The sequence below is a fragment of the Paenibacillus sp. FSL R7-0189 genome (genome assembly GCF_037969925.1).
Lineage (GTDB): Bacteria > Bacillota > Bacilli > Paenibacillales > Paenibacillaceae > Paenibacillus_AQ > Paenibacillus_AQ odorifer.
In genome coordinates this window covers 2,941,245-3,056,587 of sequence record NZ_CP150223.1, presented here as the reverse complement: position 1 = coordinate 3,056,587, position 115,343 = coordinate 2,941,245, and the positions used below count along the sequence as shown (strand labels likewise).

84 protein-coding genes, 1 tRNA gene, 3 rRNA genes, 1 pseudogene and 1 riboswitch (2 of these 90 cut by a window edge) are annotated in these 115,343 nt (G+C 43.3%); of the genes and pseudogenes, 20 read left to right on the top strand and 69 right to left on the bottom strand.

Going from position 1 to position 115,343, the window contains the following annotated elements; genetic code table 11:
* The 6 genes from MKY63_RS13115 to MKY63_RS13090 all read right to left on the bottom strand — a co-directional run.
* A protein-coding gene (locus MKY63_RS13115) for a CtsR family transcriptional regulator (protein ID WP_036680465.1) crosses the window boundary here: on the bottom strand, positions 1 to 229 show its start. It extends 233 nt beyond the left edge of the window; the window shows 229 of its 462 coding nt (coding positions 1-229); its start codon is at positions 227 to 229; its stop codon lies off the left edge, out of view.
* A 294-nt stretch (positions 230 to 523) separates the two neighbouring features.
* Positions 524 to 1,696, bottom strand: coding sequence for a GNAT family N-acetyltransferase (locus MKY63_RS13110; RefSeq protein WP_076215388.1), 1,173 nt, complete (start codon positions 1,694 to 1,696; stop codon positions 524 to 526).
* Between the two features lie 421 nt (positions 1,697 to 2,117).
* Positions 2,118 to 2,234 (bottom strand): 5S ribosomal RNA (rrf, locus tag MKY63_RS13105).
* Positions 2,235 to 2,363: 129 nt separating this feature from the next.
* Positions 2,364 to 5,289: ribosomal RNA gene (locus MKY63_RS13100) — 23S ribosomal RNA — on the bottom strand.
* 142 nt (positions 5,290 to 5,431) lie between these two features.
* Positions 5,432 to 5,507: transfer RNA gene (locus MKY63_RS13095), tRNA-Ala, on the bottom strand.
* A gap of 101 nt (positions 5,508 to 5,608) precedes the next feature.
* Positions 5,609 to 7,166 (bottom strand): 16S ribosomal RNA (locus MKY63_RS13090).
* Together the 16S, 23S and 5S rRNA genes with 1 tRNA gene alongside form the textbook arrangement of a ribosomal RNA operon.
* 404 nt (positions 7,167 to 7,570) lie before the next feature.
* Here MKY63_RS13090 and MKY63_RS13085 point away from each other — a divergent pair.
* Positions 7,571 to 8,827 carry an MFS transporter gene (locus MKY63_RS13085; RefSeq protein ID WP_076215995.1) on the top strand — a complete coding sequence of 419 codons (1,257 nt, stop codon included), beginning with the start codon at positions 7,571 to 7,573 and terminating at the stop codon, positions 8,825 to 8,827.
* A gap of 4 nt (positions 8,828 to 8,831) precedes the next feature.
* Here MKY63_RS13085 and MKY63_RS13080 read toward each other — a convergent pair whose 3' ends face one another.
* From MKY63_RS13080 to MKY63_RS12960, 25 genes and pseudogenes are all read right to left on the bottom strand, one after another.
* Positions 8,832 to 10,634, bottom strand: a complete 1,803-nt coding sequence (locus MKY63_RS13080; RefSeq protein WP_235219412.1) for a PBP1A family penicillin-binding protein — start codon at positions 10,632 to 10,634, stop codon at positions 8,832 to 8,834.
* Between the two features lie 53 nt (positions 10,635 to 10,687).
* Positions 10,688 to 11,272 carry a HAMP domain-containing protein gene (locus MKY63_RS13075; RefSeq protein WP_036678672.1) on the bottom strand — a complete coding sequence of 195 codons (585 nt, stop codon included), beginning with the start codon at positions 11,270 to 11,272 and terminating at the stop codon, positions 10,688 to 10,690.
* Between the two features lie 62 nt (positions 11,273 to 11,334).
* Positions 11,335 to 12,447, bottom strand: coding sequence for a HAMP domain-containing sensor histidine kinase (locus MKY63_RS13070; RefSeq protein WP_036678670.1), 1,113 nt, complete (start codon positions 12,445 to 12,447; stop codon positions 11,335 to 11,337).
* A 19-nt stretch (positions 12,448 to 12,466) separates the two neighbouring features.
* Complete coding sequence (locus MKY63_RS13065; protein ID WP_036678667.1) at positions 12,467 to 13,174, bottom strand: response regulator transcription factor; 708 nt, start codon at positions 13,172 to 13,174, stop codon at positions 12,467 to 12,469.
* 180 nt (positions 13,175 to 13,354) lie between these two features.
* Positions 13,355 to 15,367 carry an NAD-dependent DNA ligase LigA gene (gene ligA / locus MKY63_RS13060; protein ID WP_036678665.1) on the bottom strand — a complete coding sequence of 671 codons (2,013 nt, stop codon included), beginning with the start codon at positions 15,365 to 15,367 and terminating at the stop codon, positions 13,355 to 13,357.
* Positions 15,368 to 15,444: 77 nt separating this feature from the next.
* A complete protein-coding gene (pcrA, locus tag MKY63_RS13055) occupies positions 15,445 to 17,784 on the bottom strand; it encodes a DNA helicase PcrA (protein ID WP_036678664.1) in 2,340 nt (779 codons plus the stop codon).
* 61 nt (positions 17,785 to 17,845) lie between these two features.
* Positions 17,846 to 18,565 (bottom strand): heptaprenylglyceryl phosphate synthase, encoded by a 720-nt coding sequence (locus MKY63_RS13050; RefSeq protein WP_094902717.1) that lies wholly within the window; start codon positions 18,563 to 18,565, stop codon positions 17,846 to 17,848.
* 226 nt (positions 18,566 to 18,791) lie between these two features.
* Positions 18,792 to 19,658: a phosphatidylinositol-specific phospholipase C/glycerophosphodiester phosphodiesterase family protein gene (locus MKY63_RS13045; RefSeq protein WP_036678660.1), complete on the bottom strand. Its 867-nt coding sequence runs from the start codon at positions 19,656 to 19,658 to the stop codon at positions 18,792 to 18,794.
* 108 nt (positions 19,659 to 19,766) lie between these two features.
* A complete protein-coding gene (locus MKY63_RS13040; protein WP_036678658.1) occupies positions 19,767 to 21,173 on the bottom strand; it encodes an undecaprenyl-phosphate glucose phosphotransferase in 1,407 nt (468 codons plus the stop codon).
* The gene (locus MKY63_RS13035; protein WP_051491035.1) at positions 21,170 to 22,069 is read right to left on the bottom strand and encodes a glycosyltransferase family 2 protein; all 900 of its coding nucleotides are present in this window, start codon (positions 22,067 to 22,069) and stop codon (positions 21,170 to 21,172) included. The genes MKY63_RS13040 and MKY63_RS13035 overlap by 4 nt, the downstream gene beginning before the upstream one ends.
* A 162-nt stretch (positions 22,070 to 22,231) precedes the next feature.
* On the bottom strand, positions 22,232 to 23,260 hold the full coding sequence (locus tag MKY63_RS13030; RefSeq protein ID WP_036678654.1) for a glycosyltransferase family 2 protein: 1,029 nt from the start codon (positions 23,258 to 23,260) through the stop codon (positions 22,232 to 22,234).
* 62 nt (positions 23,261 to 23,322) lie between these two features.
* A complete protein-coding gene (locus MKY63_RS13025) occupies positions 23,323 to 24,678 on the bottom strand; it encodes a DUF6056 family protein (protein ID WP_235219414.1) in 1,356 nt (451 codons plus the stop codon).
* Positions 24,679 to 24,768: 90 nt separating this feature from the next.
* Entirely contained in the window at positions 24,769 to 25,218 is a 450-nt protein-coding gene (locus MKY63_RS13020; RefSeq protein ID WP_081383742.1) for a GtrA family protein, read from the bottom strand.
* A gap of 1 nt (position 25,219) precedes the next feature.
* Positions 25,220 to 26,146, bottom strand: a complete 927-nt coding sequence (locus tag MKY63_RS13015) for a glycosyltransferase family 2 protein (RefSeq protein ID WP_036678648.1) — start codon at positions 26,144 to 26,146, stop codon at positions 25,220 to 25,222.
* Positions 26,147 to 26,286: 140 nt separating this feature from the next.
* Entirely contained in the window at positions 26,287 to 27,150 is an 864-nt protein-coding gene (gene rfbD / locus MKY63_RS13010; RefSeq protein ID WP_036678647.1) for a dTDP-4-dehydrorhamnose reductase, read from the bottom strand.
* 24 nt (positions 27,151 to 27,174) lie between these two features.
* On the bottom strand, positions 27,175 to 28,197 hold the full coding sequence (rfbB, locus tag MKY63_RS13005; RefSeq protein ID WP_036678645.1) for a dTDP-glucose 4,6-dehydratase: 1,023 nt from the start codon (positions 28,195 to 28,197) through the stop codon (positions 27,175 to 27,177).
* Positions 28,198 to 28,227: 30 nt separating this feature from the next.
* Positions 28,228 to 28,779 (bottom strand): dTDP-4-dehydrorhamnose 3,5-epimerase, encoded by a 552-nt coding sequence (gene rfbC, locus MKY63_RS13000; protein ID WP_036678644.1) that lies wholly within the window; start codon positions 28,777 to 28,779, stop codon positions 28,228 to 28,230.
* Positions 28,780 to 28,798: 19 nt separating this feature from the next.
* Positions 28,799 to 29,428 (bottom strand): annotated as a pseudogene (locus MKY63_RS12995) (sugar phosphate nucleotidyltransferase).
* Complete coding sequence (locus tag MKY63_RS12990; RefSeq protein ID WP_076179701.1) at positions 29,425 to 30,564, bottom strand: DegT/DnrJ/EryC1/StrS family aminotransferase; 1,140 nt, start codon at positions 30,562 to 30,564, stop codon at positions 29,425 to 29,427. Before MKY63_RS12990 ends, MKY63_RS12995 begins: the two are co-directional and overlap by 4 nt.
* A 24-nt stretch (positions 30,565 to 30,588) precedes the next feature.
* Positions 30,589 to 31,275 (bottom strand): hypothetical protein, encoded by a 687-nt coding sequence (locus MKY63_RS12985; RefSeq protein ID WP_076179700.1) that lies wholly within the window; start codon positions 31,273 to 31,275, stop codon positions 30,589 to 30,591.
* Positions 31,276 to 31,287: 12 nt separating this feature from the next.
* Positions 31,288 to 32,394, bottom strand: a complete 1,107-nt coding sequence (locus MKY63_RS12980; RefSeq protein WP_339813154.1) for a glycosyltransferase — start codon at positions 32,392 to 32,394, stop codon at positions 31,288 to 31,290.
* A 14-nt stretch (positions 32,395 to 32,408) separates the two neighbouring features.
* A complete protein-coding gene (locus tag MKY63_RS12975) occupies positions 32,409 to 33,320 on the bottom strand; it encodes a glycosyltransferase (protein ID WP_339813153.1) in 912 nt (303 codons plus the stop codon).
* Positions 33,313 to 34,935 (bottom strand): methyltransferase domain-containing protein, encoded by a 1,623-nt coding sequence (locus tag MKY63_RS12970; RefSeq protein ID WP_339813151.1) that lies wholly within the window; start codon positions 34,933 to 34,935, stop codon positions 33,313 to 33,315. Before MKY63_RS12970 ends, MKY63_RS12975 begins: the two co-directional genes overlap by 8 nt.
* Positions 34,936 to 34,952: 17 nt before the next feature.
* Positions 34,953 to 36,263, bottom strand: coding sequence for an ABC transporter ATP-binding protein (locus MKY63_RS12965; protein WP_036678636.1), 1,311 nt, complete (start codon positions 36,261 to 36,263; stop codon positions 34,953 to 34,955).
* Between the two features lie 15 nt (positions 36,264 to 36,278).
* Complete coding sequence (locus tag MKY63_RS12960) at positions 36,279 to 37,082, bottom strand: ABC transporter permease (protein ID WP_051491033.1); 804 nt, start codon at positions 37,080 to 37,082, stop codon at positions 36,279 to 36,281.
* A gap of 156 nt (positions 37,083 to 37,238) precedes the next feature.
* On the opposite strand from MKY63_RS12960, the gene MKY63_RS12955 reads away from it, so the two are divergent.
* Entirely contained in the window at positions 37,239 to 39,992 is a 2,754-nt protein-coding gene (locus tag MKY63_RS12955) for an O-antigen ligase family protein (RefSeq protein ID WP_036678634.1), read from the top strand.
* A gap of 71 nt (positions 39,993 to 40,063) precedes the next feature.
* Here MKY63_RS12955 and galU read toward each other — a convergent pair whose 3' ends face one another.
* The 7 genes from galU to uvrB form a co-directional block, all read right to left on the bottom strand.
* A complete protein-coding gene (galU, locus tag MKY63_RS12950) occupies positions 40,064 to 40,951 on the bottom strand; it encodes a UTP--glucose-1-phosphate uridylyltransferase GalU (protein ID WP_036678633.1) in 888 nt (295 codons plus the stop codon).
* 319 nt (positions 40,952 to 41,270) lie between these two features.
* Positions 41,271 to 43,793 carry a U32 family peptidase gene (locus MKY63_RS12945; RefSeq protein ID WP_036678631.1) on the bottom strand — a complete coding sequence of 841 codons (2,523 nt, stop codon included), beginning with the start codon at positions 43,791 to 43,793 and terminating at the stop codon, positions 41,271 to 41,273.
* A 607-nt stretch (positions 43,794 to 44,400) separates the two neighbouring features.
* Positions 44,401 to 46,314 (bottom strand): stalk domain-containing protein, encoded by a 1,914-nt coding sequence (locus tag MKY63_RS12940; protein ID WP_036678629.1) that lies wholly within the window; start codon positions 46,312 to 46,314, stop codon positions 44,401 to 44,403.
* A gap of 27 nt (positions 46,315 to 46,341) precedes the next feature.
* Positions 46,342 to 47,391: a trypsin-like peptidase domain-containing protein gene (locus MKY63_RS12935; protein WP_235219413.1), complete on the bottom strand. Its 1,050-nt coding sequence runs from the start codon at positions 47,389 to 47,391 to the stop codon at positions 46,342 to 46,344.
* Positions 47,392 to 47,567: 176 nt separating this feature from the next.
* Positions 47,568 to 47,777, bottom strand: coding sequence for a DUF2759 family protein (locus tag MKY63_RS12930; RefSeq protein WP_036678627.1), 210 nt, complete (start codon positions 47,775 to 47,777; stop codon positions 47,568 to 47,570).
* A gap of 956 nt (positions 47,778 to 48,733) precedes the next feature.
* The gene (gene uvrA / locus MKY63_RS12925) at positions 48,734 to 51,607 is read right to left on the bottom strand and encodes an excinuclease ABC subunit UvrA (RefSeq protein WP_036678625.1); all 2,874 of its coding nucleotides are present in this window, start codon (positions 51,605 to 51,607) and stop codon (positions 48,734 to 48,736) included.
* A 447-nt stretch (positions 51,608 to 52,054) separates the two neighbouring features.
* Positions 52,055 to 54,046, bottom strand: a complete 1,992-nt coding sequence (gene uvrB, locus MKY63_RS12920) for an excinuclease ABC subunit UvrB (RefSeq protein WP_036678623.1) — start codon at positions 54,044 to 54,046, stop codon at positions 52,055 to 52,057.
* A 179-nt stretch (positions 54,047 to 54,225) separates the two neighbouring features.
* Between uvrB and MKY63_RS12915 the strand changes: the two genes are divergently transcribed.
* Together MKY63_RS12915 and MKY63_RS12910 are read left to right on the top strand one after the other, a co-directional pair.
* Positions 54,226 to 55,008 carry a flagellar motor protein gene (locus MKY63_RS12915; protein ID WP_036678620.1) on the top strand — a complete coding sequence of 261 codons (783 nt, stop codon included), beginning with the start codon at positions 54,226 to 54,228 and terminating at the stop codon, positions 55,006 to 55,008.
* Positions 55,005 to 55,835 (top strand): flagellar motor protein MotB, encoded by an 831-nt coding sequence (locus tag MKY63_RS12910; RefSeq protein WP_036678617.1) that lies wholly within the window; start codon positions 55,005 to 55,007, stop codon positions 55,833 to 55,835. Before MKY63_RS12915 ends, MKY63_RS12910 begins: the two co-directional genes overlap by 4 nt.
* Before the next feature lie 428 nt (positions 55,836 to 56,263).
* Here the strand turns inward: MKY63_RS12910 and gcvH are convergent, their stop codons facing one another.
* The gene (gene gcvH, locus MKY63_RS12905) at positions 56,264 to 56,656 is read right to left on the bottom strand and encodes a glycine cleavage system protein GcvH (protein ID WP_036678614.1); all 393 of its coding nucleotides are present in this window, start codon (positions 56,654 to 56,656) and stop codon (positions 56,264 to 56,266) included.
* Positions 56,657 to 56,934: 278 nt separating this feature from the next.
* Positions 56,935 to 57,033: riboswitch (glycine riboswitch) on the top strand.
* A gap of 186 nt (positions 57,034 to 57,219) precedes the next feature.
* Between gcvH and gcvT the strand changes: the two genes are divergently transcribed.
* The 3 genes from gcvT to gcvPB all read left to right on the top strand — a co-directional run bounded on the left by gcvT (position 57,220) and on the right by gcvPB (position 61,248).
* Positions 57,220 to 58,332 (top strand): glycine cleavage system aminomethyltransferase GcvT, encoded by a 1,113-nt coding sequence (gene gcvT / locus MKY63_RS12900; protein WP_036678612.1) that lies wholly within the window; start codon positions 57,220 to 57,222, stop codon positions 58,330 to 58,332.
* A 106-nt stretch (positions 58,333 to 58,438) separates the two neighbouring features.
* Positions 58,439 to 59,791, top strand: a complete 1,353-nt coding sequence (gene gcvPA / locus MKY63_RS12895) for an aminomethyl-transferring glycine dehydrogenase subunit GcvPA (protein WP_036678609.1) — start codon at positions 58,439 to 58,441, stop codon at positions 59,789 to 59,791.
* Positions 59,788 to 61,248, top strand: coding sequence for an aminomethyl-transferring glycine dehydrogenase subunit GcvPB (gene gcvPB / locus MKY63_RS12890; protein ID WP_036678605.1), 1,461 nt, complete (start codon positions 59,788 to 59,790; stop codon positions 61,246 to 61,248). Before gcvPA ends, gcvPB begins: the two co-directional genes overlap by 4 nt.
* 118 nt (positions 61,249 to 61,366) lie before the next feature.
* Here gcvPB and MKY63_RS12885 read toward each other — a convergent pair whose 3' ends face one another.
* Entirely contained in the window at positions 61,367 to 62,158 is a 792-nt protein-coding gene (locus MKY63_RS12885; RefSeq protein WP_036678603.1) for a helix-turn-helix transcriptional regulator, read from the bottom strand.
* A 313-nt stretch (positions 62,159 to 62,471) separates the two neighbouring features.
* Here MKY63_RS12885 and MKY63_RS12880 point away from each other — a divergent pair, with 313 nt between their 5' ends.
* The 7 genes from MKY63_RS12880 (at position 62,472) to MKY63_RS12850 (ending at position 70,519) form a co-directional block, all read left to right on the top strand.
* Entirely contained in the window at positions 62,472 to 62,945 is a 474-nt protein-coding gene (locus MKY63_RS12880) for a hypothetical protein (RefSeq protein WP_051491031.1), read from the top strand.
* 437 nt (positions 62,946 to 63,382) lie between these two features.
* A complete protein-coding gene (locus MKY63_RS12875; protein ID WP_036678596.1) occupies positions 63,383 to 63,637 on the top strand; it encodes a hypothetical protein in 255 nt (84 codons plus the stop codon).
* A gap of 12 nt (positions 63,638 to 63,649) precedes the next feature.
* Positions 63,650 to 63,898, top strand: a complete 249-nt coding sequence (locus MKY63_RS12870) for a hypothetical protein (RefSeq protein ID WP_036678593.1) — start codon at positions 63,650 to 63,652, stop codon at positions 63,896 to 63,898.
* Positions 63,899 to 64,097: 199 nt separating this feature from the next.
* The gene (locus MKY63_RS12865; protein WP_244886399.1) at positions 64,098 to 66,335 is read left to right on the top strand and encodes a peptidase domain-containing ABC transporter; all 2,238 of its coding nucleotides are present in this window, start codon (positions 64,098 to 64,100) and stop codon (positions 66,333 to 66,335) included.
* Positions 66,332 to 67,990 carry an HlyD family efflux transporter periplasmic adaptor subunit gene (locus MKY63_RS12860; protein ID WP_036678589.1) on the top strand — a complete coding sequence of 553 codons (1,659 nt, stop codon included), beginning with the start codon at positions 66,332 to 66,334 and terminating at the stop codon, positions 67,988 to 67,990. Before MKY63_RS12865 ends, MKY63_RS12860 begins: the two co-directional genes overlap by 4 nt.
* 16 nt (positions 67,991 to 68,006) lie before the next feature.
* Positions 68,007 to 69,287: a hypothetical protein gene (locus MKY63_RS12855; RefSeq protein WP_036678586.1), complete on the top strand. Its 1,281-nt coding sequence runs from the start codon at positions 68,007 to 68,009 to the stop codon at positions 69,285 to 69,287.
* A gap of 44 nt (positions 69,288 to 69,331) precedes the next feature.
* A complete protein-coding gene (locus MKY63_RS12850) occupies positions 69,332 to 70,519 on the top strand; it encodes a copper amine oxidase N-terminal domain-containing protein (protein ID WP_036678583.1) in 1,188 nt (395 codons plus the stop codon).
* A 69-nt stretch (positions 70,520 to 70,588) separates the two neighbouring features.
* Here the strand turns inward: MKY63_RS12850 and MKY63_RS12845 are convergent, their stop codons facing one another.
* The 6 genes from MKY63_RS12845 to MKY63_RS12820 form a co-directional block, all read right to left on the bottom strand.
* Positions 70,589 to 73,597 (bottom strand): efflux RND transporter permease subunit, encoded by a 3,009-nt coding sequence (locus tag MKY63_RS12845; RefSeq protein ID WP_339813143.1) that lies wholly within the window; start codon positions 73,595 to 73,597, stop codon positions 70,589 to 70,591.
* A 277-nt stretch (positions 73,598 to 73,874) separates the two neighbouring features.
* Entirely contained in the window at positions 73,875 to 75,029 is a 1,155-nt protein-coding gene (locus MKY63_RS12840) for a cation:proton antiporter (protein ID WP_036678577.1), read from the bottom strand.
* A 222-nt stretch (positions 75,030 to 75,251) separates the two neighbouring features.
* Positions 75,252 to 75,575 carry an L-rhamnose mutarotase gene (locus MKY63_RS12835; protein WP_036678574.1) on the bottom strand — a complete coding sequence of 108 codons (324 nt, stop codon included), beginning with the start codon at positions 75,573 to 75,575 and terminating at the stop codon, positions 75,252 to 75,254.
* A gap of 122 nt (positions 75,576 to 75,697) precedes the next feature.
* Complete coding sequence (locus MKY63_RS12830) at positions 75,698 to 76,858, bottom strand: ABC transporter permease (RefSeq protein WP_036678572.1); 1,161 nt, start codon at positions 76,856 to 76,858, stop codon at positions 75,698 to 75,700.
* Entirely contained in the window at positions 76,851 to 78,023 is a 1,173-nt protein-coding gene (locus tag MKY63_RS12825; RefSeq protein ID WP_051491030.1) for an ABC transporter permease, read from the bottom strand. The genes MKY63_RS12830 and MKY63_RS12825 overlap by 8 nt, the downstream gene beginning before the upstream one ends.
* 17 nt (positions 78,024 to 78,040) lie before the next feature.
* Positions 78,041 to 78,976: an ABC transporter ATP-binding protein gene (locus tag MKY63_RS12820; RefSeq protein WP_036678569.1), complete on the bottom strand. Its 936-nt coding sequence runs from the start codon at positions 78,974 to 78,976 to the stop codon at positions 78,041 to 78,043.
* A gap of 164 nt (positions 78,977 to 79,140) precedes the next feature.
* Between MKY63_RS12820 and MKY63_RS12815 the strand changes: the two genes are divergently transcribed.
* Both MKY63_RS12815 and MKY63_RS12810 read left to right on the top strand, forming a co-directional pair.
* The gene (locus MKY63_RS12815; protein ID WP_036678568.1) at positions 79,141 to 80,298 is read left to right on the top strand and encodes a sensor histidine kinase; all 1,158 of its coding nucleotides are present in this window, start codon (positions 79,141 to 79,143) and stop codon (positions 80,296 to 80,298) included.
* Positions 80,299 to 80,315: 17 nt separating this feature from the next.
* Positions 80,316 to 80,969 (top strand): response regulator transcription factor, encoded by a 654-nt coding sequence (locus tag MKY63_RS12810; RefSeq protein WP_036678566.1) that lies wholly within the window; start codon positions 80,316 to 80,318, stop codon positions 80,967 to 80,969.
* 419 nt (positions 80,970 to 81,388) lie between these two features.
* Here MKY63_RS12810 and MKY63_RS12805 read toward each other — a convergent pair whose 3' ends face one another.
* The 5 genes from MKY63_RS12805 to ftsE form a co-directional block, all read right to left on the bottom strand.
* A complete protein-coding gene (locus tag MKY63_RS12805; RefSeq protein WP_235219410.1) occupies positions 81,389 to 82,273 on the bottom strand; it encodes a PDZ domain-containing protein in 885 nt (294 codons plus the stop codon).
* Between the two features lie 540 nt (positions 82,274 to 82,813).
* Positions 82,814 to 84,280, bottom strand: coding sequence for a S41 family peptidase (locus tag MKY63_RS12800; RefSeq protein WP_036678562.1), 1,467 nt, complete (start codon positions 84,278 to 84,280; stop codon positions 82,814 to 82,816).
* A gap of 124 nt (positions 84,281 to 84,404) precedes the next feature.
* Positions 84,405 to 85,703: a peptidoglycan DD-metalloendopeptidase family protein gene (locus tag MKY63_RS12795; RefSeq protein ID WP_076107069.1), complete on the bottom strand. Its 1,299-nt coding sequence runs from the start codon at positions 85,701 to 85,703 to the stop codon at positions 84,405 to 84,407.
* A gap of 28 nt (positions 85,704 to 85,731) precedes the next feature.
* The gene (gene ftsX, locus MKY63_RS12790; RefSeq protein WP_036678558.1) at positions 85,732 to 86,646 is read right to left on the bottom strand and encodes a permease-like cell division protein FtsX; all 915 of its coding nucleotides are present in this window, start codon (positions 86,644 to 86,646) and stop codon (positions 85,732 to 85,734) included.
* Positions 86,636 to 87,322 (bottom strand): cell division ATP-binding protein FtsE, encoded by a 687-nt coding sequence (gene ftsE, locus MKY63_RS12785; RefSeq protein ID WP_036678556.1) that lies wholly within the window; start codon positions 87,320 to 87,322, stop codon positions 86,636 to 86,638. Before ftsE ends, ftsX begins: the two co-directional genes overlap by 11 nt.
* Before the next feature lie 342 nt (positions 87,323 to 87,664).
* Between ftsE and MKY63_RS12780 the strand changes: the two genes are divergently transcribed.
* Together MKY63_RS12780 and MKY63_RS12775 are read left to right on the top strand one after the other, a co-directional pair.
* Entirely contained in the window at positions 87,665 to 89,092 is a 1,428-nt protein-coding gene (locus MKY63_RS12780; RefSeq protein WP_339813138.1) for a VanW family protein, read from the top strand.
* A 153-nt stretch (positions 89,093 to 89,245) separates the two neighbouring features.
* Complete coding sequence (locus tag MKY63_RS12775) at positions 89,246 to 89,653, top strand: CBS domain-containing protein (protein WP_036678552.1); 408 nt, start codon at positions 89,246 to 89,248, stop codon at positions 89,651 to 89,653.
* 37 nt (positions 89,654 to 89,690) lie between these two features.
* Here the strand turns inward: MKY63_RS12775 and MKY63_RS12770 are convergent, their stop codons facing one another.
* The 8 genes from MKY63_RS12770 to MKY63_RS12735 all read right to left on the bottom strand — a co-directional run bounded on the left by MKY63_RS12770 (position 89,691) and on the right by MKY63_RS12735 (position 98,188).
* On the bottom strand, positions 89,691 to 90,293 hold the full coding sequence (locus tag MKY63_RS12770; protein WP_051491029.1) for a DL-endopeptidase inhibitor IseA family protein: 603 nt from the start codon (positions 90,291 to 90,293) through the stop codon (positions 89,691 to 89,693).
* Positions 90,294 to 90,489: 196 nt separating this feature from the next.
* Positions 90,490 to 91,095 carry a type 4a pilus biogenesis protein PilO gene (gene pilO / locus MKY63_RS12765; protein ID WP_036678550.1) on the bottom strand — a complete coding sequence of 202 codons (606 nt, stop codon included), beginning with the start codon at positions 91,093 to 91,095 and terminating at the stop codon, positions 90,490 to 90,492.
* A complete protein-coding gene (pilM, locus tag MKY63_RS12760; protein ID WP_036678547.1) occupies positions 91,079 to 92,680 on the bottom strand; it encodes a pilus assembly protein PilM in 1,602 nt (533 codons plus the stop codon). The genes pilO and pilM overlap by 17 nt, the downstream gene beginning before the upstream one ends.
* A 15-nt stretch (positions 92,681 to 92,695) precedes the next feature.
* A complete protein-coding gene (locus MKY63_RS12755; RefSeq protein ID WP_036678545.1) occupies positions 92,696 to 93,445 on the bottom strand; it encodes an A24 family peptidase in 750 nt (249 codons plus the stop codon).
* Between the two features lie 117 nt (positions 93,446 to 93,562).
* Positions 93,563 to 94,036, bottom strand: coding sequence for a type II secretion system protein (locus MKY63_RS12750; RefSeq protein WP_051491028.1), 474 nt, complete (start codon positions 94,034 to 94,036; stop codon positions 93,563 to 93,565).
* 189 nt (positions 94,037 to 94,225) lie between these two features.
* Positions 94,226 to 95,431, bottom strand: a complete 1,206-nt coding sequence (locus MKY63_RS12745) for a type II secretion system F family protein (protein WP_036678542.1) — start codon at positions 95,429 to 95,431, stop codon at positions 94,226 to 94,228.
* The gene (locus tag MKY63_RS12740; RefSeq protein WP_036678541.1) at positions 95,431 to 96,480 is read right to left on the bottom strand and encodes a type IV pilus twitching motility protein PilT; all 1,050 of its coding nucleotides are present in this window, start codon (positions 96,478 to 96,480) and stop codon (positions 95,431 to 95,433) included. Before MKY63_RS12740 ends, MKY63_RS12745 begins: the two co-directional genes overlap by 1 nt.
* A gap of 43 nt (positions 96,481 to 96,523) precedes the next feature.
* Complete coding sequence (locus tag MKY63_RS12735) at positions 96,524 to 98,188, bottom strand: ATPase, T2SS/T4P/T4SS family (protein ID WP_036678538.1); 1,665 nt, start codon at positions 98,186 to 98,188, stop codon at positions 96,524 to 96,526.
* Positions 98,189 to 98,552: 364 nt separating this feature from the next.
* Here MKY63_RS12735 and MKY63_RS12730 point away from each other — a divergent pair, with 364 nt between their 5' ends.
* A complete protein-coding gene (locus MKY63_RS12730) occupies positions 98,553 to 102,992 on the top strand; it encodes a DUF5057 domain-containing protein (protein ID WP_051491027.1) in 4,440 nt (1,479 codons plus the stop codon).
* A gap of 70 nt (positions 102,993 to 103,062) precedes the next feature.
* Here the strand turns inward: MKY63_RS12730 and MKY63_RS12725 are convergent, their stop codons facing one another.
* The 3 genes from MKY63_RS12725 to MKY63_RS12715 are packed head-to-tail and all read right to left on the bottom strand — an operon-like array spanning position 103,063 to position 105,992.
* Positions 103,063 to 104,859, bottom strand: a complete 1,797-nt coding sequence (locus MKY63_RS12725) for a hypothetical protein (RefSeq protein WP_339813134.1) — start codon at positions 104,857 to 104,859, stop codon at positions 103,063 to 103,065.
* A gap of 13 nt (positions 104,860 to 104,872) precedes the next feature.
* Positions 104,873 to 105,418 (bottom strand): prepilin-type N-terminal cleavage/methylation domain-containing protein, encoded by a 546-nt coding sequence (locus tag MKY63_RS12720; RefSeq protein ID WP_051491026.1) that lies wholly within the window; start codon positions 105,416 to 105,418, stop codon positions 104,873 to 104,875.
* A complete protein-coding gene (locus MKY63_RS12715; RefSeq protein WP_036678533.1) occupies positions 105,402 to 105,992 on the bottom strand; it encodes a type II secretion system protein in 591 nt (196 codons plus the stop codon). Before MKY63_RS12715 ends, MKY63_RS12720 begins: the two co-directional genes overlap by 17 nt.
* 188 nt (positions 105,993 to 106,180) lie before the next feature.
* Here MKY63_RS12715 and MKY63_RS12710 point away from each other — a divergent pair, with 188 nt between their 5' ends.
* Entirely contained in the window at positions 106,181 to 106,969 is a 789-nt protein-coding gene (locus tag MKY63_RS12710; protein WP_036678530.1) for an alpha/beta hydrolase family protein, read from the top strand.
* A 130-nt stretch (positions 106,970 to 107,099) separates the two neighbouring features.
* Here the strand turns inward: MKY63_RS12710 and MKY63_RS12705 are convergent, their stop codons facing one another.
* From MKY63_RS12705 to MKY63_RS12675, 7 genes are all read right to left on the bottom strand, one after another.
* On the bottom strand, positions 107,100 to 107,936 hold the full coding sequence (locus MKY63_RS12705) for a phosphoenolpyruvate hydrolase family protein (RefSeq protein WP_036678527.1): 837 nt from the start codon (positions 107,934 to 107,936) through the stop codon (positions 107,100 to 107,102).
* Between the two features lie 43 nt (positions 107,937 to 107,979).
* A complete protein-coding gene (locus MKY63_RS12700; RefSeq protein ID WP_036678525.1) occupies positions 107,980 to 109,188 on the bottom strand; it encodes a Tm-1-like ATP-binding domain-containing protein in 1,209 nt (402 codons plus the stop codon).
* Positions 109,189 to 109,340: 152 nt separating this feature from the next.
* Complete coding sequence (locus tag MKY63_RS12695) at positions 109,341 to 110,540, bottom strand: phosphoenolpyruvate hydrolase family protein (RefSeq protein ID WP_339813128.1); 1,200 nt, start codon at positions 110,538 to 110,540, stop codon at positions 109,341 to 109,343.
* 137 nt (positions 110,541 to 110,677) lie between these two features.
* Positions 110,678 to 112,093, bottom strand: coding sequence for an argininosuccinate lyase (gene argH / locus MKY63_RS12690; protein ID WP_036678523.1), 1,416 nt, complete (start codon positions 112,091 to 112,093; stop codon positions 110,678 to 110,680).
* Between the two features lie 94 nt (positions 112,094 to 112,187).
* Positions 112,188 to 113,423: an argininosuccinate synthase gene (locus MKY63_RS12685; protein ID WP_036678522.1), complete on the bottom strand. Its 1,236-nt coding sequence runs from the start codon at positions 113,421 to 113,423 to the stop codon at positions 112,188 to 112,190.
* A gap of 292 nt (positions 113,424 to 113,715) precedes the next feature.
* A complete protein-coding gene (gene argF / locus MKY63_RS12680) occupies positions 113,716 to 114,684 on the bottom strand; it encodes an ornithine carbamoyltransferase (protein WP_076144657.1) in 969 nt (322 codons plus the stop codon).
* Positions 114,681 to 115,343, bottom strand: the 3' portion of a protein-coding gene (locus MKY63_RS12675) for an acetylornithine transaminase (protein WP_339813122.1). The gene runs 624 nt beyond the window's last position; only the last 663 of its 1,287 coding nucleotides appear in the window; its start codon lies beyond the right edge, outside the window — the gene reads right to left on this strand; it ends in the stop codon at positions 114,681 to 114,683. Before MKY63_RS12675 ends, argF begins: the two co-directional genes overlap by 4 nt.

Genomic DNA, 115,343 nt, shown 5'->3' with positions numbered 1-115,343 from the left:
GCGGCAATTCAAAACGTTGAATACGAATATATCCCCCGCCACCACGCTTACTTTCCACCACATAGCCTTTTTCCAGTGTAAAGCGTGTACTAATAACATAATTGATCTGTGACGGTACGCATGAGAACTGGTCCGCCAGGTCATTTCGCTGGATTTCCACCGTACCTTCGGGACTTTCATGCAAAATATTCTTCAGATATTGTTCAATAATATCAGAGATATTGCGCATCACTCATCCTCCAGTGCTCTTTAAAGCTTCATAATATCGCTTGCGGCCCGCATCCTTAATGACATTCATTAGTGAACTTCATTCATATAAGTCTGAAGAAAACTTCACGAATTCAGAGGATCGCACTGTATGCCATCAGGTGCGTTGACTTTGACTTTCTTTGACTTTTTAATATTATAACATATTCTGTGCTAATTCCAAGAGGATTCTCTTATTTTTCACTTTTTTCAGCGAATGTATTCGGAAATAAAGAACTCTCCCAGCATCTTTCGAAGGGGAGAGCCTAATTATTTTCTAAAAATGATCAAAAAGTGCGGTTTCAGCTTGCGGAATGATTTCTTCGAGCCATTCCAGAGCCGTCGGACTACCAGTCACAAGTCCATAACGAGCCAGCTCTGCAGGGCGTTTATATCCAAACATTAGAATCGTCAGCGTGCCAATATCACAGCTTAAGTCAGCTGCATCCCGTTCACCCTCTATACGCAAGAAAGCTGCTGCTCCCTCTTCGGAGACCGTCCATTCCCACAACCCGTCATTCCATGGTGCATATTTATCTTCAATATAAATAACCTGTTTCTTCTGACTGCTGTGACGCTTAAAAGAATAACTCTCCACAAATACTTTAGCATTCACAATACGCGCCATAAAATAAGGATAGTTCTCCTGCTCTATACGCGGATCAGGCAGCAAAAAGGGTAACATATCATCGGATGGCACCAGTTTTAGCGATGCACCGGTCACCATTGAATCGTGATTCGCAAGAAATGTCCACAGCCCCTGCCGGGCCTGTTCGTTCAAAAACACAAATTCATCAATGACCAGTTCTCTATTTTCTATCTTATATAATACGTATCCTTCAGGTTCCCCAAGCTGTGAATAAAATACCGCAGTCTGACCTTCATCATCCAGAACAGAGTTCTCCCACCAGTCCAAATCACGCTTAAGTGTTCCGTTATATCTAACTGCAAAACGATTGTATAAGTTGTCCAATACTACGATATCTTTAACACCGCGTCTTACCTTGCCCTCAACTTCAACCTTCTTGGGAAACTTGGCAACAGGAATGGAGTATTTCTTATATTCACAATAAACTTCCCAACCAAATTTGCGATAAAAAGGGATCAAGAACGGATGCAGAAAAGATAATGTCTGCCCCGCCTCATTCATCGTTTGCAGCGTATGCGCTAGGAGCTTTGCCACATGTCCCTGTCTGCGATTCTCTGGCCATGTCGCTACCCCAGCGAGCCCTCCCATAGGTACTAATCTACCTTGTATGTACACTTGGAATGGAAGAAGAGTAAGTTTGGCTTCCAAAGTACCTTCTTCAAAAGCACCCCATACGCGTTCTGCTTTAAATCTTTCCTTAGCATTAGCCCTTTTCTCACTAGGCAGCTTGTATTGAAAAGCATATTCAGATAAATCCATGCTTAGATCAAACTCTTCTGAGTGCAACTGTCTGATATCCACAAAACTCACCTCACCATTTATGAATTTACTTTTATGGTTAGTATAACAAGAGAGTGTATTGTGTGCGAATTATAAGGATATTTTTCGAACTTTTTTTAGTTATCCACAGCTTTAAGCAGTTTCAAAAATAGTCTTGTAATCTTGTCCTATTCAAGTTAAAATAATTATCCACTTATCAATCCCTCTATCCACATAAATCTGACTATATCCACAGCAACCCGTGTATTACTTAGGTTTTCTGTTGACAGATCTACATAAATATGTACTTAATCCACACCATTCGGTGATTTTTTGCCTTTTAATCATCTATCCACATGTGCGTAAGTTTTCTGCAAATTCCAATGAATTATCCACAAGTTTTCCACAATCTATAATAGACGCAAAAAAGCCACTGTCGAGTTATCAACAGTGGTCTATTTGTGCTTGGCAACGTCCTACTCTCCCAGGACCCTTCGGTCCAAGTACCATCGGCGCTGGAGGGCTTAACGGTCGTGTTCGGGATGGGTACGCGTGGAACCCCTCCGCTATCGCCACCAAACATGCGTCTGTGAAACAGACGCTGCCGCGTGAAATTCGGTTCATCACCAGAAGTGACAATGAATTTCTAAGCGTATTACAGGCTTAATCGCCTGAAAACTGAATCCGAAACGAATCTGCATTCTAAGTATAGGATAAGCCCTCGACCGATTAGTATTGGTCAGCTCCATGCATTGCTGCACTTCCACCTCCAACCTATCTACCTCGTCGTCTTCAAGGGGTCTTACTAATTGGGAAATCTCATCTTGAGGGGGGCTTCACGCTTAGATGCTTTCAGCGCTTATCCCGTCCGTACGTAGCTACCCAGCCATGCTCCTGGCGGAACAACTGGTGCACCAGCGGTACGTCCATCCCGGTCCTCTCGTACTAAGGACAGCTCCTCTCAAATTTCCTGCGCCCACGACAGATAGGGACCGAACTGTCTCACGACGTTCTGAACCCAGCTCGCGTACCGCTTTAATGGGCGAACAGCCCAACCCTTGGGACCTACTTCAGCCCCAGGATGCGATGAGCCGACATCGAGGTGCCAAACCTCCCCGTCGATGTGGACTCTTGGGGGAGATAAGCCTGTTATCCCCAGGGTAGCTTTTATCCGTTGAGCGATGGCCCTTCCATGCGGTACCACCGGATCACTAAGTCCGACTTTCGTCCCTGCTCGACTTGTAGGTCTCGCAGTCAAGCTCCCTTATGCCTTTGCACTCTGCGAATGATTTCCAACCATTCTGAGGGAACCTTGGAACGCCTCCGTTACTCTTTAGGAGGCGACCGCCCCAGTCAAACTGCCCGCCTGACACGGTCCCCGTACCCGATTAGGGTACTAGGTTAGAACCTAGATACGATCAGGGTGGTATCCCAACGGCGCCTCCACCGAAGCTTGCGCTCCGATTTCTACGGCTCCCACCTATCCTGTACAGATCGTACCCAAATTCAATATCAAGCTGCAGTAAAGCTCCATGGGGTCTTTCCGTCTTGTCGCGGGTAACCTGCATCTTCACAGGTATTAAAATTTCACCGGATCTCTCGTTGAGACAGCGCCCAAGTCGTTACGCCATTCGTGCGGGTCAGAATTTACCTGACAAGGAATTTCGCTACCTTAGGACCGTTATAGTTACGGCCGCCGTTTACTGGGGCTTCGGTTCATAGCTTCGGGTTACCCCTAACCACTCCCCTTAACCTTCCAGCACCGGGCAGGCGTCAGCCCGTATACTTCGCCTTGCGGCTTCGCACAGACCTGTGTTTTTGCTAAACAGTCGCTTGGGCCTTTTCACTGCGGCCCCCTCGTGCTATTCACACTACCGGGGCACCCCTTCTCCCGAAGTTACGGGGTCATTTTGCCGAGTTCCTTAACGAGAGTTCTTCCGCGCGCCTTAGAATTCTCTTCTCGCCTACCTGTGTCGGTTTGCGGTACGGGCACCTTCTCCTGGCTAGAGGCTTTTCTTGGCAGTGTGAGATCATGACCTTCGCTACTATAATTTTCGCTCCCCATCACAGCCCAGCCTTAATGATGTGCGGATTTGCCTACACATCAGCCTCACTGCTTAGACGGACATCCATCAGTCCGCGTCACTACCCTCCTGCGTCACCCCATCGCTCATAGCGGATTACGGTGGTACAGTAATTTCAAACTGTTGTCCTTCGACTACGCCTTTCGGCCTCGCCTTAGGTCCCGACTTACCCTGAGCGGACGAGCCTTCCTCAGGAAACCTTGGGCTTTCGGCGGATCAGATTCTCACTGATCTTTTCGTTACTCATACCGGCATTCTCACTTGTGTAGTGTCCAGCGCTCTTTTCAGTACACCTTCAACCCCTACACAACGCTCCCCTACCCCAGATACATAGTATCTAGCCATAGCTTCGGTGGTGTGTTTAGCCCCGTTACATTTTCGGCGCAGAGTCACTCGACCAGTGAGCTATTACGCACTCTTTCAATGGTGGCTGCTTCTAAGCCAACATCCTGGTTGTCTGTGCAACTCCACATCCTTTCCCACTTAACACACACTTGGGGACCTTAGCTGATGGTCTGGGCTGTTTCCCTTTTGACAATGGATCTTAGCACTCACTGTCTGACTCCCGGCAATAAGTATATGGCATTCGGAGTTTGACTGAGCTTGGTAATCCTTGCGGACCCCGCACCCAATCAGTGCTCTACCTCCACTACTCTTATACCGAGGCTAGCCCTAAAGCTATTTCGGGGAGAACCAGCTATCTCCGAGTTCGATTGGAATTTCTCCGCTACCCCCACCTCATCCCCGCACTTTTCAACGTACGTGGGTTCGGGCCTCCAGTGCGTGTTACCGCACCTTCACCCTGGACAGGGGTAGATCACACGGTTTCGGGTCTACGTCCACATACTCAATCGCCCTATTCAGACTCGCTTTCGCTGCGGCTCCACCTTCTCGGCTTAACCTTGCATGTTAAACGTAACTCGCCGGTTCATTCTACAAAAGGCACGCCATCACCCATAGATCGGGCTCTGACTTTTTGTAAGCACACGGTTTCAGGTTCTATTTCACTCCCCTTCCGGGGTGCTTTTCACCTTTCCCTCACGGTACTGTTTCACTATCGGTCGCCAGGTAGTATTTAGCCTTAGCAGATGGTCCTGCTGGATTCATACGGGGTTTCACGTGCCCCGCACTACTCGGGATCCGTCTCGGAGAGAACACAGTTTAGGTTACAGGGCTTTTACCTCTATCGCGGGCCTTTCCAGACCTCTTCACCTACCATATTCCTTTGTAACTCCATGTGAGACGTCCCACAACCCCTAAGAGCAAGCTCTTAGGTTTAGGCTGTTCCGCGTTCGCTCGCCGCTACTGACGGAATCACTATTGTTTTCTCTTCCTCAGGGTACTTAGATGTTTCAGTTCCCCTGGTCTGCCTCTACACACCCTATGTATTCAGGTATGAGTAACTGCGAATTACCACAGCTGGGTTTCCCCATTCGGACACCCCCGGATCAAAGCTTGCTTACAGCTCCCCGAGGCAGTTTCGTTGTTCGCCACGTCCTTCGTCGGCTCCTGGCGCCTAGGCATCCTCCGTGTGCTCTTATTAGCTTAACCTTGATTTTTCCGAAGAAAAATCTCACTAATAACATTTACTTGTTTGCACAAGTTGCTAAAAGATGTTCTAAAACGCAAATTCGTTTCGGTATCCAGTTTTCAAGGATCAAGTGTATAGACATAACAAATAGATGAAGTTTGTTGGTGGAGCCAAGCGGGATCGAACCGCTGACCTCCTGCTTGCAAGGCAGGCGCTCTCCCAGCTGAGCTATGGCCCCGCAAATTCCATCAAAACCGAACAAATGGATACACGTTAATTAGTTGTGGAAGCTGAGCTTCCGATTTGAATGTTCTCATTGCAGAGAACGATTCTCCATAGAAAGGAGGTGATCCAGCCGCACCTTCCGATACGGCTACCTTGTTACGACTTCACCCCAATCATCTACCCCACCTTCGGCGGCTGGCTCCCTTGCGGGTTACCCCACCGACTTCGGGTGTTGTAAACTCTCGTGGTGTGACGGGCGGTGTGTACAAGACCCGGGAACGTATTCACCGCGGCATGCTGATCCGCGATTACTAGCAATTCCGACTTCATGCAGGCGAGTTGCAGCCTGCAATCCGAACTGAGACCGGCTTTGATGGGATTGGCTCCACCTCGCGGCTTCGCTTCCCGTTGTACCGGCCATTGTAGTACGTGTGTAGCCCAGGTCATAAGGGGCATGATGATTTGACGTCATCCCCACCTTCCTCCGGTTTGTCACCGGCAGTCACTCTAGAGTGCCCAGCATTACCTGCTGGCAACTAAAGTTAAGGGTTGCGCTCGTTGCGGGACTTAACCCAACATCTCACGACACGAGCTGACGACAACCATGCACCACCTGTCTCCTCTGTCCCGAAGGCCGCTGCTATCTCTAGCAGATTCAGAGGGATGTCAAGACCTGGTAAGGTTCTTCGCGTTGCTTCGAATTAAACCACATACTCCACTGCTTGTGCGGGTCCCCGTCAATTCCTTTGAGTTTCAGTCTTGCGACCGTACTCCCCAGGCGGAGTGCTTACTGTGTTAACTTCGGCACCAAGGGTATCGAAACCCCTAACACCTAGCACTCATCGTTTACGGCGTGGACTACCAGGGTATCTAATCCTGTTTGCTCCCCACGCTTTCGCGCCTCAGCGTCAGTTACAGCCCAGAAAGTCGCCTTCGCCACTGGTGTTCCTCCACATATCTACGCATTTCACCGCTACACGTGGAATTCCACTTTCCTCTTCTGTACTCAAGCCACCCAGTTTCCAGTGCGACCTCAGGTTGAGCCCAAGGTTTAAACACCAGACTTAAATAGCCGCCTGCGCGCGCTTTACGCCCAATAATTCCGGACAACGCTTGCCCCCTACGTATTACCGCGGCTGCTGGCACGTAGTTAGCCGGGGCTTTCTTCTCAGGTACCGTCACTCCGATAGCAGTTACTCTACCGGACGTTCTTCCCTGGCAACAGAGCTTTACGATCCGAAAACCTTCATCACTCACGCGGCGTTGCTCCGTCAGGCTTTCGCCCATTGCGGAAGATTCCCTACTGCTGCCTCCCGTAGGAGTCTGGGCCGTGTCTCAGTCCCAGTGTGGCCGTTCACCCTCTCAGGTCGGCTACGCATCGTCGCCTTGGTGGGCCGTTACCCCACCAACTAGCTAATGCGCCGCAGGCCCATCCCTCAGTGACAGATTGCTCCGTCTTTCATTCTTCTCTCAGGAGAAAAAAGAAATTATCCGGTATTAGCTACCGTTTCCGGTAGTTATCCCAGTCTGAAGGGCAGGTTGCCTACGTGTTACTCACCCGTCCGCCGCTAAGTTATTTTGAAAGCAAGCTTTCAAAATAACTCCGCTCGACTTGCATGTATTAGGCACGCCGCCAGCGTTCGTCCTGAGCCAGGATCAAACTCTCCAATTAGTATTGAAAAGAGCGATGTGCTCATTTTGAAACTGACGATTCATTAAATGAATCTTTTTAAAAATTAACGCGTTCCATTTGTTCAGTTTTCAAAGAACTTGCTCCTGGCATTTCGACATCCAATGTCTCTTGCACAGGAATTAGAGTATATCATGTTTGTTTCTATCTTGTCAACTTATTTTTTCATCGCTTGTGTTTCGTATGTGCGATGCGTCGTAAGCACAAGAGATAATATACCATGCTGTCATTGAGTTTGCAAGCTTTTTTTGAAATAAAAAAATCATTCGTATAAATAACTTCGATACAACACAAATTGATACCATTCATCCATTATTTGTGGCTAAATAGAATTTATCGTATTCGCCAATCTTACCTTCTAACTATCAGTACAGAGAGGAGTCAAAATGAAGACCAAACCTACAGACGCTGCGTCCACGGTAGACAGCAAGGACAAAGAGCAGCGTAATCTGCAGCAGGCAACGATTTATAAAATTTTGTTAGCTGTCAGTTTTGTTCATTTATTTAATGATTCTATACAGGCAGTCATTCCAGCAATCTTCCCTATTCTCAAAGATAATCTACTGCTCTCTTTCGCCCAGATTGGATGGATCTCATTCGCTTTAAATATGACGTCATCAGTAATCCAACCCGTCATTGGATATGCTGCAGACCGTAAACCCCGTCCTATATTATTACCACTAGGTATGTGCAGCACATTTTTAGGTGTACTTCTATTGGCTTATGCCAATAGCTATTTTCTGGTCTTATTCTCGGTTATCCTGATCGGATTCGGTTCAGCCACCTTCCACCCAGAGGGTATGCGTGTTGCTCATATGGCCGCAGGTCAGCGAAAGGGATTGTCGCAATCTATTTTTCAAGTGGGCGGCAATGCTGGACAGTCCCTTGGTCCAATGCTTACGAAATGGGTATTCATCCCCTTTGGCCAGATTGGTGCCCTAGGCTTCACGATCGTCGCGGCTGCCGGAATCGCTGTTCAGACCTATGTAGCTCGCTGGTATAGAGAAATGCTAGATGCCGGTTATACCTTTCATAAAAAATCAACAGCACGAGCAATCGACCCCACCCGCCGAAAAAGCATACGAACAGCAACGATTATTCTTGTATTCCTAGTCTTTGTTAGGTCTTGGTATGGCGCTTCTATCGGTAGCTACTACGCCTTCTATCTAATGGACAAATATCAAATGTCACTGGATAAAGCCCAAATCTATATTTTTATGTATTTGGCTGCTGGCGCAGTGGGTACATTTTTTGGGGGTCCGCTGGCTGACCGTTTTGGACGGCGTAATCTCATCTTACTGTCAATGGTCGGAACCGTCCCCTTTGCGCTTGCTCTACCCTTTGTAGGTCCATTATGGGCGGCTGTATTGCTGCTGATTGGCGGTTTCATACTTCTGTCCAGCTTCTCGGTTACCGTCATTTATGCTCAAATGCTATATCCAGGCAACATTGGCACAGTTTCAGGTCTGATCACGGGACTTGCTTTTGGACTCGGCGGGATCGGCTCATTAGTCCTCGGCAACCTCATTGATAATATCGGGATTGCTAAAGTGTTCATCGCTTGCGGCTTCCTCCCGCTGCTTGGGTTTCTTGCCTTGCTGCTTCCTAGAGATGAGAAATTAGAAGAATGGGCGGCGCAATAACTTCTCAATGATCACTTAAGGCTTTACTCATTACTGTAGAAAATAGAGCGGCAGCCTTCCCGCTGCCTTCAGTCATATAATTATCCTGATTCGTACGATCAAAACCCATCCATACCGCAGCTGTCCACTCCGAAGTATAGCCTACAAACCAAAGATCCCGATTGGCTTTCTTGCTCACGCCAGCCAAGTCCAATTGGGTCGTACCGGTCTTTCCCGCTACTGGTCTGTTCATCTGCGCTTTTTTCCCTGTTCCTTCATTAACAACATTGCGTAACATAGCCGTCATCGCTTCTGCGGTACGCGGCGAGATTACCTGACGTGATTCAGAGGGATGAGTATACAAGACCTTCCCTTTTGAATCCGTTATGGAGCGCACCATATGAGCCGCATTAAATTTGCCTCCACTAGCAAAGACACTGTAGGCCTGGGCCATTTTTAGTGGAGAAACCCCATTATGAAGCCCCCCCAAAGCTATAGATAAATGATTGTCCTCCTCCGTCAGTACAATTCCTAATTTGGCGGCAAATTGCCGCGCAGAAGAGATTCCAACCTGCTTCAATAGCCATACAGCTGGTGCATTGATGGACTTTTGCAAAGCTGTGTTCATTGTAACCTGACCTTGGTATATACCGTTCAAGTTCTCAGGCTTATAGCTGCCATAAGCAACTTTACGGTCGGACAGCACACTACTCGAGTTGAATTTCCCGCTCTCGAGTGCAGGTCCATAATCAATGATCGGCTTAAAGCTGGAACCAGGCTGACGTGCATCAATAATAGCTCTGTTCAAATTGCCCTCGTTTTGATCTCGCCCACCAATCAACGCCACTACTTCTCCTGTACGATGATCCATTATGGTCATAGCTGCTTCTACCTGCTGATCTTTTCCGTCAGGTGGAAATGAAGCCTCTTTGAGAACGGCCTGCTCAAGTGCCTGCTGTGCTTTGATGTTCAAACCTGTAACTATAGTGTAGCCGCCTGTACGAAGCTCCTCTACGGATTTCCCTGTGATCTGAGCCGCTTCCTTAAGGGCGGCATCCACATAATACACTCCGACAACCCCATTTTCGACCGCAGCTGGAGGCTGATATTGTTTATTCAGAGCTTCCTGCATTTGCTCATACGTGATTAGTCGCTGATTGAACATCATCTTTAGCACTAGATTTCTTCTCGTTTTGGATAATGCACTATTGTCTACTGGGTTATAAATAGAGGGGCCTTTAGGGATTCCCGCCAGAGTGGCTATTTGCCAGATCTCCAATTTTTTCAGATCAGACACGCCGAAGTAACGCTTCGCTGCTGCTTTTACTCCATATTGTCCCCGCCCCATATAAATCTGATTGAGGTACAGCTGCAAAATCTTACGTTTCGTCAGTCGCTGCTCCAAGGCAAAAGCAATAGAGGTTTCATTTAACTTGCGCAGCATATTCTTATCTCTGTTCAAATAAAGATTGCGAGCAAGCTGTTGAGTAATACTACTGCCACCTTCTGATAAACTCATGTCCAAGATATTTTTTAAGAAAGCGCGTGATATCCCTTTATAATCGACCCCTTGATGGCTATAAAAACGGCGGTCTTCTACTGTTAAAAAGGTATTTATCAATAAAGCCGGCATCTCCTCAAGCTCTGCTGTAAGCCTATAACCCGAGCTCGGTAGCGGAGTCATTCGTATAACTGTTCCATCTGAAGCTGTGATGATGCTTGATTCTGGCAATTGCAGCCTATCCTCATGCCGGTTAAGTACGATCCCCCCATACTGGTATACATAAAAAAAAATCAAAAGCGCCAATACCGTACTAATAACACTCACATCAAATAATAGGTACCCTACTCGCAATATCCGGGTGCGTGCATTCCATCTGCTCATGATTCGATAATCAGGTTCTCCAGGAACCGCTCCATACTGCGCACTTCATCATTCGCTGCTGCAAGAAGTGTATGTACTTCCGCCTCATCCTCTTCAACCTCACGGAGGGTGCGAAGTATCGCCCTAGTCCTTATTAATAAAGCTACTGCTGGTGTGTCCTCTATCCGCTTTGAGCTTGCATCCCTATCTGGAACTTCTATTCTTTGCATTCGATTGAGGTTAGCAGCAATTTCACCTATTTCTCCTCCAGAAAGAACCTTGATGTTCTGAGCGACTCCTTTGTCTGCCAGCTCCGAGGTTCCCACCACTAGCGAGCGCAAATCATCAGCTATTTTCTGTGAACGAAGAACATACAGCCCACCGAAGACTAGAATAAATAGAAGGATGGCACTAGGGGTTTGACCCAAATGATTAATAACCCAATGAATAAGCCGGACAAAAAAGGCTTCTGATTGGCCCGAATAATGAGAATACAGCAAAGCGACAGCCCGCTGGACAACAAAAAGAAAGGCAGCACTCAAAAGAGCGCAACCCATAAAAATATATAAATAGCTGATACGAACCGTCCGAAGTTTTGGCATGGTAGTTCCCTCCTTGTGCCACAAGGATAACTTCCAAATCTTAAGAACCCGCCAGAGTTTTCTTAAGATTCTATGAAGAATGGGAAACGGGTAATAAAATCCGTGCGAAGAGATGTACTTTCTACATAAATAACGCCATTGTGGCGTTCGATGATACTTTTGGCAATCGCAAGTCCAAGCCCTGAGCCACCTGTATGCTGTGAACGCGACTTTTCTGCCCGATAGAATCGTTCAAAAATAAAAGGGATATCACTTTCCGCAATCCTGTCTCCAAAGTTGCTAATACGGACCACAGCATCCTTTTCCTTTTTACTGAAACCTATCTCCAATTTTCCGCCGCTTCTGCCGTAACGGATCGCGTTAGTAATCAGATTTTCATAAGCACGTACTAATTCTTTAGGCGAAGCCTCTATCCATAACTCATCAGCAACGTCCTCGATCTCATAGACCATATCCGCCTTTGTTAGTTCAGGAACCGACTCCTCCGCCAGCTGCCGTATGAAAGCCTTCAAATCCAATCTCTGCATAACCAAAGGGTACTCTCCACTATTTACACGTGTGTATTCAAAAAGATCATCGATCAGTTTACGCAGCACCAGGGATTTGTTGTAGGCTATATCCACGTAATACCGTATTTCCGCTTCTTCCTGACATCGATCTTGTTCGATGTATTCCAGAAAACCCAAGACAGAGGTAAGCGGGGTGCGTAAATCATGGGAAACACCTGTGATCAAGTCATTTTTTGCATTTACAGCTTTACGTTCCTCCTCTATGGAGTGCTGCAAACGCTCAGCCATTTCATTAATATTCTCAGCCAGCACACCCAGCTCATCCGTGGTTCTGACTTCAATTCTATGGGACATCCCGGAGCTTGTAATTTCTCGAATCCCTTTCGTGATCTCTTCCAGATACAGCACAACTTTACGAGTGTAGATAAAAAAGAATAATAAAAAGCTGATAATACCCGCTGCTGTCATTAGTGGCATAGAACCAATATGATTAATAATCCAGCGCAGTATGCGTGAATAGGGCGCCGACTCTGAAGCCGGATTTAGATAGATCATAAAGTTGACGAGTTGGTACCCTGCCATAAGCAGCAAAGCGCCTGAAAGCACACTCAGCAAAAAAGCGAACATAAACTTCCAGCGAATCGTCGTTATATATTTAGAATTCAAGAAGCCTCACCTAATCCTTTCAGGAAGGTCCGTCCAATTTATAGCCAACTCCCCAGACGGTTTGTATGTAACGTGGGCGTTTCGAATCGATTTCGATTTTGTCTCGGAGATTACGAATATGTACCATCACTGTGTTACCGCCATCTAGAAAAGGTTCATTCCATACCTTATTGTAAATTTGCTCCAAGCTAAGCACTTGACCTTGGTGTCTCGCCAAAAGCTCTAGAATAGAGAATTCCCGCGGAGTCAGTTTAATCTTCTGCTGGTCTACATACACCTCATGCTTAGACGTATCTATAGTCAGATCCTCAAAGCTTAGTTTGCTGTCGTTTCCCAACGTATTACTATCCTTATTAAATCCGTGATAACGGCGCAGCTGTGATTTTACTCGTGCCACAATCTCCAAGGGATTAAACGGCTTGCCCACGTAGTCATCTGCCCCGAGGCTCAGGCCGGAGATTTTGTCCATATCTGTATTTTTGGCTGATAGTATGATAATTGGCATTTTCCGCTCTTCACGGATTTTCATACATGCAGCTAACCCGTCCATTTTAGGCATCATGACATCAAGAATAATTAGATCAACTTCCTCTTTCTGCAGACATTCCAGCGCTTCCATTCCATCATAAGCCTTTAGCAGTCTATAGCCTTCATTACAGAGATAAATCGTTAACAGTTCTACAATTTCCTTCTCATCATCTACTAACAATATCGTTTCTCTCTTCACAGGAAGGGTTTCCTTTCAAATATAGTAATAAATATCTATAGCCTATATATTAGCAGATCATCCGAATTTTTTTCTAAAAAAGAAACGTTTAGTTGTATCCACGCAAAAAAGGCCCCTGCTCCTCTCGCACTTAAACGAAATGGAACCCGGAACCTTTTGGAATCGAATATAGTTTGTTACTTACATATCCAACAAGCGAATTAGCTCATCTTCATCCTCAATGACCTGAATGCCTAACTGCTGCGCTTTAGCCAGCTTACTGCCAGCTTTTTCACCAGCGATAACTAAATCTGTCTTCTTGGACACACTTCCGGACACCTTTGCTCCGAGTGCTTCCAGACGTTCAGCTGCTTCATCTCGGGTAAGCTTTTGCAAGGAACCGGTCAATACGACCGTTTTGCCACTAAAGAAGGAATCGGTACTAACAGGACGTGGCGCCTCAGGAGCCTTCGCTTCCACACCCAACGCCCGCAAGCGGGAAACATTAGCTACTACAACTGGATCTGCGAAGAAGCTGACAATGCTCTCGGCGACAATCCCACCAATGTCTGGTAACTCAGCGAGCTCCTCGGCTTTGGCCTGCATCACGGCATCCAGATCGCGGAAATGATCAGCCAACATCTTCGTCGTTGCTTTACCTGTGTTAGGGATCCCTAACGCAAAGAGAAATGAAGCAAGATCTCTACCTTTGCTATCTTCTAAAGCTTGCAGCAAATTCTGTGCTTTTTTCTCACCAAAACGGTTCAGCTGTACGAGCTGCTCAAAGTTCAGTTCATACAGATCCGCAGAGTCATGTACATTAAGCTCATCATAGAGCTGACCCGCCGTCTTCTCACTGAATGTCTCAATATCCATCGCATCACGCGAAGCAAAGTGGGTGATCCGACTGATAATCTGCGGCCTACAATTCAGTTTATTGTTACAGAAAAGATGTGCTCCGCGCATTTCTAACGGATATCCACAAGCTGGACAATCCTCAGGGAAAATAATCTCTCCACCGTCATTCTCCTCTGTTACCTTGCCGAGAATTTCTGGGATAACATCATTGGAACGGCGAATAAAGACCCGCGAACCTAAGGCGAATTTCAAGTTTTTGCGCTCAATATCACCCACATTATTCAGGGTGCAGTTCTGAACGGTAACTCCAGCAAGCTCTACAGCCTCAACCCGAGCCAGCGGAGTCACTTTACCTGTACGACCTACATTCCAGCTAACAGACTCCAGCACGGTCGTCGTTTCTTCGGCTTCAAATTTATAAGCTACTGCCCAACGTGGGAACTTGTCAGTGTATCCAAGCACCTCACGGATTCTGAAATCCGTGACCTTAATTACAGCCCCATCAATGAGGTAATCGAGACTCGAACGACTCTCCTCGATTCCAGCAAGCTGCTCAGTTACATCATCAAAATCATTACAGTAGGTCAGGTATGGGTTCACTTTAAATTTGTTATTCCGCAGAAAATCCATCATTTCCTGATGATCAGCGAACTCCGCACCTTCTGCAAAGCCTACATTATAGAAAAAAGCGTTCAAACGGCGGTCCGCAGTAGTCTTCGGATTAAGATTACGCAGTGCACCTGCTGCTGCATTACGCGCATTCTTCAGCGGCTCTGCAGCCCTTGTATTATAATCAGCCAGCACAGACAGATTCATAATCCCTTCACCCTGAACCTCAATGACCCCATCCTTGAAGGGAATCGTCAATGGAACGGATTTGATGGTCTTCACCTGTGCAAGTATTCCTTCGCCAACTACACCATTGCCACGCGTCGATGCCTGTTCGAGAACACCATTACGATAGGTTAAATTCAGCGTTAAGCCATCGAACTTCAGTTCTACTGCATAACAAGGATCAGGAAGAGGGTTGTCTGGATTCTTAAGATTGTATTCATTCACTAACCGGAGCACCCGGGTATTCCAGCTGCGCAGCTGTTCAATATTCTGTGCTTTATCCAGACTCCAAAGCGGTGCCAGATGCCGATGCGGCGTGAAGCCCTTAAGCAGCTCTCCACCTACACGTTGTGTAGGCGAATCTGGTAGCACGAAGCCACTCTCAGCCTCCAGTGCTACAAGCTTGTCGTATAAAACATCGTATTCCTTATCGCTGACTAGCGGTGCATCCAGCGTGTAGTAGTGGTAATTATAATTATTTAATTCCGCAACAAGCTCTTCCATCACATGCATAGCATCCATGCAGGTACATCCCTCCGTCAATAAGTTTCCTAAAGTTAGCGTGGTCTAAATATCCGTTCGTTAATCGTTGTCTGCTATTATTCCACTTTGGTAATCGGCGCAAACCCCGCAAGCAGACGTTTGACACCCACTGGTGCCGGAAAAGCAATCTGCAGCTCCGTGTCATTCCCGCTGCCTTTAACAGATACAACGGTGCCGGTGCCCCATTTGCCGTGGGAGACCTTGTCACCCGCTTTGTAATCGCCAGCTGCTGCAGCTCCTGCTCCGGTAGCACGCTGTGCGCCTCCGGAGGTCACGGTCACGCTGCTCTTGCTTGCCGCCGCTGACGCCGTGCTTCCGCCGCCTGCCGGTGTAGCTCCGGCGGCTCCGCCTCGGCCGCCAAAGTTCCCACGGCCACCGCTGCCGAAGCCGCGTCCGCCGTAAGCACCGCCTACCTCCGCGCCTCCGCGCTGGAAGCGGTCTTGAGTCTTAACGGTATCTTCCTTCAGTTCCTCCGGAATCTCCTCTAAGAAGCGGGACGGTTGGTTCGCCGTCGTCCGCCCAAAGAGCGTGCGCATCCGCGCACAAGAGAGAAACAGTTGTTTCTCCGCGCGGGTGATCCCTACATACGCAAGCCGGCGTTCCTCTTCCAGCTCGTCGTTGTCCTGAAAGGCACGGCTGTGTGGGAACACGCCTTCTTCCATTCCGACGATAAATACCGTCGGGAACTCCAGACCTTTGGCGCTGTGCATCGTCATTAACACAACCGCATCACTACGATCCTCTTCATCATCGTTCACACTATCGATATCTGCGATAAGTGCAAGATCCGTGAGGAAGGAGACCAGCGACTTGTCTTCATTGTTTTTTTCAAACTCCATCGTCACCGATAAGAACTCATCGATATTCTCTAGCCGCGAACGTGATTCGAGTGTATTTTCATTTTGCAGCTCCAAACGGTACTGGGACATCTCCAATATTTTTTCCGTCAATTCGGTTACAGACAAGAACTCTACCATACGGTGCAGAGCTTCAATCATATCGTAGAACTCTACTAGCATATTCCGCGTCCGTCCAGCAAAGCCCAAATCATCGACCGTTTGCAGTACTCGGAAAATAGAAACACCACGTTCACCAGCCGCAGCTGCCAGCTTACCAACCGTTGTATCTCCTAATCCACGCTTAGGAACATTAATAATACGCGTCAGGCTGATATCATCATCAGGGTTAGACAATAAACGTAGATACGCCAGCAGATCCTTGATTTCTTTACGATCATAGAACTTGATCCCGCCAACGATTTGATATGGAATATCTGATTTGATCAGAATTTCCTCTATTACCCGTGACTGAGCATTCGTCCGATACAAAATCGCGTGATTCTGGTAGGCTTGACCTTGTTTCACATTTTTGCTGATTTCTCCGGTTACAAAATATCCTTCGTCATGCTCGGAATCCGCCCGGTACACCTTAATCTTGGCGCCTTCCTCGGAATCGGTCCACAGCTTTTTCGGTTTACGGCCACTATTAAGCGCGATTACCCCATTGGCTGCATTCAGGATATTAGCGGTTGAACGGTAATTTTGTTCTAGCAGAATCGTCTTCGCTTCCGGATAATCCTCTTCAAAATTAAGAATATTCGTAATATCCGCACCACGCCAGCGATAGATCGACTGGTCACTATCCCCTACCACACAAATGCGGTGGTGGCTGTCTGCCAGCATGCGGCACAACATGTATTGTGCTCTGTTCGTATCCTGATACTCATCCACATGGATGTATTTGAATTTCTTTTGGTAAAAATCCAGAACCTCGGGAACTTCCTTAAATAATTCGATAGTCTTCATAATCAAATCATCAAAATCAAGCGAGTTATTGCTTCTCAAACGTCTTTGATACATTTTATAAACCTTAGCAACTAAACCTTCGAAATAATCACCGACTTTTTGCTCATACTGCGCCGGAGTTATCAACTCATTCTTAGATGCGCTAATTATGGCTTGTACAGCTTTCGGTTCGAATTTTTTCGTATCAATATTCAGTTCCTTCATGCAATTACGAATAACTGATAACTGATCTGTAGAGTCCAGAATCGAGAAGTTGGAGGTAAATCCAATCCGCTCAATATCCTTCCGCAAGATCCGAACACACATGGAGTGAAAGGTAGATACCCAAATATCTCTTCCCTCAGGTCCAACGAGCTTAGATACACGTTCCTGCATTTCCCTCGCAGCTTTATTCGTAAATGTAATCGCCAAAATCGCCCAAGGCGGCGCCTTTCGATTAGCAATCAGCCAGGCAATTCTGTGAGTCAGCACTCTCGTCTTCCCACTGCCCGCACCAGCCATAATCAAAAGGGGTCCTTCAGTAGTTTCGACAGCCTGCCTTTGTGGAGGATTCAATCGGCTGACCGCGTCTTGTATGTTAATAAGTTGCATGTGTAACATGCTCCTTTCCAAAAATGAAATTACAAATCATAAGTAGTCCATAAGCTAGCCGCTACTCGAACTGCTCTTGCACCGTCTTTTTAACAGCTAATACCGTACGAATTGCCTGCTCTACATCCCGATAAATAATATTGCCGACAACTACTGTATCACATAGAGCTGCTGCCTGCTCGGCCTCCGCCTCACAAGTAATGCCGCCTCCATAAAATAGTTGGGCTTGCTCCACCATCTCACGCACGATACGTACTGTCTCCATCTCCCCAAATCTACCGCTATATTCAAGATATACTATTGGCAGAGACATCAGCTTGTCCGCAACCTGGGCATACGCAGCCGCCTCTTCAGCATTAATGGTTGTCTCGGCCCCTGTAATCCGCGCAACTGAAGAATCACTGTTCAAAACGACGTAACCTTCCGTTAGCAGCTGATCCCATGGGATCATAAATCCATAACGCTCTATAGCTCGACGATGATGACCTACAATCCAAGCTGGATCGGGTGTATTTAGCACCATAGGAATCATATAAAGATCAAATCCGGGTACAGCAGCTTCAAGTTCGGATACCTCGAGTGCACAGGGCAGCTCAAAACGTCTTACTCTTGATAAGAGATCTACTGTATTCTCATAGGTTACTCCTGTAGAGCCCCCTATCAATATGGCATCCGTGCCGGACAAGCAAACAGCCTCCAAATCCTCATCAGAAATCATACGATCCGGGTCCAACTTAAACACATGCCGCCAAGGTTTGATCATTTGCTGTACTGATTTCATGAGAATCATCCTTAATTGTCATTTGGGCAAGACAAAACACTCCTGCCGCCGCAAAAGATATAGATCTAGTCTATGCCAGCACAGGAGGTGTGTCAATTTAAAGCGAACAAAAATACGAACATTTTTTCGCATATAAATTTTGGGTCCCCGCAAAGTACCTGAATACGCATCTGAGGAAAGCAGCACTTTGCAGGGATATATTAGTTGTAATGAGTGGAGAAAGATTTCAGCGTATACCTCTGAGGTTATTCAAATCATTTTCAGGCACAAAATCACTATAAAATCCGTCTACACCCATACGAGATAGCTCTCTAATCTCATCCTCTTCATCCACTGTATGAACGTATACACGAGCTCCAATATTTTTTAACTGTTTGACAAAACTCTTGGTGGCCCGGCTAACTGGCATCGTAATATCCACACCTGTTTTTTTAACAAACTCAATAACTTGTTCATCCGTATCCTTAGATTGGTACAGGGTGTAAAGCACTTCTGGAAAAGAATACACCTTATTGATCTCATCAAGCATCGGCTGATTGTAGATCTGTGGAACTATCCGCTCCAACAACGCTGGATCCCGACGCTGCGCCGCTTCGGTCAGCAATGTAAATTGCTTCTCTATAAGTTCCGGTTGGATTTCTTTGGTATCCGTAACGATATAAGCATCTGGATAATTCTGCATTAGATCAAGCACCTTCTCAATATCAAGGGGAGAGTATATATTCAGGATGGGGCTGTCCATAAATTCCTCGTAATCTAGTGCCACACCCTGTTTATTAGCAGGGAGAACCTCCAACTGACCTAAAAGCTTGCTCATATTGCCTGTCCATTCATGCCGAGCAACCAACTGATCATCCTTCGATAGCAAAAAATCAACTTCAAATACGCGAGTGCCCCGTTCATAGTTAGCGACAAATGCCTCCCAAGCATTGGTATACGCATAGCCGTTGATTCCCCCCATGGCATGTGCAACGATTTTGTGCGCTTCAAAGCCGCTCACGGGTTGCTCTTCCTCTTTGTTCAACGTTATTACAAATATCATTATTAGTGCGACAATCATTACTACGGTTGCAATAATCTTTTTCTTATTCATAGTTGTGAGTTTCCTTTACAAAGTTTAGATTAGAAATTTAATACCCCGCTCTGCCAGTGGCAAAACGGGGTATTATTAAAATTTCACAAATCTAAATAAGTGCAGGTCTCAATATGCGTTTTTGTTAACGAAGCCGTTGCGAATCGTTTTGAAAATAATTCGAATGTCGAACAGTAAGGACCAGTTCTCGATATAGAAAATATCGTGCTTAATCCGTTCCTCAATTGAAGTGTCCCCGCGCAGCCCATTGCTCTGTGCCCAGCCCGTAATTCCTGGACGCACATGGTGCTTCACCATATACTTCGGAATTTCATCACGGAATTGTTCTACATAAAATGGTCGTTCTGGCCGTGGGCCAACTACACTCATATGACCCAGTAACACATTAAAAAATTGCGGAAGCTCATCCAGACTTGTCTTACGGATAAAGGTTCCAAATCGAGTTCTACGAGGATCTTCCCGCGTACTCCAACCTGTATCCTCTTCCCCGTCCTGCTGCATCTTCATTGAACGAAACTTATACATCATAAAATTACGCCGATTAAGTCCCACCCGTTCCTGCCGGAATATAATCGGTCCCGGTGAGGTAAGACGTACGCCGAGAGCTACGATCAGCATCACGGGAGATATCATAATAATCGCGAATAGAGAGAACACGATATCAAACAAACGTTTTGCCATCTTATTCCCCGTCATATCCAGTGGAATATCACGAACATTAATCATTGGCATACCTGCAAAGTTATCAAAGTAAGGACGAGCTGGTAAATAATCGAAGAAATCCGGAATAATCAATGTGCGTACCCCTGCTTTTTCACAGGCCGCAATAATCGAAGAATATTTAGAATGTGCATCGAGTGGCAAAGCAAGAATAACCTCGTCCACAGGCAGCATCTCCAGCATTCCGGATAACTGATCGACCGTTCCCAGAATCGGTTTATACCGTTGCTCCTCAATCCCGTCCCAAGTATGGTAATCGTCTAAAAAGCCAATGGCTTCATATCCAAGCTCAGGATATTGTTCCAAATTGTTGTAGAATCTTTTACCAAGAGTACCTGCGCCGATGATAAGTACGAACTGGCGGTTCAATCCTTTTTCCCGCAATGATTTAAGCATCTTCTTCAGCACATAACGGTAAAGCATAATGGAAAGAACATTAAACCCCATATAAATAGCCAGATATGTACGGGAGATGTCAATTTCTTTCACGAAGAACATTAGACCGAGCAGGATGAAAATACTCATGATATGCACTTGGAAAATCTTAATAAATTCATCGACAAAACGTTTCTTACGCTTAGGCAAATAAAGCGATAAAAGGATACCAATTAAGACAGCTACTACGCCATAAATCATACTCCAATAAGCGTAAGACTCTACAGGCAGCGTGTTATAGGATTCCATCCATCCGCTCTTGAACTTGATCCACCAAGCCGCTAAAAAGGACAGTTGGATGACAAGAAAGTCAGCAACCATATAGAGCTGTGTCAAAAATTTCTGATTCCGCCGAATCATAATCTCACCTCAGTATTCTTATCTTTACGAGCGCCTGTTTCCATAGCAGAGCTAAGACTCTGTGCAGGTGATAGAACTGCTTTAGGAAAGATTAGGGCATTCCGCAAAAGGGACAGAGCAAACTTCACACCAACACCAGCATACACTGTTCCATTTATAATACTGTTGTACTTCCTACTATAATGCTTACGATGAAATAAAATCATTGCCCTGTGAAATTCATAGACGATCTTGAACGGTCTATGTCTGGCACTGCCGCCTTTGAGATGGACGATGGAGGTCTTCGGATAATAATAAATCTCCCAACCAGCCTCTTTAATACGATAGCACCAGTCTAAATCCTCACCGTACATAAAAAACTCTTCATCTAATCCGCCGACCTGATCAATCGTCTCCCGCCGCAACAGCATAAACGCACCCACCAGACAATCTATCGGGTAATCAAGATCAGGGTCCAGATAACCTAACTGGTAACCGTTAAACTTCGGTCGATCCGGAAACAACTTACTGAAACCAAAAGCATAATAGAAGGAAGCTGAAGGTGTAGGAAATCCTCGCTTACACGCTTTATCCAGCGACCCATCTGGCAAAATAATCTTACACCCTGACGCCCCAACATCGGGCCGACCATCCATAAAGGAGATCATCGTCTCCAGCGTGTCCCTGCGTACCACCGTATCTGAGTTGAGCAAAAGCATATACCGTCCGGATGAGGCTTCCATCCCCTGATTATTTGCACGGGCAAAACCGACATTGTCGTTATTTGCGATCAACATGACACTTGGAAACTCTCTACCAATCATCTCTACCGAATCATCATGGGAATTGTTGTCTATCAAAATAATCTCATAGGAATAGTTCGTTTCTGAGTCATATACCGACCTGATACAGTCCATCGTCAGGCGACACGTGTTGTAATTGACAATAAGTATGCTTACATCTACATTCACTGCGTAACGCTCCTGACAAATATAGTAATCTACCGACAATTATTATAACATAAAACCTCCCTGAGAGGAGGTGACCTTTCAGGGAGGTTTTTCCAGATACTGTTTGATTTACGTGTTCTTTCGCTCTTTTACGATGGTCTGTATATATTTTCGTTTCTTTTTTAACGCTGGGAGCTGAGTGAAAAAGGATTTCCACGCTACGATTAACTTCGGCTCTCTCAGAAGCATATAACCATGAGCGGCAATTTCATAGGGAAGGGAAATCAAGATTGTCTTCAGCATAGTTCGAGCCGATTCATTCTTGTAGATCATTTTGTAGCGATTAATGTAAGATATTCGCCGGATGAACATTGGTTTGGTACTACGGCCAGACGTTTTCCACCCACGTTCATGATACCCAATTGCCTCAGCATCATAATACCCCTGCCAGCCAAATAGCTGGGCTCTCCAAGCCACATCCACATCTTCCTTATATGCAAAAAAATCTGCATCAAAAAACTCCCCATCAACACTAACGTCTTCAATCATCCGCCGAGAATACATCGCCGCTGCCCCAGATACACCAAATACTGTCCCCGACTGTGTCCATTGTTCTGCTGACTCACCCGCACCACGGTCAAACGCACGACGTGCTTTGTTCATCCGAAGACCAGTGCTATCCACTAATCCGTGATCAGCCTTTAGCAAAAGCTTACCTGTGGCGCTGCCAATTAAAGGATTTTCCTCCAGCCGTGTAACTAATCTAGATACGTAATCCTTCGCTAGTATCAGATCTGGATTTAGGACAAGTACGTAGTCCGTATCTGTGACACCGATAGCCTTATTGTGAGCATGGGCGAAACCAGTGTTACATAAGTTCTGATATACAAACAATTGTAGGTCAGTGATTTCAGATGATTTTTTATCAATATTTAAGATTTCCTCATCCGGGAAGATAGCCATAAGGGGTTTACCCATAGGATCGACAAAGCTTGATGCTCCTCTTAATTTCTCTATAGTATCATCTGTAGAGTTATTATCCACAATCACAATACATTTTAGTGGATAATCCTGTGCAAGGACTGCCTTTAAACAATCTACAATATCATCAGTACTATTATATGTTACTAGTTGTACACTAACGGTTTTGGTAAGCATGATAATCCTCAGATCTTTATGATGTTGACATTATTCAAGATTTTTTTTCAAATTTGTTCTTATCAATAAAGAATGATATAAAAAGTGAGATGCCTCAGTGCCAGAAAAACTAAAATAGCTTCATAATAAATCCAAATTCTAAATAGAGCTTTTGACTCTGTTATAGTATTTAATAAAACAGAAAGTAAAGTCGCTAGTAGTATTAATAAGAGAATGTCAGTCGCATAAAAAACTCTATGCCCTGAGGCATAAATAGTTGGTGAAAAACTAATGACAATACTTGAGGCTAAAGCAGCCATATAAAAGAGAACACTCACAATTGTTATCCTAGAATTTCCAAATAACTTCACAATAGACAAGGCAATACAAAGAAAAACTAGTAAGCCCAATAATATCGAAACATTCATACTTACTGATTTTGAATTATAATCACTGAATATTTTGGGGAGATCATATAAATTATCAAACATAGAAATTTTATTGCTTTTAATGAACATTTCAAGAGTTTGATCAAATGCCGTAGTAACATTCCCTGGTCTGCTTTTTGCAGAAATTATGCGTATACCGAAATATGCCACCGGTACTAAGGACATTATTCTATACATTATTCTTTTATTTTTTGTGAACATCAATATTGTAATGAGTAATGAGATTATAAACATTATAGAACTAGCCTCATTAACAAGATGCCAAAGACTATAAAACAACCCATAAAATAATTTCTTAAACACGGAAAACGTTTCATATTCCGGGAATAATGAAGCTTCCGAGGTAAATCTTTTGACATTCCCAGGTGCTGTATAACCTATAATAGCATTAATTATGACAACTGCTAAAACAAGCATAGAAGGTATATGTATTTTCTTTTTCTTAAGAGCAGAAAGTAAAATTAGAATTGTGCTAAAAGTAATCACAATCGCAGCTATTTGCTCTGAGTATGCAGCATATATCCCAGCCAATAAATTAAAAATTATTAACTTATTATTATACTCCTTCTCGAAATAATTATAAATTATAGGGATTAAACTAAATAAACCAAGAGCAGTAGGCCAAAGATAATTAAAAGATCCAGTAACCCAAATGCTACCACTCCAAAAAACTGCATCAGGTAATAAAAAAATGGACAGGCAAATAGATATTATCAAGTATGTCTTTTTCTCTCTTCTATCTCCAGTTATGGCTAATACAATCTTATACATAGTTAAAAATAGCAAGATAAAAATCATGGTATTTAGTATTTTCCAAACAATTGGATCTAGAACTATTATACTTGTAAGGAAATAATTAATCATAATTCTGCCATTCCAATTTAAATAGTAATTTTTGACAAATTCAAAAGAACTCACCTCAGTTAGAGCCTTTTTAAATTCAATATCATCTGAAATATTACTATCCACATGTAGATTCACTATAAACATAATAATTGAAAAAAATATAAACAGTAATGTAACATTATATTTATTGGAAAACTTTTTTATATGATCTATCATATGTCAAATCCTTTACGATTATTTTCTAAATACTAATAAACGCTGTCCTAAATAGTTCAAAATTGTATATAACCCCATACCGAATAACATTGCTAGTTGTTCATTAGTTTCTATTGAAAACTTTAAAGAAAGTAAATTTATAATTTCTAGTATAAGGCGCTTAGATATAAGAAAACCAACTAAATAAGATACTGAGCTTACTAAAAAGAATTGAAAAAATGATTTGTAGTCGAAGTTACCATATTTAAAAGTAAAGGTCTTGTTTAAGAAATAACTAATAACCCCACCAAATAAATAGCTCAATGCACTTGAACTCCAGTATCCAAATCCAAAATAATTATACAACAGGAACATAGTAATTGCGCCCAAAATTGTATTAAATACACCAACGAGTAGGAACCTTATGAGCTTATTATTAGTTAGTTTCATACATACCTCTTGTGTCTTTTCCACAACTATATTTTTCATGCTATCCTTCTTGTTTTACTATATATATTGGACGCCCTTTTGTTTCCAGATAAATATTCGCCAAATAATTCCCTATAATTCCAGTGCAAAAAAGTTGAATCCCTCCAACAAAAAAAACTATAGATGCTAGTGAAGGCCAGCCAGTTACAGGATCACCCCACAATAAAGTTTTAGAGATAATAACCAAAATAAGAACAAAAGAAGCAAAACAAAAAAACAAGCCTATTAATGAAGAAAGAGCAAGCGGAACAGTAGAAAATGCGACAATTCCTTCAATCGAGTAAATAAAGAGCTTCCAGAAAGACCACTTAGTCTCACCAGCTACCCTTTCAATATTTTCGAATTCAAACCATTTGGTTTTAAAACCTACCCAACCAAAAATACCTTTTGAAAAGCGATTGTATTCTCCCATTGATAATACCGCATTAACCATTTGACGAGTCATTAGTCGGAAATCGCGCGCTCCATCAATAATTTCAGCCTTTGATATTTTTTTTACGATTCTATAAAACATTCTTGCGAAGAAAGAACGTATTACGGGTTCACCATTTCTAGAATTTCTTCTTGTAGCAGCACAATCGTATCCTTCCTCTTTAATAGACTTAAGCATGTTAGGAAGGAGTGCTGGTGGATCCTGCATATCCGCATCCATTACTGCAACATAATCGCCTTTGGAATATTTAATACCTGCATATAAAGCTGCTTCTTTTCCAAAATTCCGTGAGAAAGATATAAATCTAACGCGATTATCTGAATTAGCAAGATCTTTAATAATATCTAAAGTGTTATCAGATGACCCATCATCCACAAAAACAAATTCAAATTCAACCTCGTTCATTAATTTAGCAATCCGTATTATTTCATTATAAAAAATAGGAAGACTTTTCTCTTCATTATAACAAGGGATACAAATGCTTATAATCTCCATAATTCATAACTCATCCTTTATATTTAATACTAATATGGCAGTTAACATTAATTAATTAACCCTTATTTAGTACCTAATACTAAATAAGGGCTATTCAAAGACCTAGTTCTCTTCCCGTTACGGGGATAATGTTACCACTATTACTTTTTAAGTTCTAGCAGAAAGCTTCTCAAACCTTCACGCCAGTGACGTATATCCTGAAAACCGTTTGTACGTATTGACAAATGCTCCATCACAGAATTACGAGGGCGTGGTGCAGGACGTATAAATTGTTCCGTAGAACACGGGTTAAGTTTGGCCGTAAAACTCAAATCCAAAATAGCCTCAGCCTCTACAAAAATCGCTTGTGTAAATTCAAACCAAGTACAAGAATCACTATTTGACGCATGGTATACACCATACTTCTCAGTTTGGATAAGCTCAAGCAAGAATTGAGCTAAATCGACTGTATATGTTGGCGAACCTTTTTGGTCATCCACTACCTGTAGTAATGGCTTTTCCTGACCAAGCTTTAGCATCGTTTTGACAAAGTTATTCCCATGCTTACCATACACCCAAGAAGTCCGCACGATAAAATATTTAGATGACAAGCTTTGAACTAATATTTCACCAGCTCGCTTAGACTTACCATAGATGCTTTTAGGATCTGTATTATCGTACTCATGGTAAGGCTGTGATCCTAAACCATCAAATACATAATCCGTGCTGATATACACCAGTTTAGCTCCAATTTTCTCAGTAGCAAGAGCTACATTCCGGCTTCCAGTTGCATTTATTAAATATGCAACATCGATGTCACTTTCTGCCGCATCTACCGCGGTATGAGCAGCGCAATGAATAACCACATCTGGTCCAAACCCACCAATAACTTGGATACATTGATCCAGATCAGTAATATCCATCTCCTGACGATCGCAAGCCAACACTTCGTGACCTTGATGCTGGAGCAGTAAAACTACGTCCTGACCCAGTTGTCCGGCCGCACCTGTAACAAGTACCTTCATAGCTAGTTTACCCCCGTATCAAAATTACAATGAGTCACCTAAACGATCACCATATTGCTGTTCAGCGTATTTTTGGTATTCCCCAGATTGAATACGGGTCCACCACTCGCGGTTATTGAGATACCATTGGATAGTTTCTTTAATACCTGTTTCAAACGTATGTTTCGGCTTCCATCCCAGTTCATTCATAATCTTAGTTGGATCAATCCCATAACGGCGATCATGACCTGGACGGTCTTGAACATAAGTGATCAAAGAATCAGGTTTGCCTAGTTCCTGCAATACCGTGTTTACAATATGCACATTCGTACGTTCATTATTACCGCCAATGTTGTAGACTTCGCCGTTCACACCCTTGTGAATAACCAGATCAATCGCGCTGCAATGATCCTCAACATACAACCAGTCACGGATATTCATTCCATCGCCATAAACAGGCAACGCTTGATCAGCAAGAGCGCGGGAGATCATGAGCGGAATAAGCTTTTCCGGGAATTGGTACGGGCCATAATTGTTTGAGCAGCGGGTAATATTCACTGGCAGTCCAAACGTTTCGTGATATGCACGTACTAGCAAGTCTCCGCCTGCTTTGCTTGCTGAATATGGACTATTAGGAGCCAAAGGAGTTTTTTCGGTGAATAATCCAGTCGCACCCAGTGATCCATATACCTCATCCGTAGATACTTGAACAAACTTAGTGATACTGTATTTTTTCGCCGCATCCAAAAGTACTTGTGTTCCAAGTACATTCGTCTTCACAAACACTTCCGGCTCTAAAATACTCCGATCCACATGCGATTCAGCCGCAAAATTAACAACGACATCCACACCCTGGCTAATCAGTTCATCCATCGCAGTAACATCTGTAATATCAGCCTTCACGAACGTATAGTTCGGATGATTCTCGATCGATTTTAGGTTCTCCAGATTACCTGCGTAAGTCAATGCATCCACGTTGACGATTTCGTAATCAGGATGTTGTTGCATCATGTACAGCACAAAGTTGCTGCCGATAAACCCAGCTCCGCCAGTAACTAACAGTTTCATTTATAACCCACCTTTTGTTCAATGAGATGTTTACATTTCGAAGTTTAACTCCGCATCCTTCAGTAAAGGATGACGTTGATCTTTATCCGATAATATCGCACTAGAAGTTGGCCAACCAATACCCAGCGCTGGATCATTCCATAATATGCCACGATCATTCTCAGGGGAATAATATTCGTCCACCTTATATAACACTTGGGTATTAGGTACTAATGTACAGAAGCCATGAGCGAATCCTTTCGGAACAAGCAACTGTCGCTTATTATATTCGCTAAGTATTACACCTACCCATTGCCCAAAGGTAGGCGAATTAAGACGAATATCAACAATCACATCGTAAATAGCACCCGATAAGACACGAATTAACTTAGTCTGAGATTTGGGATTAAGCTGGTAATGGAGACCACGCAAAACACCCACCTCAGCAGATAGGGAGTGGTTGTCTTGAATAAAATTATGAGTTATACCTAACTTGTTCATTATTTCTTCATTATAACTTTCCATAAAAAAACCACGATTATCACCATGAACCACAGGCTCTATTAAATTTGCACCAAACAGTTGAAGAGGAATTACCTTCATAACCTCTCCTCCTTCACCATTATAATTTCAGCTTACCGAACTCATTTCCAAACACAACAGATTGTGCTAGTTCATCCGCCTTAGCTAAGGACACATGCGTACCAACATCTGTCCACCAACCTTGCAGAATATCGTAGGTTAACTCATCTCTTACAATATATGCATTATTTACATCTGTGATCTCTAATTCACCACGTGCGGATGGCTTTAAGCTTTTAACTATTTCATACACATGACTATCAAACATATAGATACCGGTTACTGCGTAATTCGATTTTGGTTCAGCCGGTTTCTCTTCAGTTGAAAGAATTCGCCCATTACGAAGCTCTGGAACACCATTTTTTTGGGGATCAGATACTTCTTGAATCAATATTTTAGCCCCTTGTTTTTGATCAACAAAGTTTTGTACATATTGCGTAATATCATCTTCAAAGACGTTATCTCCAAGTATTACAACCATTTGATCATTACCAACAAATTGTTCAGCTAAATCTAAAGCTTGTGCAATCCCACCTGCTTCATCTTGTACTTTATATGTAAAGCATAAATGTCATAGGATATTTACCTACAGGAAGCAAGTGTTATTAGTAACTTTAGTCAAAGGAAATAGACGAGAACCAGTACCTCCAGCAAGAATTATGCCTTTCATAATGACCTTCTATGGATTATATCTATATTTTTACATATTAAATCAACTATGTCATAACTTAAATCAGGATATATAGGTAGAGTTAGGATGTTATCACTTATTTTCTTAGCATTAGGCAATTCAATATTTGAATACTCCTCTTTAAAACAACTATAATCAGTTGCCAATGGATAAAAGTATTTTCTAGTGAAAATATTATTGTCCCGAAGGATTTCATATAGAGTATTTCTGGATACTCCGTACTTTTCTTTATCAATTACAATAGGAAAGTAAGAGTAGTTATAAACTATATTTGACTTTTTGTAATCCAGAAGACTTATTCCTGGAATCTCCCCAAGTAAGTCTACATATCTTTCTGTTACCAATTTTCTTTTTTCAATATTTTCCTGAACATGATTTAAGTTCACGAGTCCCATTGCTGCTTGGAACTCATTCATTTTTGCATTATAACCAACAATTTCAACAGTTTCAGGACCGCTAATACCAAAGTTTTTATAAAGATCAATTATTCTTTTATATTCGTCATTTTTATAAACTAATACTCCACCTTCAATTGAATGAAAGAGTTTCGTAGCATGAAGACTAAACATCGAAATATCTCCGAACTGACTTATAGGTTTACCATTAATCTCAACCCCAAATGCATGTGCAGCATCATATAATACTTTTAAATTGTATTTCTGAGCAATCCTCTCAATAGCGTCTACATTACATGGAGTTCCAAATACATGTACGGGCATTATGGCACTCGTATTTTCATTAATAAGTGCTTCTATTTTGGTACAATCAATATTATAGTCACTTAAATCAATATCACAGAAAACTGGTTTTAAATTATTATTGACAATAGCATGAGTAGTTGAAGCAAATGTAAACGGAGTAGTTATAACCTCACCAGTGATCCCTAAAGTCTTAATGGCTGTTTCTAAAGCCAAGTGTCCATTTACGAGAAGACTAACATTATTAATGGATAAAAAATCAATTAGCTTTTTCTCGAATTCTTGGTGCAACTCTCCATTATTCGTAATCCAAGAATTATTCCAGAGACGTTCAATTTCTGCAGTAAACTCCGAAAAAGGAGGCATATAAGTCTTTGTTACATTGACAGGTGTTTCTAATTTAATTAATTCATTCATTATGAGTTGCCCTCCACTTATAAATCATGTAGACATTTTTGTTGCAGCCTTAGAAATAACTATTGTAGAATCCTCAACATTCTTAATTATTATTGCCCCTAACCCAACAATACTTTTAACACCTATATTAGTTTTTTCTCTAACACAAGCTCCTGCACCAATTAATGTTAACTCACCAATAGACACATTCCCTGAGATGACTGCTGCAGGATTAATAGTGCAGAAATCACCAACCGTAGAATCGTGACCAATATTACAGGATCGATTTAATAATATAAAATTCCCTAGTTTCACATTAACAGTAAGATTTACTCCTGAACAGATTACATTTCCATACCCCATATTATTATTAGAACTTTTAGACAATTTAGAGAGAGGGTGTATTAAATTAGGAAAAACAATATTCGATTTATTTAAATCCATAATTTCTTGATATATCTTTTCTTTAATCTTTGGATCCGCTAAACCAATTATCACACCGATTACCGAGAATTTGTCGCTATACCCTGAAAATTCCATATTAGAAGTAATAATCTCTACATCTTCAATAGATTTACCAATTTCATTTGGATCATTAGTCACAAAACCAACCAAATGATATATATTAGTATACGAATAATCATTTATTTCATCTATTAAAGCTTTGATTTCTTTAGCACACCCTCCAGTACCATAAATAACAATCGGTAATCCATTCCACTCATTTGACATGCTTACCGGCTCCTATTTTTTAAAAAATTTCCTGATCGTTGAATATAGGTTTGTATCTTTTTGTATTTTCCGTTTAGCACTTTCCACTACTACCTGATGAAATGACGTTTCAAACACATCAATAATATCAAGTTTACCAGTATATGCGAAGAAATCATTGGCACTAAAATTATACTTTTCTTTTAAAACTCTTCTTGTGTTTTCATTTTTCAAAAGAATGCTAAGTTTTCGTAAACCAATAAGAACGTAAATAGGTTTGATATCAGGAGATATTTCTTTTAAATAAGCGAATGCTTTTTCACATTCAATTTCTTCTTTCGTATATAAGGCGTTCGATTCATCTAGAAAACCTTCAACAAAATCTTCGTCTTTTATTTCATCAAAAAAGTTACTCATAATAATAAAAAGCTCATTTTTATTCCTAATTCTATTTTCATAAGTAACAGAACTAGTATTCATTTCATTAGATAATATTCTAAAGTTAACTAATTTTTCTTCCATTACATGAATATTGAATTTTTTAATAACATTTATCCACATTGAAAAATCCGGTAATTGTCTCAAACTCGGATCATACAATCCAACTTCGTTATACACTTCCTTTTTAATTAACATCGATGGATGACAAAAGCAATTTAATTTATAAAATAATTGTTTTAACCATTGCCCCGAAGACTTATTATTTTGAGTGAATGCATCTGCCCAAAAATAATCTGTTTTTGATAATACTTTTCCTGCTTCATCAATAAAATTGGCGTCTGAGAAAACACAATCCACACTATCACTTTCTTCTAAAAAGTGTACTTGTTTCTCTAATTTATCCTTTTCCCAATAATCATCTGAGTTTAACAAAGCAATATACTCTGATGATGAGTTTATTATTCCATGATTAAGTGTATCAACTGCTCCCTGATTTGTTTCAAATCCATAAAATTTAATCCTGGGATCTTCATATTTCTTTATCACATCTACAGAGTTGTCAGGTGATGCATCATCAATAATTAGTAATTCAAAATTTTCATACGTTTGGTTTAAAACACTCTCTATAGCTTTTCCAATGAATTTTGAATGGTTATAGGATGGAATAATTATAGAAACTTTCGGATTAGTACTTTTCAATTTCTGCACCTGCTCTATTTATAAAATTTTGGGGGTATTATACCTTTTAAGAGTGATGTTGCAAATGGAGGAAGGTATTTCTTTACTTTTTGTTTAATACTCTCTTTACTAGTAATAATCAAAGGACCATCTATATTATCTATTCTATCCTGAAGTCTTCTTTTATGAGCATTGAACTCTTCATGATACAGACCATCTAGATATTTATCATACTGCTCTATCAAGGAAATAGTATCTTTCAACTTTTCCAATTCCTTCTTTTGACTCCAAGTTCCGTTCGGATGCAAGCGATACACAGACATCACTTCTGGGAGATAGGCAATCAGTCCATTCTGGGCTACCATTATATTCGTCATCCAGTCATAAACTGTCAACTCATATAAAGAGCTATCTAATTGCTTCAAATACTTAGCCTTATATACGCAAGTAGAGAAATTACCTATAAAATTGTCCAGTACAAGTTCAGAGACTGTGATCAACTGGAAACTACGATCCCAATTCCAAGGTTGAACATTATATCTCTTTTTCTTCATGTCATGTACCACAAATTGATTAAAGGTCATAACACAAGCCTTATTAGACTCTAGAAAATCCACATGTTTTTGGATTTTCAAAGGATCAGTCCAAAAATCATCACCTTCTAGAATAGCTATGTATTCTCCCTTACATGCAGCAAAGCCTCTCTTATAGTTTAGCGTTATCCCCAAATTACTCTCATTAGCTAAAATTCTAAATTTCCCAGGATGATTCTCAGCATATTGCTGAATTATACTCATAGTACTATCTTTTGAGCAGTCATCTGCTACTACAATTTCATAATCAAACGTCGTTTTTTGTTCTAGAATACTGTCTATTGCTTGATTGATATAACTCTCGTGATTATATGTCACCAATAGAATACTACATTTTGTAATTGAATCAGTCATTTTTTGTTCTCCTTAATTTATCAATGATTGGTTCTAATCTTGTTATTAACTTATAGGCCTTTCTATTCTTAATAGCTTCGATTTCTTTTTCTAATTCACTTTTCTCTTTTGAAATCCCCAAATTATTCAACTCAATCATTTTAAGTACTTCATCTTTCTTCTTAAACTCATCATCAAACCAATTTTCTCGTGACTCATTCATTTCTTGCATTTCTTGATTTCTCTGTATCAGATCTTCATTTGTTAACTTTAAAGTCTTAATCCTTCTTTTGAGAGTTTGATTCTTCATCCGTAATTTATTCACAAAATTCATATATTTATATTTAGTATGTTCCCAATCACTATTCGCTTGTAATTTTGAAATTAAATCCTCTGATATATCTAGTACAGGAGTACTATATTTAAGCAGACACGAAACTGATCTAATATAAGTGCCTTGCATAACCTCAATAACAATTTGAGGGTCATTATTAAGAAACATATATTGGTTATTTTCTGTAGAGAAAGCATTTGAACTCAGTGTATATTCTTTGTTTTTTAAATTATCTTGATTTGTTAATTCTAAATCTAAAATTTCAATAATGCACTTAGTAGCAGAAGGATCTATTCTAATCTTATTGGCTAAAGCAGGAAGATCGAAATTAACTTGAAATATTTTTTGGGATTTTTCTACTTTAAAAGATTCACTTTTTGATTCACTGTACCCCTGACCATCATCCCAGTATATTTGAAGGTATAAATTATCTTTTTCAAGATCACCTCCGTTTTTTTTGTTGTTATCTGCATTCATTTTATGAGTTGACATAAAGTCAATCATATTTTCATGATGCGATATCATTGCATAATCTTCCGAGGTCATTTCTGCACTTATTTTTTTGAAAAGCGAAGGCAAGTTATCAATTCTTTTTTCGAATCCATTTTTGCCATATATAATAAACGTACGTACTGATTCTTCATTATTAAAATCTTTATAAAATAATTTTTCATTGTAAAAACTATTTACCGTATTCCAGTACTCATATATATCAGGATGTAATCCTGTCTTAAACTCCATTTGCATAAATTTCTCGAACAGAAAAATTGAAGCATGGTTAAATTGATTCCACTCTCCATTAAATTCATCCATCTTATCTTTAATTAATTGAAGATCAGGCAAACCATTTTCCTGATGTTCTTTACTCCATAGTATTTCACCGTTATATAAATAATGAAAAAAAGCACCTAATCTCTCTTCCACTTCCTCTATCCCGTTATTTGAAAACGGCGCTGAAATTATAAATCCATATTTAGATACTCTTTCAATTTCAGATAGAAAATCATTTCTCTTATTCAGAGGAATATGTTCAAGGACATCCAGCCCAATAACAAAATCAAAGTAATTATTATCAAAGCTAAGGTTAGTAGCATCACCCTGTATGAATGATGGATCATTTAATAACTCTTCAGGAAGGAGTAAATCCAAATATTTTATATTCTTATTTTCAACAAAGTTCTCTAAATTTTTATGTTCATTCGCCCCTACTTCCAGAATAGAAAGTTCAAGTTCTTTAATCCCCAATAATTCAAAAATAATCTCTACCATCTTATAACGTTGAAATTGATGAAATGGAATCACAACTCAAAATTCACCTCCTAATTAACTCTACTTATCTGTATTTCATTTGGAATGTATAACTTGTTCCAGATCTTATAAGGATCCCTTTCGCGCATTTCAAATATATATGAGTTCTCTGTATAGTCTACGAATAACGATGTTCTATTTTTTATAGTTGAGGTAGAAAGAACAGTAGAAAAATTATACATTCCTTCTACTAAGGGTAAGCGCGTTTTGAATTCAACAATTATCTTCTGACCTGCTTCGCCAGATATTTCGCCGATTTCCTCAATCAAAGTATTACTGCCTAAATATTCGATGTTTTGTTTATCTCTAATATGATACCCAACAGAAATTTGACATTTTTTATCAAATTTTATATGCATTCTAATTTTAATTTTGTCATTAAAATCAGCTGTTATAACCGGATTATTGTTGCTATCTAACACTTCTAGCTCTGTTAAAATCGCATCACGGGTCCCCTGCCTGAAATATTCCACTTTCTCCATAAACTCAGAATTCTCTTTGAAAACAAGATTGTCATCCAGGGAAACCTCATCGAGATGGTACAGTTTATCTTCCGAGTTCACTCTCCCCTTAGTATTATTGTTCATTTGATCTCTAACATATTTAGCATACATATCTACTACCTTTTCAGCATCTCCGTAAGCTTCAAGATTTCCGTTTTTCAAATATATAGCCTTTTTGCACAAGGACTTAACAGAATTCAAATCGTGACTTACATATAAAACTGTAACTCCCTGTAGAAATAATTCTTTCATTTTCGTTATACATTTCGCTTGGAAATACATATCTCCAACACTCAGAGCCTCATCGACTATTAAAATATCAGGTTGTACATTGATAGCAACAGAAAAGGCTAACCTTGCAAACATACCACTACTATATGTTTTAACTGGTTGATAAATATACTCCCCTAGTTCTGCGAACGAGAGGATTTGCTCAAGTCTTTCTTTTATTTCTTCTCTTTTAAAACCCATCATCAAACCGTTTAAATAGATATTTTCAATACCTGTATACTCAAAATTAAATCCGGCACCAAGCTCCAAAAGTGCAGCTACTTTTCCATTCACTTCTGAGATACCACTTGATGGCGTTAATACTCCGGTTATAATTTTTAACAAAGTTGATTTACCAGATCCATTCTCTCCAATAATACCTACAATATCTCCCTTATCTATAGTGAAATTGAGATTCTGAAGAGCATGGTGCTCAGAATACAATGTCTTCTTTCGATAAAATAAAGACTCCTTGAGCCTATCCATAGGAGTTTTATATAGTTTATAAGTTTTGCTGACATTTTGAGCGCTGATCGCTATAGTTTCCATTTCCAAACCACCTTATCAAAGCACATCAGAAAGATGTGGTTTAAGTTTTCTAAATACTTTTATTGATATAGCAAAATTAACTATCACTACAAATGCAAAGTAAAGTGTCAATTTGTATTTCTCATAAAACCAAATTTTATTAATCATAGAATCTCGAAAACCTTCTACGATATAATAGAATGGATTTAATTTAAACAAAAAAATCATATGCGGAGACAAAACATCTACAGACCAAAGAATTGGCGTTAACCACATACCAAACTGCAAAATAATAGACAATACGTACGAGAAGTCTTTAAAAAATGGAGTAATTGCTGCAGTTAACCAAGATATACTAGAAATAAGAATTATATTACATAGGGTATAATATATAATTTGAACTGCAAAAAAACTGATAGGATAACCATAACTAATAAAAAAGGAGAATAAGATTATAATGAAAAACAGATGCACTAAGAATGCCGAGAATATCTTTACTAATGGTAATAATTCAATTCTAAAAACAACCTTCTTAACTAAATAATTATACTCTAAGAAACTATGTGTCGCTGTTGTTAATGCTTCAGAAAAATAGAACCAAGGTATAATCCCAGATACAAACCATAAAACGAAAGGTGCGTTTAAATCAGCCGGGGCGCTGACTTTCAAACCCTTTTCAAAAACAAACCAATAAACCAGTATAGTAACTAATGGCATTAGTAACGCCCATAACAATCCAAAATATGAACCTGCATATTTTGATTTGAAATCATTAATAGCTAAACTTTTAGTTAAGGAACATATATTTTTGATCCTCTTCATGTACGGTTCTTTCCTCATTTGTGCGTCTCCTTAGTAAAATCATATATATATTATTATTGCATTTATTACCTATACGTTTATTATTAATGTATTTATTATTAATGATAAAAAGTAGTTAGGTCGCCTTACATATGTTAAAATATCCACGTACCTACAGGAAAAGGAGATTATAACGTGTCGAAACCAGTATACGGTAAAAACGCCGCTCAGTCGAGAAATGTTGAAAAGATAGCAAGTCCGATATGGGCATTAGTTGTTGGTTTTATTCTATTTTTGTGTTGGACCCCATTTCAAGTGGGATTGTTTAATGGATCGCTAGTAGATTACGAGAAGCCAATATATGTATCCGCACTATTAAGCGCACTGATGCTGCTAGTCTGTGTTGGCTTGAACTACAAAAAATTCAAGCTTGAAGAGCAGAGTGATTTAGTAGCTTGGGCAGCGTTATTGCTCCCTGTGACCTATGCTCTGTCACTGTTTGTCGCAGTTTCGCATTATACGGCGATGAATATGCTGTTCATTCAGTGTACATATGCCGCAGTTTTCATTATAGCCTTTTATCTCATGAAGCAAAAGCAAGTAAATGTTGTCATTCAAAATGCTATATTAGCGATTGCGTATTTTATAGTGGGTTTTGGACTTTTAAATTGGCTAGGCAGTAGTAAATTAGCAGGAAATCTTATAGGTTGGTTCTCAAACACTGTCCGAAATGATGTCTATTTAGATGCTGTTATGACTGACTCTAACGGACTTCGTCTGACTTCGATCTTTCAGTACGCAAACACGTACGCTGCCTTCTTGATGGCCTTTCTATTTGTAGCAATATTCGCGCTTATTCGCTCTAAAAATTGGTATGGAACGTTAACACACAGCTTTATGTTGGTACCTATCATTGTTTCTATCCTACTGACGTTATCTCGTGGCGGCTTAGTCCTGCTACCTGTAGTATTCATACTCCTACTTCTATTCCTAAAACCTGCACAGCAAATCCTTTGGATTCTGCATCTAGGAGTTGCTGGTATTGCTTCGCTACTAATTACAACTCCAGTGACCAATCTGGGCTTAGAGTTAAATACAAATTTCACTTCATCCGCTGCCTTAAAGGGTTGGGGATACCTGCTGGGTGCTTCAATAGTTGTTGCCATTATCGGCTGGGTGATCCAACGTTTCGTATCTCCATGGTTACATATGAAATTGGAGAAAGTGTCGTCCCGTAAACTGACGGGTCTATGGATCCCACTCGGATCAGTTGTGCTGGTAGCCATTGTAGCATTCTTGCTCATTGGTACAAGTGCAAAAAGCATCTTACCCGACAATATGGAGACTCGCCTAGAGAACATCAACTTCCAACAACATAGCGTACTCGAGCGGATTACTTTTTATAAGGATGCCTTGAAGGTGGTTAAGGATTATCCGATCCTCGGTGCTGGTGGAGGAGGCTGGGCATCACTCTATGAGCATTATCAGAATAACCCTTATACAAGCCGGCAGGTGCATAACTTCTTCTTACAATTTCTCATTGAAGTAGGTATTGTTGGATTTATCATCTTTATGAGCTTCATTCTGTATATCTTCTATAAATATATTCGTGGATATGTAAAACGGGATAAGAATGAATTCGAGAATGGTTTCTTCTATTTAATTATTGCTCTATCTATTCTTGTGCACAGTCTACTTGATTTCAATATGAGTTATGCCTTTATGGGCATACTAGTTTTTATTGGTCTTGCTGGAATGGCAGCTGTTATGGATAGCAAGCCACTGCGGAAAAATTGGAATAAAGCGGGCATCCGTTTTGGATACCTCGCTGTGCTTTCTTTAGGAACCTTGTTCCTAGTGTTCTTATCAATTAGCTATATTGGCTCCAGTAACTCCGCTTTGAAAGCTAAACAATTACGGGGTTATAGCAATTCTTACGAAGAGCTTAGAGCTCCCTTGATAGAGACTTTGAACAAACGCCCAAGCCATCCAGAATCGACAATTTATCTTTCAGCCTTGGATCAGCAGGTATTTAGCCAGACCCAAGAGGAACAGTTCCTTGACGAATCTTACAGTGTATTAACTCGCGCACTCAAAGATGAGCCATACAACAAAAATCTTCTGCTCCAATTAGTGAGCTACTACGATCTGAAAGGTCAAAGTAACGTCGCCTTGGGTATTTACCGTGACAACGCAGATAAGTTCAACTGGGATATCGATTGGTATGATGCAATAATCAGCCGTTCTTTTGCATTAGGTCAGCAAGCACTTAATCAAAAGGATGAGACAAAGAAACAAGAGTATTTCAATGAAGCGCAAGAAGCATATAATCATGTTCTTGCTGGGATTGAACATCTGAAGACTCTTCCACCAGAACAACTGCAAGGGCGTCCTTTCTCAGTAACGCCAACTATCGCTTTAAACGTTGGCAAAATGCAACTTTTATCCGGACAAGAGGATGCGGCGAAGACCACTCTCAAGCTTAATTCAGATGCTAATTACACGGATATCATGAACAGTGAAACTCCATGGGATATAAATTGGTACAGTTCACTCATCAGCCGTTCATTTGATTTGGGGCAGGCAGCTTATGCACAACAAGATAATCCAGATAGAATAGACAACATGAAAGCTGGCTTTGTTATTGGGCTTTTGGCCTACGATCATGTACTTGCGGATAATGATCCTTCGAAGACATTTAATCCGGATGTGACACTGAAGGTAGGAAAGATGCAGTATATGTCTGGAAAGATACAAATTGCAGCCTCTATCTTAAAAACAGCCTTAAGCCAAGATTTCGCTGATGCAACCAATCGTGAGATTGCCCGTTGGTACCTAGCTGCACTGGCGAAAACTGGTGGCGAGGATCAGGCACTATACGATTCGCTGATCGCAGCTGATCCTGCGGAAGCAGCACAAGTTGAGGCCATTACAAATTCACAATTTTAAAAAAGAATGAAACCCTAAAAGCCCGCCACTGTAATTACAGTGGCGCGCCTTTTTTATTTTATGAGATTTACTTATAGCCCAACCTTAGCTGCTTCGCTCTCGACAAGCTCTTTCATATAACGAAGCAAGTCATCTTTAAGCTCCTCGTGTTGAAGTGCATAATGAATGGTAGTCTGGATAAAGCCCATTTTCTCACCCACATCATGACGTTTACCTTCAAAGTCATAGGCAATAATTCGTTCAACCTCGCTTAGACGTGCTATCGCATCAGTAAGTTGGATCTCTCCACCTACACCTACCTGCTGCTCACCTAGCATATCGAAGATACGTGGAGTTAAGATGTATCGTCCTAAAATTGCTAGATTAGAAGGAGCCTCTTCTCTCTTTGGCTTTTCTACTAGACGATTAGCTTTATATACCCGTTCTGCCAAAGGCGAAGCATCTACAACACCATACCGTGATACTTCTTCCCATGGAACAGGCTGAACACCCACGATAGAAGATTTATACTCGTCATAAACATCTATCATCTGTTTGAGACAAGGTTTATTCGCTTCAACAATATCATCGCCTAGCAGGACAGCAAACGGTTCGTTTCCTATGAATTTACGTGCACACCAAATTGCATGTCCGAGACCTCTTGGTTCTTTTTGACGAATGTAGTGGATATCTGCCATTTCGGAAGATTTACGAACGGATTCAAGCAGCTCCCACTTCTGCTTCTCTGCTAAGTTAAATTCCAGTTCAAAAGAGTTATCAAAGTGGTCTTCAATCGCACGTTTACCTTTCCCTGTTACAATAATAATATCCTCGATCCCGGAAGCAACAGCTTCTTCAACAATATATTGGATCGTCGGTTTATCTACAATCGGTAGCATTTCTTTAGGCATTGCTTTGGTCGCAGGCAAAAAACGGGTACCAAGACCTGCGGCTGGTATAATGGCTTTACGGATTTTCATCACATTAACTCCTTCTGTCGGATACTCTTCCATTCTAAATACTCAGTATGTAAAATGGCATATTTCCTTCAATTATAGCAGTTATAGCAGATTTATGTCAGAGTGTTTGTTATATTTGTATATCTATTCCATCTAAATAAGAGAGACGGCATTATAAACCATTTATTTCTAGAATAAACACTTTGCTGACCCTTACGATATATTATCTAGTATATGCAAATTAGGATGAGGACGAGATCAAATCTAATAAAAAGGGCTAAGCAATACCAGCATCTACCTGGTAGTTACTTAGCCCTTTTTCTTTAACTCTTAACTCTTATTACTTCGCGTTCACCAATTGCCCACGCGTTACGCCAAGTTGGTTAGTAGCCTTTAGGCTCTTCCATACCTGCGTACCAGAGATTTCACCACGCAGAGCGCGGCTGTAGAGGCTGATTACCTCAGCCACTTGCTCTGGCGTCTCTTCCAAGAACTCCACACGGTATGAAGATACTCCTAGGTCACGGAAATTGTTCAAATACTCCGCACCAGACTGCTCAACAGCGTTATAGACGGTATTACGGCAGCCTTCATCCACACGAACTGGATGTGACATTCCAATACGGTCTTGCAAAGAAGCACGGTGTTCTTCACAAGGACGACCACAGTTCGTAAAGTCCGTGCCTTCACTCATAAAGGTACAGTACACACAGTGTTCAGTATGGAACATCGGCAAATGCTGATGGATAACGACCTCCATCCGGGACGTATCACTGTGTTCAAGCAGATCGACCATCTGTTGAATGTTCAAGTCATAGGATGGCGTTACTATGTCACAGCCAGCCTCAAGGAACAAATCCACTGCTTTATGATTGGCGATATTCAGTGAGAAATCACCGATCAGGCGTGGATGCACAGCATCCGGCTGCTCCTGGCGGCGGCGCAGATAATAATACAACGCGCCTGTATTACGCACGAGCACAGCATCCGGCTGCAAGCGAAGAATATTCGCGTGGTAGCCGTTCTCGCCCGGCATATGAATGCGCGGCGTGGCCAGCGCTATGCTGGCCCCTGCAGCCCGTACCGTATCTACCGCTGCCGGGAACTGCTTGATAAACTCGAAGTCGGCGTAGATGTTTCTCACGCCGGCCTCGAGCGCAGCCTGCACCTGTGGCAGGCTGCGGCACAGCGCGGTGAGCTCCGCTTCACCAGCGCACTGCGGAGCGACACCCCTGCGGGTGGCGTCGCCGTAAACCTCGATCGCCCGTTTCACGTAGACGGGCGGTTTCGGGCGCTCGCCCGCAAGCAGCTCCACCGCTTGGCGGCGGATGCTGTTCAGCTCGCGCATAGGGACGATGACGTCGCCTTGCAGATGCGACTCCAACGCGTCAAGCTGGAACACGGTCCCGCCCAGGCGGCCGAATTGTTCTTCCAGCAGCGCGGTATCCATCGGACGCTTTTGCGCGGCTTCCAGCGCGAGCTCCGAATCCACACGGACGGTAACGTTCTTCTGAACGTCCGTCCACCAAGTCGTCAGCTTCTCGCCGACGCAGCCTTGCACTCTAACATGTACCGGAAATACCCGGTACGGCTTTTCAGTTTCATAAGTCTGGCGCAGCGCCTTATCTAACGCAGGGTCATTTGTCTTCCAAATGCGGTCACCGACATTTAGACGACGAAGATCCACATCATTACGACCGGCTACGATGTCGATGATCCAGCCTTCTCCGGCTTCGCCTTCCAGCTTCACACCTTTACGACGAAGGTCGTAGACACGACCGCCTTCTTCTTTTTTCGTCGGATCCCCAGCGTCAAAAACAATTCCGTCCCCACGCTTAAGCGGTGCATGAATACGGCAGACCACTCCGTCACGCAGAATTTGCTCAACAGTCCCCAAATATACACCACGGCTTTTTGGGAAAGTCCCGTCTACCAGTTTCTTATTGTTCGTTCCATCCAGGAAACCATGTGTAAACCCGCGGGAGAAGCTTTGTTGCAGCTCACGCACCTCCTCCTTCGAAGGTTTAGACAGATCGCCTTCAAAATACCGATCAATCGCTTTACGATACTTACTAACTACATTCGCTACATATTCCGGGCTTTTGAGGCGACCTTCGATTTTAAAAGAAGTCACACCCGCCTCGATCAGCTCAGGCATTAGATCAATTGCTGCCAGGTCCTTAGGAGAGAGCAAATAAGTTACGTCTCCCATAGGTTTTACCTCACCATCCACCATCAGATCATAAGGCAGGCGGCAAGCCTGCGCACATTCACCGCGGTTGGCAGAACGTCCGCCCCACATTTCAGAGGTCAGACATTGACCGGAGTAGGAAACACACAAAGCACCGTGTACGAATACTTCCATCGGCAGGCGGGCTTGCTCCCCGATCGTACGAATTTGTTTCAGATTGTTCTCACGACCTAATACCACACGTTCCAAACTAAAAGGTTTAGTAAACTCGACCGCTTCCGGCGAAGTAATGGTCATCTGTGTCGATCCGTGAATCGGGAAATCCGGTGAGATTTCGCGGATCATTTTGACCAAACCTAAATCTTGTACAATTACTGCGTCCACGCCAGCATCCACGCATGCATCAATCAGTTCTTTTGCATCAGACAATTCATTTTCAAAAACCAGTATATTAAAGGTCAAAAAGCCCTTCACACCATAGCTATGCAAAAACGCCATAATTTCCGACAGCTCGTCCATGCGAAAGTTGTTCGCTCTGGCCCGTGCATTAAACTTCTCTACGCCAAAAAAGATAGCATCCGCTCCGTTTGCTACCGCTGCACGCATGCAGTCCCAATCACCTGCGGGTGCCAATAGCTCCACGTCTTCTCTGCGTATTTGTTGCTCTTTCATTTATATCCTCCCAAACCGCCATTTGACGGGTCATTTCTAGTTGATTAACTTGATAATTGTATCAAATATCACACTTGAGCGCTATGCGTTTACCAACATTTATATAGAATAAAAGTCATAATGCTGTCAGGAAGCTGACTTCTTGCCTATTGCACTTTACTCCATGAATGTTGTAGAACATGCAACTTTATTGCCTAATCCAGCGCTTCGACAACTAAATGTTGTACATAAAGCATCATTCTCACACTCTAGTATCGACAACCGGCACAAAAAGTTGCAACATTTACAACAATTCACTAGGAATTCCGTGACATACGAGACATACGATAGAATGTTGTATCAAATACATCAATCCATCCTTTAGCTATTCACATTATGCCCAACTTGGATAACATTGGCTCCAAATCTCCTAAAACAACCCTTCCGACAACCCTTCTATCGGTTCAAAGTAACAAATATATGTATTTTTAATAATAGGCCGAATCCCTTTTCCCTCTTTATACAAAAAAAGAACGCCCCAAGCCAAATCGGCAACTGGGACGTTCTTCGTCTGATTGAATTATACGCTTCTATTCGTGTGTAAGCTACGACATTGGTACTCTTTTAACTACTTGCTGCCTGTAAACCGAAACGATTGTAACGTCTTGTCTAATAGAGCCTGCTGTTCTGCAGTGGCATTGGCATCATTCAGCGTAACGGTAATCGTGTAGACCACATCATTTTTGCCGAAAACAACCTGCTTGCTGCGAAAAGGGATGCCATTTTTGATTTGATGTGCAGTTATGATCGTAGCAGGGACATCCGCAAAGGTAGACTCCACTACACTTTCTATACGAGGGCCTTTGGGATCATTATTTTTATTTTGATAAGCATCTTTGAGAACATTAACTGTATAATCCACTGAACCCTCGGATTTTGAGTTGATCTGTAGACGTCCTCCGCTGAAGCGATATTCAATCGACTGCGTCTCAAAAATATCCTGATAAGGTGTCCATAAACTTGGAATATCAATGGCATAACCGTAGGTTTTGGATACTTTGGTTAATGTCTTATTTTTGAGCGTCTTATAATCATCACTAGCGAGTCGCCCGAAGTTCTCCTTCAGCAGATCAAAATCAATATCAATAGAGGATATGATGGCTTTGAATTTTGCCTTATCGTCATCTTGCCCAGCAGCTGTTACATATTCAAAATAATAGCGATACCCATTTTTGAGTATGAGAGCTTGATATTCTGTAGTAACACCGTTGCCGTAATTTAGCTGTAGCTCATTGATTTGTGCAGATACACCGGAGATCTCCGACTTGTTGCTGTCTTTCAGAACATAAGCATCCGCTACAAAGTTTTCTTTAGTTTTCGTTTTCAGATCTTCAGCCCAGCTCTCTAGTGTAGAACCAGCAGGTGCCGAGGTAACCGCCACACTCAGATGACTTCCCTGCTTACTCTCGTAATAGAGATGCTGGTCGTCCTTACTCCAATCTGCGGGAACCTGTAGTGAAATCCCATAGTCCTCATTGTACGCGTCACGCAATCCACTTTTCACCGTAGAAAGATCACGGATTTTTTTGTTTTTAGTATCAAAAGAAGGCTGGAAAGAGTTAAGTAATCCTGTGTATTTAGCAAAATCTTTATAATTAACTGCTTTGTTATCCGTCAAATAAATCTCGTAGAGTCGACCTTCAGCATATAACAGTCTGCTTTCCCAGAGCGCTCCACTGGAATCTTTACTGATCAATCTAGCATAAGGTATCGCGGCTTTGGGGAACGACTCCCGATCCAATATCAACTCCCCACCTGCCTCGACCTCCCGAACCAGCTGTTCCAGCAGCCCTTCCGCATCTACCGCAACCGCCTGGTCACTTACATGAATCTCCACATAATATAGATTGTCCGCACTTGAAAAGGTAGCCACACTTTCATCCCCACCGCTATTTCCAGCGATCAGCCCAGAGGGATAATTCAGTGTCCATTGAAAATAGCTGTTTCCAATTTGAGTCTTACCAACATCGCTGTCAATCCCAGTATCCTCTGGCGTATCTTCTTCGTTGTCTACAGGAACTAGGGTAACCATAAGCTCACCCCCACTCCCTTGAGTAAGGGTCGCACCTAACACATCAGCCACAAAACGTAGCGGTACCATCAGCACATCTGAAACCATCCGGGGCGCTGAGCCTAGTTTAACTTTGATTCCATCCTTCCAAGCGATATCACTCCCAATTGTCATCACCCCTGAATGAGTACCGTAGGTTACTTTTACAACATCGTTCTGCTCTAAGGAAACATTGCTGCCAAACGTCTTTTTAAAAACCCCAAGCGGGACCATAACCGTTCCGTTCTCCCTATAAGGCCGCTCGATAGCCACCTTCTTACCATTCACCGTAGCTGAAGTACTGCCAACTTTTAGACTCAGCTGTTGCTTGTCTCCTTCTGAAGCTAATGCTGTTTGTATGGGTAATATAGAAAATAGCAGTAATACGGCCAACATCGCACAAAATCCTTGCTTTAAAATTTTTAAGCCCATTTACCGTCCCCCTCTCCAGTTTACTGATCACTCTTCCGCGTGCTCGTCCCCATCCGATACATAATCATCTCCGCTTAACAACGGATCACCTTGAGTGAGCACGAGTTTACGAACGACGATATCCCCATCGCTTTGCATAACCAGCCGCACAGTTGCTCCCGGCAGGTAGCTTTTGAACAATTCATTAATATCAACTAGTGAGACCACACGATGCCCATCGATGCTATATAAGACGTCCTCTTCAGCAATCCCTGACTTGAGTGCTTCTGAAGACACCACCTTCGTGACGGACAGCGGGTCCAGCGTTGGCAATCCCACAACCGTAGACCAGCTCGCCTCCAGCTCTAGCCCCAGACTCGGATGCTGGACCTCACCATATTTTAAAAGCTGGTTCATAATATACTGCACAGTATTCGCTGGAATCGAAAACCCCATATTTTCCACACCCACCGCTGAGTATTTCAGGCTGTTGATTCCCAGCACCTCACCTTTCATATTTACTAGCGGCCCTCCGCTATTTCCGGGATTAATCGCTGTGTCACTCTGGATAAGACGATAAGCCGCATCTACCTCACGGTTAAGACCACTTATAACGCCTACAGTCGCTGAATTTCGTAGAGAAAAGCTAATCGGTGTTCCGATAGCAATAACCTTCTCCCCAACCACTGTTTTGCTATTCGCTGGAATAAACTTGGCGGGCTTTAAATGGGTGGCATTGATTTTGATCAGCGCCAGATCACTAACTTCATCCAGATATGTTTCTTTAACGCTGTAGGTTTTGGAGTCCGAAGTGACTACTATGGCATTTTGCAGATCCTTGATTACATGAGCATTGGTTATAATCCATCCGTTCGATTTCACAATGATGCCGGAGCCATGCGTCAGATTGTACCGATCATCCAGGCCACTATTCCCGCCACTCTCATCTTTGCCGATAATGCCCACAACAGAAGGAGTGATACTTTTAATAATTCCAGGTATCGGATCTTCTGCCGCTGCTTTACTAACCACCTTACTAGTACTATCAAAAGCAAACACCGACTGACTCCATGCTACCGACAGCACTACGCCGCACAGTAATAGACCTAATCCTTTCTTCACCAGCTTCTCCCCAATACTCCTCATTCCTCACCAGACCCTCTCTTTACAAATGGATAAATTTAACATTATATAATTTGAAAAAAGACGCCTTCAATGCGCCCATGGCGTTAAAGGAGTCTTTTGGTGCAAAGCTGTTCAATTTAGTTCTTTCATTAACTTAACCAATGCATCACCATGGCATAGTCAGAGATCACAAAAACCAGCAAGCTAACGGCTCCAAAACCAATGGCAAATTTGTTCTTCTGGGGAGCTTTCAATAGTCGAACAACCCCGACCAAAATCAAGATGGTAAATAAAATCATAAACACATCAAAGGTATGAAATTTAGACGGTCCTTGCGCGGCAACTTCTGCAAGCAGCATAACCTTACCTCCTCAAAAATGTTGTCAAGCAAGATCCAGTAATCCCCATATCACCTTCTATGTTATCGCTACCATTTGGGCGATGCAATAGGTTTTGTAGAAAAATTATGTATTTGTCGTAAAAAATATATTTTATCCCTGCAAAATCCGTAATAACGATGAGATTGATCACTGACAATTGGGTGTGCTTAGGGAAACGTTGTGAGCCCAATCAATTCTATCGTCATGAAGGTTACAATAGAAAGTCCGTTAACTGCTTTAGAAATGAGATAAATTGAGCAGTGAATTAGAATTGAAATTCAGAACTTAGAACTTAGGATTCTGGGCTCGAATTTAGGTTTTTAAAGAATTAGGGAAATTCTCCCTAAAATTGTCCGATTAACAGTTCATTTTGTGGTTATCAGGGAATTCCTCCCTAAAAATCATTAGAAAACCGGGTATATGAGTAAATTCACCCGATAATTGGGGAGGTTTTCCCGGATTTCACCTTATATGATCTAAAAACTCGGATTTTCAGGGAAGTTTTCCCTAATCTAACAAACAGTTATTTGATAGAGTGATATGATGATTAATTATTCGGTTTTCAAGGAACTTTTGGCCCTAACGTTAATCAATTACTTGTTAACCCTATCAACAGAATACTCCTCATTGAATCTTACTACGAACATGTCCTACATATGCCTACCTTGCCTATTATTAAATCCATTTTTTCTATAGAATTCGTATAACTTTTGCTAGAAAGATCACATCATATATCTATGAGCCATCTTTCGCACAATTACCAGATAATCCTACAACGCCTTAAGTCGCTTTGACTCCATTCTAGAGGACGAGGTTAGCTATTAGCTGTTAGTTGTCAGATGTTTCCCTTCAAGAAATTATTGCTTACAACCTACAATAAAAGCCCCGGCAAGATACCGAGGCCTTATTTATACATAGGTTATATTACTTACTGTTTATTTGGTTTCCGCCGTCTCAAGCATAAGCGCTTCGGTCCGCTCTGTATCACGAATCAGAACCGGCTTCAGATATTTACCTGTGTAAGACTCTGTGACAGTAATGATCTTCTCCGGTGTTCCTGTTGCCAGGACGGTACCACCGCCGCTACCACCTTCCGGTCCCATATCGATGATATAATCCGCTGTCTTGATTACATCCAGATTATGTTCAATAACAAGAACCGATTCTCCGGAATCCACCAAACGATGCAATACCTCAAGCAGACGACCAATGTCATCTACATGCAGACCTGTCGTAGGCTCATCCAAAATATAAAGTGTTTTACCCGTGCTGCGACGGTAGAGCTCAGAAGCCAATTTTACCCGCTGTGCTTCACCACCGGATAAAGTGGTTCCTGGTTGACCAATCTTAATATAACCAAGGCCTACATCCATCAGTGTTTGCATTTTACGATGGATACGCGGGATATTTACAAAAAACTCTGTTGCGTCCTCTACCGTCATCTCTAACACATCTGAAATGTTTTTGCCTTTATATTTCACTTCTAGTGTTTCCCGGTTATACCGTTTGCCTTTACATACTTCGCAAGGGACGTATACGTCCGGCAAGAAGTGCATCTCGATCTTAATGATCCCGTCTCCACGGCAAGCTTCACAACGTCCGCCTTTTACGTTAAAGCTGAAGCGTCCCTTTTGGAAACCACGTACCTTAGCCTCATTTGTCTTGGAGAACAGATCACGGATGTCATCGAATACACCTGTATAGGTTGCTGGGTTGGAGCGCGGTGTCCGCCCGATTGGCGACTGATCGATTTCAATAACTTTATCGAGATTTTCTAGTCCTCGAATTTCTTTATGCTGACCAGGACGCACCTTCACAGCCTTATTCAGCTGCCGTGCCAAACTCTTGTAAAGAATCTCGTTGATAAGCGAGGATTTACCGGAACCCGATACACCTGTCACCGCTGTAAATACACCTAATGGAATCTTCACATTCACATTTTTCAGGTTATTCTCTTTAGCACCACGTATTTCTACCCAGCGATCATCGGTAGGACGGCGTTTAGCAGTAACCGGAATAAATTTACGTCCGCTTAAATATTCACCCGTTAATGAATTCGGATCTTTCATAATCTCTTCTGGCGTCCCTTGAGCCATAACTTGTCCACCATGAATACCTGCGCCCGGACCAATATCAATAATATAATCCGCTGCCATCATCGTATCTTCATCATGCTCTACAACAATTAGCGTGTTACCTAGATCGCGCATATGCGCAAGCGTAGAGATCAGGCGATCATTGTCCCGTTGATGCAAGCCAATACTTGGCTCATCCAGAATGTACAATACACCCATGAGACTTGAACCGATCTGAGTAGCCAACCGAATACGCTGCGCCTCACCACCGGAAAGCGAACCCGCTGCACGGCTAAGCGTCAAATAATCCAAGCCTACATTCACAAGGAATCCAAGCCGATTGCAGATCTCTTTTAGAATGAGGTTGGCGATGGCTGTTTCTTTTTCACTCAATTTTATCTCTTCAAACCAATGCTGGCAGTCTCCTATTGAAAGGTCCGTAACATCAGAAATATTATGATCATTGATAGTCACAGCTAATATTTCTTTTTTCAGACGTTTACCTTTACATACATGACATGGCTTAGCACTCATAAATCCTTCGATAAATTCACGAATACCATCCGAAGCAGTTTCACGGTAACGCCGCTCTAGGTTAGGTATAATCCCTTCAAAGGCAACCATCGCATCTTTCTTTTGACCGAAATCATTTTCATAACGGAAGCGGACCTTCTCACTGCCTGTTCCGTTCAGTAATTTATTCATATGATCAGGTGTCAGACTGCTTACCGGAACGTTCTGTGGAATTTTAAAGTGTTCACAAACCGACTTCAGGAATTGCGGATAGTAATTAGAAGTACTTCCAGTCCAAGCTAAAAAAGCACCTTCTTCGATGGATTTCTCAGCATCAGGAATAAGCAGGTCTGGATCGACCACCATCTTCATGCCAAGTCCATCACACTCTGTACAAGCTCCAAACGGACTGTTGAAAGAGAACATCCGTGGTGCCAACTCTTCAATACTAAAACCACAAATTGGACAAGCAAAGTTAGAGCTGAAAAGCAGCTCTTCCTGGCCGATGATATCCACAAGGATTTTACCGCCCGAAAGCTTAAGCGCCGTCTCCAGTGAATCCGTCAGCCGGGTCTCCACATCGTCTTTAACAACGATCCGGTCTACCACAACTTCTATTGTATGTTTTTTATTCTTTTCTAGTTCAATATCCTCAGACAGATCTCTTAGTTCCCCGTCCACACGCACACGTACGAAGCCTTGCTTAGAGATATCTGTGAAGAGCCCTTTATGCTCACCTTTACGTCCTGAAATGATTGGCGCCAGGATCTGCAACCGAGTTTTCTCGGGATACTGCATAATCCGGTCTACCATCTGTTCAACGGTCTGGGAGGTAATCTCAATACCATGCTCTGGGCAATGGGGATGACCAATACGTGCAAAGAGCAACCGCAAATAGTCATAAATCTCCGTAACTGTACCTACCGTGGAGCGTGGGTTCCGGCTTGTTGTCTTCTGATCTATAGATATCGCCGGAGACAAACCATCAATTGAATCCACATCTGGTTTCTCCATTTGTCCCAAAAACTGACGTGCATAAGCCGACAAAGATTCAACATAACGCCGTTGTCCTTCAGCATAAATCGTATCAAATGCAAGCGATGATTTACCTGAGCCGCTAAGTCCCGTCAGCACGACGAAACGGTCACGTGGAATCGTCACATCGATGTTTTTGAGATTGTGCGCCCTCGCGCCTTTAATTACAATATTTTCGTTCGCCAACGGAACCTCTCCTTTAAAAAACTATTTCAACTTTATTTCAAAATATTCTCAAAGCCTTTTCAAAGCCTTTCGATCCCTCCCAAACCCTCTCTTCCAAGGGAGGGCCCCAAGGGTTGCACCCTCTGGACACCCGCATTTTCTGGAGAAGGAGTATGGTGGGACGTAACTTAGTGACTATAATGCTCAGAGCGCTTATCCCTGCGGGACCGCTTGGACATTCTCGCACTACCTAAAAGCAGGTACAAGCAACTGTCATAGACGTTGCATGGTGCTGTCCCTGCGGGATACGCATAAGTACCAAGTACATTGCGGGCGCTGTCCCTGCGGGATACGTTTAAGTGCCATAAACATTACTGGATACGCGACCCTCTATTGATTCAAAAAGAACGGTCTAGGACAGCACCGTTCAATACCTATTTTAAATATCGGTGATGCATTAATGGTTTGTTACTCAGCCCGAAGCTCCAGCAATGCGTCGCGCAGCTCTGCCGCGCGTTCGAATTGCAGGTTCTTGGCAGCGTCCTTCATTTCAGCTTCCAGACGTTGGATCAGACTTTGTTTTTCTTTCTTATTCATCTTGCCACCAACACCTGTGAGATAATCGGCTTTAGACTCAGCAACCTTCGTCGCCTCGATGATGTCACGCACTTTTTTATTAATGGTGGTTGGGGTAATGCCATGTTTCTCATTATGAGCAATCTGAATGGCGCGACGGCGCGATGTTTCGCTCATCGCTTTCTCCATCGAATCAGTGATCCGATCACCATACATGATTACACGACCCTCAGAGTTACGAGCCGCACGGCCAATCGTCTGAATTAGTGAACGTTCGGAACGAAGGAACCCTTCTTTATCGGCATCGAGAATTGCAACTAAAGATACCTCCGGTAAGTCGAGACCTTCTCTCAGGAGGTTAATCCCTACCAGGACATGGAACGTACCGAGACGAAGATCCCGCAAGATCGCCATCCGTTCCAGTGTTTTGATGTCAGAGTGCATATAACGAACCTTAATACCGATTTCCTTAAAGTAGTCTGTCAGATCCTCCGACATCTTCTTCGTCAAAGTGGTAACGAGTACACGTTCATCACGTTCGACCCGGTCACGGATTTCGCTAATCAGATCATCGATCTGGCCTTCTGTAGGACGAACCTCAATGATTGGATCCAATAGCCCAGTCGGACGGATAATCTGCTGCACCATAGTTTCGCAGTGTTCCATTTCATAAGGTCCAGGTGTCGCAGAAACGTAAATGATCTGGTTCACTTTATCTTCGAACTCTTCGAACTGAAGCGGACGGTTATCCAGCGCAGAAGGCAGACGGAAACCATGCTCTACCAACACTGTCTTACGCGCCCGGTCACCGTTATACATCGCCCGAATTTGCGGAAGGGTAACATGGGATTCATCTACGACAATTAACATATCATCAGGAAAATAATCCATTAACGTATATGGAGTTGCTCCTGGCTCCCTGAAGGTTAGTGGCCCGGAATAGTTCTCAATCCCCGAACAGAAACCCACTTCCTTCATCATCTCAATGTCGTAACGTGTCCGTTGTTCCAGACGTTGCGCTTCCAGAAGCTTGCCTGCGTCACGAAGCACGGTCAGCCGCTCTTCCAGCTCCCGTTCAATATTGACTATTGCTACACGCATCGTTTCTTCCTTGGTAACAAAGTGAGAAGCCGGAAAAATGGCGACATGGTCGCGTTCACCGATCAATTCACCCGTTAAAACATCAATTTCAGTGATCCGCTCAATCTCATCGCCAAACAATTCAACGCGAATCGCATGTTCACCCTGAGATGCCGGGAAGATTTCAACCACATCACCACGTACACGGAATGTTCCGCGTACAAAATTGATATCATTGCGCTGGTATTGAATATCCACCAGTCTGCTCAGAATCTCATTGCGCGGCTTCTCCATCCCAACCCGCAAGGACAACAGCAAGCTTCCGTATTCCATTGGTGAACCGAGACCGTAAATACAAGACACACTCGCTACAATAATAACGTCACGCCGTTCGAACAAGGAGCTTGTCGCGGAGTGGCGAAGTTTATCAATCTCTTCGTTAATGCTGGAATCTTTCTCAATATAAGTATCGGAGGAGGGAATGTACGCCTCTGGTTGGTAATAGTCGTAGTAGCTGACGAAATAGTCTACCGAATTATTCGGGAAAAACTCCTTAAACTCACTTGCCAGCTGGGCAGCCAGTGTCTTGTTATGCGCAATAACCAGCGTGGGGCGATTTAATTTGGAAATAACTTGCGCGACAGTAAAGGTCTTCCCTGTACCTGTCGCTCCCAGCAGCGTCTGGTGCTTCTTACCCTGCCGGATGCCTTGTAGTAATTCATCTATGGCATGAGGCTGATCGCCCTGGGGTGTATACTCGGACTCCAATTCAAAAGTCTTCGTACTGACGACAATATCACTCATTTGCCCGTCTCCCCTCTATCGTCTAAACTAGATTAATATATTATAATTGTTGTCTGAATCTTCTCTCTCCATACGATAGTAAAAAATATGGAAGATAAGAATATGTGTTCCCGTTCATTATACAGTGTTGCTTAGATCGATGCAAACCATAATACACAGAAATGTTAGGAGCTTGAAGCATGGATATTACCGCAATAATCGGCCTAGTGGCCGGACTGGCTGCGCTAATCGGCGGCTACCTCTGGGAAGGCGGAAGCCTTTCCGGACTGCTGCAGCTTAATGCAGCTTTGATTGTATTTGGAGGTACGATTGCCGCCGTAATGATCAGCTTCCCGGCAGCTAAGCTACGCTCCATTCCCACCGCTCTGCGCATGGCTTTTGGCCGCAATCCTGAACGTGATGAAGAGAAGGCAGAAGAGCTTATCGCAATGGCCACAGTGGCCCGCCGCGGCGGCGTTTTAATGCTCGAAAAACAAGCGGAAGCACATCCCGATTCCTTTACGCGCGAAGGACTGCTGCTTATCGTCGATGGCACTGACCCTGAGCAGGTAAGACAGATTTTGGAATTGGAAATGGATGCGAAAGAATTGAAGCATGAAAGCTACGCCAAGATTTTTGAAGCCGCTGGCGGATATGCTCCAACGATGGGGATCATCGGTACAGTTATGGGACTCATTAGGGTACTGGGCAACCTTACAGACCCATCAAATCTAGGTACCTCTATCGCAGTAGCGTTCACTGCAACACTGTACGGAGTAGCCATCGCTAATCTAATATTTTTACCCATTGCTTCCAAAATCAAATCCCGCAGCCAAAGTGAGCTGCATAGCATGGAGATGCTGCTAGTAGGCATTCTTTCTCTACAAAACGGGGATCATCCGTTGCTGGTGCGTAAAAAACTGAACTCCTTCATTTCAGACACCACCACAGATGACCGTGCAGAAGCAAGAGGTTTTATATGAGACAAAGAGACCGGCGCAAACGGCGGGTAGAGAATCGAGAAAGCCGTGATCGTTGGATGATTACTTACGCAGATCTAATTACGCTTTTACTTATATTTTTCGTTATATTGTATGCGATGAGCAGCCTGGACACTGACAAATACAATATCGTAACCGGCTCTTTATCCCAGACTTTCAAGTCGAGCAGCACTGTTCTTGAAGGCGGAGATGGTATTTTAGATGCTGGAAAGACCCCCGACAACAAACCAGAGAGTACAGATGGGAATGGGAACGCAACTGCAAAACCAAATGACGGTTCTGATAAACAAACGGAGAATGAAACACCTTCAGCACGGGAGTTGGCTTTTCGAGAACAAGAGGCGAAGCTTGCTGAGTTAATGGGTGTGATCACCCACTATGTGGAGGAGAATAATCTCGGTGAACAAATATTTGTAGCCGACAAACCGCAGGGCATAGAAATCACGCTCAGCGACCGTTTTCTTTTTGATGTGGGTAAAGCAGATGTGAAGTCACCAGCCCTTCCTGCTCTTCAGCAGTTGTCTGGCTTATTCAAAGATATCGGGGCAACGATCAGCATTGAAGGACATACGGATAATACACCAGTGTCATCAGCTTCCCGTTATAACGACAATTGGGAGCTATCGGGTGCTCGTGCGCTTTCTGTGCTGCGCTTTTTCTTAGATAATGAAGGACTGAACCCGGACACTTTTCAATATGCAGGTTATGCCGATACCCGACCAACAGCAGATAATACTACGGTAGCAGGCAAACAAAAAAATCGACGCGTAGAGATCATTGTACTTCGACAGCTTCAAGAGGTGGAATAAAATATAGTTGTTTGTGCTCAGAGCTAAGTTCGGCGGCTAAGGCCATTTCAATTGCCACATTGACCAACAAAGGGGTTTCACCTAATTTAATTAGGGAAAACCTCCCTGATTATTCACCTATTATCGTATCCAATCGCGGAATGAGGGAATTACTCCCTGATTATTACTCTTTTTAGTCTGAAATAGTGGTTTTACCGAGATGATTAGGGAGGAATTGCCTAAAACCCTAACTCTCAAGCTATAATCGTCTAAAATGAGGGAGGTTTTCCCTAATTCCATACTCCACTAGACCCTCAAACCACTCGATTGAGTTTACGAATACTCGCACAATCTACATAAGAAACACAAACAGCAAGTCCCCAAATCACAGAAACTTGCTGCTAAAAACATCACACTTGATCAGACTATTTCCCGTCCCCAATTTCCAATTATTCAGCAACTAACGCGCTATAACCGGCTGCATCTAACAGACCTTTTACAGCATCAGCATATTCTCCATCAACTTCAATCTCAAAAATCCAACCCCCGCCATATGGCTGATCATTGATAAGCTCCGGACTAGCTTCTAATCCATCATTCACCTTGGTAACCGTCCCAGAGACGGGCGAATACAATTCCGATACCGTCTTAACGGATTCGATACTGCCTACGCTGTCACCGGCCGAAATGGTTGATCCTACCTCAGGAAACTCAACAAATACGATGTCGCCTAATAAATGCTGAGCATGGTCCGTAATCCCAACACGTACTACTCGTCCTTCTACTTGCTGTGCCCATTCATGCTCTTCGCTGTAAAGAAGGTTGTCTAATACTTCACTCATTTCAAGCCGCCTCATTTCCAATTTGGAGTTCTAAATTTAGTTATAGCCTAAGTTATCCCGGCTCACAATGTCAATATTACTAACAGGAAATTTAAATTTGTCATTTTTTCGACGTTTTCTTGTTGACAGCGCCCGACTATACCCGTTTAATGGAGACATACAAGAAGAAATGACGTTGTCGTCTTTTTATAGACAATAACCGTTTCTCGGAGAAATATAAGGATAATGTTTAATGTGAACCATATACTTTCTTATATTTGAAATAAATATAGTTGCGGATGATGGCATAGGGAGAGACTGTCTCACTTGAAGACGGCGCCGAAGGAGTAAGCCCTAACAGGGGTGAATCTCTCAGGCAAAAGGACCTTTGTCGGACGTATCTCTGGAGAGCATCAGACGCAAGGCTAGATGCGTCAGATCACCAACGGGGAAACCTGCAAGCTAGTTACGGCAGGGTAACTCTCAGGTACAAAGGACAGAGCAGAAAGCGATTTGTGCATTTATGCATGATTGCTTCTGCCTGTCCTTTTTTCGTATGTAATCAGATCAAGGGGAGTGACGACATGGATGCTTTGAGAAGAACACCTTTTTATGATCTCTATTCCGCTTATGCGGAATCCAGATGCATTGACTTCGGTGGCTGGGAGCTGCCAGTACAGTTTACAGGTATCGTAAAAGAGCATGAAGCCGTTCGCCAGCAGGCTGGGCTGTTCGATGTCTCGCATATGGGTGAATTCATGGTGATTGGGAGCGGTGCAGAAGCCTTTTTGCAAAAAATGACAACCAATGATGTCAGCCGCCTCACAGATGGTGCGGCGCAATATACGCTGCTCTGTTATCCAAATGGCGGAGTTGTCGACGATCTACTCGTGTATCGCCTAAGCGAAGGGCATTATATGCTCGTCGTTAATGCCTCCAACATCGACAAAGACTTCCAGTGGCTGCAAGAGCATCTGAGCTCTGAATTCGGTGAAGTCACGCTCACTAATGTCTCTGACGAGACGCTTTTGCTCGCCTTGCAGGGTCCTCTGGCAGAGACCATTCTCGCGGAAGTTACTGATGCTCCTATTTCAACACTCAAGCCTTTCCATTTCATCGAACGCGCCACCGTTTGCGGTGTAGAGGTACTTATCTCCCGTACGGGTTATACCGGTGAAGATGGCTTCGAGATCTACGCTCCGCTGGAAGGTGCAGAAACGTTATGGAACGGACTGCTTGCAGCAGGCGCGCCCCACGGATTAACACCTGCTGGACTGGGTGCACGGGATACCCTGCGTTTTGAGGCAAAATTACCACTGTACGGTCAGGAGCTATCCGCTGACATCACCCCGCTTGAAGCAGGAGTACAGTTCTTCGTGAAGCTGGACAAAATAGACTTTATCGGACGCGATGCACTAATACAGCAAAAAGAAACTGGGATTCCCCGTCGCCTTGTCGGCCTAGAAATGATTGATCGAGGCATTCCACGCTCCCATTATCCTGTTTGGGCAGATGGGGTTAAGATTGGTGAGGTCACAACCGGAACACAGTCCCCTACGCTGAAACGCAACCTGGGGTTGGCTTTGATTGATGCTGCTTACAGTGAAATAGGCACAGAGGTTTACGTAGAGATACGCGGCAAGCAGCTTAAGGCTGTAGTGATTAAGGCCCCTTTTTACAAGTATAAACGCCTTTAGCGTCCATATAAGGACGGTGAGCTTTTAAGCGAGAAATAGAAGGATAAAGTATAGCGTGAAAATTGTACTTTCTTATATTTAAAAAAAGCCAAGGAGTGAAACCTTAATGAAGCACCGTTATCTGCCCATGACAGAACAGGACCGCGTAGAGATGATGGAGGCCGTCGGGATTCAGTCTATAGATGAGCTGTTCTCCGATATTCCTGAAGCGGTACGTTACCAAGGCACTATGCCGATGTCTGAACCACTCGATGAATACGCCCTGCTGCGCCACATGAAAGGTTTGGCTGACCAAAATGCCGACTTTGATTCTCACGCCAGCTTCCTCGGCGCCGGATTATACGATCATCACATCCCTGTGGTCATCAACCATGTCATTTCCCGTTCTGAATTCTACACTGCCTACACTCCTTATCAACCGGAGATCAGCCAAGGTGAGCTGCAAGCGATCTTCGAATTCCAATCCTACATTTGCGAACTAACCGGTATGAAAGTTGCCAATGCCAGTATGTATGATGGCGCTACAGCTTTATCCGAAGCAGCGGTTCTCGCGGCTGGTGCTACCAAACGCAAAAAATTAATCGTCTCCCGTACCGTTCATCCTGAGGCTCGCCAAGTGCTATGTACTTCGGCTAATGCTTGGGGTCTGGAGGTGGTGGAGATTGACTATAAAGACGGTGTTACCGATCAAGCTAAACTCGCTGAAGCTATCGATGGAGATACTGCCGCAGTGCTTATTCAATCGCCTAACTTCTTCGGCAGCATCGAGGATCTTCGCTCGGTTGAGCCGCTGATTCACGCGGTTAAAGGTCTTCTTGTAGTCAGCGCGAACCCAATAGCTCTAGGTGTACTTGAAACTCCGGGCAAACTTGGAGCCGACATCGTAGTGGGTGATGCTCAGCCACTTGGTATTCCAGCTTCTCTCGGGGGTCCAACTTGCGGATTCTTTGCCGTAGCTGATCACCTGATGCGCCGCATGCCAGGCCGGATCGTTGGCCAAACGGTAGACCGTAACGGTAAACGTGGCTTCGTTCTTACACTTCAAGCGCGTGAGCAGCATATTCGTCGTGAAAAAGCGACATCGAATATCTGCTCCAATCAGGCGCTGCTGGCTCTCTGCGCATCCGTCTACTTGTCCGTTATGGGCAAAGAAGGCATGCGTGAAGTAGGCGAGCTAAATATTCGCAAAAGCCATTACGCTGCTAATAAACTCAGCGGACTAACAGGTGCTGAACTTGCCTTCTCCTCCCCATTCTTTAACGAATTTGTCGTGAAGCTTCCTGAAGGCAGCAGTGTGGCCTCTATTAATTCGAAGCTGCTGAAGGAAGGTTATCTTGGGGGTTATGATCTGGGTCGTGATTATCCTGAACTTGCTGGACATATGCTGGTTGCCGTAACGGAAAAAAGAAGCAAAACCGAAATCGACCAATTCGCTAGCGCACTGGAGGGCTGTTTATGAAACCGGAGCAAAGTCTAATTTTTGAATTAAGCCGTCCGGGCCGTTCGGCCTATTCTTTGCCACTATGCGATGTGCCGCAGGAAGAAACCTTGGAATCCCTAATTCCATCGGATTTACTCCGTAGCGAACCCGTCGTACTTCCAGAAGTATCGGAAGTGGATGTCATTCGTCACTACACTTCTCTTTCACGTCGCAACTTTGGTGTAGACAATGGCTTCTATCCACTCGGTTCATGCACGATGAAATACAATCCGAAGATTAACGAAGATGTTGCCCGCTTCTCCGGCTTCGCCAAAATTCATCCCTACCAACCGGAAGAAAGTATTCAAGGCGCACTGGAATTAATGTATACCCTACAAAATGATCTGTCCGCGCTGACGGGCATGGATGCAGTATCCTTACAGCCTGCCGCAGGTGCTCATGGTGAATGGACCGGCCTCATGATGATCCGCGCCTACCATGAAAGTCGCGGCGAGACGCGTACTAAGGTTATCGTGCCGGATTCCTCGCACGGAACCAATCCTGCTAGTGCCTCAGCAGCAGGACTTGAAACGATCACGATCCCTTCCACAGATAAAGGAATGGTTGATCTTGAAGCACTGAAGGCAGCCGTCGGTAGCGACACAGCCGCACTGATGCTGACTAACCCAAGCACACTCGGCTTGTTCGAGACCCAAATTGTCGAGATTGCTGAGATCGTGCATGAAGCAGGGGGCTTACTCTATTACGATGGAGCCAACTCCAATGCCATTATGGGCATTACCCGCCCTGGCGACATGGGCTTTGACGTTGTGCATCTGAACTTGCATAAGACAATGAGCACCCCACATGGCGGTGGCGGCCCTGGAGCCGGACCAGTCGGCGTAAAATCTATCCTCATTCCATTCTTGCCACAACCTACTGTGGTAAAGAATGAAGATAGCAGCTTCTCACTTCACTTCGGTGGTCCTGAATCTATTGGACGCGTGAAAGCTTTTTATGGAAACTTTGGTATTCTGGTTCGTGCCTATGCCTATATCCGGACCTATGGTCCAGACGGACTGCGTGAGGTATCCGAAAATGCTGTGCTGAATGCGAACTATATGATGCACCGTCTGGCGCCGTATTTTGAAATCCCATATCCGGGTGTATGTAAGCATGAATTCGTGATGTCCGGCAAAAACCTCAAGCAATATGGCGTGCGCACCTTAGACGTTGCTAAACGATTGCTCGACTTCGGCTACCACCCGCCAACCGTGTACTTCCCTCTGACTGTTGAGGAATGCATGATGATCGAGCCGACGGAAACCGAAAGTAAAGAAACGCTCGACGGCTTCATCGATACGATGATTCAGATTGTGAAAGAAGCGCAGGAGACACCAGAAATTGTAATCAACGCACCGCATACCACAGAGATTAGCCGTTTGGATGAGACACAGGCTGCGCGTAAGCCAGTTTTGAATTGTTCTTGCGGTTAAGTACTTATCAAAAAAATGTTCTAGACAGATAAAAGCCATCCTCCGTTGTTGATTAATTTCGGAGGATGGCTTTTATATCTTATGTACAAACGAGTATTTTGATGTTTATCATCAAAATTTACAACTTAAGTATTTCTATCAATTCCCATCTCTCGCTGATATCCATCTTACTATAAATACTCTTAACGATATTCCGCACAGTCCCCTCTTTCACATTAAGGTCATTGGAAATTTGCAACGCACCTTTTCTTAGTGACCAGTGATACGCTACCTCCCTTTCTCTGGGCGATAATCGATACGAATCACACTTTTCCTGAAATCTGTACTCAATTAACTTTGGGCTTCGTTCCTTCAACTTCAGAACAATCTTTTCGGATAATTGTTTAATAAAGAGAATCGAAAAGCCAATTTGCCTCTCGGCTTCAAATGAAATGTCGATATATCCACATATACAACCATTTATCATTATAGGAGCGCATACACAATTCCACTCTTTAAACATTGGCATACTATGCTCTTCTCCACGCACTACTGCAATTGATTTAACCTCCATCGCTAGTGAAACTGCATTTACTCCAGAGAATTGCTTCGAAAGGTTAGTTCCACTCCTAATTCCAAAATGATCTACTTTCTTCTGAAACGCTTCGAAAGGAGCAACAATATTAATAATATTGCCGGCTTGATCTGTTAAGAAAAAAACAAAGGGCAATAAGAGAAATTCCGTTACTTTCGCCAATTCTGAATGTAGTACTTCAACCAATACCTCGTAGGGAACCAGCTCTTCTATAGAAAAGGATTTTTCTGTTTTGAGGTTACTCCAAGGTTGGCAAAATTCACACAAGGAATTATTAGATTTTTTATCTACATCATCTACCGTAAACCAAGCTCGTTCACATTCAAGAATATCCAAAACAAACCATTCTCCCAACTTATGGTATTAATTAAACAGAGCATAACACTCCATTCAAAAGAAAACAATGACATAAGTCGTGAGGTTTGTGTTAGATCAAAAAGATAAAAAATTGTTAAATAAAGTGGATTTATTGTAAAAAAAATATATTTTAGCACAGATTAACTCAAAAGGGAATATGTACTGAGGGATATGTATCTTAATAGATATTCTAGTTACTATAAAGTTATTAATCCACTCATCAGGGAGTTTAACAATTACGATAGGTTTGTGAAAATTCACATAGTTATGATCTTTTTTAGGAGGTGCTGAATTGTTTGAAATTCAAAAAAATCAAGAAATTTTGCTTGAAAATGTCCTTTCCGTTAGAAAGAAGATGAATCAAGAAGAATTACAAATAGAAATAGCTCAAACTGCAAAAATAATAGAAAAATATCAAGCAGTGAAAGCAGGACCCCTTATTACGAGCACATTCTCGGCGGAGATTGTTAATGGGGAATATTTAATGGACATGGAGATTATGATTCCTCTCAATAAGCCTTTTCCATCAGATCAAACTTATAAACACAAAAAAATTTTCCACTTAGTTAATGCCCTATCCTGCAGATTCATGGGGAACCCTGTTGGAGTACAAAGTACATATGAATCTATTATAAAGTACATATCAGATAAGGGACTTCAACAAATCACAGCATTTTATAATGTGTACACTTCAGATAACTCTGAAGCTTCCTTAGAAAAAATGATTATTGACATTTATGTAGGTGTAAATCCATCTATTTTATAAAAATGAGGAGCCGGCTATGAAAAAAAAAATAGTGATTTTCTGTTTTAGTATCACATTAATTTTCACTATCTTGAGTTTTATTTATTATATCGATACCTTTCAAGATACTACAATTACTGTATTAGGAACTCTTTTGATTTTGAATCTATTTATCATCAGTGAATGGAATAAGCTTAGACTGGGAAATCAAAATATTAAGCTTTGGAAGGTGTATTTTTCAGTTATTTGCTCAGGAATTATATTGATAGCCAAAATGAATAGGATTACTAATGGTCCCATATGGATACCCTTTTGTTTCACAGGATTTATCGCTCTCATATTAATTGGATTGAATTTTCTAGCCAAACACGAAAAATGAATATGGAATTAAATCAGGGATTTTCATTTGATCATTCACTCCCGATTTAATATAAATCATGATTAAAGGAGGTGACATAATGGAACTCAGTTTTAATCATAGTACGTTTGAAGAACTTGATTTATCTTCGTTGATGGATCTTAATGGTGGTGGCTGGTTAACTAAAGCAGTCGGCGTAGCCTCTTCAGTAGTGGGCGTTGGGGTTGCTGCTGCTGGAGTACCAGCAATCGCTAGTAGCTGCGCAATCTTAGGAGCAATTGCCACAGTACCAGCTCTTCCTGCATTAGGTTTAGCTGCTGCAGTAGCAGGCGTAGGAGTCGCAATATTTGGATAAGGGGGGATTGAATTGGAAATTTCAAGTAGTGGTTTTGAATTATTAAAAGGATCTGAATTGTACGATATTCAGGGCGGTGCTCTTTGGGGACAAATTGCAACTGGTATAGGTGGAGTTATTGCTGGAGCCACTTTAATAGCAGTTGCGGCAACAGCACCAGTTAGTCTTCCAGTAGTAGCAGCATGCGCCTTTGGCTATACTGCCTTAACTACATCTAGTATCATTGTAATTTCCGCAGGAATTGCTAATAAAAATATATAAAACACTTTCCTGAATATTTAGTAGCTCCAAGAGAATAAATATCATTCACTTGGAGCTTATTATGATTTCTATTAGGTCAGAGAAGCAATCTTCTAGTGAGGCTTATTTACAAAAAGATTTTGTTTCAGTTACGAAATCATTCTCTACATGGATAAGATATTGTTGATCCCAATGAATATGTACAAATCACTAATAGTAGGTGGGGTTTATTCTGTTTAAGAAATACTATTGTATTAAACAGCTTGATATTAAAGACTGCGGTGCAGCCTGTCTAGCAACTATCTCCAAACAATACGGTCTCAAATATCCAATCACTAAAATTCGTGAAGTAGCCGGAACTGATAAAATGGGAACCAATATATATGGACTCATAAAAGCAGCAGAAAAACTTGGGTTTACAGCAAAAGGAGTCAAGGGAAGCCATGAAGCCTTCTTCGAAAACTTCCCACTTCCCGCTATTGCCCATGTCATTATAGATCAGACATTATTACACTATGTTGTAATCCATAAAATATCAAATAAGGAAATAATTGTTGCGGATCCAGTCCAAGGCATAGTTAAATATACACCGGAAGATTTCTTCCAAATCTGGACAAGTGTCCTTATCTTAATGGTACCCACTCCTCAATTCAAAAAAGGGGACCAAACAAAAGGTCTATTTGCTCGTTTCTTTGGATTGCTGATTCCTCAAAAAAGAATGCTAGGAGGAATTTTTCTAACATCTATACTCTACACTATCTTAGGTATACTTGCTGCATTCTATTTCCAATTTCTTTTAGACGAAATTCTACCCTTTGGATTAAAAAAGACACTTAACATAATATCTGTTGGAGTCATCATTCTCTACATATTTCAAATATTATTAAATGCCTTTCGTAGCCATATCTTACTGACGTTGAGCCAAAAACTCGATATTTCACTCATACTTGGCTATTACCACCATGTGTTAAAGCTCCCAATGAATTTTTTTGGTACACGTAAGACAGGAGAAATAATATCAAGGCTTATGGATGCTTCGAAAGTACGAGATGCCATTTCCAGCGCAACACTAACCATCATGATCGATATTATCATGGTTATTGCCGGTGGAATTATTCTATATTCGCAAAGTGCTCTTTTATTCGGAATTACTATACTTATGGTGCCAATGTATCTGGTATTGGTTTGGAGCTTCCACAAACCATTTGACCGTTTAAACCGCGAACAGATGGAAAAAAATGCTCAGCTCACCTCCTATATTGTTGAATCAATAGATGGTATCGAGACAGTTAAAGCCTATCATGCAGAATCGAAAGTGGGCTATGAAACTGAACAGAAGTTCATCTCATTTCTGAGATCTGTCTTCAGTTTTGGTCTTTTCAATAACATTCAAGCCTCCCTCAAGAGTTTTGTACAACTCGTTGGAGGAGTAGCCATACTGTGGGTCGGAGCAAGACAAGTGATAAAAGGCAATATGACAATGGGCCAATTGATTACCTATAACTCGTTATTGGCTTACTTCCTGCAACCCATCCAGAACTTAATCAACCTCCAGCCCACTTTGCAAACGGCCATTGTCGCTGCTGACCGATTAGGAGAAATTCTTGATTTGGAAGCGGAGAAGCATAATGATGAGGACAAGAAGATTCAACCTGCTTCATTAAAAGGTGATATTAAATTTGATCGTGTCAGCTTCAGATACGGTACACGTTCCCTTGTACTTCATGATATCGATTTGACACTTAGACAGGGTGAGAAAATTGCCTTTGTCGGTGAGAGCGGCTCGGGTAAAACCACACTAATCAAATTAATTATGCAATTTTACCAACACGAAGAAGGCGATATCTTAATTAACAACTACAACATTAAAGATATTCATTTAGATAGCTTAAGACAGCGGATCGCATATATCTCACAGGATACTTTCTTTTTTAGCGGAACAATTCGGGAAAATCTATGTCTGGGTGTCGATCAGGATATGGATTTGGAACTGATTGTTACCGCCTGCCAAACCGCACAGGCTCACGAATTCATCAATCAGCTTCCACTCCGCTACAACACTTTGTTAGAAGAGAATGCGACCAATATTTCCGGAGGACAGAAGCAGCGACTGGCTATCGCCAGAGCGGTGCTCAAACAGCCGGATATTCTTATTATGGATGAAGCCACTAGTAACCTGGATTCTACAACGGAGAAGGCAGTATCGGAGACGATCAATGCTTTTGAAGACATGACTACGATTATTATCGCTCACCGTTTGAGTACAATCATGCGTTGTGACCGAATTTATGTCATGGATCAGGGGCGGATTATTGAGTGTGGGACACATCAGGAGCTTCTAGATTACCGTGGAAAGTACTACGGCTTGTGGAAAGATCAACTCCCCGGGGTTGAACAAAAACAAGATCACACCATTCAATATGCTGCTGCAGGAGTAGGCGAGGTGTCTCTCGTATGAGCGCACAAATACATAACTTATCAGAAATGACCGATAGCAGAGAAATCATGGAATCCAAGACCAGTCCTGTGATTTCTATTTTCATACTTATCTTATTTATTCTATTGGGGTCTGCGTTGGTCTGGTCCTATTTTGGCCAGATCGATGAAGTCGCCAAAGCCTCTGCTGTAGTTAGGCCCAATGAAAAAGTCAGTACCATTCAGACTTCATCTGTGGGAAAAGTGGAACAGGTATATATCCATGAAGGGATGCAAATTAAGCAGGGCGAGCAGTTAATTTCCTTTGAGCATAAAGAACTCGATATAGAATTATCCAATCGTAACTCCGAAATCAATAAGCTCACTAAGAAACTGCACTATCTCGGGCTGTATAAACAAAGCATTAGCAATTTAGATAATCAATTTTCTTCTGAACATGCAGACGAAGTTTACTATTATGACATGGTAGAACAATTTCTCCTTGAATACAGCCAGCAGCAGCAGACCTATCAAGGAACCCAGGATCAGCTTACAGCTGCCATTCACGAGAATATAGGTTTGCAAGAATCTTCTGCCTTTAGTGCCGAATCCAGTTTGGATAAATCTCTTCAAAATAAAATTGAACTGGAACGAAAAAAGAAACTGCTGAATGTTGAAATTACAAACGAGAAATTGCTTGTGCAATCCATCAAAGAGAATCAAAATCTGCTTCCATCTACAGATACCAAACGGACGGAACAATATAATACATACCAAATTAAATATGTGCAACTATCTAAACAATCTGCTGAGAAAAAAGAAATCTACAACCGTTCGCTCAGCTTGGGGGACCGCCTTGTGCCTCAATCTCAGATTACAGATGAACAGCATCTATATGAAAGTTCATATTTGCAAATCAACCAATTCCAAACCGAAGCCGTGCTCAGCGCAGAAAGCAATATCACCAATTACAATCAACAATTGGTTGAGATAGAGGTCAGCCTCGATTTGCTAATAAATGGGCATGATCCCTCAGTTTCAGAACGAAAAACTTTAGAAATGCAAAAGAAACAGCTGGCTGAGCAGCAAAATGATCTACTGAATCAAGAGAAACTTAACCGGTCAACCGAAAAAACCTCATTGGAAAAGTTGAAACTTGACCGTATTGTACAGATTCATTCAGCAATAGAAGAAAATAAAAGAACCTTAATTACGCTGCAAGAGGCTATTAAGCAACTTGAGCTTGAACGAAACAAAAGACTGCTCATAGCACCAATTTCTGGGACCATTAATATTTTAAAAGAAACCAACATCGGGGACATGGTACAATCCGGCGAAGCCTTGATCTCCATTATTCCTAGCAACGAGTCAAAATATAAAATGAGCATCGCCGTACCTAACGCAGAAGCAGGAAAAATAGCGATTGGCAATAAAGTTGATTTCAGCTTTTCAGCCTTCCCTAAACAAAGTTTCGGTTCCCAAAAAGGTACGATTACATCTATCAGCACAGATTCAATTGTTCAGCAAGACGGTCTAAGCTACTATTTGGTGGAAGCAACGATATCCAATGACCCACTTGTTAATCGCAGAGGTGAACGTGGAGAGCTTCGTGTAGGGATGATAGCGCAAGCCTCTGTTATTACCGACTCCAAGAAGATCATTGATTTTGTTCTTGAAAAAATCAACTTAAAGGAATAGTGAGGTTGCCAGCTAAATGTTAAAGAAAACAGCTCTCTTGATACTTTCCTTCTTATTACTTCTATTGCCGCATTCCATTACAGCTCATGCTGATACGCAGGTATCTAGTGCAACAAAATTGCTTTCCATGGAAGAAACAATCCAGCTAGCATTAACTAACTATGTAGATATCAAGCTCTCACAATGGAATATTGCAGAAACGGATTCCAAATTCTCGTATGTATCATCTGAAAAGAAAAAGCTGGAACAAAAAAATGTAGTCATAACTAGCGGACTGCTGCCAGTAAATCCTGATATTTTTATCAGTAGTATTCCTGGTTACTCTGATTTAAGTAAAGAAGAACAGGCAGGGGTTAATCAATCCATTCTCATTCAAATTATGATTAACACATCTCTGAATCAATGGGTTAGCGCTCAGACTGAAAGCCAAAACAGTTACAATCAAGAGACTAAAACAGCGCAGCTCAAGGAATTTCGTGACCAGTTGCGCACATTAGAAACAGATAAAGTAATTAATCAGTTACGACTTCAAAAAACAGAAGCCCTCATCCGCTACTACGCTGTGCAGAAATATTATCAACTCTCTTCTCTAAAAAAAACGATTGAGTATGACAAACAAGAAAGCCAATATTGGTTTCAACATTCTGTGGATACCTTGCGATCATACGAGCATGGTCTACTGTCTAAGAGAAGTTTGGACGATTTTAATCGTAAAAATGCGGAACGAAAATCTGCTTTTGAACGTAACCTTAGGAGTTATGAAGCTCAGCTAGAACAATTTAAGCTTGAGTTAGGATTATCATCCTATTCAGAAGTCCTGCTGGATGATGTCATCTCCAGTGCACCAGAGCCTGTGAATTGGAACACTGTAGTCAGCCTCTCTAGCAATTATGATTTACGCGAAGAAGATGCACGTATCACACTCGCCAAAGATAATCTTGACGCAGCTAAAGCTTCCGATGCTGAACTCATCACTTATTATTCAGTCCTATGGTCTAGCCAGATTGCACACAAAAATATAGTACAACAACAACTCGAAGAAAAACTGGCTAGTTATAAGCCGGAAGCAAATGAAATTGATTTTGAATATTCAGAACTAAAAGAGCAGCAATTGGAACTCGTACGCGTCTCCCAGGATAATGATACTCTCCTAAATAGCGGGTTAATCTCAGCGGCTCAGGCAGATCAGGACAAGCTGGATTTACTAAACTTAAATCGGCAATTCGATAAGCAAAAAGTAAAGTACGGTTTATTCCAAGCAAAAGTTACTTTGGCTCTTAGTGGAGTTATCCTCTAATAACCATTAATTTATCATTCATAACCCAAAGGAGATATCACAAGATGAAAACCATATCTAGCCTAATCGCAGCAACTCTTCTTTCTACCGCTATCGCCTGGCCTGTCCATGCCGCAGAGAAGCCAATCTCCATTCAGATCAATCAGCAACAGCTCGCACTGAAGGGACAGGCTCCCTTCAATGATAATGGTAGAATTGTCGTTCCTTTTCGCCCGGTTTTTGAAAAACTAGGACTTTCAATCGATTGGAATCAAACCACAGGTACCATAACGGGTACTAAGGAAGGGCTTACGATTACACTGCAACTAGGCAGCAAGCAGGCCAGCGTCAATGGTGTAATAACCCAACTTTCTGTTGCCCCTAAGCTCATCAATAATTCCACTTACATTCCGCTGCGCTTCGTTGGGGAGGCTACAGGTAATGAAGTCTCCTGGAATGCACACTCGAAGACAGTAACCATTACAGGCAAGACTAACCAGGTAAACCCGCAGGAAATCAATGCTTTTTTTGAAAAATACGTAACCTATACCAACAATGAGAATTATGAAGGGTTCATGAGCCTAATCGATAGCAAGTCTCCTCTTGTGGTCATCGGGCCACAGACTAAGAGCCAAATGGAACAATACGATTCGACCACTTCACTTGATCAATTAGAGGTTATCAGCCTTCAACCCACAGAGGCTACGGTTCACGCCGTTGAAACGACTACACACCTCAGCGGTCCATTCACCTTAGACAATACCTCTGAATATATTTATAGCTTAACGCGTACTGCCAGCACTGAAGACTGGAAAATCAACAACCTGCAGATTAAAGGCGTGCAATATATCCTCCCAGATAAACTGCTGAACGCTAAGCCAGCTGTGGCGAAGTCGGATGAAACGGATATATTAGCTGTGCTTAAGAGCAACTTGGACTATACCAATGCAGAGAATATTCAAGGTGTGCTATCTACTATTGATCCTGAGTCCCCTGCTCTCGAACAAACCAAACAGCTCTTCAGCCAAATTTTCACAGTCTATGATCTAAAGTTCACTCTGGAATCTGCCAAAATCATTCATTATACCCAGGATACCGCAGCCGTATATATGGTTCAGACGAGCATCAAGCTTAAGGGTCCTGAGTTTCAGGATAACCGCTCCACCTCTGTCACAACGCTGAAGAAATCCAAAGCAGGCAAATGGATGCTAGACCAGACCTATCCGATTAGTGTGGACAAGTTAACTCCATAATTATAAGGATTTGTAACAAAACATAAAAACGGCAAGCCCCATTAACCCGGAGGCTTGCCGTTTGCCTATTTAAAGCGCCGGAGCATTAGTTTTTTCTGCTCCTTTACGCTCTTTTGCCGATTTACGGAAGTAGAACAACTCGTAAATCGCCGGCACTACAATCAGCGTAAGCAGTGTTGCTGCGGTTAAGCCGCCAATGACCACAATCGCCAAGCTTTGCGAGACGATGCTGCCCATCTCGGCATGGCCGAACAGCAGCGGTGTCATGGCGCAAATGGTGGCAATCGCCGTCATGAGAATCGGACGCATCCGTGTTCCGGCAGCTTCTAGAATAGCCTCGTGAATACTCATATTGGCTTCATTTTGCTTAATCCGGTCAATGAGCACAATGGCATTCGTAACAACAATACCTATTAACATCAACGCCCCGAACAGAGCAGTGAAGTCAGGCGTTACACCGGACACGATAAGTCCAACAATTGCACCAATCGCCGCTAGTGGCAAGGAGAACATAATCGCCAGTGGAGCCCGAAGGGTTTTAAAGGTGAGTACCATGATCAGATACACCAACCCGATGGAGATTAATGCCGTCATACCCAGGTCGTTGAAATCCTCTGACTGATCAACTGACGCTCCGCCTGCAAATAAGGTCACGCCTTTCGGAAGTGTAAGACTATCGGTTTCTTTTTTAATATTCGCACCGATCTCAGATACCTTCTTCGGATCAACCTCTGCTGTAATTCGTACATACGGCTTCCCATCTTTATGGAACAACATTGCAGGCTCATTCCGAACCTCATAAGTTGCGAGCTGAGACAGTGGCTTCGGCCCCTCAGCCGTCATGAGCGTCAGTGCTTTTAAATCCTGCTCCGTTTGCGGCTGAACCATAGGATCTAACACTACACCTACTGCATCACCATCGAGCTCAATTTGCCCCATTGGAATTGGATTAAGCATCGCTGACAGCTGCATCGAAATCTCCTGCGCATTGCTTTGCGCCGGATCTACCTTAAAGGAAAATACAGGTTTCGTATCCTCCATATTGCTGCTGACTTTTTGAATCCCCTCTACGGTCTTCAGCTTAGCGGTAACTTCTGTTGCTACAGTAGTAATATCCGTAAGATTATCTCCGACAATATCAATATATTCGCTGGTAGAGCTGGATCCCATCATACTCATTTGGTTGGCAACAAGCGTTGCTCCAGTGTATGAATCTTTTACCTCACGAACATGATCAATAAAAGCCTGAGCATCTGCACCTTTTTTCATAACAACGGTATAGTCCACTAAGGTTTCAGAGGTAACATTCCCCCACTTAGCGGCGTCCGCACTATTCCCTGATTGCATGATTACCGTTTCTGCTTGTGGCTGCTTCATCAAATCTTGTTCTAACTGCTTTCCCTTTTCCAAAATATCTTTGACAGGAACATCCTTCGGATAATTCATCTGAACAGAAACATAGCTGGCATCTGAAGCATCGAGTGCCCCTTTTGGCATAGTCACATAAGCAGCAATGGAGCCAATCAGAAGCAGGAGACCCAACGATAAGCTAACCCATTTACGGCGAAGATTCCAGTCCAGAAAGCGGATAAACCATTTAGAAGGTTCATGTTCTTTCATTGATGTCCTTCTCAGCAGCCATGAGCTTAAAAGAGGAACAACCGTCAAAGCTACTACGAGTGAAGTAAGCAATGAATAGGTCACTGTTAAAGCAAACGGCAGTAAGAAAGCTTGCAAACTACCACGTAAGAGACCCATCGGCAGAAATACTGCTACCGTAGCGATGGTTGATGAGGTAATCGCTCTAGCCACTTCCCCAGTTGCGCTAATAATCATTTCACGGGAAAGGGGTTCTTTTTGCAGCCTACGGTAAATGTTCTCAATCACCACGATACTATCATCGACCAAGCGGCCTACCGCAACCGCGACTCCCCCGAGTGTAATGATATTTAAGCTTATGCCGGAAATGTTCAGCAGATACAAGGTGACCGCTAACGAAAGCGGAATGGATACTGCCGTAATCAGAGTAGCCCGCAGGTTACGCAGGAACAACAGAATCACAATCGTCGCAAATAATGCACCTAGCAATACCTCACGCATCATACTGTTCACCGAGGTAACTACCATATCCGATGTACTGAATACCACTGCTGCTTCTGCATTAGGAATAGTTTTATTAATATAATCTACGGCAGCCTGAATGTTATCTCCGACACTGACTGCATTCGCATTAGCCTCTTTGGTCACAATGGCGAATAGAACGTCTTTCCCGTTCGAACGGCTGACACTTTCCTGATCCTGCTTCAATTCGACAGCAGCGATATCCTGCAGCTTAACGCCCGCAGATACAGGAAGCTTTTTCAAAGTATCCATACTATCTATCGTAGAAACTAAGTTAACATTGCCGGTCTGCCCACCAATCGTTTGCTCCCCAAGGGATGCCGATACATTACGTCCTTGAAGTAAACCTAATACTTGTGGAGTCGTGACTCCCTTCTCAGCCATTAATTTTGGGTCCAGCTTAACACTGACCTGCGGAGTTACCTTACCATATAAAGCAACGTTCGCTACCCCTTCAGCTTTTTGCATCTCTGGAATGATAGTTTCTTCTGCAAGCTTAAGATTCTCTTTAGTCAGGCCTTCGTCAAAAGCAAGGGTAACCTGGGATACAGGAATCATGGAGGTATTCAACTGAAGTACAAAAGGAGCCATTACCCCTTCCGGGAACTTCAATGAATCGACGACCTTCTGGACCTCCTGCGCAGCATCCTTCATATTCGTTTTCGAATCATAAAAAATATTCACCTGCGCATATCCGTCTCCGGAAGTGGACAGTATTTCCTTCTTCCCTTTCACAAAAGCTGCTCCAGCTTCTATCGGCTTCGTTACATTAGTCTCCATAGCATGTGTATCCTGGCCAGGACCCAGCACAGTTACAGTCACTTGAGGATTATCCGCCTCTGGCATAAATTCCATCGGTAACGAAGTGTAGCTCATCCCTCCCACCACAAGAGCCATGACTACTAAAAGCCCCACCGCAGCCTTGTTACCGAACGACCATTTTGTTAACCATTTCATTTTCTTTTTCCCCTTCCACTCCACATGATTTCTGGCACTCCCCTTATGTCTGTTTGATTATGTATTAATTTCCATCCCGAGATTTAGTTTAGTCATTTTTGGCTGAAGTCAAAACAGCCCTACGGCTGGTTTCGTACTCAGTCTTAAGACGGGGAACTTTCCCCTTCTGCAGACAGATCCCCGTACTTTTTCTTGATGATGGAAACTGGAACGTGAGCATAAAAAAAGAGCCCCGTTAGCCATATAAATGGCCAACAGGACTCCCTTTTGTTATGGTTTATTTCCCTTCCGCACGTACTGGATCACGGAACATAAATTTCAATAGTGGCGGCGTTACAAGTGTAGTTACAATGACAACAATAATGACCGAAGTAAAATACTGTTGCTGTAACAAGCCGCTTTGCAGCCCTGTGGCGGCAATGATCAACGCAACTTCCCCCCGTGAAATCATCCCTGACCCAATAATGGCAGACGAGTGGTTATCAAAGCCTGTAAGACGCGCGCCCAGACCGCCACCAAACAGCTTGGTCAGAATGGCAACCACCGTAAGCAAGATCACGAAGCCTATTTGACTGCCTACCCCTTCAAAGGAAACACTAAGTCCGATACTTACAAAAAAGACTGGCACAAAAATCGAATAAGCAATCGGCTCGAGCTTGGATTCTACCGTGTGCTTAAAGGAAGTTTGCGAGATAGCAATCCCAGCCGCAAAGGCACCAATGATTCCTGCCATCCCCATGATTTCAGCAAAATAGGCGAATGCGAAACAAATCATTAACGCTGCTGAGATAACTGCCTCTGTCACCTTCAGCGGAGCCATCCATTTCATGACCCGAGGAACAATAAACCAGCCGGCAACAATCGCTACGGCAAAGAACAACACCTTTTTCCCAATTAGAAGACCAATAGAAACGTCTGCCCCTGTACCGAAAAAGCTCATCAGAACAGCGAGCAAAATAACAACCAGAATATCATCTACTACAGCAGCCCCCAGAATTGTAGAGCCTTCACGTGTGTTCAGCTTATTCATATCTTTTAACACCTGCACCGATATGCTGACCGATGTTGCACTAAGAATAACGCCCATAAACAATGCATTATGATAAGCAAAACCAAACATTTCTCCTAAGGCGAACCCACCCAAAAAGGGTAATATAATTCCACCGACGGCTACTGCAAAAGCTGATTTCCAGTTCTTGCGCAATTGATCCAGGTCCGTCTCAAGCCCTGCTATGAACATTAACAGTAGAACACCGATCTCAGAGATATAATGAATAAACTCTCCATCCTGAACCCAGCCCAGTACCGCAGGCCCCAGTATGATTCCCACAATAAGCTTGCCTAGCACAGCTGGTTGCCCAAGCCGCACAGATAGATCACCAGCTACTTTGGTGAACAATATGATCAGCATAAGATATAAAACAAACTCCATCTTTCTATCCACTCCCTTGTTGTATATAAGAACTGCCAACCAGGAGCTTCTCCAAGCCAAAAAAAGACAAAGAGGAGCCCTTGTTGACAGGCTCCTCCAAAAAACAAATAATTATTCAATTTAACTTTATAAATTATATTATACCTATATTTAAAATAACTGTAAACCAGATGCGCCGATAATATAATTATGCACATTTGATTTGTTCTAGAATGCAATTACTTATTTCAGATAGAACACTTCACGTAAGGGCTGCATAGGCACCTCATCATTGAAATCAAATGACCCTTCAACCATCTTAGAGGTAATCGCATTCCAGCGGTTGCAGGCATCACTTTTGGCAATGTAATCAAAAGCCGCCTTACTATCCTCACACTCATAACAGTAAAAAAATTGATTGCCATTCTGAAAGATGGAATAGTTAGAAATACCAGCCTTACTGTGCTCCTCCAAAATTTCTGGCCAAGGATTTAAATGCATAGCTACATACTCCTCTAAAAATTCTTCCTTCACCCGCCATGTCCAAGCCAATTTATTGCTGCTCATCTGCTCATCCTCCTAGAAATCCCCTCTTTTGCACATATTAAGAACTAGGGACATTTGATACCTATTATTGTACCTGAATAGAGTAGTCCAAGCTATGCATATCTATATTCTCTGGAAATTTCTTAAGCGTTAATTCCGGCTTCACTCGGACGAAGAATAGCAGAACCAATCGCCAGAAGCACGGCGGCCATAAGGCCCAAGATGGCAAAGGGCAGCCATAATTCATTCCAGCCCCCACCTGTGGCAGCGATATCGATCGCTTGGATCGCCCATTTTTGCGGTACAAAATTAGCTGCCTTCTGCATATAGTCCGGCATAATGGATAACGGCCAGAAGCAGCCTCCAAGCATACATGTCGGGGTCAGGATCAGCGAATTAAGCATGCCCGTATTATTGGGATTGCGAATCAGACCTGCTACCGTACTGGCTAAACCCATGGAAACGAGCATAAATGCTGCAAGAACCAAGAAATACAAGTAGAGCGGTAACCCAAAGTCAAACTGCAGCACATAACGGCCTAAGGCAAGTATTACAATGATTTGAATTAACCCAACGATGAAGCTTCCCAGAAAATTACCGAGGGCAATCTCATACGAACGAACCGGGGCACTGAACATACGTTTCATCGTTCTTTCTCTTCGATCATCCATAATAAGCGACACTGAACTTGTAACCAGCCCCATTAAGAACATCAAAGTAAATCCTGTGACGATGCTTAAGCCCTCTTTTGGATATAAATCATAATCTGTTCTTATACTGCCTACACTATGTTGCTCTGCTCTCTGCATTACGGCAGCAAACTGTGAGTCCGAGCCAGTAGCCTCAGCCCGAGCTGCTCCAATTAGTCCAGCAGTGTTTCGCATTTCATCAGCAATTACACTGATTTTCATTTTTACCATAATTGATGTTTCGGTAGCCTTAAGCTCATACACACTAATTTGCGGCTCTTCTCCAGCAAGCAGTGCGGAGGTGAAGTTTTGCGGTATCAAAACACCGGCTTCTCCGTTCTGATCGATAATACTCTCCCTCAAATTAGCCTCATCTGTCTTCTCTACAAGCTTATAATCACCGGTATTCTCCAGCTCGGTAAGCAAATGTTTACCTGCTGCACCATCATCCATATTCGAATATAAAATAGTAGCCGGTCTTTCACCCATACTTCCACTAATTGCTACTATCACCGACACGACAATACAGGGCAGAAGAATATACGTAAGCAGCCCATTCCGAGAACCGATCGTTCTTTTCACCATATTCCAAGCAATCGTTAAGATCTTATCCATGGTAACCTACCTTCCGGTACGAGATAACCGCTCCACTGAATAGAACTAGACAGATGATCGACATGACCAGCAGATTCGGCAAAATCTCTGAGACCTCTGCATGCAGCATCATTTTTAGAACAGCTTGTAGCACCCAGTGATTCAGGGTAAATGCCCCGACGGAGTTCACCCATGATTCCGGAAGTGGAGCCATCCCTCCACTAATAAAGGTCATGACCACAGTGATAACATTAATAATACTTCCTGCACTTGCTTTAGTTTTGCTAAACATTGAAATGACAATCGATAACGTCATGGAAGCAATGATCATTAAGAGACAGAAGAGCAGCAGCAAGCCCGGACGATTGCCCCAATTTACACCAAACAACAAGTGAGTCAGGATAATAATCGCTGCACACTGCACTACACTTACAACCCCTACACCTAACATTTTACCAATAAACAGCTCAGAACCTTTTACCGGCATTGAAGTTATTCGGAAGAGGGTATGATTTTCTTTTTCATTAAAAAGAGAGGTACTGACGGTCAAACCGCTATATAGCAGAAACATCAGCATCATGGATACCGCATAGAATTGGGAGGCTGTATAGGATCGGCCACCTTCACTGAGCGCCCCAACCTTAACAGAAGGCTGCTCCCCCGAACTTGGTGCAGTAACAGTCAAAGCTTCTGGACCCAGCGTCATAGCTACGGACTGCTTATAGTTAATATTGTTCAAAAAGTTATCGAATACCGTCCCCGCAACCATATTATCTGTCCGATCTTTACCCAGAATAAACTCTAGCTGTGCAGTATCACCGCTTTGTACTTTTTTATCGAAGCCTGGAGGAACAATAACCGCATAACCATATTTTCCGGTACGCAAGCCGCTTTCCGCTGTCTCTCGGCTCCCTACTTTGACCGGAATGATGATATCCTTAAGCTCCGGCGTCTTCAAAAAGCTGTCTATCATCGCCGAGCTTTCATATCCTTCTCCAGAAAGATTAACTATACCAACACGTACTGGATCAATCTCAGACGCTGCCTTATCACCGATTACACTGGAAAGGGAGGCACCCAGCAGAAAGATCAAAAGCAGCGGTAGCAGAAACATATTAATGATGATTGAGCGTGAAATAAACAGCCTGCGAAGCTCATAAATCATAATTGTCCAAATATTTCTCAAAGCGTTCTCTCCCTCCTTTAATCGCGCAATGTCCGTCCTGTCAAACTAAGGAATAATGTCTCCAGATCCGGCTCCTCTATATTCAAAGAACCAATAACCCCTTCATGTTTAGCAAAAATAAATAAGATATCCTGCAGCTCATCCTGTGAGGAGGGGAGATACATTTCTACCGTTCCCTCTTTACTTTCCACTCTCGTGATCCGCGGGTGTAGACTAAGCTCATTGATTAGCTCCGGGGTGATGTTCGTTGCTTTGACCACTATTTTTTCTTCCTGAGAAACCCGTTCCCGCAGCTCCTTTTCCGTACCACAAGCAATGATATGTCCCTTATCCATAATCGCTACCCGATCACAAATGGCTGCAACCTCTTCCATATAATGACTAGTGTAGATGACGGTTGAGCCAAGCCGATTGAGCTCTTTGACCGACTCAAGGATATGATTACGAGACTGCGGATCAATCCCTACGGTCGGCTCATCCATAATAATCAGCTTTGGATGATGCATGATGGCACAAGCGATATTCAAACGTCTCTTCATCCCTCCGGAGAAGGTGGCTGGTTTTTCTTTGGCCCGGTCACTAAGTCCTGTGAAAGCAAGAGCTTCCGCCACCCGCTCTTTTAGCAATTTTCCCCGCAAGCCATACAATCTTCCGAAAAAAGTTACATTTTCAGCTGCTGTCATTGTATTGTACAAAGCCAAATCCTGCGGAACTAAGCCGATCTTTTTCTTAACCTCCAGTGCATACGAAGAGACTGATAACCCATCAATAACAATGTCTCCACTATCAATCTTTAGCAGGCCGCAAATCATACTTATAGTTGTACTTTTGCCCGCCCCATTCGGCCCTAGCAGGCCAAAGATCTCTCCTGCTTGAATCGTAACATTCACATGATCTACCGTTAATTTGTTCTCATACCGTTTCACCACATCGGTCAACACCGCGATTGCCATCTTTTATCTCCCCTGTCGTGTGTGCTTCTATATTTTCAATTTTATTCTAGGTTGAATTTTTACGGATGTACGAAAGGTCATTTTTTGAAGGTGACTAAAGTCATCTCCTGAAGTAGTGGGATAATATGCTAAGATTATTAAAAAACATAAAGGATGACTAAGGCGTGCCCAGAGAGCTAAACTTATTGCGTTACGGACTCATCTTAATCCCTGCGTTTATTACCATTTATGTCTATCAATATAATGATTATGGAATCTTCACGCTGCATATCCTGATGCTTCTATTCCTTGTGGTCATGGTGCCAAAGCTCCCTCGATCCATTCATGCTTTGATTAGTATCATTGAAATCTTGTTCACGGCCTGGTTATGTTATCAATATGGCAGCATGATGATTTTCCCCGCTATATCAGCACTGCTTTATTATTCCAGACTCCAGCCTAAAGCAGTGCCTTACGTGTTCACAGGTGTACATCTGATAGCTTTGAACGTTGCACTCCAGAATTCTCCATCGCTCGTAGTAACTTACATTAACTTTTCATTTCTGCTCACTGCCTACCTAAATAAGCTATTATTAAAAGCTGGCCAGAGGCGCGAAGACACTCTTCTTCTATATGATGAGTTGCGCAAAAAGCATTTCGAACTCGACGAAGCTCGCAACCGCCTGCTGGAGTTCAGCGCGCAAGTAGAAGAGTCTGCCCAATCCAAAGAGCGCGTCCGCATCTCACGACAGCTCCATGACGATATCGGCCACCGGCTAATCCGGATTAAAATGATGATGGAGGCCGCCCTCCAGACCTTGCCTACCTCTCCCGAGAGCGGAATGCAAATGATGGAATTGATTCGTGACCAGCTGTCGGCCAGCATGGACGATATGCGGTCCGCAGTTAAACGTATCAACTACACTCCGAAGCTTGAGGGAGCTTATGCGTTAGACCGGCTGCTCGAAGAAATTGGACGTGAGACGGGGATCGAGACCTCATACCAAGTACAGGGCATACCTTATCCACTCTATCCTAGTATTCAAGTAATCCTGTACAAAAACGCCCGTGAAGCTATAACCAACGCCTTGCGGCATGGAAAAGCAACGTCCATCCGGATCAAAATTGACTACGCGCAAGCAGGAATCACTATGGATGTTAGCAACAATGGAGCGCTTCCCGAAGGAGAGAAACTCAGCAAATTATTGGGGCGTGGTGGGGACGGAATGAAAGGAATGTACGAGCGAACGCATTTAATCGGTGGAACACTCGAACTGAGGCAGGAACCACATTTTACAGTCATTACGCGGCTGCCCATTTATAAGCAGGATGAGATTGTATAACGAAAGGAGCCATGCTAATGATTAAAGTGTTGATTGTTGATGACGACCCCTTTATTCGCCAAAGTCTGCAAGTATTGCTAGGTATGGACCCAGGTATTGAAGTTGTCGGAGCAGCTTGTGAAGGTAACGAGGCCTTGGAATTACTTCAAAAAGGATTAAAGACCGATGTAGCTCTGATGGATATCCGCATGCCCGGCTGCGGTGGCGTTGAAGGAACGGAGAAGATTAAGCAGGCTTTTCCGCAAATTGCGATATTGATGCTGACCACTTTCGATGACGATGAATATATCATTGAAGCACTGCGTAACGGAGCTAGTGGATATTTGCTCAAAAACATACCGCCAGACCGGATCATCCAGGGCATTAAAACGGTTTTTGATGGGAACATGCTTATCCACCCTGATATCGCCCGTAAGCTGGCAACCTTTCTGCAGCCTACGGCACGGCAAGAATTGCCACAGGTACAGCCACTGGAATCGTTCGGATTGACCAAAACAGAGCTGGCTGTAGTGGCTTCTATCGCTGAGGGGCATAGCAACAAAGAAATCGCCGGACAGCTTTTTTTAAGCGAAGGTACCGTCAAAAATTACATAACGGATATATTAAGCAAATTAGAGCTCCGCGATCGTACGCAAATTGCTATTTTTTATTTGAAGAACATGCGGGGTTGAACTAGTAGCATACAGCATATGAATAGGCCATTGCCAAAGTTAGTTTTTCTTACGGACTCCAGTGAAGTTACTCCTTGGACGCGGGCTCGGAGTTCAGGACGTCACTCCTTGGGCGCGGGTTCGGAGTTCAGCGACGCTACTCCTTGGGCGGGCTCGGACTCCAGTGACGCTATTTACAATTTTATCGGCGTTTGAGCAGAGTTTCGGACCCCAGCGACGTTATTCCTCAGAAAGAGGCTCATTTGGGGTGTTTTTAATGCCAATAGTGGCTTTGGGGTCCGTTACCATTCTAAAAAAGCGAAAATGCTGCGATTAGGGTCAACTGGGTCCGATAGTGGCTTCACGCACGCGAAATTATCCTCTAATCAAAAACAAAGATGCCCCATTCACCATTTCATGGCCTATGGGGCATCTTCTAGTTATCCTTCCGCTGATTCCTGCTTGGCTTCAGTGGTTTTTTTTCGTTTAAGTTGGCCGTCCGGAAGGTTCCGGCTGCGTATGCCTGTCTTCATCCCGATGATGCTGTAGATGCTGGAAGGCTTCGCCTCAGCGGTAATCATCCCATCCGTCTCCGGCACCAAAATAATACCGAGCTGATGGTGATCCCCATCATAGATTGGACTTTGAAGGTATTTGCTCTCCCCTTCACGGTTCAGCACCTCCAGCTTGCAGAACGCTGGATTCATGCGCAGCGCCTCATGTAGCTGCGCCGCATCGGTCAACAGGACCCCGTTGACCTTCAGTAAGATCTCGCCGGGCAGGATGCCCAGCTCCTGGCCGGGACTGCCCGGCAGCACGGCCAGCACTTTGCGGCCGCGCGGTGGATGCACGAAGATGGGGCTGATGCTGCGCTCTTCCAGAGCGCTGTACCAGCTTAACCCTTCGTGCAGCACAATGGCTGCGAGCGTCGCGACCAGGGTCAGCGGGCTCCACCAAGCGGCAAGCAGGCTTAAGCCGAGCAGGACGATGCTGTAGATCAGCAGTCGTCCTGCAGTGCGGGCCGCCTTGCGCCCGGGCAGCATGCCCTGCGTCATCTCGCTGAAGCCGATGATGACGGGCAAAGAGACGATGCCAAGGCTGCCGCCGAGCAGCGAGTGCCATGGCAAATCCGTTCCTGCACCCGAAGGGAGCAGCAGGAACAGCGGCAGCGGCCAGAAGGCCTGCAGCTGATAGCCGCCAACGACCATGCCGCGCTTTCCCTTCAGGAAGAGCGGCGTTGCAAGCTTGGCCCCTTGTCTGCGGGCCAGCAGTGCCTCCGCCATGTGCAGCAGCGCAGCTAACACTAGCAAAGCAGGAATATCCATCTCCCTTATGGCGGTGGTAATATTCCCTACCGTTCCACTATCTAAAGCATCTGGAAAGAAAGAAATTACAAACTGAATGATACCTAACAAGCCTATAGAATACGCAAAGCACAAATACCGCACACGCAGTAGCGACAACACGAGACTAACTACCCAAATACAGGCTACAGCGGTACCTGATAACGATATTCCTAGCAGAACGGCTGCTATAGAGACGACCAAACCCATGACTAGACCACTCCATACCGTCCGCCACGTTTCCTGACCCCAGCTATGTAATTTTACATGTATCAGCTTTCGTTCTAATGCCACCTGCCTACGGTAATATAACGCAATAAATATAATAGCAATGTAGTAATACGGCTGGATCAATAAGTGTAAGAACGCAGTGCCCAAGCTTCCTAACAGTTCCTGAATCACATTCAAACTGTTCGTCACACTCCTTTTCGTCCGATGACTGATTTGTATATATTCTAATTCCTCTACGTCGGTTGGCATTTTCTTATCTAAAAGAAAAAAAGAAGGCTGAATTCAGCCTTCTTACTTTTTCGACGCTGCCGCCTTAATTTCCTTCTGAATCTCAGCAATCCCTTTATTCCGTTGGTTGTCGTGAGCAGGGTCTTGAATGACCTTGATCAGCGCCGCTTCCAGCGCCTCCGCTGTCTTGGCGTCAATTGTGCCTGTGACTTGGAGCTTTGCTGTACTTTGGAACTTCTTCACTGCGTCCTTAGTGCCAGCATCGAAATAGCCATCTTTACGTCCAGGCTTGTAACCCAAACCGTCCAGCATCGTCTGTGCACTCTTCACATCAGCGTTGTTCATATTATATTGCAGCGCCACGCTTTTGTTAATTGGAGCCACCGAGAAGTAATCCGGCTGCGCTACCGCGATATCCGGTTTAATGCCCTTGCCGTGGATCCATGTGCCGTCTGGCGTAAGCCATTTGGCAATGGTAACTTTCAGCAAGCTGCCGTCTCCAAGCTGTTTGTCAAAGCTCGTCTGCACGGTGCCTTTACCGAAAGAATTGTCACCGATTAGCTTAGCTCCTGCCGACTGCTGCAAGGCACCCGCCAATATTTCCGAAGCACTTGCGCTACCTTTATTCATCAGCACGACCACTGGATAAGCTTTACTCGATCCTTTTGAGGTGCTAACTTCGCGTTTTTTGTCTTTGTATTCTATTTGCACTATAGATTTGCCAGCTGGAACAAATTGCTCTGCCATTTCAATAACAATCGGAAGAACACCACCTGGATCATTGCGGACGTCAATAACAAGTCCCTTCATGCCTTGCTTCTCTAACTTCTCCAGCTCTTCCTTGAATCGTTCTGCGGTATTCAAGGAGAACTGCGTAACCTCGATTACGCCCACATTGTCCTTTTCCATGGTAGCGTAGACTGTTTCGAGCTTCACATCATCCCGGGTAAGAACAAATTCCAGCGGCTCTACAGCGCCGGAACGTTGTATTTTCAAAGTGGCCTTACTGCCCTTAGGACCGCGAATCTTGGCAACAGCTGCATTCAGCTCCATACCTTCCAGCGATTCACCGTTAACGGACAAGATAACATCTTTGGCCTGAATCCCAGCTTTCTCAGCAGGTGAGCCCTTGATCGGAGAGACCACGACTACCTTGCCATTATCCGAAGAGACCTCCGCACCGATACCTGAAAAGGAACCCTCAATGCTTTCTTCGAATTTCTCAGCTGTTTCTTTACCCATATAGTTGGAATAAGGATCGCCCAGCGCTTCCATCATACCGTTGACAGCACCGTCTATCAACTTCTCCCGATCTACTGTCTCGTAGTAATTGCTCTCAATCAGACTGAGAGCAGTTCCAAGCTTCTGGGATTCCTTCTGCTGAAGGCCAGTAACCTGCAATGCTGAGGCCAGTCCTTCTCCTGCAGCTTGTCCAATAACATGACTATAACCCGTCACGCCCAAGGTCACCAGACTACCGCATAGCAGGGCGGCGATAATCATAAACGCCGCTGTGCTTTTTTTTAACATGATGTTCCCACCGTCCCTTCTTGTCCATCTCGCAAACAACTCCATAAGTCCGTCCTGAAAGGTACGGTATCTCTTCCAGTATATGCCGTACGTTCAAATAATATGAGTTATAAGTTCTTAAAAATTAGAGATAAGGCATCGGATTTACTGTCTTGCCGTCGATCCGAACTTCAAAATGGAGATGGGGGCCCGTCGAATTACCTGTAGAACCGGATTCAGCAATCACATCCCCACGATTGACTCTATCCCCAGGGCTAACCTTGATACCACCTTTACGGATATGTCCGTAGAGGGTCCAAACTCCGCCGCCATGATCAACAATTACACAATATCCATAGCCGCTATACCATTCAGCTACGATTACCGTTCCGGAATCAGCCGCATGAATATTGGTTCCTTGTGGAACTGCAAAGTCTACCCCGGTGTGTACTTTCCCCTTCTCACCCGTAATTGGGTGTGTCCGTGGTCCGTAGGAGGAAGAGATTCTTGCCGAACCTACAGGCAGCAGGAAGGGTCCATCTCCACCAGCATACGCGGTTGAGGAGCTGGAGCTCGAACTGCTGCTTGCCTTGCTAGCTGCAGCTTTCTTGGCCGCTGCTGCTGCCCGGCGTGCTGCTTCTGCTTTGGCGGCTGCTGCTTTGCGAGCCGCTTCCTCAGCTTTAATCTTATCCTTTTGGGTTTCCAAAGCAGAACGTTCGCTCGCCAGCTTAACCAGCTTCTCGTTCTGCTCTTCACTTAGATCATCGCTTTCTTGAATCTGCTTATCATAAAATGCGATAAGCTCCTGCTTCTCCGCTTCCTTCTCTTTCAGCAGGCTTCTCTGATTTTCCAAGGAGGTGTATAACTGCTTGGCTTGAGCATATTGCCCCTCAAGCTCCTGCTTCTTCTCTACAACTGTCTGCTTGTCCAGCTTGTGTTGGACTAACAGCTCCTGATCCTGATCCACAATCATCTTAAGCGAATCGGTGCGGCCCAGAAAATCAGAGAAGCTTGTCGATGAGAGCAAAACATCTAGGTAAGACACCGCTCCATCAGTGTACATCAACCGGACACGGGATCCTAAGAGTTCTTCTCTTGAGGCCACTCGTGCCTCTGCTTCATCCAATTCCGTTGCTGTAACGTTAAGAGATTCTTCTGTATCGGAAATTTTGTTAGAGATTTCGGTCATTTTGCCTTTAACTTGATCCACTTGCTGCAATACATATTGTAAATTAATATTTGTCTTATTCTTATAGTGCTGCGCTTCCTGCGTTTGGGACTCCGCTTTCTCTTGCTGCGCCTTAGCTTCCTGCACCTCTTGTTGCAGCTGCTTTAATTGCTTATCGATCTCGGCAACACTTGTTTTTTTGGCATATCCATCAGAGGGTTGGAATATAGTGACAGCTAGTAACATTACGGCTAGTCCGGCGGCAATCTTCTTCAACTCGCACTCCCCATCCTTCACTCTTAAATTAAACTTTCAAAAACTTACGAATAGAAACCGTACTTCCCCAGACGCCGATCAGCACGCCTAGTCCTACTAACAGACCTACGAGCAGCAGCCAAATATCACTGAAAGGGATCAACTGCAATCCGAGCATAGGATCTCCCTGTACCGAAGATTCCAAACCGTTGTAACCGGCATATAAAACACCCGAAGTAATCAATGATCCAATGAGTCCAATTAATGCCCCTTCTATAAAGAAAGGCCAACGAATAAAATAATTTGTCGCGCCTACCAGCTTCATAATCCCAATCTCTTTACGCCGGGCAAGAATCGTTACCCGAATAGTATTGGAGATGAGGAACATAGACATAAGTGCCAGCCCCGCTACAAAAATAAATCCAATGTTTCGTACGGCACGCGTGATTTTAAACAATGTTTCAATCGAGCCTTTGCCATATTTCACTTTGTAGATAGGCTGCTCGGTATGTGTCTTGTTAAGGGCTTGAATCTTCTCAGCCACAAAAGCAACGGTTGTAGGTTCAATAACCTCTACCTGAAGGGTATCTGGAAGCGGGTTATTATCTTCATCGAACCCTTCCAGAAGCTCTGCTGCCTCCTCGCCCATATCCGCGCGGAGATCTTTAAGTCCCTGTTCCTTGGAGATGAACGTAATCTTGCTGACCTCCGGCATATTGCCAATTTCAGTCTGCAGGGTCTCGCGCATCTTCTGATCTGTATTCAAAGCTAGATGCACTTTGATCTGTACCTGACTGTCTGCCTCATCAGCTACAGAATTTACGTTGAGGACAAGAAGAATAAATACACCTAGAACAAAAAGAGAAACAACAATCGAAGTGATTGAGGCGATCGACATCCAGCCATTACGGAATACGCTTTTAAAGCCTTCCCGCACATGTCGCAAGAAGGTTTTAAAACTCATAACCATATTCCCCTCTCGCTTGGTCTCTGACAATGTTTCCATTCTCAATCGCAAGCACCCGTTTGCGCATTTTGTTCACAATATCTCTGTTATGGGTAGCCATTACAATCGTTGTTCCACGAAAATTAATCTCGTCAAGCAGCTGCATAATGCCCCATGAAGTCTCGGGGTCTAAGTTACCTGTAGGCTCGTCCGCAATAATAACAGAAGGATTGTTGACGATAGCCCGTGCAATAGCGATCCGTTGCTGCTCACCACCAGAAAGCTGTGAGGGCTCACGATTCGCTTTACTTCTTAGCCCAACCAAATCAAGAACCTCATTCACACGTTTCTTGATGACTTTTTTCGGTGCTTCAATAACTTCCATAGCAAAAGCTACATTCTCGTATGCCGTCATTCTGGGCAAAAGCCGAAAATCTTGAAATACAACGCCGATATTACGGCGGACATAAGGGATTTTGCGTGGTTTTAGCTTTCCTATATTGAAACCTCCCACCGAAATCTGTCCTTTGGTAGGCACTTCTTCTCTATAAATCAATTTCATAAAAGTAGATTTACCCGCGCCGGAAGGGCCGACAACGTACACGAATTCATTGCGGTCGATTTTCACTGAAACTCCTTGCAGTGCGTGAGTTCCGTTAGGGTACGTTTTCCATACATCTTGCATTTCAATCATTTTCTCACTTCCCAATTATGACATTTTCCACTTGTGCGAATCGACATTGTCCACCTCAAGTTTCCATAAACTTCAATATTTCCGCAATGTATCTATTGTAACAAATCTGTAACTGATTGAGTACCCCGTAACTGCACGACGATTCGAAAGTTTTGTAGTGACTGGACATATACATATAAAAAAGCACCTAACGGTGCCTGTTATCAGATGTCGTAACTCCCTTTATTAGAGACTACTTGTTTCTTACTAAGTTATTATCGGTATCCCACGAAGTGTTCTTTAAGTTTTGTTACAGGGCCGCGCCTGCTTAGCGCAATCCAAATCCCCAAAAGGAGATTAATTATGAAAAAAATCCATGCTGCCCTCATAGTGGTCATCGCACTCGTCCTTATCGGCTCCTGCATTTACGGAGGGCTTCATCTATATGGCAGCAAAACTACGCTTCCAAAGGGTACAACCCTTGCCGGCTGGCAGGTCGGAGGCATGACCCTCACCGAGGTCCGCTCCCAGTTGGATCAGCGGCTGCGTGCCCTCGAATCCGTCCCTCTAGTGCTAAAAGTGGAGGGCAATGCAGATTTACCCCTAACTCTTAGTAAGACTGGGTTGAGTTATGAAGCCGCTGCTTTTCAGCAGGGCTTAAAAGAGCTTGCCGAAGGAACACTTTGGGAGCGGGTAAAGGCACGCTATAACTTCCCTCAGCTGTGGAAGCTTGAAACGCATCTGGAAATCGCACAATTCCAGAAAATTCTAAGTCCCACTTGGGAGAAGGAGTCCTTTGGTGAACCAGTGGACGCTACGCGGCGAATTACAGGCGATGACCGAATCGTATATACTTCTGAGAAAACTTCCCTGGAGGTCGATTGGACAGCTCTGGAGACTTCCTTAGGAGCAGCTGCCCCCACCAGCTTCAATCATCTGAATACCCTGTTGGAGAAGGGAATCACGATGGAAGTCCCTTTGTTAATCCTGCAGCCTGACATAACATTAAAGAAATTAAAGGAACAAGGTATCGAGCGAAAAGTAATGCAATTCAGCACCTCTCTAGGTGCAAGTGGACCTGGACGAAGCTACAACGTAGAAGCTGCTGCCAAAGCTGTGGATGGAACCATTCTCCCGCCTGGAGCCGTCTTTGATTATGGAAAAGCTATAGAAAAAGCAAAGGTGAATTACGGCTTCCGTGAAGCGCCGGTGATTGTGAACGGCAAGCTGCAAGCAGGTGTTGGTGGAGGGATCTGCCAAGTGTCGAGCACTCTTTACAATGCCGCACTGCGTATAGGGCTAGAAATTGTGGAACGCCGTAATCATTCCTTGCCCGTCAACTACTTGCCCAAAGGTCAGGACGCAACATTCGCTGAAGGTTATATCAACTTTCGTTTTCGCAATACGACTGGCAAATATCTCATAATTAAAGCAGCTGTGCAGGGTAAATCACTGACCATAAAGCTGTTCGGCACGTTTCCGCAAAATGTCACTTACAAAGTTCATTCAAAAACAGTAGAGGTGCTCCCTCCATTCGATAAATACGTAAACGATTCTTCACTGCCTCGTGGCAGCTCACGCGTTATTCAAAATGGGAAAACCGGATATATTGTAGAAACCTACATTACAAAGTATGTTGACGGTAAATCCACTGAGGTGAATAAACTGTCCCGCGACGTATATTACGCACAAAAACGATTAATCGCCATTAATCGTGGAGGCGTGAGCAAATCCATAATCCCCGATGTCCCCCGAAAGCAGCTGGTGGAGGACGGGGTCCGCAGTGAATAGCTAACAACAAATAACCGGTCAGAGCCCCTAAGGTCTGACCGGTTATTTTTGCCAGCAATCTATTTTACCTGTAGCTTACGTTACACGGCTTTGAAATTTACGATTCAGGGGTACATTAGAAGTAGACCCATAATCAGAAAGGATGAACATCCTATGACAACAGCTCTTGTAAATGATCTTACTGGTATTGTCCGCAGTGCTCCCGCTATTTTTGCCTCACGCACTTGCAGAGAAGCTCTTCGCGTCATGTTTCAGCATCCAGAATCCAAATGTATCGTCGTCTGCAATGCTATGAATGAACCCCTCGGATTGTTGATGAGCGAACGTTTCTTTTTAAAAGCTACAGGAAGATCCGGAGTAGATCTGTTCTACAGAGAACCTGCCATGAAGCTTATGAACAAAACCCCGCTCATTCTTGACATTTCCACTCCACTCGATACGGTATTGAGCCTCGCTATGAACCGCCCAGACCCTATGAAAAATGATTGTGTCATTATCACTCGCAAAGGTAAATTCGTTGGTGTTGCATATACCTCTGACCTTATCCGCGCCCAAGCGTAGAACCTCTTTGCTCTTCCTCTTCTACCCTAACCCTTCCTCAAAAAAGAATATCCGGTGACGTATCAATTCTCCAGTATCCATTCACCTTTTTCAGCTTCACATACACCGACTCACTGCCTTCCTGCCCGCTCGAATAAGGAACTGTTAAGTCAAATTCAGCGGTTGTTGCAGTTTTGGAGAGCATTCGGGCGGTGGCTTTTTCAAACATTAATGAGTTTCCAAGATCCGCATTCACCTGTGACATTCTACCTTCATGCTCCAAAAATTGAGTCTGCACATAATAAGCTGCTGCATTATGCGTGTAGGCTTTTTTTATGTAATTCATCAGCTTCGCCTTTGTCCCAATATCATTGGAAAGGTAACGGTACTCTTGCGCTTTATACATGAAGGTTTCCATCGGGAAAAAGTTGCCCCCACGGCTAGTATAGAAATAGATTGCTCTGGCATGTACAACAAGCGGTACCACACTTTTTACCGTCAAATTGTTTATAGTAGCTGGGCCTTCTTTTCCTGTGCCAATCACAGCCACATTTTTTATTGCCGAGCTTCCCACTGATGATGAAGCTGCCATAACTCCGCTACCTGCTGATAAAAGGCCTAAGGATAGGGCCAACGAACCAAGCATCCATTTTTTGTTCATCTGAAGTTCCTCCTCTTTCATCTGAAAAATACAGGCGATCGCCACTGTTTCAGCTTATGCACCCCGCAAGCTAAAATACCCAATAAACAGAGGAATGAAAACGTATTACAACTCTTTTGAAAATATAAAAAAACTCCACCCTCCTGATTCACAGGAAAAGCGGAGTAATATAGTTAAATAAAGTAGTACAAGAACCCTAATCGGATGCTGCTGCGGTGGCCTCAAAATACGCTGTAAAAGCTACGTTAGCAGTCAAAATACTCTCCGTATTGTTCTTAGTACGATCCTCGTAGGATTGCTGAAAATTGAAAGAGTCCACATTCACAATACGAGGTAAGGCTTGTAGTTCATCCATCCATTGCCGGATCCCCGAATATGTCCCTTCCACCACTGCAGTCATTTTGATCTGTTTGACCGTCGGGAATGACACCTCAGCTGAACCTGTCATTTGCTGAATCGGATTAGCCTCATCCATAACAAAACTAAGATCCTTTAGCCGCGCTTGTGAGGACGTGCTAACCTCCCGCAAATCAACAATCAGACCTTCGCTGTCATCGCCCTTTGGGAGTTCCCCCAGTAATTCCTTCTGTTCTAGATCTCCCTCAGTGCCGCTGCCCTTCAGCTCATAGATTTTGTTTTGGAGGACTTCTGCTTCCTTTTCCAACTGACCGATCTCGCTGCTCTGTGCGGAAATTTCCTTATTGGTCGGCTGAACACCCAGCATATAGAACGCAAACAATATCAGGAACAAAATCAGCACTCCCAGAACAATCGGCGAGCGATACTTATTGATCTGTTCCATCGCTGCTCACCTCCCCTTGGCTGGCATCCGTTTCACTGTTTTGAAGCTTAGCCGCTGCTAAGTTCACTTTATAAATAGCCGTATACGTATTGTATGAAATGGCATCTGCGGCTCCTTCAGTAAGCTTTTGAATAGAGGCATCGGTCGTAAAAGACATTTGGCGAAGTTGTCTTAAATAGTTGGAAGCATCCTCCATAGTGGATACATTTACAGTCAGATCTATAGAGGTCCGGTAGGTATAGTTAATATCACGGATTAGTGCCTCCTTAGGCAATCCCTCCACTAATTCGTCCAAGATAGGGACTGCAATCACCTTATTGTCCTGAAGCACTGTGATGGCTGCTTTCCGATCTAGCTGTCCAGGTCCGCTGTTTTTAAGCTTCGCGAGCTCTACTTGGAGCATTAAACTGCGATCCTGCAGGCCTTGCAGCTCTTCTTTACCATTAGAAATCTGACCCTTATTGGCCGAAAAATAAATCCCCGTTCCGATCATCCCCAGCAGCCAGATCGCTACAAGCCCCATCGTGACATAAGGAAATAGCAACGTCTCCCGATCTTCTCTCGGCAATAAATCAATCGTATCCGTGTTGATGCTATTTTTTAGAGCGGTCCCGGCAGCTACGCGGTAATCATTTAGTTCAGGGTCAGAAACAGCAGCACTAGCCATCTGTTCCAGACTTATTGGTGTTATTACAAGTTCAGCTAGGGACTGCTGGAGTTCTAGGTCCAGTTGTTTACGAATCGAGGGAGTGCCCGTAATCACTAAATTGTTGATACGAGTGGAACCGTCATGCAAGCTGTATTGATAAAAGCTGAGCATACGGGAGATTTCCGCAGTGATTTCAACCATTTGCTCGGGTGATAAATGTTCTTCTACAGCGACAGCTGTTTCTGCCAAGGTTTCACTGTCTGTCAAAAGATCCATTCCCGCTAAATTTCTTCCTTTATGTAGATCAAGTAAGTTTATCGTACGAATGAAGACCGGATTCCCGTTTCTGAACATATAAATGTCCATTACCGATGGCTCCATATTAATCAGCATCGTCTCCGCAAAGCTCTCCCCGTGCCCAGTGGTTATAGCACGCGCCAAGGCGGTTGCCGAAATTTCGACACTGCTTATCCGAAGACCCGCCCGCTCCAGAACTTCTACGTAATCCTGAATCGATTTTCGCGGAGCAGCAAATACGAGCAGGTGACTTTGCTCCTCATCCACTTCGAGCGTTACATAGTCATAGACAGGATTTTCAAAAGGTAAATGCAGTCCCGTCTCCACTTCCAGCTTCACCAGTTGTTCTACCTGTTTGTCGTTGGTACTAGGAATACTCATTTTACGGATAATGATCTGTGAAGGGGGAATGGACAAAGAAACCTTACTGCCCCGTAAGCCTTCCTTCTTCACCCACTGCCTTACCCGATCATAAAGCGCCTCGCTATCCGCCACCTGATTCTCAATGATCATGCCTGGAAGGAGCGGGAGAAACCGTTTTTTACGGACTTCCCATGACTGTTTATTCTTAAAACTAATATAACGGATTCCGGCAGCTTCAATTGAAAGTCCGGCCACTTTGGGGCCTAATCCAAGCATGTGATCAATGTCCTCCTATCCGATAAGCGAGAGATACGCGCCGATGATGTGTGAGCCATATCCAAAACTAATTAAAGCTCCTATAGCTAACCATGGGCCGAAGGGTACCGGCTGTTTACGTTTGATTACACCGAGCAGCATCAGCAGTCCGCCCACCACGCTCCCAAGCAAACAAGCCACAAAAAAAGCCAAAATCACATTCGGAAAGCCAATCACCAAACCCAGCAGCGCAAATAACTTCACATCTCCAGCCCCCATGCCACCTAATAGAACAAAAGGGATAAGAACCCCTCCCCCAAGCACAGCTCCTAGCAGATGATGCCATATCGGTCCATCCGGAAATAGCAGTACAAGAATCAGCAGCAGCGGTAAAAAAAACAACAATACCTTGTTGGGAATCAGCATGTACTTCAAATCCGCAACCGTCACGATAACCGCTAAACTTACAAGAATGAACCCGATGATTCCCTTACCCGTCAGGCCAAATTGCAAATACACCCATAGAAAAAGCAAACCCGTTGCCGCTTCTCCAAGCGGATATAATGGCGATACCCTTGTCCCACAGTATCGGCACTTGCCTCCTGACAGCAGGTAGCTTACCACCGGAATCAAATCCCGCGCTTTCAGCCGCGTGTTGCAGTTCGGGCAATGTGACGGCGGATTAAGCAAGGATTCCTTGGCCGGCACCCGTAGCGCCACTACGTTATAGAAGGAGCCTAGAATCAGACCCAGTAATGTGATGTAACTTACGATAAATATCGTCATGGTTGTCCTCTGTTAGCTTCTGGATTTTAAAAAAGGAATCGGGAAGTCCGATTCCTTAGGATAGATTGTAAGTTTGAATTTATAGAGATTAATTAGATACTCCTATTAGCCACCAGATCAATTTGTTGGTGCTGGCGTTGGTGACGCTGCTGGCTCTGCACTAAGCACCTTATCAGCGGAATATTCACCACTCTCACCCGTAGGAACTGGATCTAATGTTACTTTCTGAAGTACACCGTCCGAAGTATATACTATTGTTGTTTTTGTACCATTTAATGATTTTTTTGTACTAGGCAAAACAAGAGTCTGATCAATATATTTTTTATCCTTAAGTGCTTCAAGAGTTACTGTCTTACCTTTAAAATCTCCATCTAATTCGCCCATAATATACATACGAGATGCATCATAAAGCTGTCGAGCAGTTGCTAAATCTGCATCCGTTTTTGATTTATTAATTATTCCACCAATCATCGGTATTGCAATTACCGCAATAATCCCCAAAATAACGATAACCGCCAGCAACTCGATCAGCGTAAACCCCTTTTGATTTTCCTCTTTGCTTAATCTTCTCTTAATGGCTTGTGCTAACATTTGATTTCCCCCTCTAAGTGGTGTGTGATGATAAGACCTATATCCTTTATTTCAGTGAATCCAGCATCATCTTTCTTGTGCTTACGGAAACAGCTCGTCCATCGTCGTCTAATCGCCAGCGTAAGTTCGTGGATCTTGCCCCGCCTCCCCGGCGTCACCCCTCTCAAAATATACAAGGAACCAAGAGGTTCACATATTTCCGTACAGACTGAACATTGGCAGCATAATGGCAGCCACAATGACACCTACAACAGCAGCTAGAAAAGCGATCAATAATGGTTCAAGCAGCGATTTCAGACGGTCGACGGTATTCTCCACGTCCATCTCATAAAAATCAGCTACCTTGGACAACATTGTGTCGAGTGCCCCTGTCTCTTCGCCAATCGCGATCATCTGTGTAACTAGTGGCGGGAAGACCCAGGCTTTTTTTAGCGGCTCAGATAGTGGATTTCCTTGTCGCAGCGAATCTCCTGCACTACGGATGAATTTCCCGATGACCTTATTTCCTGCTACCTCCTCAACAATCACCAAGGACTGTAGGATCGGTACAGAGCTGGCATAAAGAGAAGAAAAAGTGCGCGTAAACTGAGCAATCGAGCCTTTTTGATTAAGCTTGCCGAACACAGGAATTTTTAACTTGGCATAATCAAGGGCGTAAGCACCCTTTTCCGTACGTTTTGTAATCTGAAAAGCTATCACTAGGAGAAGTACTCCGAGTATCCAGAAATACCATTGACCTTGAATGCTTTTGCTAAGTGCCAAGACCATCTGTGTAATTGCCGGAAGCTCGGCATCCATCGATTCAAACATCGTTACAAACTGCGGCACAATCGCCCAAAGTAGATAGATAACCGCGGCAATCGCCATAACCCCTACGGTAATCGGGTACGTAAGCGCTGATTTTATCTTCTCTGTCGTGGTGTGCTGTTTCTCAAAAAACATAGCCAGCCTGTCCAACGTCCCCTCAATATCACCGGATTCCTCACCGGCACGGATCATGCTGACAAATAGCTGCGGGAAGATTTTTTTATGATCCTGAACGGCTTGTGAGAACGATATCCCGCGCATCAGGCTGGAATTAACATCTACTAACGCTTTGCGCAGTGGCTTACTCTCGGTCTGCTCTGCCAAAATACGCGTTGCATCCACAATCGATACCCCCGCCCGCATAAGCGTGGCAAACTGCCTGCAATAAATGATGAAATGAAGCGGCTTAACGGGATTACCAATATAAATGTCCATCGATAAAATCGTGGTTTTGCGCTCAATCAGTGAAAATACCGTAAGTCCCCGCTTGCGTAGCTCCTCCATCGCCGTAGGTTTATCGGTTGCCGTTAGTTTCCCTTTGATAGATTTGCCTGCGGATGTCTTCACCTGATATTCAAAAAGAGGCATCAGCTGCTCACCTCCGCCATAAACGCCTTAGCTGCTGTTGGATCAATAAGCCCCTGCGATAAATAGTCACGGATGCTCATGTCCAATGTGTGCATGCCTTGTGAGCGTCCCGTTTGCATCACATTTTTGATCTGATGTGTTTTTTCGGTACGAATAAGATTGGCTACGGCTGGTGTATTGAGCAAAATTTCCGTAGCGCATAAACGCCCCCGACCTCCAGCCCTTGGGAACAACCGCTGACTGACTACTGCCAGCAGCACTGATGCTAATTGTGAACGAATCTGTCCCTGCTGATGTCCCGGAAAAGCGTCGATAATTCGGTCAATCGTCTGTGGTGCATCTGTTGTATGTAAGGTAGCCATCACAAGATGACCTGTTTCTGCGGCCGTAACTGCTGCTGAAATGGTCTCCAAATCCCGCATCTCACCAACGAGAATGACATCCGGATCCTGACGTAAGGCAGCACGTAATCCATTAGCAAAACTTGCGGTATCGCAGCCCACTTCACGTTGATCCACTAGACAGGTTCCATGGTTATGTAGAAATTCTATCGGATCTTCCAGAGTCACTATATGTTTGCTCTCCGTCTGGTTAATATAATTCAGCATAGCTGCAAGCGTAGAAGATTTGCCGCTGCCTGTGGGTCCTGTAACCAAAATTAGACCTTGTGGCTTAAGCGATAAAGTAGTTAAAATCGAAGGCATCGACAACTGTTCCAGACTCGGAATCTCTGCAGGAATGGCCCGGGCGGCGATACTAACCTCGCCCCGCTGACGATAAACGTTCACCCGGAATCTTACCCCACCATCAAGCGGATATGAAAAATCTAACTCGCCCGCATTCCGAAATGCTTCAAAACGTTCATTACCAAGTAGCGTTTTGGCCATATCTGCCGCTTCTTCAGCAGCCACGGATTCACCCTCAAGCGAGTGCAGCTTTCCATCCATCCGAATAACCGGCGGTGATCCTACGGAAATATGTAAGTCAGAAGCTTTGGAGGAGTAAGCCGTTTGTAATAGTTGTCTAATATCCCGCGTATACGTTGGCATTAGCCGCTCCCCCTAAGTCAGAATGCTAAATCCCTGTTAACCTCTAATGTGAGACCGTCTCGCGCATGACTTCTTGAAGCGTTGTAATTCCTTGACTGACCTTGAGCAGTCCGTCATCCATCAGTTGAACAAGCCCACGCGCTTTACCTGCTGCACGCAGTTCTTCTACTGAGGCAGTGTTTGTTATGAGCTGCCGTAAGTGATCATCAATACTGAGTACTTCATGAATCGCTATTCGTCCACGATAGCCAGAATTGTTACAGCTACCACAGCCGCGTCCACGCTGTAATTCTTCCGTAGGTAGTCCTAAGCTACGTAGCATAATTGCTTCCTGTTCAGATGGTTTGTAGGTTTCTTTGCAGTCAGTGCAGATTTTGCGCACCAGCCGCTGTGCTACCACACCAATCAGCGAAGAAGCGATCAAATAAGGTTCTACCCCCATATCCCGCAGTCGGGAGACGGAGCTAATCGCATCGTTTGTATGTAAAGTAGACAACACTAGATGACCCGTTAATGAGGCGCGAACAGCAATTTCTGCAGTTTCCGCATCCCGTATTTCACCAACCATTACGATATTCGGATCTTGTCGAAGAATCGAACGCAGCCCAGCTGCAAAGGTTAGTCCAATAGCCGAGTTTACGTGCACCTGATTTACTCCTTCAAGCTGGTATTCCACTGGATCTTCGACTGTGATAATATTTGCGCTTTCTACATTAAGTTGATTCAACGCTGAATATAAAGTTGTTGTTTTTCCGCTACCGGTAGGTCCTGTGATCAGCAAAATCCCATAAGGACGAGCTATCATCTCCTTAAAAGCTTCTGCATTCCCCTCACTGAATCCCAAAGCATCTATGGATTTGACCCCTGTGCTTAAATCTAGCAGCCGCAGCACAATCTTCTCTCCGTGCATCGTTGGTAATGAAGACACACGAATATCTACCATTTTGTAATCGAACTGCATTTTGATCCGCCCGTCCTGCGGCAAACGCCGTTCTGCAATATTCAGGCGGGCCATTATTTTCAGACGGGCGGTGATAAAGCCCTGCATCTGCTTAGGAATAATCCGCTCTGTCCGTAAGGTTCCGTCAATGCGGTAGCGGATGGTTAAATTATTTTCACCTGGATCCATATGTATATCAGACGCCCGCAGAGCAACTGCCTGCTGAATCATCTGGTTGACTAAACGTACGATTGGGGAGTCCTCATCTGTAATCTCTGTCTCTTCTATTTCTTCCTGTGTCGGGAGTTCTACCAGCATCTGATTCATAGAATCGCGCATGCCATAGTGACGCGCAATCGCCCGCTGCAGCTCATCTCTCGTAGAAATAGCGGGTTCGATCCGGAAGCCAGTACTCATACGTAAATCTTCTATCGCAAAATAATCCAGCGGGTCCGCCATCGCAACCATCAGCTTGCCGCCCTCTTTTAAGAATGGAAGCACCTGATATCGCTTAGCCATACTTTCAGGGATTATCTGCGTGATTGCGGGATCTATCTGGTATTTAAATAAACTGACATGCGGGATGCCGAGTTGAAATTCAAGCACTTCAATCAACTGCTGCTCCGTAATATAGCCTTGAGAGATTAGCAGATCGCCGAGCTTACGTTTGCTCTTACGCTGTTCCGCGAGAGCCTCAAGCAACTGGTCCTGCGAAATAATATTATTTTCTACCAGCAAGTCGCCCAGTCTCTTTTTTGCGATAGCCAAGTCTATTCATCTCCGTATGCCGTTATTTATGCCGGCTGAAATAATGGATATTTTTTATAAAAATAGAAATCAAAATCCCAGCAAAATTCGCTCGAAAACGAAAGATATAATTACCATAAATACGCCTTCCATAAATTTGTCAATTTTGAGTATTTTTCAATCTAACTAGGACTTTAGTTATAATTTAATAGGTATATTTCAATAGATTTATGTTGTCTATCAATGCTGAATGTCCTAGAATGTATATAACATAGATTGGATAATTTTACAACGACACGGAATGAAAAAGGCTGTCGGAATCTAGCATATACGAGACGGAATACGACCATATCTGCCAATAGTTAACAATCAGGGAGAGATGACAATGAAACTTGCCAGCAACAAAAAAGTTTTTATTTTTACAGTAACTACCCTGCTTCTCCTTCTGCTTGTTCTGCCGATCAAAAATCACTTTATGAATGTCGATGCCAGTTCAAATGAATACCAAATTCGTATGCTGGAGGTTACGGAGAATGGGGTTAGTGAGCTTGCGTCTCTAAAAACGGGAATATCTAACCTTACCATTGACACGATGAGTATGAAGCGCTTTGTGGCGCTGCGGGATGATCTGGACGGGAGATATGATGCAGTATATATCGGGAAGGGAACTTACAGTACAAGTGGGGTCTCCGGAAAAGATCATAATACCAAAGCAGTTATGAATGACATAACTAATTTAAAAGCGAAAGAAATCACCGATTATTTTATTAATAAGGGGTTGTATGTAATTTTCCACAAGCAGCCCTTCTCAGCTCCAACACAGAACGGAATTTTATATAAGACCTTTAATACATACCAGGCATTAACCCCAAAATCCAATGTTCTATTCTTCAATGATTCTGAGTTAAATGCCTTTATCTCCGAATTGAAAAAAAGTAATTCCACTTATTTGTCCAAAATGAAGCAAAGACCTCAACTAAACATCACTAACAAGAGTCAAATTATCGAATACGGTGCGACTGTGCCCAAGATCTATACGCCCGGCGACGAGCTCACATTCAAGTTCAATGTTTCAAATGTTAATTTAGGAACGAATCCTATACTTGTTAAGCTCTATCTGGGCTTAGATAAGTCCATAAAAATGACTGAAGATCAAGTCGTTGCTACCACGTCCTTGAGCACTTCGCCAACCGGTGAAATCAAATATAAGCTTCCTAAGACTTATTCAGGTCTATTATATTGGAAGCTAGAGGCAGTAGATTCTTTGAATCAAAAGGTTCTAAGTGATTTCACTACCGGCACTATTCAATTTAAGGGTAAGAAGACGATGGTTAATGTATTGCAGATATTACCTGATGGAAATAATGACAGCCAACTCATTAATAATGAATTAGTTATGGATTCCAGTTTTCTAAATAGCCTAGACAAAGACTACGAACTGGTTATCGATACAAAAACAATGACTCAATTCAACGATTACATTAAGAATAAGGAAAGTTCTACACCAAAATACGGTTTGAATGGCACATACGACATGCTCCTATTTGGATTCCGGGATATATACAATGAAAAAGCTCCAATTAACGAACTTTCGGCGGATGCCGTATTAAAATTCATAAATGAAACTAAACAATCTGCCATGTTCACTCACGATACTATTTATATTAATACCAGCAACAACAATAGCAGCCAATGGACGAAGAAGTTCCAAGGAATTACCGGTCAAACCACCCCTCAGACCAACTTGGGATTAAATGCTCCAAGCACATCAACATCTATTACTCCTGTGAATGATGGGTTACTCACACAATATCCTTTTAATTTAAGTGTTCAAGATGGTAGGAATACTGTAGCCAGTACACATAATCAATATTTCACCCTTGACTTAGAGGACCCCTCAGTGACCCCTTGGTACAATATCACTGGTAGTAACCGAGATAGCAATGATAGCTGGAACCATTACTATACGTATTCTAAAGGAAATGTAACTTACTCAGGAACCGGACATATCATTGGAACGTCTTATAAAAAAACTGAAGCAACGTCTTTTCCAAAGTGGGAACAAAAGTTGTTCGTAAATACGATGTACCGTGCATTTACAGGTGCTAATCATGCTCCAGAAATCACAGTGCACACACCCTCTGACAACAGCATAAAGCCTTCGTATCAGAACCAACTGGTCGTCAGTTACACAGTCGATGACTGGGATTTGAAGGACAAGAACCTCTTTACCAGTGTAAAGTTTAAACAAAACGACAATGTAATTGCCGGCTACATAATGAACGAGAAGGCAATTTTATCTGGAGAGACAGTTACTCAGACTTTTAACAACCCTCTCCCTGCAGGTGGAAATCTTCAAATCGAGATTACTGCTTGGGACAAACAAGGCGCTCTCTCAACTAAAATCGTAAACGTGACTGTACAAAAGATCGATTCGAACCTCACGATTCAACGTACACAGCCTTCCACTACTGTTGAGAAGGGTAAGCCGATTATATTTACGTACACTGTAACGCCAAACTCTGTTCCCTATCTTGCTGTTGATCCCGGTGAACAAGGAATTAATAACCTAGTAATTTCAGACGTTCAGTTTGAAGAACAGTTTCCTCCGAATTTGGAATTTAGCGAACCTCTCCCGGATGGTATGACCAAGAGCGGTACTTTAAGCACAGGATATACTTTAAGAAAAAATCTAGGAAACATCACTTACAAGTTAACAGAGAGTAACAACGTCAAATCTTATACGCCAGAAAACAGTACTACTATCACTTTTAGTCTTACAGCAGTTCCGCAGGAAAAGAAGTTATACCTGCTAGATAATTCAAAGATTACTTATGAGGATATCCATGCTGAGATGCTTACATTTCCTGGTTCCAATGCTCCAATTACTTCACTCGGCATAGCTAATGATTATTCAATCTTTATGCTAGAGAACATTGATTTTCGAAACTTTGGATTCACCAATAACTGGCGCATTGCAGCAGGTGGGAATATACACATCAGTTCTTTTGGTGTAGGGAAATCATTAATAAATACCGATACTACTGCGACTATTGTGGCAGGAGGAAATCTGACCTTAAATGGCGGTACACTGAATGGGATGGCTTATTACGGAGGTAGTATAACTGCTCCAGATTATCTCCTCAACCAAACCATGCATAAAGATAAGTTCATTAATTTCGCTGAGGTTGCGAAAGGCCTGAAAAATCGCTCATTATCGTATGCAGCATTACCCGAGACTGCCAAACCAACAGGTCCGGAGCATACCATCACTCTAAAAGGAATCGATCCTAACCTTAACGTCTTTTATGTAACACCAATTAATGGAAATATTAGAAGTCTGAACATTAATACACCACCTAGTTCCACTACTGTTGTCAATATTCCTGGACAAAATGTAACCGTCAGCAATGGCTCCAATACCCTCGAAGGAGTGCGCAGTAATAACGTTTTATACAATTTTTATGAAGCTACTTCATTGAACCTACATGGATACAAAATCTATGGTTCAATTCTGGCTCCATTAGCAAATATATCTTTTACAGGTGATATTGTTGGCTCGGTAATCGGAAAATCCATTTCTCCATATAATGGTGGGCACAGTATTGAGCTATCTTCATTCACTGGGAATTTACCGAATCCGACACCAGTCATACGGGACCGGGTAACAATAAGCTTCTCGCCGATCTCCTTTGAAGCGATCGTTAAAGTAGCGAACATTCAACTTCAAGATACTCGGATTCGGGTAGGTAGTGAGCTGAAACTTCTACCGGTCATAACGCCTGAAGATGCAAACAATAAAGAAGTAATTTGGTTGTCGATGCAGCCAGATGTTGTATCAGTTACAGAGACAGGGGTCATTACAGGTTTGAGAGCCGGAGCAGCAACACTAGTAATTACGGCAAGAGATATAAGAAACGATGGAAGTAAGGTTTCTACCACTGCAATAGTAACTGTCGTTTCACCTGATTTAACTATTAAGGGAGCAGATCACGCTATAGTCGGCGAGAAAGTTTCCTTCGAAGCGAGCTATGAGCCCTTTGAAGAAACGATAACCGGCTACGAATGGTCCATCAAGCCAGGATCTAATTCAGCCGATGCAACGATAACCAAGAATCCTGATCCATACATCGGAAGTAACGCCACCTTGCAGGCTAAACGATCTGGATTTGTGACTATTGTAGCTACGGTGAACACAACCCGAAAGCCTGATGGAGCCGATACTGAAGAACTTACAATTAAAATTACTAATCCTGTTCGTGAGATAAGGATTAACGGCGATTCTTTTGTGAATATTGGAAGCGAAATTCCGTTAAATGTGTCTGTCGTTCAACCTGTAGAGAATTCCGATCCGGTTGAATACGTATGGAGCCTGGAAGGGGATGGAAGTAATTATGCAACATACGTACCTACCCCTGATAACAAAACTATAAAGTTAAAAGGCAACGTGTTTACCAAATCAGTCAAGGTCAAAGTGATTGTAAAAGGATCCTCCCCTGTTATTGAAGCCTTTAAAGAAATAGCAATTGGTGTTAAATTAACTAACCTATCATTACCCGCTCCATTCAAAATAGGAGTTGGGCCGGATAATTCCAGAGATTTATTTAATAACGGTCTTGTACTTTGGCCAGAAAGCTTAATCAAAAATGACTTTAAAGATAAACTCCTCTGGACAAGCAGCAACACAGCCATCCTAACGGTTTCAGCAGATGGTAAAATAACCGGTCTAAAGAAAGGGAAAGCCACTATTACTGTTTCGTATATTGAAGACCCTAAAATCCAAGCCTCTGTAGAGGTAATTGTAGAGAACGAAGATCGTTACTAAAAAGGCAAAACCCCCGAGTCGCAAAGATACTGCGACTCGGGGGTTTTATATTCCACATTTATATCATTTGCTACTCCAATTGCATGTCTTCTACGCTAATATTCACTGTCTTGACACGGGGAAGTCCGGCCTTCTGATCCTCAAAGATCTGATCGTTATAAACTGCCTTAAACCGGATCAAATTGCTGTTGTTGTCTATTACAATATCATTATCTTTCCCTACAGCTGTTCCCCGTACAGCATTTATAGTAAGATTCCCCTTTGCAAAGAATCCTCCACTAAGCGAGAAAATAGATCCTACACCATATAAATCTGCATCCGAGTCTGTATAGAAAAAAGCATCTAACTTAGTAGGAGTGTTACTGAAGGCAGCCAATCGATTAATAAGTATTGGCCCACGGGAGATCAATACTAGTTCCTTACCATCCAAGCCTTGAAGTGTTGCATCTTCCACCAATGTAGTATGTTCGGGAATTCCATTAATTGTCGAGGGTTCTTTAAATACAAACATAGTGGAATCAATTAGAACGTTCCCCCGAATTTCCACCTTTCCAGTCACCAAAATATTAGCACTTATCTGCACTGGTTTTTCATTACCGTAATTATCAATGATTAGATTTCCGTCTACAATGAACCACTTACGAGATAATGTTGAGTTTTTGTCATTTACTAAATATAAAATACCCGGAAAGTCACCACTGCCGTCCAGATCCAAATCTCCTTTATAAATAACTGATTTGGTTGGATGCTTTATAATGTTTACTTTTTCATTGTATTCCCCCATCTCCTCAACAAAGTCCTCCTGAGCCTCAAGCGAATCATCCATAAGAACTGGTTTGATCAAGTCAACCTGGTCAATAGCATCAAAATTATAAAGATTCATACCTGCTAAATAAGATGCTAGTTCGCCTTCAGCAAGCTTATTCCTAATCGTAGTTCTGTCAGCCCCCGCCCCTATTGCTTCCGCTACTTTATCCACAAATGAACCCTCAACATTAACTTCTACAAACGTTCGACGGTTTCTAATTCCCACCTTATCTTGAGGGATTTTTCCTGTCATAGAGGTTGCTTTAGTAATTTCAGAAGCCTTCAACTCACTTTTGCCTTCCTCTCGATATATCAGCTTATCAAGAGATTGAACATGCGCCTCACCATCTATTTCAAAGGGACTTGATACAAGTGTATGGAATTTCTTCTTATAGGTGTACTCAGCCTTGTCGCTGATAATCAGTGTATCTCCTGCGTAAATATTCCCAATAATTAAAGGTGCTCCATTAATCGTAAGATTCTTTTCTGACCCTATGGTGTATTTAAGAAAATCCGGGAAAGTATCTATAAACACCCTTTGCTTAAGGTTACGCTTGACCCCGTTAACTTCAGCCTCCGAGTTGATAGTAACTATGTATTGGACCAACTTTCCAGTTCCAATCGTTCCCTCTATTGCATATGTAACTCCATTTATCTTCCCACTTGCGTTTGCCAAACCAGTACTTGTTTTAAGCCCTGCCGAAAGTGTGTCTGGAAGTGTGGTTGGAAGTGTTTCTAAAAACTTCTTTATAGACTGATCCAAGTCTTCTTGACTCATATCTACATTACTTTCTATCTTTTTATTTAAGCTCGATGTAATATACGCCACAGCCTCATCAAGCGTTTTTTCAGCTAAGTGTAGACTTTGCACATCATTTTTACGCGTCTCCGTCCGTTGTGCACCGCCCACTGTAGCACTAAGTACACTCAGACCGAGAATAGTAAGAATCAGTACAATGAACATGACCAGTACAAGTGCCGAGCCTCTCTCTTCCTTTAAGCATTGCAAACTAGTATGAGCTATTCTGACGCGGGTAGACCGTGATGATTGTCCTGTCATTGTGTGATTCCTCCTAAAAACCAAATTTGCTCACCATCTCCATATCATATGTCCTTCCATCGTAATGCTGAGTTAGAAGTAGTTTTATATCGACTAGTCCGCTTCTACAAGATACATTAACATTGCAACCCGTACCATTAGAATTGGTAGAAACAACCGTAGAACCAGAAAGATCAGAATGAATTGAGGTACGAGGATCGTTTATGACACTATTAATGGTAAGTGTAGTAATGCCACCTTCCCCGCCCTCAGAAGTAACAAATTGAATAGTTCGCGTAGATATCACACCATCTGAATCCTTTATCAAATTCAATCCATCTGTCGTATTCTCCACTCTAGTAGGCCCAAATACATATAATTCATTAATGATAGATGACATAATCAAATCTGCTTCCTCACGAAGTGAGTTCTCAATCGTTATTTTATGATAGCTGCGAAAACCGAACATCATCACCATAGAAATCATTCCTGCAACCAAAGCGAAGAGGGTAATCGCGGCGATCATCTCAATCAGTGTGAAGCCCTGCTGGTATTTTAGGCGGTCAGCGAATCTTCTCATCCGTAATATATCCCTCCACCACCGTAGTATAAGCTGTTCCACCAGGCCCACCATTACCACTAACTTCAACCTCGACAGGGATAAGATAAGGTGCCATCTCGCTCTTGCGGGTATCTACCCCTCCACCACTGTTCTTTCCATCCTGCATCTCCTGATGTAATTGAAACTGGTAACGAATATTAATCTCATATTTAATGTTGTTAACGACTGGACTTAATACATCTGGTAAGGCTCCACCATTTACAAAAATATTGCTATAAACACACGTTAAATTCGTCGTGCACTCAGAAGCCCTAATCATGGGCAGTTCCCCACCTGCATCTACAATCTTCTTATGCTCTAATGGATCTGTTACAAAAAAATTACTCATTTCCTCAAAATCCTGCTTCTCCACATAAAACAGTGCATTCCGCGCCAGATTGACCATAATCGTTTTGTTCTGGTTCGATTTAGAGTAACTCATGGCGTTAGTAAAGTAAGACGTAAGCACCAGTGAAACTATCGATAAAATTACAATAGCTGCCAGCACTTCGATTAATGTAAATCCTTTTTCCTGCTTTAGACCCGGTTTCATCCTACTTTCCGCCTCTCGCCTATGAAAATACTTTTCGTATTTGCACGTTTTTCCTAAATTTTCTACTTCCATTATATTCTCTCATATCCAGCTACAGCAATCCTCAAAACCCTTATAATTCAGATATTTCTACAATATCTCTCCCTTTTGGTCTATGCTATGATTTGGAAAGAGAGGAGATGAATGAAATGGCTTTAATAGAGTGCAAATTTTATTCTGAAGTACTAGGTTTGAATACCTCAATGACTGTAATTTTGCCGCAAAAAACAACTACACAAATCGGGATGAGTAATGTAACAAGAGGTGATCTTCACCCTACTTTGTATTTACTGCATGGCTTGTCTGACGATGATTCGATCTGGCTGCGCCGGACTTCCATAGAACGGTATGTAGCGGAGATGGGGATAGCTGTGGTAATGCCAAATGTGCACCGCAGTTTCTACACAGATATGGCCATGGGGGGCCGTTATTGGACCTTCATTAGTGAGGAGTTGCCGATGCTGGCGCGCTCATTTTTCCCGCTTTCCGATAAACGCGAGGAGAACTTTGTAGCCGGGTTGTCGATGGGTGGTTATGGAGCGATTAAGCTGGGACTGCGTAAACCGGAATCTTTTGCAGCAGCAGCGAGTTTGTCTGGAGCACTTGATATGGCGCATAATTTCTTGAACGGGGAAGGTGCTACCACTAAAAGCAAAGAATACGAAATGATCTTCGGAAAAGAAGATACCGCTGGAACGCCGGAAGACCTTCTTTGGCTGCTTGAGGAAGTGAACCGCTCCACGGGACCAAAACCAGCGTTGTATCAATGCTGTGGCACAGAAGATTTCCTATATACCGATAACTTGAGATTCCGCGATGCCTGCCAGGCAACCTCACTTTCTTTAACCTATGAAGAAGGTCCGGGGACACATGAATGGGGATACTGGGATGCCAAAATCCGCGATGTGCTGGCATGGCTACCTTTAAGAAGTAACTAGCTGTACTTAATAGACCACAAAAAGATGCAGCCATAAGCTGCACCTTAATATCTGTTCTACTCAGATTGCCCTCTTCGGAGGGTTCTTCTCGCTTAATTGCTTACCGTCCTTATAAGAACGCCGAAGGCAATTATGCTTGTTTGGTGATATTTTTAAATAATCCAGTCTGTTCTGTGATTCCTTTTTCAGCAGCAAATCTTTCAATACTCGATGCACCAAAGAATCCATCTATGCCTTCTGTCCGTTCAATTACGTACGCCGCATCTTCCGGCTCTGCAATCGGTCCACCGTGACAAATCACCATAATATCTGGATTTACTGCTTTCCCTGCTTTAATAATCGCTTCGATTCTTTCTACACAATCATCCAATGTCAGTGCGGTCTTAGCTCCAATTGTACCTTTGGTAGTCAAGCCCATATGTGCCACTAAAATATCTGCGCCCGCTTCTGCCATAGCTTTTGCTTGCTCAGGATCAAATACATAAGGAGTGGTGAGCATATCCAATTCATGCGCAGCTCTAATCATATCTACTTCTAAACCATATCCCATGCCGGTCTCTTCTAGATTCTGTCTGAATACGCCATCGATCAAACCTACGGTTGGGAAGTTTTGTACGCCGCTAAAACCTTGTTCCTTAAGTTGTTTTAAATAAACCGCCATTACTCTAAATGGATCTGTTCCGCATACGCCTGCCAATACAGGGGTGTTTTTTACAACAGGCAATACCTCAGAGCCCATTTCGACTACTATTTGGTTGGCATCCCCATAAGATAATAACCCCGCCAGTGATCCACGGCCTGCCATTCTGTATCTTCCTGAATTATAAACAATCAGCATATCTGCTCCGCCAGCTTCACTGCTTTTCGCAGTAATTCCTGTGCCGGCTCCCACGCCTAAAAGAATCTTTCCATTTGCCACTTCTTCCCTAAACTTCGCCATGATTTCAGTTCTTGTATTTTTGTTCATGTGTAACGCCTCCATTTAAATATTTATTTATCTTATAAAAGCCTTATTTGCTCATGAGATCTATTAGCTTCTGCGCTGCTGCTTCTGCAAACTCCACATCATTAATGGCACAATCCATTTCGATAACCTCGACAACATTTCTGTTTACACCATTTCTTAAGGTATCAAATAACATTTGATCTTCCTCTACGCCATAAAAAGCTTCCCCTGCAACATCAATGCCAGATATCCCTTTAAGCGGCAGCATTAACACCGTTTTCTCTTTGGCCATATTTAATTTCTCGACAAGCTTTTTGCCGATGGCTTCATTTTCTTCTACTGTTGTTCTCATCAGAGTAACTGTTGGATTGTGTTTATAAAACTTATGTCCAGCAAATTTGGCTGGTACCGTATCATAAGGGCCAAAGTTGCACATATCAAGCGCGCCTACCGAGACAACCTGTGGAATATGATGTTTACCAGCAGCTTCTAACCGGTGAGGTCCTGCATTCAGCACGCCGCCAATAATTTCGTCCGCCCACTCTGTTGTTGTCAGATCCAATACGCCTTCAATAAAACCAGCCTCGATTAATGCTTCCATGGACTGGCCACCTACACCTGTTGCATGGAATACAAGCACTTCATAGCCTCTAGTCTCAAGATAGTTACGGGCTGCCGTCACACAGGGAGTTGTTACCCCAAACATTGTTGTAGCTACTAATGGTTTTTTCTCTATCACTTGTTTATTCTCAAATTTAAGCATACCGGCGATGGCGAAAGCTGCATTAGTAAAAATCTTTGTTGAAATAGAGTTCAGCCCGGCAACATCCACTACAGATGGCATCATGACAATATCACTAGTGCCTACATATGGAGCAGTATTCCCTGAAGCTACGGTCGAAACCATCACTTTAGGTACACCAATAGGTAATGCCCGCATACCCGGTGTTACAAGTGAAGTGCCTCCAGTGCCCCCAAAGGAGATAATTCCATCAAATTTGCCTTGCTTATATAATTCAGGTACTAATTTTTCCATACCTTTGGCTAATAATTCTGTTGCTAGTGCTCTATCTTTTTTGGCAACGAGCTCATCTATACTTACACCCGCGGCTGCTGCTACTTCTCTATTAGAGATATCCGGTGTAAACGTGGGCTCAAACACACCTGTATGAATTGTAAACGTACCCAGCTCCAAGCTTTCCAGTAAATTTTTAATGTAGAGATATTCTTCACCCTTGGTGTCAAAAGTTCCGGCAATAGCAATCGTCTTCATTTCTTCAACCTCCTCCTCAAATATCTGCAACAAGAAATATAAGGATAATGTATAGTGTGAAACTTATGCTTTCTTATATTTCAAAAAAAAGCATGATCAACTTATGAGTTAATCATACTTCTTTGATTTATGGATGAAAACGCTTTTATGTCTTATGTTTTTGTGTTTATGTTAGATTTATATTGTTTTGGAGAGAACCCTTTATACTTCTTGAACATTTTACTAAACTGCGCATAATCCTGGTATCCAACTAATGGCGCTAGCTCAGATAACTGGATATGGTCTCTATGTAATATTTCCGCCGCCTTATCCATCCGAAATTGCACGAGATACGTTTGAAAGCTACAGCCTACTTTTTTGGTAAACAAACTGCTCAAGTAACTTCGGGATACATGTGCCACCTTAGCTAAATCTGCAAACAAGATCTCATTCCTATAATTTTGAGCTACGTATTCTTTTACAAATTCAACATAATCATAGTGCTTTGTGATGCCATCTAACATTTTGACCATAAAATCATCTTCATCCAGCGTCCCCGACACTTTAAAAGCTTTGGTTATATTCGTAATGGACTTCTCCGATGGAATTCTTTCAAAAGCAGAGCCTCCGATATATCCCATCAAGTTTTGATTATTGCTGTACATATATTGCACATCAATTGGCGTTTTCACCGGACCACCGTAAACCAGCTTAATTAAATCTGGCTTTAGCTCATTGCATGTATTAAATATCTTGTCCGCTTTAACCTTGGCAGCTTCCAGAGAGAATACTTTTTTAGCGCCTAATAACCCGCCTTCTGTTAGACCTAGATGGGCACAAATAATATCCGCTCCAGCCTCAATCATCTGTGCTGCCTGGATTTCGTCAAATACAAAAGCAATGGTAAACAAATTCTTCTCATGGGCTATTCTTATGGCTTCTACTTCAAGTAGATAACCATTCCCCTCTTCTTCGAGCGCTTCTCCAAATTGACCATCTATTAAACCAACCGTGGGGTAATTATTAATGCCGGCGAAGCCTCTATTCTTTATTTCACTTATATAGGATTCCATATCTTTGGTCGGATCAGTTGCATTGAGGCCGAAAATAATAGGGATATCTCTGACCAACGGTATGATCTCTCTAGATGCAAAGTCCATCACCATATCATTGCTATTACAAAATGGTAAAATACCAGCGAGAGAGCTCCTCCCCATCTGGCGAAATTTACCCGAGTTTAACATCAGAATAAAATCAGCTCCACCTTGCTTCGCATACTTTGCCGTTATACCAGCACCGGTGGCTACTCCAATAATATGATTGCCTACTTTTAATTCCGATCTAAGCTCGTCTAGGATTTGCTTTCTGTTCATATCTACGAACCCTCCTATCCTAACCTAAGGATAACCGTAAAGAACACTGCTAATCCAGTCATAGTTCATTTAGTTAATAAAAAAAATCCCGCCTGACACCTATAAAGGTCTGAGGCGAGATTTGATATTAATACGGTTTACAATATAGCATCCCCGTGTTGTACAACCCATTCATTAGCTTCGTGCAATGCCAGCTCTGCGCGTTCAATTGCAGCCTTCACCTGCACGGTGGCTGTGCCGCCATAAACGTTACGAGCGTTAACTACAGCTTCCGGTTGAAGAACAGCATAGATATTCTCGTCGAAAAGCGGCGAGAATTGCTTGAACTCTTCCAGGGTCAAATCCAACAAGAATTTGCCTTCGTTGATGCAGTAGAGTACCGTTTTCCCGATTACCTCATGCGCTTGGCGGAAAGGAAGCCCCTTGCCTACCAAGAAGTCGGCGATATCCGTTGCATTCGAGAAATCCGTGTTCACCGCTTCACGCATACGACCTTTGTTCACCTTCATAGTGGAGATCATCGGCGCGAACAATTGTAGTGCGCCAGTCAGCGTAGTAACCGTATCGAACATGCCTTCTTTGTCTTCCTGCATATCCTTGTTGTACGCCAGTGGCAATGATTTCAGCACCGTCAGCAAACCAATCAGGTTGCCGTAAACGCGGCCTGTTTTGCCCCGTACCAGTTCTGGTACGTCAGGGTTCTTCTTCTGCGGCATAATGCTGCTGCCTGTGCAGAAAGCATCATCCAGTTCTACAAAGCTGAACTCTGTGCTGCTCCACAGCACCAGTTCCTCACTGAGTCTGGATAGATGTGTCATGATAAGGGAAGCATTCGCCAAGAACTCCACGATGAAATCGCGGTCGCTGACAGCATCCAGACTGTTCTCATACACACTGTCAAAACCCAGTTGTTCTGCTACAAAATGACGGTCAATCGGGAAGGTCGTTCCAGCAAGCGCTCCTGCTCCGAGTGGCAGCACGTTGATCCGTTTGTAGCTGTCCGTCAGACGTTCTGCATCGCGGCGGAACATCGATACGTAAGCCAGCAAGTGATGAGCAAACAGGATCGGCTGTGCCCGTTGCAAATGCGTATAACCAGGGATAATGGTCTCCACATTGTCTTTTGCCTGTTCGATCAAAGCTTCCTGCAGCTCATGCAACAAACTAACTAGCTCAACTACACGACCACGTAAGTAAAGGTGCATGTCCGTCGCCACTTGATCGTTACGGCTACGTCCTGTGTGCAGCTTACCGCCAACTGGACCGATTTCCTCGATCAGATGTTTTTCAATATTCATATGGATGTCTTCATCCGATACTGAGAAAACAACCTCTCCAGCATTAACCTTGTCCAGCACTTTGTTCAGACCTTGTTTGATTGTTTCCACGTCTTCTTGTGGAAGGATTCCGCATTTGCCCAGCATCGTGACATGTGCCAGACTGCCTTGCACATCCTCTTTGGCCAAAGCCTTATCAAAGCCAATGGAAGCCGTATATTCCTCCACCAGCTTGTTCGTTCCTTTAGTAAACCGTCCGCCCCAAAGCTTGCTCACCTGTTGTTTCCTCCTCTTGGACGCCAGAGGGCCGCTCCTATCCTGACGGGAGGAACGGCCTTCGGGGTTGCCCGTTTAAGTATATGTTATCGTACTATTTAGAAGCTCCATTTACACCTGTAGAAACTTTAAGGCGCAAAGCGTTCAAGTGGATAAAACCAGTGGCATCCCCTTGATCATAAGCTTGTGTAGGATCAGCTTCCATCGTTGCAATCTCAGGGTTGTATAGGCTGACTGGGCTCTTCACTCCAGCGCCAATGATATTGCCTTTGTACAGTTTAAGACGAACAGTACCCGTTACATTTTGTTGGCTTTGCGTCACAAGAGCCTGCAGTGCAATACGTTCTGGAGCGAACCAGAAACCGTTATACACCAAAGTGCTGTAACGGGTGATCAGGCTGTCACGCAGGTTCATAACTTCACGGTCCATCGTGATGGACTCCATTTTGCGATGAGCGACAAAGAGGATCGTTCCACCTGGAGTCTCATACACCCCACGGCTCTTCATGCCGACAAAACGGTTCTCAACCATATCCACACGCCCGATACCGTGTTTACCACCTAGATCATTCAGTTTCTCCATAACTTGAAGTGGGGATAAGGATTCACCATTCAGGGCTACGCAGTCTCCCTTAACGAATTCGAGCTCCAAATATTCCGCTTCATCTGGAGCATCCTCAGGAGCGTTGCTCAGCAGGAACATTCCTTTGTTCTCTGGTGCACTTGGATCGAACCAAGGATCTTCCAATACGCCGCTCTCATAGCTGATATGCAGCAGGTTACGGTCCATCGAATACGGCTTCGCCGCAGAGGCTTGTACCGGAATATCATTAGCTTCCGCATAAGCGATCATTTCCGCACGACCTGGGAATTGATTGCGGAACTCTTCCAGACGCCAAGGTGCAATCACCTTGATGTTCGGAGCCAATGCAGCTACGCCAAGCTCGAAACGGACTTGGTCGTTCCCTTTGCCTGTCGCGCCGTGCGCAATAGCCGTTGCTCCTTCAGCGATGGCGATATCTACCATGCGCTTAGCGATCAATGGACGAGCAATACTAGTTCCGAGCAAGTATTGGCCTTCATAAAGGGCGCCAGATTGGAACATCGGGTAGATGAAATCGCTAGCGAACTCATCGCGCAGGTCGTCAATGTATACTTTCGAAGCGCCGGTTGCTAGTGCTTTTTCCTCCAGGCCGTCGAGCTCTTCTTTTTGGCCGATATCGGCTGTGAAGGCGATGATCTCCGCGTCATAAGTTTCTTTAAGCCATTTCAAAATAACGGATGTATCCAATCCGCCGGAATAGGCGAGTACAATTTTTTCTTTAGCCATGGTGTGGCAACTTCCTTTCGTGTGGGCTATATAAATTAAAATAAACGTGCCTTTGCCAGCACTCTGACGATAAATCGCAATTACACTGAATATTTGGACTTCCGGTCGCTGTTATCATCAGATTTCTTTTATTTCAAACCGCATTGTGCGGATGAAATCTGATGATAAAGGCGAACGCTACGCTCCTACAGTTCCAAAAATTCCGCTCCATTACTCCATCGTCCAAAGTCTAACTTCGCCCAACATTAATTCAATTTATATAGTGATTTATATTTTATATTTTTTAAATTCCTTAACTCATCAACGCAGCCATTAAAGCTTTTTGCGCATGCAGGCGGTTCTCAGCCTGATCAAAGATCACCGAGTTAGGGCCGTCAATCACGCCTGTGCTGACCTCTTCCTCACGGTGGGCTGGCAGACAGTGCAGGAAGAGATAATCGCTCTTAGCGCCTTTTACAAGCTCCTCATTGACCTGATAGTCCTTGAATGCCGCTTCACGTGCCTTTTGCTCCTCCTCGAAGCCCATACTCGCCCATACATCTGTATAGATGACGTCAGCGTCTTGTACAGCTTCTTGCGGGCTGCGAGTGACCACAATCTTCGCTCCGGTTTCTTTAGCGATCTCACGAGCTTCTGCGACAACCGCTGCATCTGGCTCATAACCTTCCGGTCCGGCGATAGATACGTCCACGCCCAGCTTAGCTCCGCCAATCATTAAGGAATGCGCCATATTGTTGCCATCGCCGATGTAAGCCAGCTTCAGGCCTTTGAGCTTTCCTTTGTGCTCATAAATCGTTTGATAATCCGCCAGCACTTGGCAAGGATGTGCCAGGTCACTAAGACCGTTGATTACGGGAATAGAAGCATAACGAGCGAGATCTTCAACCTTATCATGGCCGAAGGTACGGATCATAATTCCATCGAGATAACGCGACATTACTTGCGCTGTATCACCAACAGTTTCTCCGCGTCCAAGCTGGATATCATTTTTGCTCAAGAATAGGGCATGCCCTCCCAGCTGATACATTCCAACTTCAAACGACACACGCGTACGTGTAGAGGATTTTTCAAAAATAAGACCAATCGTTTTCCCCTTCAGCGGCTGAAATTCTTCGCCATTTTTCTGCTTCTTCTTCAGCTCAATCGCCGATTCAATCAGATACGTAATTTCCTCCGGGCTGTAATCGTTCAGCTCCAGTAAATCACGGCCTTTCAGTTGCTGCGCAATGGTGTGTTTGTTACTCTGTACGCCCTGACTCATGAGCTTACCTCCCCGTTTGCTTGTTTAGCATAAGTATGAATGAGTTCGCATAGGATGTCCACCGCTTGGTCGATCTCCTCTTTGCTTACATATAGATTTGGCAGCAGACGAAGAACATTAGGACCGGCTGTCACGAACAACAGGCCTTTCTTTTGTCCAGCCAGTACAATATCGCCTACTGGGGATTGACATTCAATCCCGATCAACAGCCCTTTACCACGGATATCCTTCACAAAAGAACAGTCCGCCAGCTTCTCTTTCAAAAGGCCTGTCAGGTACTTACCCATATCTTCGGCGCGCTGTGGAAGCTCATCTTCCAGCATCGTCTCAATCGTCGCTGCCATAACAGCTGTTGCTAGCGGTGTTCCCCCGAAGGTGGACGCATGGCTGCCCGCTGTGAAGGCTTCACGCAAATATCCTTTGCCAAGCATTAAACCTGCCGGGAACCCACTAGCAATCCCCTTTGCCAAGGTGAAAATATCCGGTTCAATTCCATAATGCTGATGAGCGAACAGCTTGCCTGTACGTCCCATACCTGTCTGTACTTCATCTACAATCAGAAGCAATCCGTGTTTCTTACACAAGGCCACTACAGCGTTCAAGAACTCAGGTTCTACCTCAAGCACGCCACCCTCTGCAAGTACCATCTCCAGCATGAT

What these genes read in the sequence shown, in the direction of transcription:
- MKY63_RS12775 (WP_036678552.1), top strand. Translation starts at nt 89,246, where the DNA reads ATGACAACAGCTCTTGTAAATGATCTTACTGGTATTGTCCGCAGTGCT.
- rfbD (WP_036678647.1), bottom strand. Translation starts at nt 27,150, where the DNA reads ATGAAGGTACTTGTTACAGGTGCGGCCGGACAACTGGGTCAGGACGTA.
- MKY63_RS12830 (WP_036678572.1), bottom strand. Translation starts at nt 76,858, where the DNA reads ATGGATAAGATCTTAACGATTGCTTGGAATATGGTGAAAAGAACGATC.
- rfbB (WP_036678645.1), bottom strand. Translation starts at nt 28,197, where the DNA reads ATGAAACTGTTAGTTACTGGCGGAGCTGGGTTTATCGGCAGCAACTTT.
- MKY63_RS12945 (WP_036678631.1), bottom strand. Translation starts at nt 43,793, where the DNA reads ATGAAAGAGCAACAAATACGCAGAGAAGACGTGGAGCTATTGGCACCC.
- MKY63_RS12845 (WP_339813143.1), bottom strand. Translation starts at nt 73,597, where the DNA reads ATGAAATGGTTAACAAAATGGTCGTTCGGTAACAAGGCTGCGGTGGGG.
- MKY63_RS12720 (WP_051491026.1), bottom strand. Translation starts at nt 105,418, where the DNA reads ATGAGAAGATTCGCTGACCGCCTAAAATACCAGCAGGGCTTCACACTG.
- MKY63_RS12855 (WP_036678586.1), top strand. Translation starts at nt 68,007, where the DNA reads ATGTTAAAGAAAACAGCTCTCTTGATACTTTCCTTCTTATTACTTCTA.
- MKY63_RS12695 (WP_339813128.1), bottom strand. Translation starts at nt 110,540, where the DNA reads ATGAACAGAAAGCAAATCCTAGACGAGCTTAGATCGGAATTAAAAGTA.
- pilO (WP_036678550.1), bottom strand. Translation starts at nt 91,095, where the DNA reads ATGGAACAGATCAATAAGTATCGCTCGCCGATTGTTCTGGGAGTGCTG.
- ligA (WP_036678665.1), bottom strand. Translation starts at nt 15,367, where the DNA reads ATGGATGCTATGCATGTGATGGAAGAGCTTGTTGCGGAATTAAATAAT.
- MKY63_RS13020 (WP_081383742.1), bottom strand. Translation starts at nt 25,218, where the DNA reads ATGAAAAATATAGTTGTGGAAAAGACACAAGAGGTATGTATGAAACTA.
- MKY63_RS13050 (WP_094902717.1), bottom strand. Translation starts at nt 18,565, where the DNA reads ATGAAATCAGTACAGCAAATGATCAAACCTTGGCGGCATGTGTTTAAG.
- MKY63_RS12960 (WP_051491033.1), bottom strand. Translation starts at nt 37,082, where the DNA reads ATGAGGAAAGAACCGTACATGAAGAGGATCAAAAATATATGTTCCTTA.
- galU (WP_036678633.1), bottom strand. Translation starts at nt 40,951, where the DNA reads ATGAAAATCCGTAAAGCCATTATACCAGCCGCAGGTCTTGGTACCCGT.
- MKY63_RS12930 (WP_036678627.1), bottom strand. Translation starts at nt 47,777, where the DNA reads ATGCTGCTTGCAGAAGTTGCCGCGCAAGGACCGTCTAAATTTCATACC.
- MKY63_RS13045 (WP_036678660.1), bottom strand. Translation starts at nt 19,658, where the DNA reads ATGAATAAGAAAAAGATTATTGCAACCGTAGTAATGATTGTCGCACTA.
- MKY63_RS12740 (WP_036678541.1), bottom strand. Translation starts at nt 96,480, where the DNA reads ATGCCAACGTATACGCGGGATATTAGACAACTATTACAAACGGCTTAC.
- MKY63_RS12875 (WP_036678596.1), top strand. Translation starts at nt 63,383, where the DNA reads ATGGAACTCAGTTTTAATCATAGTACGTTTGAAGAACTTGATTTATCT.
- MKY63_RS12685 (WP_036678522.1), bottom strand. Translation starts at nt 113,423, where the DNA reads ATGGCTAAAGAAAAAATTGTACTCGCCTATTCCGGCGGATTGGATACA.
- rfbC (WP_036678644.1), bottom strand. Translation starts at nt 28,779, where the DNA reads ATGAAGGTAATTCCTCTTCAACTGTTTGGTGCAAATTTAATAGAGCCT.
- MKY63_RS12770 (WP_051491029.1), bottom strand. Translation starts at nt 90,293, where the DNA reads ATGAACAAAAAATGGATGCTTGGTTCGTTGGCCCTATCCTTAGGCCTT.
- MKY63_RS12835 (WP_036678574.1), bottom strand. Translation starts at nt 75,575, where the DNA reads ATGAGCAGCAATAAATTGGCTTGGACATGGCGGGTGAAGGAAGAATTT.
- MKY63_RS13040 (WP_036678658.1), bottom strand. Translation starts at nt 21,173, where the DNA reads ATGATTCGGCGGAATCAGAAATTTTTGACACAGCTCTATATGGTTGCT.
- MKY63_RS12700 (WP_036678525.1), bottom strand. Translation starts at nt 109,188, where the DNA reads ATGAAGACGATTGCTATTGCCGGAACTTTTGACACCAAGGGTGAAGAA.
- MKY63_RS12715 (WP_036678533.1), bottom strand. Translation starts at nt 105,992, where the DNA reads ATGAAACCGGGTCTAAAGCAGGAAAAAGGATTTACATTAATCGAAGTG.
- MKY63_RS13085 (WP_076215995.1), top strand. Translation starts at nt 7,571, where the DNA reads ATGAAGACCAAACCTACAGACGCTGCGTCCACGGTAGACAGCAAGGAC.
- uvrB (WP_036678623.1), bottom strand. Translation starts at nt 54,046, where the DNA reads ATGAGTGATATTGTCGTCAGTACGAAGACTTTTGAATTGGAGTCCGAG.
- MKY63_RS12975 (WP_339813153.1), bottom strand. Translation starts at nt 33,320, where the DNA reads ATGACTGATTCAATTACAAAATGTAGTATTCTATTGGTGACATATAAT.
- MKY63_RS12940 (WP_036678629.1), bottom strand. Translation starts at nt 46,314, where the DNA reads ATGGGCTTAAAAATTTTAAAGCAAGGATTTTGTGCGATGTTGGCCGTA.
- MKY63_RS12725 (WP_339813134.1), bottom strand. Translation starts at nt 104,859, where the DNA reads ATGACAGGACAATCATCACGGTCTACCCGCGTCAGAATAGCTCATACT.
- MKY63_RS12730 (WP_051491027.1), top strand. Translation starts at nt 98,553, where the DNA reads ATGAAACTTGCCAGCAACAAAAAAGTTTTTATTTTTACAGTAACTACC.
- pilM (WP_036678547.1), bottom strand. Translation starts at nt 92,680, where the DNA reads ATGCTTGGATTAGGCCCCAAAGTGGCCGGACTTTCAATTGAAGCTGCC.
- MKY63_RS12840 (WP_036678577.1), bottom strand. Translation starts at nt 75,029, where the DNA reads ATGGAGTTTGTTTTATATCTTATGCTGATCATATTGTTCACCAAAGTA.
- MKY63_RS12755 (WP_036678545.1), bottom strand. Translation starts at nt 93,445, where the DNA reads ATGACGATATTTATCGTAAGTTACATCACATTACTGGGTCTGATTCTA.
- MKY63_RS13075 (WP_036678672.1), bottom strand. Translation starts at nt 11,272, where the DNA reads ATGCCAAAACTTCGGACGGTTCGTATCAGCTATTTATATATTTTTATG.
- MKY63_RS12745 (WP_036678542.1), bottom strand. Translation starts at nt 95,431, where the DNA reads ATGCCTCTTTTTGAATATCAGGTGAAGACATCCGCAGGCAAATCTATC.
- MKY63_RS12985 (WP_076179700.1), bottom strand. Translation starts at nt 31,275, where the DNA reads ATGTCAAATGAGTGGAATGGATTACCGATTGTTATTTATGGTACTGGA.
- MKY63_RS12750 (WP_051491028.1), bottom strand. Translation starts at nt 94,036, where the DNA reads ATGTTAGCACAAGCCATTAAGAGAAGATTAAGCAAAGAGGAAAATCAA.
- MKY63_RS12915 (WP_036678620.1), top strand. Translation starts at nt 54,226, where the DNA reads ATGGATATTACCGCAATAATCGGCCTAGTGGCCGGACTGGCTGCGCTA.
- MKY63_RS13015 (WP_036678648.1), bottom strand. Translation starts at nt 26,146, where the DNA reads ATGGAGATTATAAGCATTTGTATCCCTTGTTATAATGAAGAGAAAAGT.
- MKY63_RS12710 (WP_036678530.1), top strand. Translation starts at nt 106,181, where the DNA reads ATGGCTTTAATAGAGTGCAAATTTTATTCTGAAGTACTAGGTTTGAAT.
- gcvH (WP_036678614.1), bottom strand. Translation starts at nt 56,656, where the DNA reads ATGAGTGAAGTATTAGACAACCTTCTTTACAGCGAAGAGCATGAATGG.
- MKY63_RS12850 (WP_036678583.1), top strand. Translation starts at nt 69,332, where the DNA reads ATGAAAACCATATCTAGCCTAATCGCAGCAACTCTTCTTTCTACCGCT.
- ftsE (WP_036678556.1), bottom strand. Translation starts at nt 87,322, where the DNA reads ATGATTGAAATGCAAGATGTATGGAAAACGTACCCTAACGGAACTCAC.
- gcvT (WP_036678612.1), top strand. Translation starts at nt 57,220, where the DNA reads ATGGATGCTTTGAGAAGAACACCTTTTTATGATCTCTATTCCGCTTAT.
- MKY63_RS13035 (WP_051491035.1), bottom strand. Translation starts at nt 22,069, where the DNA reads ATGGACTGTATCAGGTCGGTATATGACTCAGAAACGAACTATTCCTAT.
- MKY63_RS12990 (WP_076179701.1), bottom strand. Translation starts at nt 30,564, where the DNA reads ATGAATGAATTAATTAAATTAGAAACACCTGTCAATGTAACAAAGACT.
- MKY63_RS12810 (WP_036678566.1), top strand. Translation starts at nt 80,316, where the DNA reads ATGATTAAAGTGTTGATTGTTGATGACGACCCCTTTATTCGCCAAAGT.
- MKY63_RS13030 (WP_036678654.1), bottom strand. Translation starts at nt 23,260, where the DNA reads ATGCTTACCAAAACCGTTAGTGTACAACTAGTAACATATAATAGTACT.
- MKY63_RS12965 (WP_036678636.1), bottom strand. Translation starts at nt 36,263, where the DNA reads ATGGAAACTATAGCGATCAGCGCTCAAAATGTCAGCAAAACTTATAAA.
- MKY63_RS12860 (WP_036678589.1), top strand. Translation starts at nt 66,332, where the DNA reads ATGAGCGCACAAATACATAACTTATCAGAAATGACCGATAGCAGAGAA.
- pcrA (WP_036678664.1), bottom strand. Translation starts at nt 17,784, where the DNA reads ATGCAACTTATTAACATACAAGACGCGGTCAGCCGATTGAATCCTCCA.
- MKY63_RS12910 (WP_036678617.1), top strand. Translation starts at nt 55,005, where the DNA reads ATGAGACAAAGAGACCGGCGCAAACGGCGGGTAGAGAATCGAGAAAGC.
- MKY63_RS12800 (WP_036678562.1), bottom strand. Translation starts at nt 84,280, where the DNA reads ATGTTAAAAAAAAGCACAGCGGCGTTTATGATTATCGCCGCCCTGCTA.
- gcvPB (WP_036678605.1), top strand. Translation starts at nt 59,788, where the DNA reads ATGAAACCGGAGCAAAGTCTAATTTTTGAATTAAGCCGTCCGGGCCGT.
- MKY63_RS12780 (WP_339813138.1), top strand. Translation starts at nt 87,665, where the DNA reads ATGAAAAAAATCCATGCTGCCCTCATAGTGGTCATCGCACTCGTCCTT.
- argF (WP_076144657.1), bottom strand. Translation starts at nt 114,684, where the DNA reads ATGAGTCAGGGCGTACAGAGTAACAAACACACCATTGCGCAGCAACTG.
- MKY63_RS13025 (WP_235219414.1), bottom strand. Translation starts at nt 24,678, where the DNA reads ATGTTTATAGTGAATCTACATGTGGATAGTAATATTTCAGATGATATT.
- MKY63_RS12805 (WP_235219410.1), bottom strand. Translation starts at nt 82,273, where the DNA reads ATGGATATTCCTGCTTTGCTAGTGTTAGCTGCGCTGCTGCACATGGCG.
- MKY63_RS12705 (WP_036678527.1), bottom strand. Translation starts at nt 107,936, where the DNA reads ATGAACAAAAATACAAGAACTGAAATCATGGCGAAGTTTAGGGAAGAA.
- gcvPA (WP_036678609.1), top strand. Translation starts at nt 58,439, where the DNA reads ATGAAGCACCGTTATCTGCCCATGACAGAACAGGACCGCGTAGAGATG.
- MKY63_RS12820 (WP_036678569.1), bottom strand. Translation starts at nt 78,976, where the DNA reads ATGGCAATCGCGGTGTTGACCGATGTGGTGAAACGGTATGAGAACAAA.
- ftsX (WP_036678558.1), bottom strand. Translation starts at nt 86,646, where the DNA reads ATGAGTTTTAAAACCTTCTTGCGACATGTGCGGGAAGGCTTTAAAAGC.